The sequence below is a fragment of the Methylorubrum sp. POS3 genome, assembly GCF_043352485.1.
Classification (GTDB): Bacteria; Pseudomonadota; Alphaproteobacteria; order Rhizobiales; family Beijerinckiaceae; genus Methylobacterium; species Methylobacterium suomiense.
The window spans coordinates 3106976-3217281 of sequence record NZ_JAPRBT010000001.1 but is presented as its reverse complement, the minus strand read 5'-3'; the positions used below and the strand labels follow the sequence as shown (position 1 = coordinate 3217281).

Annotated in this window: 98 protein-coding genes and 1 pseudogene (1 of these 99 cut by a window edge); 46 read left to right on the top strand and 53 right to left on the bottom strand. The window is 65.0% G+C overall.

Annotation, left to right across the window (positions count from 1 at the left end; translation table 11 throughout):
• Positions 1 to 432, bottom strand: a 432-nt coding sequence (locus OWC43_RS14895) for an SDR family oxidoreductase (RefSeq protein WP_393957212.1), incomplete at its 3' end; no start/stop codon positions are given.
• 142 nt (positions 433 to 574) lie between these two features.
• On the opposite strand from OWC43_RS14895, the gene OWC43_RS14890 reads away from it, so the two are divergent.
• From OWC43_RS14890 to OWC43_RS14875, 4 genes are all read left to right on the top strand, one after another.
• Positions 575 to 1783: a YihY/virulence factor BrkB family protein gene (locus tag OWC43_RS14890; RefSeq protein WP_393957211.1), complete on the top strand. Its 1209-nt coding sequence runs from the start codon at positions 575 to 577 to the stop codon at positions 1781 to 1783.
• A 212-nt stretch (positions 1784 to 1995) separates the two neighbouring features.
• A complete protein-coding gene (gene msrB / locus OWC43_RS14885; protein WP_393957210.1) occupies positions 1996 to 2409 on the top strand; it encodes a peptide-methionine (R)-S-oxide reductase MsrB in 414 nt (137 codons plus the stop codon).
• 202 nt (positions 2410 to 2611) lie between these two features.
• A complete protein-coding gene (locus OWC43_RS14880) occupies positions 2612 to 3796 on the top strand; it encodes a hypothetical protein (protein ID WP_393957209.1) in 1185 nt (394 codons plus the stop codon).
• A 295-nt stretch (positions 3797 to 4091) separates the two neighbouring features.
• Entirely contained in the window at positions 4092 to 4361 is a 270-nt protein-coding gene (locus OWC43_RS14875; protein ID WP_137830131.1) for a hypothetical protein, read from the top strand.
• 25 nt (positions 4362 to 4386) lie between these two features.
• Here the strand turns inward: OWC43_RS14875 and OWC43_RS14870 are convergent, their stop codons facing one another.
• Positions 4387 to 5289, bottom strand: coding sequence for a DMT family transporter (locus OWC43_RS14870; RefSeq protein WP_393957208.1), 903 nt, complete (start codon positions 5287 to 5289; stop codon positions 4387 to 4389).
• Between the two features lie 262 nt (positions 5290 to 5551).
• Between OWC43_RS14870 and OWC43_RS14865 the strand changes: the two genes are divergently transcribed.
• The gene (locus OWC43_RS14865) at positions 5552 to 5800 is read left to right on the top strand and encodes a hypothetical protein (RefSeq protein WP_393957207.1); all 249 of its coding nucleotides are present in this window, start codon (positions 5552 to 5554) and stop codon (positions 5798 to 5800) included.
• 6 nt (positions 5801 to 5806) lie between these two features.
• On the opposite strand, the gene OWC43_RS14860 is transcribed toward OWC43_RS14865, so the two are convergent.
• Entirely contained in the window at positions 5807 to 6460 is a 654-nt protein-coding gene (locus OWC43_RS14860) for a MarR family winged helix-turn-helix transcriptional regulator (protein ID WP_393957206.1), read from the bottom strand.
• Positions 6461 to 6749: 289 nt separating this feature from the next.
• Here OWC43_RS14860 and OWC43_RS14855 point away from each other — a divergent pair, with 289 nt between their 5' ends.
• From OWC43_RS14855 to OWC43_RS14825, 7 genes are all read left to right on the top strand, one after another.
• Positions 6750 to 8921, top strand: coding sequence for a glycosyltransferase (locus tag OWC43_RS14855; RefSeq protein WP_393957205.1), 2172 nt, complete (start codon positions 6750 to 6752; stop codon positions 8919 to 8921).
• A 31-nt stretch (positions 8922 to 8952) separates the two neighbouring features.
• Positions 8953 to 9720 carry a glucose-1-phosphate cytidylyltransferase gene (gene rfbF / locus OWC43_RS14850; RefSeq protein ID WP_393957204.1) on the top strand — a complete coding sequence of 256 codons (768 nt, stop codon included), beginning with the start codon at positions 8953 to 8955 and terminating at the stop codon, positions 9718 to 9720.
• A complete protein-coding gene (gene rfbG / locus OWC43_RS14845; RefSeq protein ID WP_393957203.1) occupies positions 9720 to 10826 on the top strand; it encodes a CDP-glucose 4,6-dehydratase in 1107 nt (368 codons plus the stop codon). The genes rfbF and rfbG overlap by 1 nt, the downstream gene beginning before the upstream one ends.
• Positions 10823 to 12052 carry a methyltransferase domain-containing protein gene (locus OWC43_RS14840; protein WP_393957202.1) on the top strand — a complete coding sequence of 410 codons (1230 nt, stop codon included), beginning with the start codon at positions 10823 to 10825 and terminating at the stop codon, positions 12050 to 12052. Before rfbG ends, OWC43_RS14840 begins: the two co-directional genes overlap by 4 nt.
• 184 nt (positions 12053 to 12236) lie before the next feature.
• Positions 12237 to 12770, top strand: coding sequence for a dTDP-4-dehydrorhamnose 3,5-epimerase (rfbC, locus tag OWC43_RS14835; RefSeq protein WP_393957201.1), 534 nt, complete (start codon positions 12237 to 12239; stop codon positions 12768 to 12770).
• Positions 12767 to 13684, top strand: a complete 918-nt coding sequence (locus OWC43_RS14830) for an NAD-dependent epimerase/dehydratase family protein (protein ID WP_393957200.1) — start codon at positions 12767 to 12769, stop codon at positions 13682 to 13684. The genes rfbC and OWC43_RS14830 overlap by 4 nt, the downstream gene beginning before the upstream one ends.
• Before the next feature lie 43 nt (positions 13685 to 13727).
• Positions 13728 to 13904, top strand: coding sequence for a hypothetical protein (locus OWC43_RS14825; protein WP_171015491.1), 177 nt, complete (start codon positions 13728 to 13730; stop codon positions 13902 to 13904).
• Positions 13905 to 13974: 70 nt separating this feature from the next.
• Here the strand turns inward: OWC43_RS14825 and typA are convergent, their stop codons facing one another.
• On the bottom strand, positions 13975 to 15801 hold the full coding sequence (gene typA, locus OWC43_RS14820; protein WP_137830141.1) for a translational GTPase TypA: 1827 nt from the start codon (positions 15799 to 15801) through the stop codon (positions 13975 to 13977).
• Positions 15802 to 16016: 215 nt separating this feature from the next.
• Between typA and OWC43_RS14815 the strand changes: the two genes are divergently transcribed.
• The 7 genes from OWC43_RS14815 to minE all read left to right on the top strand — a co-directional run bounded on the left by OWC43_RS14815 (position 16017) and on the right by minE (position 21418).
• Positions 16017 to 17342 carry a DUF2254 domain-containing protein gene (locus OWC43_RS14815; protein ID WP_171015492.1) on the top strand — a complete coding sequence of 442 codons (1326 nt, stop codon included), beginning with the start codon at positions 16017 to 16019 and terminating at the stop codon, positions 17340 to 17342.
• Positions 17343 to 17428: 86 nt separating this feature from the next.
• Positions 17429 to 18187, top strand: a complete 759-nt coding sequence (gene minC, locus OWC43_RS14810; protein ID WP_393957199.1) for a septum site-determining protein MinC — start codon at positions 17429 to 17431, stop codon at positions 18185 to 18187.
• Positions 18188 to 18365: 178 nt separating this feature from the next.
• A complete protein-coding gene (locus tag OWC43_RS14805) occupies positions 18366 to 18830 on the top strand; it encodes a hypothetical protein (protein ID WP_393957198.1) in 465 nt (154 codons plus the stop codon).
• A gap of 329 nt (positions 18831 to 19159) precedes the next feature.
• The gene (locus tag OWC43_RS14800; RefSeq protein WP_393957197.1) at positions 19160 to 19375 is read left to right on the top strand and encodes a hypothetical protein; all 216 of its coding nucleotides are present in this window, start codon (positions 19160 to 19162) and stop codon (positions 19373 to 19375) included.
• 304 nt (positions 19376 to 19679) lie between these two features.
• Positions 19680 to 20318, top strand: coding sequence for a septum site-determining protein MinC (gene minC, locus OWC43_RS14795; RefSeq protein WP_238307965.1), 639 nt, complete (start codon positions 19680 to 19682; stop codon positions 20316 to 20318).
• Between the two features lie 12 nt (positions 20319 to 20330).
• Positions 20331 to 21146 carry a septum site-determining protein MinD gene (minD, locus tag OWC43_RS14790; protein WP_137831811.1) on the top strand — a complete coding sequence of 272 codons (816 nt, stop codon included), beginning with the start codon at positions 20331 to 20333 and terminating at the stop codon, positions 21144 to 21146.
• Positions 21143 to 21418, top strand: coding sequence for a cell division topological specificity factor MinE (minE, locus tag OWC43_RS14785; RefSeq protein ID WP_393957195.1), 276 nt, complete (start codon positions 21143 to 21145; stop codon positions 21416 to 21418). The genes minD and minE overlap by 4 nt, the downstream gene beginning before the upstream one ends.
• A 36-nt stretch (positions 21419 to 21454) precedes the next feature.
• Here the strand turns inward: minE and OWC43_RS14780 are convergent, their stop codons facing one another.
• The 10 genes from OWC43_RS14780 to OWC43_RS14735 form a co-directional block, all read right to left on the bottom strand.
• Complete coding sequence (locus OWC43_RS14780; RefSeq protein ID WP_393957194.1) at positions 21455 to 22804, bottom strand: cytochrome P450; 1350 nt, start codon at positions 22802 to 22804, stop codon at positions 21455 to 21457.
• 317 nt (positions 22805 to 23121) lie between these two features.
• Complete coding sequence (locus OWC43_RS14775) at positions 23122 to 23607, bottom strand: hypothetical protein (protein WP_393957193.1); 486 nt, start codon at positions 23605 to 23607, stop codon at positions 23122 to 23124.
• A 101-nt stretch (positions 23608 to 23708) separates the two neighbouring features.
• Complete coding sequence (locus OWC43_RS14770; protein WP_393957192.1) at positions 23709 to 24194, bottom strand: hypothetical protein; 486 nt, start codon at positions 24192 to 24194, stop codon at positions 23709 to 23711.
• Positions 24195 to 24368: 174 nt separating this feature from the next.
• The gene (locus OWC43_RS14765) at positions 24369 to 24713 is read right to left on the bottom strand and encodes a hypothetical protein (protein ID WP_393957191.1); all 345 of its coding nucleotides are present in this window, start codon (positions 24711 to 24713) and stop codon (positions 24369 to 24371) included.
• Between the two features lie 146 nt (positions 24714 to 24859).
• On the bottom strand, positions 24860 to 25030 hold the full coding sequence (locus OWC43_RS14760) for a hypothetical protein (RefSeq protein ID WP_393957190.1): 171 nt from the start codon (positions 25028 to 25030) through the stop codon (positions 24860 to 24862).
• A 20-nt stretch (positions 25031 to 25050) separates the two neighbouring features.
• Positions 25051 to 25875 carry a 3-methyl-2-oxobutanoate hydroxymethyltransferase gene (gene panB / locus OWC43_RS14755; protein ID WP_137830584.1) on the bottom strand — a complete coding sequence of 275 codons (825 nt, stop codon included), beginning with the start codon at positions 25873 to 25875 and terminating at the stop codon, positions 25051 to 25053.
• Between the two features lie 372 nt (positions 25876 to 26247).
• On the bottom strand, positions 26248 to 26634 hold the full coding sequence (locus OWC43_RS14750) for a thioredoxin family protein (RefSeq protein ID WP_393957189.1): 387 nt from the start codon (positions 26632 to 26634) through the stop codon (positions 26248 to 26250).
• A 224-nt stretch (positions 26635 to 26858) separates the two neighbouring features.
• Positions 26859 to 27452 (bottom strand): rhodanese-like domain-containing protein, encoded by a 594-nt coding sequence (locus tag OWC43_RS14745; RefSeq protein WP_393957188.1) that lies wholly within the window; start codon positions 27450 to 27452, stop codon positions 26859 to 26861.
• A gap of 4 nt (positions 27453 to 27456) precedes the next feature.
• Positions 27457 to 28269, bottom strand: a complete 813-nt coding sequence (locus OWC43_RS14740) for a quinoprotein dehydrogenase-associated SoxYZ-like carrier (RefSeq protein ID WP_137830581.1) — start codon at positions 28267 to 28269, stop codon at positions 27457 to 27459.
• Positions 28270 to 28302: 33 nt separating this feature from the next.
• Positions 28303 to 29283 carry a quinoprotein relay system zinc metallohydrolase 2 gene (locus OWC43_RS14735; RefSeq protein ID WP_393957187.1) on the bottom strand — a complete coding sequence of 327 codons (981 nt, stop codon included), beginning with the start codon at positions 29281 to 29283 and terminating at the stop codon, positions 28303 to 28305.
• Positions 29284 to 29430: 147 nt separating this feature from the next.
• Between OWC43_RS14735 and OWC43_RS14730 the strand changes: the two genes are divergently transcribed.
• Positions 29431 to 30000, top strand: a complete 570-nt coding sequence (locus OWC43_RS14730) for a TetR/AcrR family transcriptional regulator (RefSeq protein ID WP_393957186.1) — start codon at positions 29431 to 29433, stop codon at positions 29998 to 30000.
• 199 nt (positions 30001 to 30199) lie between these two features.
• Here OWC43_RS14730 and OWC43_RS14725 read toward each other — a convergent pair whose 3' ends face one another.
• Positions 30200 to 30478, bottom strand: coding sequence for a hypothetical protein (locus OWC43_RS14725; protein WP_393957185.1), 279 nt, complete (start codon positions 30476 to 30478; stop codon positions 30200 to 30202).
• Between the two features lie 364 nt (positions 30479 to 30842).
• On the opposite strand from OWC43_RS14725, the gene OWC43_RS14720 reads away from it, so the two are divergent.
• The gene (locus tag OWC43_RS14720) at positions 30843 to 31829 is read left to right on the top strand and encodes a GTP-binding protein (protein WP_137830577.1); all 987 of its coding nucleotides are present in this window, start codon (positions 30843 to 30845) and stop codon (positions 31827 to 31829) included.
• A 238-nt stretch (positions 31830 to 32067) separates the two neighbouring features.
• On the opposite strand, the gene OWC43_RS14715 is transcribed toward OWC43_RS14720, so the two are convergent.
• The gene (locus OWC43_RS14715; RefSeq protein WP_393957184.1) at positions 32068 to 32334 is read right to left on the bottom strand and encodes a hypothetical protein; all 267 of its coding nucleotides are present in this window, start codon (positions 32332 to 32334) and stop codon (positions 32068 to 32070) included.
• A gap of 421 nt (positions 32335 to 32755) precedes the next feature.
• Here OWC43_RS14715 and OWC43_RS14710 point away from each other — a divergent pair, with 421 nt between their 5' ends.
• From OWC43_RS14710 to OWC43_RS14690, 5 genes are all read left to right on the top strand, one after another.
• Complete coding sequence (locus OWC43_RS14710; RefSeq protein ID WP_393957183.1) at positions 32756 to 33364, top strand: nucleotidyltransferase domain-containing protein; 609 nt, start codon at positions 32756 to 32758, stop codon at positions 33362 to 33364.
• A 222-nt stretch (positions 33365 to 33586) separates the two neighbouring features.
• Positions 33587 to 34978 carry an O-antigen ligase family protein gene (locus OWC43_RS14705; RefSeq protein WP_393957181.1) on the top strand — a complete coding sequence of 464 codons (1392 nt, stop codon included), beginning with the start codon at positions 33587 to 33589 and terminating at the stop codon, positions 34976 to 34978.
• A 4-nt stretch (positions 34979 to 34982) separates the two neighbouring features.
• A complete protein-coding gene (locus tag OWC43_RS14700) occupies positions 34983 to 38270 on the top strand; it encodes an ATP-binding protein (protein WP_393957180.1) in 3288 nt (1095 codons plus the stop codon).
• Between the two features lie 219 nt (positions 38271 to 38489).
• On the top strand, positions 38490 to 39935 hold the full coding sequence (locus tag OWC43_RS14695; RefSeq protein WP_137830574.1) for a YcjX family protein: 1446 nt from the start codon (positions 38490 to 38492) through the stop codon (positions 39933 to 39935).
• The gene (locus tag OWC43_RS14690) at positions 39932 to 40990 is read left to right on the top strand and encodes a YcjF family protein (RefSeq protein WP_393957179.1); all 1059 of its coding nucleotides are present in this window, start codon (positions 39932 to 39934) and stop codon (positions 40988 to 40990) included. The genes OWC43_RS14695 and OWC43_RS14690 overlap by 4 nt, the downstream gene beginning before the upstream one ends.
• An 82-nt stretch (positions 40991 to 41072) precedes the next feature.
• On the opposite strand, the gene OWC43_RS14685 is transcribed toward OWC43_RS14690, so the two are convergent.
• The 3 genes from OWC43_RS14685 to OWC43_RS14675 form a co-directional block, all read right to left on the bottom strand.
• Positions 41073 to 41453 carry an exopolysaccharide production protein YjbE gene (locus OWC43_RS14685; protein WP_137830572.1) on the bottom strand — a complete coding sequence of 127 codons (381 nt, stop codon included), beginning with the start codon at positions 41451 to 41453 and terminating at the stop codon, positions 41073 to 41075.
• 365 nt (positions 41454 to 41818) lie between these two features.
• Positions 41819 to 42712: a hypothetical protein gene (locus OWC43_RS14680; protein WP_393957178.1), complete on the bottom strand. Its 894-nt coding sequence runs from the start codon at positions 42710 to 42712 to the stop codon at positions 41819 to 41821.
• A gap of 246 nt (positions 42713 to 42958) precedes the next feature.
• Entirely contained in the window at positions 42959 to 43705 is a 747-nt protein-coding gene (locus OWC43_RS14675; protein WP_393957177.1) for a YebC/PmpR family DNA-binding transcriptional regulator, read from the bottom strand.
• A 267-nt stretch (positions 43706 to 43972) separates the two neighbouring features.
• Between OWC43_RS14675 and rpmG the strand changes: the two genes are divergently transcribed.
• The 4 genes from rpmG (at position 43973) to OWC43_RS14655 (ending at position 48064) form a co-directional block, all read left to right on the top strand.
• On the top strand, positions 43973 to 44140 hold the full coding sequence (rpmG, locus tag OWC43_RS14670) for a 50S ribosomal protein L33 (RefSeq protein ID WP_003602581.1): 168 nt from the start codon (positions 43973 to 43975) through the stop codon (positions 44138 to 44140).
• 146 nt (positions 44141 to 44286) lie between these two features.
• Complete coding sequence (locus tag OWC43_RS14665) at positions 44287 to 44655, top strand: DUF4440 domain-containing protein (RefSeq protein ID WP_137830569.1); 369 nt, start codon at positions 44287 to 44289, stop codon at positions 44653 to 44655.
• Between the two features lie 416 nt (positions 44656 to 45071).
• Positions 45072 to 47441 carry an Orn/Lys/Arg decarboxylase N-terminal domain-containing protein gene (locus OWC43_RS14660; protein ID WP_393957176.1) on the top strand — a complete coding sequence of 790 codons (2370 nt, stop codon included), beginning with the start codon at positions 45072 to 45074 and terminating at the stop codon, positions 47439 to 47441.
• A gap of 29 nt (positions 47442 to 47470) precedes the next feature.
• The gene (locus tag OWC43_RS14655) at positions 47471 to 48064 is read left to right on the top strand and encodes a GNAT family N-acetyltransferase (protein WP_393958567.1); all 594 of its coding nucleotides are present in this window, start codon (positions 47471 to 47473) and stop codon (positions 48062 to 48064) included.
• A 172-nt stretch (positions 48065 to 48236) separates the two neighbouring features.
• Here OWC43_RS14655 and gspG read toward each other — a convergent pair whose 3' ends face one another.
• A complete protein-coding gene (gene gspG, locus OWC43_RS14650) occupies positions 48237 to 48692 on the bottom strand; it encodes a type II secretion system major pseudopilin GspG (protein WP_137830587.1) in 456 nt (151 codons plus the stop codon).
• Between the two features lie 174 nt (positions 48693 to 48866).
• Here gspG and OWC43_RS14645 point away from each other — a divergent pair, with 174 nt between their 5' ends.
• Together OWC43_RS14645 and OWC43_RS14640 are read left to right on the top strand one after the other, a co-directional pair.
• Positions 48867 to 49727, top strand: a complete 861-nt coding sequence (locus OWC43_RS14645; RefSeq protein ID WP_393957175.1) for a hypothetical protein — start codon at positions 48867 to 48869, stop codon at positions 49725 to 49727.
• Between the two features lie 9 nt (positions 49728 to 49736).
• On the top strand, positions 49737 to 50213 hold the full coding sequence (locus tag OWC43_RS14640) for a prepilin peptidase (RefSeq protein WP_393957174.1): 477 nt from the start codon (positions 49737 to 49739) through the stop codon (positions 50211 to 50213).
• Positions 50214 to 50300: 87 nt separating this feature from the next.
• Here the strand turns inward: OWC43_RS14640 and OWC43_RS14635 are convergent, their stop codons facing one another.
• Complete coding sequence (locus OWC43_RS14635) at positions 50301 to 50447, bottom strand: hypothetical protein (protein ID WP_238307941.1); 147 nt, start codon at positions 50445 to 50447, stop codon at positions 50301 to 50303.
• A gap of 175 nt (positions 50448 to 50622) precedes the next feature.
• Here OWC43_RS14635 and OWC43_RS14630 point away from each other — a divergent pair, with 175 nt between their 5' ends.
• The 3 genes from OWC43_RS14630 (at position 50623) to OWC43_RS14620 (ending at position 54924) form a co-directional block, all read left to right on the top strand.
• Positions 50623 to 51639 carry a site-specific integrase gene (locus OWC43_RS14630; RefSeq protein ID WP_393957173.1) on the top strand — a complete coding sequence of 339 codons (1017 nt, stop codon included), beginning with the start codon at positions 50623 to 50625 and terminating at the stop codon, positions 51637 to 51639.
• A gap of 323 nt (positions 51640 to 51962) precedes the next feature.
• Positions 51963 to 54341: a DEAD/DEAH box helicase family protein gene (locus OWC43_RS14625; RefSeq protein WP_393957172.1), complete on the top strand. Its 2379-nt coding sequence runs from the start codon at positions 51963 to 51965 to the stop codon at positions 54339 to 54341.
• A gap of 133 nt (positions 54342 to 54474) precedes the next feature.
• Positions 54475 to 54924, top strand: a complete 450-nt coding sequence (locus OWC43_RS14620; RefSeq protein WP_393957171.1) for a hypothetical protein — start codon at positions 54475 to 54477, stop codon at positions 54922 to 54924.
• 249 nt (positions 54925 to 55173) lie between these two features.
• On the opposite strand, the gene OWC43_RS14615 is transcribed toward OWC43_RS14620, so the two are convergent.
• The 3 genes from OWC43_RS14615 to OWC43_RS14605 all read right to left on the bottom strand — a co-directional run bounded on the left by OWC43_RS14615 (position 55174) and on the right by OWC43_RS14605 (position 57605).
• Entirely contained in the window at positions 55174 to 55515 is a 342-nt protein-coding gene (locus OWC43_RS14615) for a hypothetical protein (RefSeq protein WP_393957170.1), read from the bottom strand.
• Positions 55512 to 57041, bottom strand: a complete 1530-nt coding sequence (locus OWC43_RS14610; RefSeq protein WP_393957169.1) for an ADP-ribosylglycohydrolase family protein — start codon at positions 57039 to 57041, stop codon at positions 55512 to 55514. The genes OWC43_RS14615 and OWC43_RS14610 overlap by 4 nt, the downstream gene beginning before the upstream one ends.
• Before the next feature lie 438 nt (positions 57042 to 57479).
• Positions 57480 to 57605 (bottom strand): hypothetical protein, encoded by a 126-nt coding sequence (locus OWC43_RS14605; RefSeq protein WP_393957168.1) that lies wholly within the window; start codon positions 57603 to 57605, stop codon positions 57480 to 57482.
• Between the two features lie 734 nt (positions 57606 to 58339).
• Between OWC43_RS14605 and OWC43_RS14600 the strand changes: the two are divergent.
• A pseudogene (locus OWC43_RS14600) lies at positions 58340 to 58396 on the top strand (DUF4113 domain-containing protein); the annotation flags it as partial.
• 300 nt (positions 58397 to 58696) lie between these two features.
• On the top strand, positions 58697 to 59293 hold the full coding sequence (locus OWC43_RS14595; protein ID WP_393957167.1) for a hypothetical protein: 597 nt from the start codon (positions 58697 to 58699) through the stop codon (positions 59291 to 59293).
• A gap of 34 nt (positions 59294 to 59327) precedes the next feature.
• Here the strand turns inward: OWC43_RS14595 and OWC43_RS14590 are convergent, their stop codons facing one another.
• The 9 genes from OWC43_RS14590 to OWC43_RS14550 form a co-directional block, all read right to left on the bottom strand.
• Positions 59328 to 59882 (bottom strand): recombinase family protein, encoded by a 555-nt coding sequence (locus OWC43_RS14590; RefSeq protein ID WP_393957166.1) that lies wholly within the window; start codon positions 59880 to 59882, stop codon positions 59328 to 59330.
• A gap of 448 nt (positions 59883 to 60330) precedes the next feature.
• A complete protein-coding gene (locus OWC43_RS14585; protein WP_393957165.1) occupies positions 60331 to 61572 on the bottom strand; it encodes a hypothetical protein in 1242 nt (413 codons plus the stop codon).
• Positions 61569 to 62024, bottom strand: coding sequence for a response regulator (locus OWC43_RS14580; protein WP_393957164.1), 456 nt, complete (start codon positions 62022 to 62024; stop codon positions 61569 to 61571). The genes OWC43_RS14585 and OWC43_RS14580 overlap by 4 nt, the downstream gene beginning before the upstream one ends.
• Positions 62005 to 65460, bottom strand: coding sequence for a hypothetical protein (locus tag OWC43_RS14575; protein WP_393957163.1), 3456 nt, complete (start codon positions 65458 to 65460; stop codon positions 62005 to 62007). The genes OWC43_RS14580 and OWC43_RS14575 overlap by 20 nt, the downstream gene beginning before the upstream one ends.
• Positions 65461 to 66278: 818 nt before the next feature.
• A complete protein-coding gene (locus OWC43_RS14570) occupies positions 66279 to 68360 on the bottom strand; it encodes a glutamate synthase central domain-containing protein (protein WP_393957162.1) in 2082 nt (693 codons plus the stop codon).
• A gap of 486 nt (positions 68361 to 68846) precedes the next feature.
• Entirely contained in the window at positions 68847 to 69902 is a 1056-nt protein-coding gene (locus tag OWC43_RS14565; RefSeq protein ID WP_393958566.1) for a TonB-dependent siderophore receptor, read from the bottom strand.
• 12 nt (positions 69903 to 69914) lie between these two features.
• Positions 69915 to 71333 carry a TonB-dependent siderophore receptor gene (locus OWC43_RS14560; protein ID WP_393957161.1) on the bottom strand — a complete coding sequence of 473 codons (1419 nt, stop codon included), beginning with the start codon at positions 71331 to 71333 and terminating at the stop codon, positions 69915 to 69917.
• Positions 71334 to 71471: 138 nt separating this feature from the next.
• Complete coding sequence (locus tag OWC43_RS14555) at positions 71472 to 72368, bottom strand: FecR family protein (RefSeq protein ID WP_393957160.1); 897 nt, start codon at positions 72366 to 72368, stop codon at positions 71472 to 71474.
• Between the two features lie 102 nt (positions 72369 to 72470).
• On the bottom strand, positions 72471 to 72968 hold the full coding sequence (locus OWC43_RS14550; RefSeq protein WP_393957159.1) for an RNA polymerase sigma factor: 498 nt from the start codon (positions 72966 to 72968) through the stop codon (positions 72471 to 72473).
• A 1001-nt stretch (positions 72969 to 73969) separates the two neighbouring features.
• Between OWC43_RS14550 and OWC43_RS14545 the strand changes: the two genes are divergently transcribed.
• The 3 genes from OWC43_RS14545 to OWC43_RS14535 all read left to right on the top strand — a co-directional run bounded on the left by OWC43_RS14545 (position 73970) and on the right by OWC43_RS14535 (position 79135).
• The gene (locus OWC43_RS14545) at positions 73970 to 76189 is read left to right on the top strand and encodes a YadA-like family protein (RefSeq protein WP_393957158.1); all 2220 of its coding nucleotides are present in this window, start codon (positions 73970 to 73972) and stop codon (positions 76187 to 76189) included.
• Between the two features lie 52 nt (positions 76190 to 76241).
• Entirely contained in the window at positions 76242 to 76817 is a 576-nt protein-coding gene (locus OWC43_RS14540) for an invasion associated locus B family protein (RefSeq protein ID WP_393957157.1), read from the top strand.
• 254 nt (positions 76818 to 77071) lie between these two features.
• A complete protein-coding gene (locus OWC43_RS14535; protein ID WP_137831084.1) occupies positions 77072 to 79135 on the top strand; it encodes a YgiQ family radical SAM protein in 2064 nt (687 codons plus the stop codon).
• A gap of 43 nt (positions 79136 to 79178) precedes the next feature.
• Here OWC43_RS14535 and OWC43_RS14530 read toward each other — a convergent pair whose 3' ends face one another.
• The 4 genes from OWC43_RS14530 to OWC43_RS14515 all read right to left on the bottom strand — a co-directional run bounded on the left by OWC43_RS14530 (position 79179) and on the right by OWC43_RS14515 (position 83675).
• Positions 79179 to 81038 carry an ABC transporter ATP-binding protein gene (locus OWC43_RS14530; RefSeq protein WP_393957156.1) on the bottom strand — a complete coding sequence of 620 codons (1860 nt, stop codon included), beginning with the start codon at positions 81036 to 81038 and terminating at the stop codon, positions 79179 to 79181.
• 346 nt (positions 81039 to 81384) lie between these two features.
• On the bottom strand, positions 81385 to 81627 hold the full coding sequence (locus tag OWC43_RS14525; protein WP_137831083.1) for a hypothetical protein: 243 nt from the start codon (positions 81625 to 81627) through the stop codon (positions 81385 to 81387).
• Positions 81628 to 82040: 413 nt separating this feature from the next.
• The gene (locus OWC43_RS14520) at positions 82041 to 83168 is read right to left on the bottom strand and encodes an alpha/beta fold hydrolase (protein ID WP_393957155.1); all 1128 of its coding nucleotides are present in this window, start codon (positions 83166 to 83168) and stop codon (positions 82041 to 82043) included.
• A gap of 102 nt (positions 83169 to 83270) precedes the next feature.
• A complete protein-coding gene (locus OWC43_RS14515) occupies positions 83271 to 83675 on the bottom strand; it encodes a 4-oxalocrotonate tautomerase family protein (RefSeq protein WP_393957154.1) in 405 nt (134 codons plus the stop codon).
• A 98-nt stretch (positions 83676 to 83773) separates the two neighbouring features.
• On the opposite strand from OWC43_RS14515, the gene OWC43_RS14510 reads away from it, so the two are divergent.
• The gene (locus tag OWC43_RS14510) at positions 83774 to 84622 is read left to right on the top strand and encodes a LysR family transcriptional regulator (protein ID WP_393957153.1); all 849 of its coding nucleotides are present in this window, start codon (positions 83774 to 83776) and stop codon (positions 84620 to 84622) included.
• Between the two features lie 159 nt (positions 84623 to 84781).
• Here OWC43_RS14510 and OWC43_RS14505 read toward each other — a convergent pair whose 3' ends face one another.
• Positions 84782 to 85441: a FecR domain-containing protein gene (locus tag OWC43_RS14505; protein ID WP_393957152.1), complete on the bottom strand. Its 660-nt coding sequence runs from the start codon at positions 85439 to 85441 to the stop codon at positions 84782 to 84784.
• A 538-nt stretch (positions 85442 to 85979) separates the two neighbouring features.
• On the opposite strand from OWC43_RS14505, the gene OWC43_RS14500 reads away from it, so the two are divergent.
• A complete protein-coding gene (locus OWC43_RS14500; RefSeq protein ID WP_393957151.1) occupies positions 85980 to 86375 on the top strand; it encodes a DUF3307 domain-containing protein in 396 nt (131 codons plus the stop codon).
• 27 nt (positions 86376 to 86402) lie between these two features.
• Here the strand turns inward: OWC43_RS14500 and OWC43_RS14495 are convergent, their stop codons facing one another.
• Entirely contained in the window at positions 86403 to 88559 is a 2157-nt protein-coding gene (locus OWC43_RS14495) for a CHASE2 domain-containing protein (protein WP_393957150.1), read from the bottom strand.
• Between the two features lie 175 nt (positions 88560 to 88734).
• Between OWC43_RS14495 and OWC43_RS14490 the strand changes: the two genes are divergently transcribed.
• From OWC43_RS14490 to OWC43_RS14480, 3 genes are all read left to right on the top strand, one after another.
• Positions 88735 to 90000 carry an EAL domain-containing protein gene (locus OWC43_RS14490; protein WP_393957149.1) on the top strand — a complete coding sequence of 422 codons (1266 nt, stop codon included), beginning with the start codon at positions 88735 to 88737 and terminating at the stop codon, positions 89998 to 90000.
• A 735-nt stretch (positions 90001 to 90735) separates the two neighbouring features.
• Positions 90736 to 92187, top strand: a complete 1452-nt coding sequence (locus OWC43_RS14485; protein WP_393957148.1) for a diguanylate cyclase domain-containing protein — start codon at positions 90736 to 90738, stop codon at positions 92185 to 92187.
• 489 nt (positions 92188 to 92676) lie between these two features.
• Complete coding sequence (locus OWC43_RS14480; protein WP_238307955.1) at positions 92677 to 93732, top strand: methyl-accepting chemotaxis protein; 1056 nt, start codon at positions 92677 to 92679, stop codon at positions 93730 to 93732.
• Positions 93733 to 93963: 231 nt separating this feature from the next.
• Here OWC43_RS14480 and OWC43_RS14475 read toward each other — a convergent pair whose 3' ends face one another.
• The gene (locus OWC43_RS14475) at positions 93964 to 94173 is read right to left on the bottom strand and encodes a hypothetical protein (protein ID WP_137831075.1); all 210 of its coding nucleotides are present in this window, start codon (positions 94171 to 94173) and stop codon (positions 93964 to 93966) included.
• Between the two features lie 232 nt (positions 94174 to 94405).
• Between OWC43_RS14475 and OWC43_RS14470 the strand changes: the two genes are divergently transcribed.
• Entirely contained in the window at positions 94406 to 95944 is a 1539-nt protein-coding gene (locus tag OWC43_RS14470; protein WP_393957147.1) for a carotenoid oxygenase family protein, read from the top strand.
• 329 nt (positions 95945 to 96273) lie between these two features.
• On the opposite strand, the gene OWC43_RS14465 is transcribed toward OWC43_RS14470, so the two are convergent.
• The 13 genes from OWC43_RS14465 to OWC43_RS14405 all read right to left on the bottom strand — a co-directional run.
• A complete protein-coding gene (locus tag OWC43_RS14465) occupies positions 96274 to 97842 on the bottom strand; it encodes a cation/acetate symporter ActP (protein WP_137831073.1) in 1569 nt (522 codons plus the stop codon).
• A gap of 10 nt (positions 97843 to 97852) precedes the next feature.
• Positions 97853 to 98149: a DUF485 domain-containing protein gene (locus OWC43_RS14460; protein WP_393958565.1), complete on the bottom strand. Its 297-nt coding sequence runs from the start codon at positions 98147 to 98149 to the stop codon at positions 97853 to 97855.
• Between the two features lie 103 nt (positions 98150 to 98252).
• On the bottom strand, positions 98253 to 99365 hold the full coding sequence (locus OWC43_RS14455; protein WP_393957146.1) for a carbon-nitrogen hydrolase family protein: 1113 nt from the start codon (positions 99363 to 99365) through the stop codon (positions 98253 to 98255).
• A gap of 102 nt (positions 99366 to 99467) precedes the next feature.
• Positions 99468 to 100364 (bottom strand): LysR substrate-binding domain-containing protein, encoded by an 897-nt coding sequence (locus tag OWC43_RS14450; protein WP_393957145.1) that lies wholly within the window; start codon positions 100362 to 100364, stop codon positions 99468 to 99470.
• A gap of 394 nt (positions 100365 to 100758) precedes the next feature.
• Entirely contained in the window at positions 100759 to 101172 is a 414-nt protein-coding gene (cyoD, locus tag OWC43_RS14445; RefSeq protein ID WP_393957144.1) for a cytochrome o ubiquinol oxidase subunit IV, read from the bottom strand.
• Complete coding sequence (locus OWC43_RS14440; protein ID WP_393957143.1) at positions 101169 to 101846, bottom strand: cytochrome (ubi)quinol oxidase subunit III; 678 nt, start codon at positions 101844 to 101846, stop codon at positions 101169 to 101171. The genes cyoD and OWC43_RS14440 overlap by 4 nt, the downstream gene beginning before the upstream one ends.
• A complete protein-coding gene (locus OWC43_RS14435) occupies positions 101843 to 103852 on the bottom strand; it encodes a cbb3-type cytochrome c oxidase subunit I (RefSeq protein WP_393957142.1) in 2010 nt (669 codons plus the stop codon). Before OWC43_RS14435 ends, OWC43_RS14440 begins: the two co-directional genes overlap by 4 nt.
• 15 nt (positions 103853 to 103867) lie before the next feature.
• The gene (gene cyoA / locus OWC43_RS14430) at positions 103868 to 104779 is read right to left on the bottom strand and encodes a ubiquinol oxidase subunit II (RefSeq protein ID WP_393957141.1); all 912 of its coding nucleotides are present in this window, start codon (positions 104777 to 104779) and stop codon (positions 103868 to 103870) included.
• Between the two features lie 747 nt (positions 104780 to 105526).
• The gene (locus OWC43_RS14425; protein WP_393957140.1) at positions 105527 to 106696 is read right to left on the bottom strand and encodes a phosphatase PAP2 family protein; all 1170 of its coding nucleotides are present in this window, start codon (positions 106694 to 106696) and stop codon (positions 105527 to 105529) included.
• A 524-nt stretch (positions 106697 to 107220) separates the two neighbouring features.
• Entirely contained in the window at positions 107221 to 107709 is a 489-nt protein-coding gene (cynS, locus tag OWC43_RS14420) for a cyanase (protein ID WP_137829922.1), read from the bottom strand.
• Between the two features lie 152 nt (positions 107710 to 107861).
• Positions 107862 to 108845 (bottom strand): ABC transporter ATP-binding protein, encoded by a 984-nt coding sequence (locus OWC43_RS14415; RefSeq protein ID WP_137829921.1) that lies wholly within the window; start codon positions 108843 to 108845, stop codon positions 107862 to 107864.
• An 8-nt stretch (positions 108846 to 108853) separates the two neighbouring features.
• Positions 108854 to 109693 carry a nitrate ABC transporter permease gene (ntrB, locus tag OWC43_RS14410; RefSeq protein WP_393957139.1) on the bottom strand — a complete coding sequence of 280 codons (840 nt, stop codon included), beginning with the start codon at positions 109691 to 109693 and terminating at the stop codon, positions 108854 to 108856.
• 3 nt (positions 109694 to 109696) lie between these two features.
• On the bottom strand, positions 109697 to 110306 hold the end of the coding sequence (locus tag OWC43_RS14405; protein ID WP_393957138.1) for a CmpA/NrtA family ABC transporter substrate-binding protein. Its footprint extends 761 nt past the window's final position; 610 of the gene's 1371 nt are visible here — the last part of the coding sequence; its start codon lies off the right edge, out of view — the gene reads right to left on this strand; the stop codon is at positions 109697 to 109699.

The following is a 110306-nucleotide window of genomic DNA, read 5'->3' as shown; positions in this document are numbered from 1 at the left end:
GAGCGCGACGCTGCCGAGGATCGATGACATGAAGGCCAGCGTTCCGCCGGGTGCGAGGGTGTCGGCGAAGGCTTCGGCGAACAGGATAGGGCTCACGGCATTGGTGAGGTAGACCTGGGCGCTCACCGCGCGGGAGACCGCGTGAAGCGGCTTGTCCGATTCGGTCGCCACGCCCGCCACCACGAAGACGAGATCGAACGTCTGGCCGTCGAGCCGCCGATGCAGGGCCGCGACCGACATGTCGTCGTCGATATCGGCGGTCTCGATCCGCACGCCCTTTCCGGCAAGACTCCCCAGATCCGGCGAGGCGGAGCGCTGCGTGGCGGTGACCTTCCACCCCCGTTCCGCAAACTGCTCCGCGAGCCCGAGCCCGAGCCCGCGAGAGGCCCCGACGATCAGGGCGCGCGGCCCGGCTGCTGTCTGATCTGCCATGAATCTCCGTCCGGTCCCTCGCGTCGTACCCCGGCAACGCGCCGGTGCCGCCCCAGGTTACCGGATGGTCGCGGGGTTCGGGAACGGCCAAGCCTGAGCCACGTTGAACCGGGCCATCCCCGTCGACCGAACCGCCCCAGCGATGTCCGCCTCCCCCAGCCCCAGATCCCGGCCGGCCGGAGAGGCCGACGCCACGGCTTCCCCGCCCGCCGCCACCATTCTCTGGACCGTGTTCGCGGGGGTCGCGCTCGTGGCGCTCGCCGCCGCGCCGCGGCGGCCCGCCTCCGTTCCGCTGGACGACGAGACGGGCGGCAAGGACCCGAACGCCCGTCGCGACCGCGCCGAGGCGATCGGCAATGGCGGCGCCCACTCGCACGAGGGCCGGGCCGCCCGCTGGGTGGCGGCGACGCAGCCGGAACGAGGTCGCGACGCCGATCATCCGACGGACATTCCCGCGCCCGGCTGGTGGGACATCGCGGTGCGCGTCTACCAGGAATTCCTGAAGGACCGGGTGATGTCGGTGGCGGCGGGCGTCACCTTCTACTCGCTGTTATCGCTGTTCCCGGCCATCGCCGCTCTGGTGACCTGCTACGGCCTGATCGCCGACGTGAGCACCATCAACGTGCATCTCGCCCTGCTCCACGGCGTGCTGCCGTCGGGCGCGCTCGACATCATCGGCGAACAGGTCAAGCGCATCGCCGCGAAGGGTGGCGGCACGCTGGGCATCACCTTCTTCACCAGCCTGACCCTGTCGCTCTGGAGCGCCAACGCCGCCATGAAGGCGATGTTCGACGCGCTCAACGTCGTCTACGAGGAGGAGGAGAAGCGCAACTTCTTCTGGCTCAACGTCCGCTCGCTCACCTTCACGGCGGGGGCGCTGCTGTTCGTCATCCTGGCGCTCAGCGCCATCGTGGTGCTGCCGGTGGTGTTCAACTTCCTCGGGCTCGGCGACGGAGCGCGGCTGATCGCACTGGCCCGCTGGCCGGCGCTCCTCGCGGTTCTGCTCGGCGGCCTCGCCGTGCTCTACCGCTACGGTCCGAGCCGCGAGCGGGCGCGCTGGCGCTGGGTCGGCGCGGGCAGCGCCGTGGCGGGCGTGCTCTGGCTCATCGCCTCCCTGCTGTTCTCCTGGTACGTCGCCAATTTCGGCAACTACAACGAGACCTACGGCACGCTCGGCGGCGTGATCGGTTTCATGACCTGGATGTGGATCTCGGCGATCATCGTGCTCGTCGGTGGCGAGATCAACGCCGAGATCGAGCATCAGACCGCCCGCGATTCGACCACGCGCCCGGTCCGGCCCCTCGGCCAGCGCGGCGCCCGCATGGCCGACACGGTCGGCGCCGCTGCGTAGAGCATCGTCCGACGACATCGGCTCGTTCTGCACCGAGCCTCTCGGCACAAAGCAGGCAGGGAGTTTCGGCTGCGAAGCTGCCGGATCGACCGGTTTTCGAACGGGTTGCCTGTCCGAAAATCTGGTATGCCAGACACCGCGCCGACGGGCCGCACTCGCGCGAGTCTCGGCACGATCTTACCTGACCCAGCAGAAAACGACCGGAGGACGTCATGGCCGGATCCGATACGCTCGGCTCCCCCGAAACCCGTACGGAAGAGGAGTGGCGCGCCAGCCTCACCCCGGAGCAGTACCGCGTCCTGCGCGAGCACGGCACGGAGCGCGCCGGGACGAGCTGCCTGAACGGGGAGAAGCGCGCCGGCACCTTCTTCTGCGTCGGCTGCGGCGCGCCGCTGTTCGAGAGCGGCACCAAGTACGAGTCGGGCAGCGGCTGGCCGAGCTTCTTCGCGCCGCTGGAGGGTGCGATCGAGACGCAGGTCGACCGCAGCCACTGGATGACCCGCACCGAGGTCCATTGCGCTCGCTGCAAGGGCCATCTCGGGCATGTGTTCGAGGACGGCCCGGCCCCGACCGGCCTGCGCTACTGCATGAACGGCGTCGCCCTCGACTTCGAACCCGCCACCTGAGATCCGGCGCCGGGTTTTCGATCGGACCCCCGCAAATTCCACGGCTTTTCGCCGCCGAGGCTTGCCGTGTGGGTATTTGCGCGCCATCACTTCCCTACGAAGGCCATGGTCAAGACTTGGTAAAGGCTCGGGACCGTCGGCGCCGTCCGCCCCGACAGGATGCGGGCCGCGCCGGCTGCGAGCCGGTCCCGGAGGGAAGTGTATGAGTGTCGTTCGCCGCTTTCTCGTGGCGCCCTCGCTGGTCCGCCTGCTGCGCAAGGAACGCGGTGGGGCCCGCATCACCGAGGGTTACTTCGTACCGCAGGCCGGTCGCACCTCGTTCGTCAGGCTCCAGGGCAATAACTGCTTCCTCGTGCTCGTGACCGGGGCCGAAGGCGCTTCCTCCGAGGAGCGCACCGAAGTGCCGCGCGCCCACGGCGACGCGCTGCTCGACGTCTGCGCCGGCAAGGCGATCTACGAACGCACCGCGATCGGACTGGGCGGCGCCGAAGCCCTGATCGACCGCTTCACGCGCCCCGCCGGGCTCGACCTCGTCAGCTTGGTCTTCGAGCAGGCCGAGGCCGCCCAGTCCTTCACGCCGCCCGTCTGGTTCGGGGCCGAAGTCACCGCCGATCAGGCCTATGACGGCCAATCGATCGCCCTCAGCGGTGCGCCGTCGGTGGGCGAGGTGCCACTCTCCAACGCCGCCCTCGACGCGGTCCTCGACCTGATCGAGCCGCGTTTCGGCGGTGGACGCCCCATGGTCCCGCCGCCCCGGCCGGCCAGCCCGTCCGCGCCCGCCGCGTCACCGCCCAGGCCCCCGGAAGCTTCGAGGCCCGCTCCGGCCGCGACCACCTCGGCCGGGCCGGCCGCTGCCAAGCCGGCGGAGCCCGCCAAGCCGAACGAGGCGCAGGTGCCCGCTGAGGCCTCCACGCCCACGGAAGCCCCGAAGCCGGCAGAGGCGCCGAAGCCGGCCGAGCCGACAAAGGCCGAGACCAACCCGACTGAAACCCCAAAAGCGGCCGCTCCGGCCAAGCCCGAGGAGCCCGCCAAACCGGCCGAGGCTGCGGAGCCGCCGAAGCCCGCCCCGCCGCCCGAGGCCCCGAAAGCCGCCGAGGCTCCTAAGGCGGTGGAACTCCCGAAGGCGAGCGATGCGCCGAAAGCCCCCGAGGCTCCGAAGCCTGCCGAGGCGAAGGCGCCCGAAGCCGCTCCGGCGGCCGCTCCCATCGCGGCGTCAGCGGGCGACGAGCGTCTGCCGCCGGATGCCCGGATCGACGACGTGATCGAGAGCCTGTCCAAGGCGCTCGGCGCGGCGATCCGCAATCCGCAGGAATCGGGCCGGGACGAGGAGGTCACCGAGGCGTTCGAACGCTGGCAGGTCCGCCCTCGCCGTAACCAGCAGACCTGAGACCGATCCGGCGGCGCCCTGCTCCGAACGCAGACGCCGCTGCCGGATGGATCCCCCTCCCGCACCAGGGATCGCGTGCACGAAAGCACGCCGGCACCCCATTTCGCGGAACATCGGGACGGCCCGCCTCACTATCTGTGAGTGCTGTCGATCACTCGACGCAACCCAAACATATCCTCACCGGCCGCCGTTTCGCGCGGAACCGGAATGCTCAAGCTTCGTTGGCTTCCTGTCCGGGAACGGTCGCCGTGCGGCGCCGTCAGACCCGGCTGACAGGGATAGAGGAAACGCCGACATGATCCGTCTCGCCGCCGCCGCAGGGCTGATGCTCTGCCTTCTGCCGCTTGCCGGCGAGGCTCAGGCCCAGGGCGTTCCGGGCGGCATGCAGCGCGGCGCGGCCGAGGGCAATCGGGTCGCCGGGCCGGTCGGCGCCGTGGTGGGCGGCGCGGTCGGCGGCGCCGTCGGTGGCGTCAACGGTGTCCTCGGGATCGATCCGGGCCGGCGCGCTTACCGCACCCGCATGCGCTCGCACCGCGAGTACCGTCACCGCCGTCATCGCCACTGAGACGACGAAGCGGAGGGGCGGCAGATCAGAGCTGCCGTCGCTCCGCGCGCCGCCGCTTGCTGCGGCGGATCAGGCTATCCTCGGCGATGAGAACGAGGCCCGATCCGACGATGATCAGCGCGCCGAGAAGCGTCCACGCCCCCGGCACATCGCCGAACACGCCGTAGCCGAGCAGCACCGACCACAGGATCTGCGTGTAGATCAGCGGCGCGAGCAGGCTCGCGGGCGCCCGCGCATGCGCCAGCACCAGCAGCCAATGTCCGGCGGTGCCGAACAGGCCCACCGCCACGAGCATCCCCCAAACCTGGGGTGAGGCCGGCGCCGTCCAGATCCAGGGTAGGAGCGGCGCCATCAGCGCGAGCCCGGCGAGCCCGGTATAGAAGATCGTGGTGGCACTCGAATCATAGGCCGCGAGCTTGCGCGTCACGAGCACGTAGAGCGCGTAGCAGAGCATGTTGCCGAGGCTGAACAGCATCGCGGGCTTGGCCGCGAGGGTATCGGGCCGCACGATCACCAGTACGCCGACGAAGCCCGCCGCGACCGCCGCGAGGCGCAGGCGCGAGGACCATTCCCCCAACAGCGGGCCCGCCAGCAGGGCCACGGCGAGCGGCGCAGCGAACTGGATCGAGACCGTCTCGGCCAGTTGCAGCGAGCGGAGCGCCAGGAAATTGCACGCGGTGGAGCCGAACAGGAGCAGCGAGCGCACCACCTGCAACGGCAAGCGGCGGGAATGCGCCACCCCGGGCCGCGTGACCGGGTTGAGGAAGGCGGTGACCAGCGCGACGTTGACGGCGTAGCGCATAAAGGTGGTGAGCAGCGGATCGACGCCCGCCCCCGCCAGCCACTTGCCGGTGGCGTCGAGGCTCGCGAACAGGATCGGCGCCACGCACATCAGGGCGATGCCCACGAGCCGGCGCGGATCGCGCATGTCAGCTCGCCCGTTCTCCGAGCCCGGTTCCGCGCCCACGATCTCGGTGTCTCCCTGCGGCTCAGCCGGGCCGTCCTAGAGCATCGGCCCGAAAGGTGAGTACCCGCTTTCCGACAATGCCGATGCGTCAGAAAGGCCGCGCAGACCGATTCCGGCCCGGACGCAATCGTCGTCGGCCCATGCGTGGCGACAGGGTGGGCGACGGAACAGTTTCCGCCGAACGGCCGTTCTCCGCCCCATCGAAGCTGACGAGACGAAGCTCATGAGCAAGCTTGCCGTGATCCTGGCCGGCGCCAGCGCCGCCGCCCTGCTGGCCGGCCCGGCCCAGGCCTATGATTGGGGCGGGGGCACCTGCGTCGGCTACGGCTGCGTCCGTGCTCTCGACGACGGCTATCGCCCCGTGCGGCAGTACCGCAGGGTCGAGGAGATCGAGGAGCGTCCGGTGCGGGTCATCGAGCGTCGCTCGGTCCGCCGGGTCTACGAGATCGACGAGGACGACGACGAGGATTGATCCTCTCTACGGGGTCGTCGCCACGGCGTCGGCGGCGGCGGGGCCGAGCAGGGCTTCGGCCTCGTCGTCGTCCGTCTCTCCGTCCGCGTCCATCTCGTGATCGGCCTCGTGACCGGTCACGCCCGCGGCCTCGGCCAGGCTGCGGGCCACCCGGCGCAGAAGCTTGCGCAGGCGCCGCCGCTCCTTGTTGTCGAAGCCTTCCAGCAATTCGGCCTCGACCTCGTCCCAGATCCGCTCGATCGCGGCCGCCTTGGCGAGGCCCGTCTCCGTCAGGCGCACCCGCACGATGCGTCCGTCACCGGCCTCGGCCCGACGCTCGACGAAACCGAGGGCGGCCAAGCGTGAGATCGTCTTGGAGGCGGTCGGCGGCCGCACCCGCAGGGTCGCGGCGAGATCGCCCATCGTCATGCTGCCGGCGGCAGCGAGCGCCTGCACCACCTGCTCCTGCCCGGCGAAGAGGTCGAGGGCGGCAAGCCGGTCGCCGACGCGGGATCGATGCAGCCGCGCCGCCTGGACGAGCGCCCAGCCGACGCTCTTGGCCGCGGGCGGGCGCAGCCGCTTGACGGTGGCCTTGTCGGGATTCTTGCCCTGATCCGATTTCGAACTCTTCTCCGAGTTCTTGCCGGACGCGGCAAAAGCCTCGTTTGCCGTCGCGGACATGGTCTGGTTTCCTTCGGACACGGCGCGAGCCGGGAGACCGCCCCGAAGCGGCGGCCCGCGCGGCAGCATCTGAAGCCTTGCGATGAAGCTTCGATGACAGAACGCCCGTTCGGGCGGGCTTGCTTCACAAGTTCCGACGGAGGATGCACGGCGCCGGCGGTGGAACGCCCGGCGTCGGACGGGCTCGCGGTCGAGGATATCGGATGCGGCTCATACGGATTCGCCAGGGGCATTGCCCCGGGCACCGGTTCCGAAACCCTGCCCCCGAAGCGCGCGGCGGAGTCCGGTGATGCGGGGTCGCGGAGCGCTCGGCCTGTCGCCCCTGCGCGACCTGCGCGCCCTATCGGCGGGCGATTGGATCGCGACCGGACCCGATCCGGCGCTCACTTTGGGGCCCGCTGCGGCGGTGGCCGCCCTGTCGGGGCGAACGGTCCGGATCCGCTGCCGCCCTGAAGGCGCGTCGCCCGTGCTCGTCGTCGAGGCCGAGGGAATGGAAACGCGCCGCTACCGGTTGACCCCGCACGCGGCTGAGCCCGGCACCGACGATCTGATCCGCCTCCCGGCCGCCACCCGCGCCTTGCAGATCGAGCCGGGCAGCGAGCGGTTCCGGCTCGATGCGGTTGCCGTGGAGCCCGTCGGCCGGGCGGCGGCCGGATTGTTCCGAGCCCGGAAGATCGTCGAACGCTTGCCGGCCCAGGAGCGCAGGCCCCTGCGTCTGCTGCGCCGGGCCCTCGGCCTGCTCCGAACCGTACCGCCCAGCGAGATCCTCCGCCGCCTCACCCGCGCCGCCGCGACCGCTGCCCCGCCCGCGCTCTATGCCGACTGGATCGCCGCGGTGGAGGTCCCGTCGCTTCCCTCGGCGGAGACGATGCGAAGGCTCGTCGAGGCGCTGCCCGACCGCCCGACCTTCTCGGTGCTGATGGCGGCCGGAGCGGGCGACGGGGCGCGTGTCGGCGCCAGCCTCGCCAGCCTGCAGGCGCAGATCTATCCCGATTGGGAATTGTGCCTCGCGACGCAGGCCCCCTCCCCTTCGGCCGACGAGCCGCGATTGCGGCCCTGCATCCCCGACGGCCAAGGCGAGACCGCCGCGCTTCAGGCGTGCCTGGCGGCGGCGCGCGGGACCCATATCGCCGTGCTGGAGCCGGGCGCCGTGCTGGCGCCCCCCGCGCTCCTGGCCTTCGCCCGCCGGCTCGCCGCCGAGCCCGATCTCGACGGCCTCTACGCCGACGAGGATCGGCTCGGCCCCGACGGTGCCCGCACCGATCCGTATTTCAAGCCGGATTGGTCGCCCGAGACGCTGGAGGCCGGCTTCTATCTCGGCCGCCCCACCTTCTATCGGACTGACAGAGTGCGGGCGGTGGGCGGTTTCCGCCCCGAATGCGCGGGCGCCCTCGATTACGATCTCGCCCTGCGCCTCGCCGAGGACGGTGCCCGCATCGGCCATATCGCACAGGTGCTCTGCCACCGCCCCGCGGGTGCGGCTCTCGACGACGCGGCGGCCCTCAGGGCGCTGGAGGCGCGGGTGGCCCGCACCGGTGGAACGGGCGAAGCGCGCCGCCTCGCCGAGGGAAGCTATGCCCTGCGCCGGGCGCTGCCGGAGCGCCCGCTGGTCTCGATCGTGATCCCGACAGCGGGGCGCGACAGCCTGATCGGCCAAAACCGCGTCAATCTCCTGGACAATTGCCTCGCCTCGATCCGAACGCGGACCCGCTACGACGCGATCGAGATCGTCGTCGTCGAGCACGGCGTCCTGCCCGAGCCGGCGAAGGCCGCGATGACCCGGCACGGAGCCCGCGGCGTCGTCTATGCCGATCCGGCCTTCCACTTCGCCGCTAAGATGAATCTCGGAGCCCGCACGGCGTCCGGCGAGGTGCTGGTCTTCCTGAACGACGACATCGAGGTCATCACGCCGGACTGGATCGAGGCGATGCTGGCACTGCTCGCCATCCCCGGCGTCGGGGTGGTCGGCCCGAAACTCGTGTTCGAGGACGGCAGCCTCCAGCATGTCGGGGTCGTCTTCGGCGAGGGCTTTCCCAACCATGTCCGCCGGGGCTTCCCCGGCGACGATGCCGGCGATCACGGGTCGAGCCTCGCCAACCGCAACTACCTCGCGGTGACGGGCGCCTGCATGATGGTGCGGCGGGCCGATTTCGAGGCGGTCCAGGGCTTCGACGAAACCTATCCGGTCAATTACAACGACATCGACCTGTGCCTGCGCCTGCGCGAGCGATCCCTGCGGGTCGTCTACTGCGCCGAGGCCCGCCTGCATCATTACGAGAGCCGCAATCGCATTCCCGTGGTCGATCCGTCGGAGCAGGCCCGCTTCCGCCGCCGCTGGGGCGCCCAGGTCGCCCGAGACCCGTATTATCCCGCCGTCTTCGGCGTCCGGCCACCGGCCTTCCGGCTCGACGCCGAGCGGTTTCCGCAAGCCGCGCGAGGCATGGTAGAGGCGTGGCGATGACCGCGACGATGGAACAGACCGGAGGCGCCCTGTGAAGGCCGTCATCCTCGCGGGTGGACTCGGCACGCGGCTCTCGGAAGAGACCGTGGTGCGCCCCAAGCCGATGCTGGAAATCGGCGGTCGGCCGATCCTCTGGCACATCATGCAGATCTTCGCCGCCCATGGGGTGACCGAGTTCGTGATCTGCCTCGGCTACAAGGGCTACGTCATCAAGGAATTCTTCCTCAATTACCGCCTGCACCTGAGCGACGTGACGCTCAACCTCGGCAGCGGCGACGTGCGCTTCCACCGCTCGGCCGCCGAGAACTGGCAGGTGTCGCTGATCGAGACCGGCGACGCCACCATGACCGGCGGGCGTCTGAGGCGGGTGCGCGACTATCTCGGCGACGACGATTTCTTCATGACCTACGGCGACGGCGTCGCCGATATCGACCTCACCGCGCTCCACGCCTTCCACCGCGCCCATGGCCGGCTCGCCACTCTGACGGCGGTCGTGCCGCCGGGCCGCTTCGGCGCCCTCGACCTCGCGGGCGACGCGGTCCGCGCCTTCCGCGAGAAGCCTGCGGGCGACGGTGCCACCATCAATGGCGGCTTCTTCGTGCTGTCGCCGAAGGTGCTCGATTACATCGAGGACGACGCCACCGTCTGGGAGAACGCGCCGCTGGAACGCCTCGCCCGCGAGGGACAGCTCCACGCCTACCAGCATACCGGCTTCTGGCAGGCGATGGACACGCTGCGCGACAAGAAGCATCTCGAAGAGCTGTGGGCGCGGGGCGACGCACCGTGGAAGGTGTGGTGATGGGGAGCCTGAATCCCGATCCCGCCTTCTGGGCCGGACGCAGCGTGCTGCTCACCGGCCATACCGGATTCAAGGGCGCTTGGCTCTCCCTCTGGCTGGAACGGCTCGGCGCCCGCGTCACCGGCTTCGGCCTGCCGGCCCTGACCCGGCCGAACCTGTTCGACCGGATCGGCTTTCCCCCGGAGGCCTCGCGCATCGGCGATATCCGCGATCCCCAGGCGCTCGGGGCGGCCTTCGCGATGGCGCAGCCGAGCATCGTGATCCACATGGCCGCCCGGGCGCTCGTGCGCCCCTCCTACCTGGATCCGGTCGGGACTTTCGCGGTCAACACGATGGGCACGGTCCATGTGCTGGAGGCGGTGCGCGCCGCCCGCGACGTGCGCGCGGTCGTGGTGGTGACGAGCGACAAGGCCTACGAGAACCGCGAATGGCCCTACGCCTATCGCGAGACCGAGGCGATGGGCGGCCACGATCCCTACAGCGCCTCGAAGGGCTGCGCCGAACTCGTCACCGCCGCCTACCGCGCCTCATTCTTCGGCGGAGAGCGTCACCCCGCCCGGATCGCCAGCGCGCGGGCCGGCAACGTCATCGGCGGGGGCGACTGGTCGCAGGACCGGCTCGTCCCCGACATGGTGCGCGCCTTCGAGGTCGGTGAGTCGGTCGAGATCCGCGCACCGCACGCGATTCGACCCTGGCAGCACGTGCTGGAGCCGCTCGCGGGCTACCTGCGGCTGGCGGAATGCCTCGCGGGCGGGGACGGAGCCGCCTTCGCGGAGGGCTGGAATTTCGGACCGGCGGACGAGGATTGCCGTCCGGTCTCCTACCTCGTCGAGCGGCTGAGCCGGGGCTGGGGCCGGACGATCGGCAAGCCGGCCGAGTGGCACCTCTCGGGAGGGACCCACCCGCACGAGGCGACCTATCTCAAGGTCGATGCCTCGAAGGCCCGTGCCCGCCTCGGCTGGGACCGACGCCTGAACCTCGATACGGCACTGGATTGGACCGCCGCGTGGTACCGCGAGGCGGTCTCCGGGGCCGATCCGCGCGCCCTCACCGAGGCGCAGATCGCCCGCTACGAGGCCCTCGACGCGCCCGGAGCGAAACCGTGACGCGCCCGACCTGCCGCGCCTGCGGTGCCGCCCTGACCCGCACCTTCTGCGATCTCGGCCTGTCACCGCTCGCCAATGCCTACGTCACGCCGGAGCATCGGCATCGGGGCGAGACGTTCCATCCCCTCCACGCCTATGTCTGCGAGGCCTGCTGGCTGGTGCAGCTCGAAGCCTTCGAGAGCCCCGAGGCGATCTTTTCCGATTACGCCTATTTCTCGGGCTTCTCCGCCGGCTGGCTGCGGCACGCCGAGCGCTACGTCGCGGCGATGTCCGAGCGGTTCGGCCTCGGGGCCGACAGCCGCGTCGTCGAGGTCGCGAGCAACGACGGCTATCTGCTGCAATATTTCGTCGCCCGCGGCGTGCCCGTGCTCGGCGTCGAGCCCGCCGCCAACGTCGCCCGCGCCGCCCGCGCGCGCGGCGTGCCGACCGAGGTGGCCTTCTTCGGCCGCGAGACCGCCCATCGCCTCGCGCAGGCCGGCCATCGGGCCGACCTCACGGCCGCCAACAACGTGCTCGCCCACGTTCCCGACATCCACGATTTCGTGGCGGGCTTTTCGGAGATTCTGAAGCCCGAAGGCGTTGCGACCTTCGAGTTCCCGCATCTCCTGCGGATGATCGAGAGCCGGCAGTTCGACACGATCTACCACGAGCATTTTTCGTATCTCTCGCTCGGGGTCGTGGCCGGCATCCTCGCCCGCCACGGCCTGCGGGTGTTCGATGTCGAGGAATGGCCGACCCATGGCGGGTCGCTGCGCGTCTTCGCCTGCCGCGAGGCCGCCACCCATGAAACGGGCGCGGCGGTCGCCCGCGTGCTGGAGGCGGAGCGGGCGGGTGGCCTGTTCGACCCGTCCGGGTACGCCGCGTTCGGCGGCGCCGTCGCCGACATCAAATGCGCGGCGCTCCGCTTCCTGATCGAGGAGCGGGCGGCCGGCCGAACGGTCTGCGCCTACGGCGCGGCGGCCAAGGGCAACACCTTCCTCAACTATTGCGGGATCGGCCCCGAACTGATCCGCGCGGTCGCCGACCGCTCGCCGCACAAGCAGGGCACGTGGCTTCCCGGCAGCCGCATTCCCGTGGTCGCGCCGGACGCGCTTCTGGCGATGCGCCCCGATACGGTGCTGATCCTGCCCTGGAACCTCAAGGACGAGATCGCGGACGAGATGGCGGCGATCCGCGAATGGGGCGGACGCTTCGCGGTGGCGATTCCGGAACTGACGGTGTTCTGAGGATGGCGCTCATCCATCCCCTCGATCCCCCCTTCCCCCTCATCCTGAGGTGCCGGAGCGCAGCGGAGGCCTCGAAGGAGGGCTCCAGCGATCGCGCGCGAACGGGAGCCCTCCTTCGAGGCCGCTTCGCGGCACCTCAGGATGAGGGGGTGGGGGGGGTCGGCCTTCGCCGCGGGCGGTTCGCATGATCTTTGAGCCCCTCGAACTCCCCGGCCTCTACCGGATCAGCCCGGAGCCGCATGCCGACGCGCGCGGCCTGTTCGCCCGCACCTTCTGCGAGGACGAGTTTTCCGCGCACGGCCTCACGGCCCGGTTCGCCCAGTCGAGCGTGTCGTTCAACGCGAAGCGCGGCACCGTCCGCGGCCTGCACTTCGCGCGAGACCCGCACGCCGAGACCAAGCTCGTACGCTGCACCGCCGGCGCGATCCACGACGTGGCGGTCGATCTGCGGCCCGGCTCGCCGACCTATCTGCGGGCGCTCGCCGTGACGCTCTCGGCGGAGAACCGGCACGCGCTCTACATCCCGGCGGGCTTCGCCCACGGCTTCCAGGCGCTGCAGGACGCCACGGAGGTCCTCTACATGATCGATCGGCCCTTCATGGCCGGCGCCGCCGACGGCCTGCGCTGGGACGACCCCGCCCTCGACCTGACATGGCCCGCGCCGGTGACGGTGATCTCCGAGCGCGATCGCACCTATCCCGACTGGACCGGCCGGTGAGGCGCGTCCTCGTCACGGGCGGGGCCGGCTTCGTCGGACGGCCCGCGGTGGCGGCGCTGATCGCCCGCGGCTTCGAAGTCCACGCCGTCGGCCGTCGCCCGGCCGAGGGTGCCCACGCGGTCCACGCCGCCGACCTGCTCGACGCGTCCGCCCGCCGCGCCGCCGTGCGGGCCGCCGGCGCGAGCCATCTCCTGCATCTCGCCTGGGTGACCGAGCCGGGCCGCTACTGGCAGGCTCCCGAAAATCTCGACTGGACGGCGGCGAGCCTCGACCTCGTGCGCGCCTTTCGCGAGGCCGGGGGCACACGCGCCGTCGTGGCGGGGACCTGCGCGGAATATGATTGGACGGCGGCGTCTCCGCTCTCCGGCGGCGCGGGCCGCGCCATCGACGGCCGCTTCGGCGAATCGGCTCCATGCCGCCCGGCCACGCTCTACGGCGCCGCCAAGGATGGCCTGCGCCGCGTCGTCTCGGCTTACGCCGCGAGCGCCGGATTGTCGCTGGCCTGGGGGCGGCTGTTCTATCTCTACGGCCCCGGCGAGGCGCCCGGCCGCCTCGTCGGCGATGCGGCCCGCGCCCTGCTGGCCGGCCGGCGCTTCGCCACCAGCGAAGGCTGCCAGCGCCGCGATTTCCTGTCCGTGACGGAGGCGGGAGAGGCCTTCGCGGCCCTGCTGGACTCCGAGGTCGAAGGCCCGGTCAATATCGGATCCGGCGGCGCCGTGCCGGTGCGCGCGATCCTGGAGACCCTCGGCCGGCTGACCGGCCGCGGCGACCTGATCGATTTCGGTGCGCGCCCCCTCCCCCCGACGGAGCCGGCCTGCATCGAGGCCGAGATCGAACGCTTGATCAGCGAAGTCGGCTTTCGCCCCCGTCTGACCCTGGACGAGGGCCTGCGCGCCGCCCTCGCGCAGCCATGACCGGACGCGTCAGGGCCTTCCCGGGGCAAGGCCCGACACCCATGTGCCGACGATGAATGCGGTGCTGAGCCTGTGGGCGGCCTATTGGGCGGCGATCTTCGCGCAGGTCGCCCACCTGCGCAGCCAAGAGGACGGCGTCGGCGCCGTGACCTTCGCCCGCATCGCCGGCCTGCTGCTCGCGGCGGCGCTCGGCTTCTTCCTCAGCGCGCATGCCGGCTGACGCGCAACGAAAAGGCCACGGAACGCTCTGAGCGTCCCGTGGCCTCAATGGCTCCGGCTCTGAAAGAGGATCAGGCCGAGAGGGCGTCCTTGGCGCGCTCGGCGCGCTTGCGGTCGTTCGGGTCGAGCACGGCCTTGCGCAGGCGGATCGACTTCGGCGTGACCTCCATCAGCTCGTCGTCCTGAATCCAGGCGAGCGACTTCTCGAGCGTCATCCGGATCGGTGGCGTCAGGCGCACGGCCTCGTCCTTCGAGGTGGTGCGGATGTTGGTGAGCTTCTTGCCCTTGAGCACGTTCACCTCGAGATCGTTCTCGCGGTTGTGCTCGCCGACGATCATGCCCTGATACACCTTGGCGCCGGGCTCGATCATCATCGGCCCGCGATCCTCGAGGTTCCACATGGCGTAGGCCACCGCCTCGCCCTTGTCGTTCGAGATCAGCACGCCGTTGCGGCGGCCGGCGATCTCGCCCTTGTAGGGCTCGTAGGCCTTGAACAGCCGGTTCATGATCGCGGTGCCGCGGGTGTCCGTCATCAGCTCGCCCTGGTAGCCGATGAGGCCACGGGTCGGGGCATGGAACACGAGCCGGAGACGATTGCCGCCGGACGGCCGCATCTCGATCATGTCGGCCTTGCGCTCCGACATCTTCTGGACAACGACGCCCGAATATTCCTCGTCGACGTCGACCACGACCTCCTCGACCGGCTCAAGGATCTCGCCGTTCTCGCCCTTCTCCAGGACGACGCGCGGCCGGGAGACGGCGATCTCGAAGCCCTCGCGGCGCATGGTCTCGATCAGGATCGAGAGCTGCAGCTCGCCGCGGCCCGAGACGTAGAACGAATCCTTGTCGGCGGCTTCCTCGATCTTGAGCGTGACGTTGCCCTCGGCCTCCTTGAACAGGCGGTCGCGGATCATGCGGCTCGTAACCTTGTCGCCCTCGGTGCCGGCGAGCGGCGAATCGTTGACGATGAAGGACATGGTGACGGTCGGCGGATCGATCGGCTGGGCCTGGATCGGCTCGTTGACGGCCGGATCGCAGAAGGTATCCGCCACGGTGCCCTTGAGGAGACCCGCGATGGAGACGATGTCGCCCGCCTCGCCCACGTCGATGGGCGCGCGCTCGAGACCGCGGAAGGCGAGAATCTTCGAAACGCGGCCGGTCTCCACGACCTTGCCGTCGCGCGAGAGCACCTTGATCGACTGGTTCGGCTTCACCGTACCCGACGCGATGCGGCCGGTGATGATGCGGCCGAGGAACGGGTTGGCCTCGAGCAGCGTGCCGAGCATGCGGAACGGACCCTCCTCGACCTTCGCCTGGGGCACATGCTCCAGCACGAGGTCGAACAGGGGAGCCAGACCCTCCGACTGGTCGCCGTCGGGCGAGGTGTTCATCCAGCCGGAGCGGCCCGAGCCGTAGAGGATCGGGAAGTCGAGCTGCTCGTCGGTGGCGTCGAGGGCCGCGAACAGGTCGAACACCTCGTTCACGACTTCGTTGATCCGCGCATCCGGGCGGTCGACCTTGTTGATGGCGACGATCGGGCGAAGGCCGATCTTGAGGGCCTTGCCGACCACGAACTTGGTCTGCGGCATCGGGCCCTCGGCGGCGTCGACGAGCACGATCACGCCGTCGACCATCGAGAGGATGCGCTCGACCTCACCGCCGAAATCGGCGTGGCCGGGGGTGTCGACGATGTTGACGCGGGTGTCCTTCCAGACGACCGAGGTCGCCTTGGCCAGGATGGTGATGCCGCGCTCCTTCTCGAGGTCGTTCGAGTCCATCGCCCGCTCCTCGACCCGCTGGTTCTCGCGGAAGGTGCCGGACTGCTGGAGCAGCTTGTCGACCAGCGTCGTCTTGCCGTGGTCGACGTGGGCGATGATGGCGATGTTGCGCAGCTTCATCGGGGTTCTCGAAGGGGGCGGACAAAACCCGGCCATAAGGCGGCGTGTCGCGGGCCGTGGTCGACGGTCGTGACGCCAAGATACGAATCGGGCGGTATCGCGTCGCAATATAAGCTGGGGACCGATCCGGCAAGGGCATGCCGCGCGGAGGGGGTCGGCGCCTCCGGCAAAGGCCGCGATCTGCTATGGGGGCGGCAGGCTGCAGGGGGAGTGTGATGCCGCGCTGGCGATGGCTGATGGCGCAATGGACGCGACGCCTCTGGGTGCGGGCGACGCTGATCGGCTTGGCGGGCGTGCTCGCCGCGATGCTAGCGGCGGTGGTGGACGGCTACCTGCCCTGGCAGATGCCGGGCACGATCAGCACCGATGCCCTCGACAGCATCCTCACCGTCATCGCCTCCAGCATGCTGACGGTGACCACGTTCTCGCTCAGCATCACGGTCTCGGCCTACGGCTCGGCCACAAGCAACGTCACGCCGCGGGCCACCACGCTGCTCATCGAGGACGGGCTGACCCAGACCGTCCTCTCGACCTTCCTCGGCTCGTTCCTGTTCGGCATCGTCGGCCTCGTCGTGTCGAAGACCGGAGCCTATGGCGAGCAGGGACGGGCCATCCTCTTCGCGGTGACGATCGCCGTCATCGCCCTGATCGTCGTCACGCTCCTGCGCTGGATCAACCACCTGACCCGTCTCGGCCGCGTCGGCGAGACGACCGATCGGGTCGAGGTCGCGGCCCGCCAGGCGATCGAGGCGCGGCTGCGGGAGCCCTATCTCGGCGGCCGGCGGCTGCCCGAGGGCGCGATCCCGCCCGATGCCGTCCCGGTGAGGCCGGGGACGATCGGCTATGTCCAGCATATCGACATGCCGGCCCTGTCGAAGCTGTGCGCGGCGCAGGCGGCGCAGCTCTACGTCGGAGCTCTGCCGGGCGCCTTCGTCTATCCGGATGCCCCGGTCGCCTGGATCGGTCGGGCGGGGGCGGAGACCGACCGCGGCGCCCTCACCGACCTCGCGCAGGAGGCCGCCCGGATGTTCGCGATCGGCAACGAACGTTCGTTCGATCAGGATCCGCGCTTCGGCCTCGCGGTGCTGAGCGAGATCGGTTCCCGCGCCCTGTCACCCGCGACGAACGATCCCGGCACCGCCATCGACGTGATCGGGCGCTCGATCCGGTTGCTGAGCCAGTGGGCGCGGGAGAGTGCCGACCGGCCCGAAGAGGAGCCGACGCATCCCCAGATTCACGTCCCGCCGCTCACGGCGGCCGACCTCCTGGAGGACGCCTTCATGCTGATGGCCCGCGACGGGGCCGGGCTGATCGAGGTGCAGCTGCGCATCCAGAAGGGTCTCTCGGCCTTGAGCCGCGTCGGGGACGCCGCCTTCGCGGAAGCTGCGCGGCATCAGTCGCGCATGGCTCTCGACCGCGCGGAGGCCGCCCTCGCCCTCGAGGCCGACAAGGCGCGCCTCAGGGCCCTCGCACCGGCCTTCGGCGGCGACGCGTCGGCGATCCGGGCCGCCGAGCGCGCGGCCTGCATCCCGCACGGATAGCTGTTGAGGAAGGCTCGCCCCTGGGCGGATGGCGCCGCGATCTGCCATAAGCTGTTCGTCATGACCCGTCCGCTCCCGATCCTCCCGTGACCGCCCGTCCCCCGATCCGCTTCCGCGGCCGCTCGTTCCTGGCGATGGTCCTGGCCCCGGTGCCGCCGATCGACCAGTGGCTCGCCGAACTCGATGCCCTGAAGCAGCGTGCGCCCGCCTTCTTCTCGGTCCGCGCGATCATCCTCGACGTGACCGGCCTGTCCTTCGACCGCTCCGACCTGCTCGACCTCTGCGCCGAGTTGAACAAGCGCTCGATCACCATCCTCGGCATCGAGGGAATCGGCCCGACCTCGCTGGGTCCGGGCTTCCCGCCACCGCTGGTAGGCGGCAAGCCGATCGACGATTTTTCCGCGCCGGAGCCCGGCGCCGAATGGCCCGCCGGCGCCGCGCCGGCTCCGCAAGGATCGTCACCCAGCCCCGCGCAGGGATCCACGCAGGGGCAGGCCGCCCCGGCCCCGCCCCGGCCCCGCTCCTTCGTCCTCGACCAGCCGGTGCGCTCGGGGCAGGTGATCCAGCATCTCGACGGCGACGTGACCGTGATGGGATCGGTCGCCTCCGGTGCCGAGGTGATCGCGGGGGGCTCGATTCACATCTACGGGGCCCTGCGCGGCCGGGCCATCGCCGGTGCCGTGGGCGATGCCAATGCGCGCATCCTCTGCCGGAAGTTCGAGCCGGAGCTGATCGCCATCGACGGCCTCTACAAGACCGCCGACGACCTCGGCGGGACCGGCCGCAGCCAGGCCGTCCAGGCCCGGCTCGACGGGGACACGATCGTGATCTCGAGCCTGGACTGAGGCGGTTCGGTCCGGCCGAGGGCCGATTCGCCCCCGCCCTGACGGGCTGGACGACGCCCATGCCCGACGCTGTCCACAGCTATCGGCAGGCCCGCTCACGTTTCCGGCATCGGCGGAACGGTCGATTCACGGGATCGGGCGTCTCTCTGCGGCAGCGGCTTCCTGGAAGCGTTGTCCCATGCACGTGCCTGCCCTGGCGATCCTCATCGCCCTCATCCCCCTTTCCGCCACCGCGGGCGATTCTTTCCGGGCGCACCTGACCAACTACGTCGCGGCACACACCGGCTGTGCCGGCAGCCGCACCCTGGTGGAACGGGAACTCGCAGGCTTCGAGCGCAGGCGCGCGGGCGACGCGCCGGCTTCGCTCACCCTGTTCGGCAAGCGCGCCGCGACGTGGACCGAGGAGGATATCCGCGACCTCCTTGCGGTGATCCGGACCTGCGAGGAAACCGGAGGCCGCCACTTCGCCGAGGATGGCGAGCCCCGTCTCGTGGAACGGCTGGACGACCTCGCCCGGTCCATGCGCCGGGCGGTTCTCCTGAGCACGCAGTCTGCCCAAGGACCGAGCCAAGCCCCGATTGCGCCCCCCCAGGCCCCGACGATTCCCCCGAAAACGACGATGGACGGAGCGCCGCGGCTCTGACCGGCCGTCGGAGCCCACGGCCGGCCTTCACACCGGCGGATACGTCTCGCGCGGCGACGGTGACCGGCGCAGTGGCCGATCACGGGCGAGGCACGCCGCCCCGCGCCAGCGCCTGGACACCGTCGGAGCCCCCTGCAGCGTCCGAGCCGCCCACCGAGTCGCGGACCGCTCCGGAACCGGCACGGGGGACGACTCCGCGCGCCGTCTCCGCAGCCGGTTCCGCTGCGCGCCCTGCGGCACCGTCGATGGCGAGCGACACGGTCAGGTCCACCGGAGCGGCGTTCCAGAGCCTGGCCGGCCCAGGCGAGCGACAGCCCGAACCCTGCGCCGTGACGCGGGAGCGATTCGCGCGGATCCGCGCCGGCATGACGCCGATGGAGGTCGAAGCGGTGTTCGGATGTCGGGGGCGGCTCGAAAGCGCCACGGCGATCGAGGGCGTCGGCACCTTCGAGGTCTATGTCTGGTCGCCCCCGAATCAATCCGGCTCGGCGACGGTGACGTTCCAGGACCGCCGCCTCAAGGCGAAGGCCCTGCGCAGGAGTTGAGCGGGTCTCGACCCATCGCCGGTGCGTCTCTTCGATCACAGGATCACCGGATCCGGCGAACATAGGACGGCTTAACTTTTGTTCCGGTCCTGAGCCGGCCGGCAACGCTTTGGCGGTGCAGCGATCTTCCCGCGCGGGGGGCCGGTCGGCAAAAATGGCCGAGCCGGCAATTCTTGCCGCTTGAGAGGCAAAAATTAACCGCCCGGTAACCTTACCGACGATCAATGGGTGCGTCGGTAAGGAAACGTCAACGCCCGTGACCAGCCCCGCTCCACCTCATCCCGCACTGCCCCTTCGAGGCCGCGTGTTCCGCGCCGTCTCGCTGGCGCCGCAAGCTCCGGCCGCGGAATGGCTCGTCCTCCTGGACGGCGCCCTGAAGCGCTCGCCGACGCTGTTCGACGACAAGGCCGTGATCCTCGATCTCGCGGACCTGCAACCCTCGGCGACCGAGCTGGAGAGCCTGATCGCCGAACTGACCACCCGGCGCCTTCGCATCCTCGGCATCGAGGGCCTGGACGCCGCACTGCCCTCGAACCTGCCGCCGCGCCTCGTCGGGGGTCGCCCGCACGGCGACACCCTGGAAGCCCCGGCAGGTCCGGAAGACAAGCCGGGCGTCTCCTCGCTCACCATCGAGGGCTCGGTGCGCTCGGGGCAGAGCATCGTCCACCCGGAGGGCGACGTGACCGTGATGGGATCGGTGTCCTCGGGCGCCGAGATCCTCGCGGGCGGCTCCATCCACGTCTACGGCGCCCTGCGCGGGCGGGCCATCGCGGGCGCCGCCCGCAACCCTCGCGCACGCATCTACTGCCGCAAGTTCGAGCCCGAGCTTCTCGGCATCGACCGCCTCGTCCGCACGGCCGAGGACATGGGCACTCACCTGCGCGGCCAAGCGGTCCAGATCTGGTCCGACGGCGGCGCGATCAAGATCGCAGCCTTGGGTTAAGGGGAAACGAGAATGGCCAAGGTCCTTTGTGTCACGTCCGGTAAGGGCGGCGTCGGCAAGACCACCACGACGGCAGCGCTCGGCGCGGCGCTGGCCCAGGCCGGCGAGAAGGTCTGCGTGGTCGATTTCGATGTCGGCCTGCGCAACCTCGATCTGATCATGGGCGCCGAGCGCCGCGTGGTCTACGACCTGATCAACGTCACCAACGGCGACGCCAAGCTGCCGCAGGCGCTGATCCGCGACAAGCGCCTGGAGAACCTCGCGCTGCTGCCGGCCTCGCAGACCCGCGACAAGGACGCGCTCACCGACGAGGGCGTCGAGCGGGTGATGGGCGAGCTGCGCGAGAAGTTCGACTGGATCGTCTGCGACAGCCCCGCCGGCATCGAGCGCGGCGCCCAGCTCGCCATGCGCCACGCCGACGTGGCCGTGGTGGTCACGAACCCGGAAGTCTCCTCGGTGCGCGACAGCGACCGGATCATCGGGCTGCTCGATTCCAAGACCGTGCGGGCCGAGCGCGGCGACTCGATCGAGAAGCACCTGATCCTGACCCGCTTCGACCCCGCCCGGGCCGATCGCGGCGACATGCTCAAGGTCGACGACGTGCTGGAGATCCTCTCGATCCCGCTGCTCGCCATCATCCCGGAGAGCCTCGAAGTCCTGCGCGCCTCGAATGTCGGCTGCCCGGTGACGCTCAACAACCCGCTCTGCGCGCCGGCCCGGGCCTATATCGACGCGGTGCGCCGCCTGAAGGGCGAGACCGTGCCGATGGCGATCCCGTCCGACCGCAAGTCCCTGATCAACAAGCTGTTCACCCGGAGGGCCGCATGAGTGTCCTGACCTTCCTCAAGCCACGGGGCTCCGGCTCCGTCGCCCGTGAGCGCCTGCAGCTCATCCTCGCGCACGAGCGCTCGGAGAGCAGCCGCCCCGACCTGGTGATCACGCTGCGCGAGGAGATCCTCGCGGTGATCGCCAAGCATATCGAGGTCGAGCGCGACAAGGTGCAGATCAAGCTGGAGCGCGGCGAAGGCGTGTCGACCCTGGGTGTCGACATCGAGTTCCCCGTCGAGACCCCGCTGGTCAAGAAGCGCGCCAGCGCCTGAGCGCGTATCCGGATCGATCATCCGGATACGCCACCCCTACCGCACGGTCAGCCGGAACGCCGGCGCATGGTCGGGCTGGGTCGTCACCACGGCGGCCGGCAGGACCGGACGCTCGTCCGCCCGGGCGATGCGGAAATGCCCGACGAGGCGGCTGAGCGCCAGCGTCGCCTCGGTCAGTGCGAAGGCCGCCCCGATGCAGATCCGCGGGCCTGCCCCGAACGGCATATAGGCGAAGCGCGGCACCGGCTCGGCGCCGGGCAGGAAGCGGCCCGGATCGAACGCGTCGGGATCGCGCCAGAGCCGGCGGTGCCGGTGCAGCAGCCAGGGCGAGATCGTCACGCTGTCCCCGCGCGCGACCGGCTGGCCCGCGAGCACGTCCGGCCCCAGGGCCGAGCGGGCGATGATATAGGCGGGCGGGTAGAGCCGCAGGGTCTCGTCGATCACCGCGCGGGTGAACGGCTTCTCCGCTTCATCCGCCTCCGCGGCGACCGCCTCCTGCGCATCCGGATCGAGGGCGAGCAGGGTGCAGGCCCAGAGCAGGGTTAGCGCCGTGGTCTCGTGCCCGGCCAGGATCATGGTGGCGACCTGATCGCGCAAAGCCTCCGCGGTGAAACCGTCGCCGGTCTCCGGATCGCGGGCGGCGCGCAAGTGGTCGAGCAGGTCGCGGGGCCGGCCGGAGCGCGCCTCCGCCCGGTCGGCGATCACCGTGTCGAGGAAGGCGACCCAGTCGCGCCGGAACCGGGCCCGCGCCCGGTCCAGCGGCGTCGCGAAGCGCAGCGGAACGAGAGCATCGGTGAGGTGCGGACGCCCGAGACGCTCGGAATAGGCGGCGAGATAACCGCGCAGCCGCTCGCCGTGACGCGCCATGCCGACCGAGAACATCGTCCGCCCGGCGATCTCCAGGGCGAGATGCTGGAGCGCGGCGAAGAGATCGACCGGTCCCGCAGCGGCAGGCCCTTCGAGGGCGGTCAGCGCCTCGTCGGTCGCCGAGAGGATGTGCGGCACCAGCGTCTCCACCGCCCGCGGCGTGAAGGCGGGACTCAGAGCCCGGCGCTGATGGCGCCACGCGCTCCCCTCGCTGATGAGCAATCCGTCGCCGAGCATCGGCCGGAGAACGCGGATCGAGATCGCCGTGCGGGCGTAGTTGCCGGTGTTCTCCACCAAGACCCGTCGCACCGCCTCCGGATCGCTCACGGTGAGCCGCACCTTGCCGAGCAGGCGGCGGCGGCGCAGGGGCACCTCGTAGGCCGAGGCCGGCCAGCAGCCGATGCCGTTGGTGCGCATGGTGGCGATGAAGCGCAGGGTCGACAATTCCCGCTCCGGCGGCACCGGCACCGGCGGCACGAGACGGGAGCCGACCGGAACCGTCTGCAGATCGATGGTCATGGGTCTCGCTCAAGCGGGTGGCATCGGGCAGAGCCCTCGGGCGCGACCGGATCACGGCCCGAGCCGCCGTGCCGTTGCCGCCGAGGGCCGGCAGATGCCGTTCGGGCCGATGCTCTAGGCGCTCGATCGGCGCCGCGCGAGCCCGATCGCCGCAAGGGAGGCCGGGGCGCGGCGCGGGGCTAGGGCACCGTGCCGGATATCGGATCCGGTACGATCCTCTGGGTTCTCGTGCTGCATCGATTTTTCCGGAAGCTGGTTCCGAGCTGTCGGGCCGATCCCTTAGGGATGCGGGATGATGGCCCGCCACGCCGAACCGTTCAGACCGCGGGCTGCGGACGGCGGATCAATCGCGGACGCCAGATCCCGAACACGACGTTGAGGGTCGCCACCGCGAGCAGCACCCAGAGCGTTCCCCGCTCGGAGCCGAGATCCTGGCCCAACGTCGCCGGGTTGATCCGGCCGGCCAGGGCCTCGGCGCTGCGGCGCGCCTCTTCCTGCATCGGGCCCTGCACGCCGACGAAGCCCCATTCGAACATCACCACCCCGGTGGCGAGCTTGGCCCAGGCCCAGCCGGCGCTGTGGAAGGCGCGCTGGGCGATGGAGAGCAGGCCGGCGAGCAGCGTGAGCGCCAGCGCGGGCAGGAACAGCCAGGTCGCCACGGCGCCCATCGCCCCGCGGATCAGGGCGTAGCCTTCCAGGGCCGTCGTCGACGGCGCACGTTCGAGCAACACGAGCAGGGCGGCCATCGCCCCCATGAGGCCGATCGCCCCCATCGTGTGGAGGAACTTGAGAAGGCGCCGCATCGCGTCCCACCCCCGGCCAACCGGATGGTGACACGAAACCTAGCGGAAACTTTCGACCCACGGGAGTCGGCGTTCCCGCACGTCGCCGTGAGGCGGGCCGCTCAGGCGAAGAGGTCGAGCTGCAGGGCTGCGGCGCGGGCGCGACGGCGCGGACGGGCCGAGGGGGCAGAGGGCGAGGCCGGAACCGGACTCGGCGGCGCCGGGCAATCGGGGAGCGGGACACCGGGCTTGGCGTAGAGGACCGCGCCGACCACGCGGGTTCGGCCCGGATCGAGCAGGACGCAGCAGCGATGCGGCCCGGCGGACAGGATTTCCTGCACCAAGGGCTCGGCGGGGGGCAAAGCGGCGACCGCTTCCAAGAGGCTGGTCAGGCCGGCAGCGGCCATGCCCAGAACGCGGAACTCGAAGGCCTGCCCGCTCCAGGTATGGCGGGCCGATCCGGCGCTGGTGGCGGAGAACGGGTTGCTGCCGAAGAGGGTGGCCGCATCGCTCACGAAGGCGGCGATGACGTCACGCTCCGCCAGAGGGTGGGCGGCGAGGACGAGATCGGCGAGGCGTTGTTTCGAAAGCGTCTGAGAAGCTTGCACGGTGCGAAGACTCGCACGCACCGCGCGCCACGGTCGAGGCGCGTCCTTCGGAAGGCTGTGGATGGCGCCTCGGCTCGCACATCGTGTCGGCTATCGGATTCGGCCTGATGCTCTCGGTTCCTGCGCGGCATCGGCTATATCCGAAGGCCGGCTCCCACCGCCCGGGACGATGCTCTAGCGCACCGAGTTCTCACCGTTGTTGCGCTGGACGCAGCGATAGCCGGCGAAACAATAGGGCTCGTCGAGGGTCGGCTCGAAAGCCGGCGCGGAGGACACCTCGTTCTGGCAGGCGCCGCTCTCGAAATGCACGGTCTCGTAGGCGGTCGGGCTCGACGCCACCACGACATGGCCCCGATGCGCCACGATCGATCGCAGGGCCCCGCAGGTGAGCCCGGGCGCGAAGGGCCGCTGGGCGAGCGGCGGCACCTCCTGGAACGGTCCGGTCTGCGCGAGGGCGCCGATGGACGGCGCCGCGAAGAGACCCGCGCAGAGGAGAGCGATACGAACCGAGGGCGTCATGGCCGGAGATCCCCGTGAAGGCGCCGATCCTGCGCCGATGATCCGCCCCCTCGCAAGCCGTCGCCCTCCGGCGACGGCTCGGGTCAAGCCGGCCCGCCTTGCCGCCTTCGATCCCCGAGGGGACGCCTGTCGCGCGGGCCCCGTCGTCAGCCGCTCGGCGGCGTGTCACCGGGTGGGGTGTGACCGAGCGGCCTGTCACCCGGCACCCGAGCGGGCGGATCGGCCTTGACGCCGGGGCCGCGAGCGGGCCGGGGGAACAGCACCAGGCCGGCGAGCGCGCCGAGAACGCCGGTCCATCCGATCCGCCGCAGGCTCATCGTGGGGCCCTCCTCGGGCTTTAGCGGGGTGCGTAGGTGTGCTCGTCCGCCGGGAAACGGCCCTCGCGGACCTCCTCGGCATAGGCCCTCACGGCACCCTCGATATGGGCCCGCAGCGAGCCGTAGCCCTTGACGAATTTCGGCGCCCGCTCGCTCAGGCCCAGCATGTCCTCCAGCACGAGAATCTGGCCGTCGCAGGCGCTGGTGGCACCGATCCCGATGGTGGCGGCGGTCACCGCCGGATCGGTGGCGATGGCGCGGGCCACCGGCTCGACGATGCCCTCCAGCACGATGGCGAAGGCGCCGGCCTCGCTGATCGCCCGCGCATCCTCCCGCAGCCGCGCCTCGTCGCCCGCGCCGTGGCCCTGGACCTTGAAGCCGCCCATCGTGTTCACGGATTGGGGGGTGAGCCCGATATGCCCCATCACTGGCACGCCGCGCTCGGTCAGGAAGGCGACCGTGTCGGCAAAGCGGGCGCCGCCCTCCAGCTTGATCGCCCCGGCCCCGGTCTCCTTCAGAACGCGGGCAGCGCTGAGGAAGGCCTGCTCCCGGCTCGCCTCGTAGGAGCCGAACGGCATGTCGACGACGACGAGCGCCCGCGACGTGCCGCGCATCACCGCCTGAGCCTGGACGATCATCATCTCGAGGGTCACCGGCAGGGTCGATTCCATGCCGTGCATCACCATGCCGAGCGAGTCGCCCACCAGGATGAAATCGCAATAGGCATCGAGGATGCCCGCCGTGTGGGCGTGGTAGGCGGTCAGCGCGATGATCTTGCGCCCCTCCGCCTTGCGCTTGGCCACGTCGATCGCCCTGAGGCGACGGGACTGGACGTGCTGCGACATGGCTCAACGATCCGAAGGCTGGCGTTCCGAGGGACCGGGCGGACCCGGAACCGTCATGCGGGCCCGCCTATAATCGCGTTCGCGCCGGCCCGCGCCTGCTCATATGGGCAAGGCCCGATCGGATGGGGAGAGTGTGGCCCGGAGGCACCGGCCTCCTGAAGCGGTGGCGTTTGCCGCCCCGCACTGCCCGTTTTCGGGCGTTTCCTCCCTAGACTTCGGTCCGCCTCCGGGCGTGCCGTTTTTCCGCCACATCCTGCCCGCTGTCAACCGCCACGCTCGACCGTGAGACTCTTGAAATTGCTCGAATTTCGAGCTTTGCCGGAATCTTGACGAAAATGCGGCGCGTCCAGCCGGGATCCGTGACGGTCGCGCTCAGAGCGCCTTCTCGAGAAGCTGCTCGATCCATTCCGGCTGGGTCTCGCCGACGGAGCGGCCGACCTCGGCCTTCCCCTTGAAGACGATGAGCGTGCTCTGCGTCCGGGCCTCGAACCGGCGCACCAGATCGCGCTGGCTGTCGAAGTCGATGGTGAAGACGGCGAGATCCTTGAAGCGCGGCTCGGCGCCGAGCGTCGCCAGGATCGGCTTCTGCGTCCGGCAGATCGGGCACCAGGGCGCCGAGATCTGCACGAGGATCGGTCGCCCTTCCGCCTGCGCCGCCTCGAAGGCCTGCGGGTCGAACGGAACCGGCGCGGCGGCCCGCGCCGGTCCGGCGAGGATCAGGGCCGCGGCGAGGGCGAGGGCGTGGCGGCGGGTCGGCATCGGGAATCCTCGGCCTGCTGTCGAGAGCGGTGCCCAACCCCATTGGGCCGGGTCACGCCTCTCACTTCCTGTTTCGACGCGCTTTCGTCCGACGAACCGGCATCCCCTTCGTCGGAAAAAGCTTTCAAGCACCGTGCCGAATATCGGGTCCGGCACGGCGCTCTCGGTGGTTGCGTTGCATCGGCTTTTTTCGAAAGCCGGCTCCTACCTTTCGGGCCGACGCTCTAGCGTTCGGGGCTGCCATTGACCGCGACCCATGGCGGATCGGGCTTGACGGTCGTGGTCTCGTGGTCGTCCTGCCAGCCCTCAACGCCCAGCGGATACCAGTGAACGCGGGTATAGCCCGCCGCCACCAGCCGCTTGCCCGCGTTCCAGCTGCCCCAGCATTCGGGACGGCAGAAGGTGACGATGGGTTTCGCCTTGTCGCCGCCGGTCAGCGCCGCCACGCGGTCGAGGAACGCGGCCTCCCGGTCGGGCGGCAGAGGCGCCTCGCCCGCCCCCGGCAGCCAGACGGCCTTGGGGATCGAGCGATGGGTCGGAAGCCAGGGCCGGTCGGCGGGAAAGCCCGCCGGCCGACGGTCGGCGAGGACGACGTCGATCAGCACGGGCGCTTCGGGCAGGAGCGCCTCCAGGCCCTTGAGATCGATCACCGTCGCGCCCTTGAGGGTCGCGGGCGTGTAGCCGTGCGGGGGCCCGGTATAGAGCCCCTCGGGCTCCGGCACGTTCACCGGTGAATCGGCCGGAGCCGCCGCCGCAGCGGTCGCCCCGATCATCAGGCCGAGGGCGAAGTGGACGGCGTTTCCGGCGCGTCTGCGCATGGCGTCAGTTGCTCGCCGAGGGCAGCTCGAATTTGTGCTCCCAGCGTCCACCCTGGTTGTCGGTGGCCGCGACCGTGACCGGGCCCTTGCCATCCGGCTTGATGCCGAAATGGATGACCGGGTTCGAGGCGATGGAGATATCGCCGTCGAGGTGGAACACGAGTTGGTCGCCGTGGGTCACGTCGAGCTTGTCGACGTAGCGGGCCGGCGTGTAGTCGCGGGTGACCTGATTCATCTGCATCCCCGAGAAATTCGGGTGGCGCACCATCAGCGTCGCCTCGACCGGCTTGCCACCCTGGCCGTCGGAGAATTTCATGCGCATGTCGCCCATGCCCTTCATGGCCTCCTCGTCGCTCATGCCCATGGGGGCCGAGCAGCCGCCGGAGGCCTTCACGAACTTCGCCGTTTCGACGAGCTTGCCGTCCTTGGTCTCAACGACGGCGTGGACATTGGTGTAGTTGTTGACCCGCACCCGCATCTTGATCTCGCCGGGGTCGGCAGCCGGGCCGAAGGTGAAGTGCGCCGCGTAGGGCGACGGGTTGTCGTCGATGATGAAGTAGAGGCCCTTGACGTTGTCCTTGTCGGCGAGCGTCAGGCCGATCGGCACGAGCGAGGCGTCGAGCGCCCGAACCGGCGCGTCGATCTTCACCGCCGCGTCGTTCACCTCGACCGCACGGTCGCCGAAGATCGTCTTCTTGATCTCGGTCCAGCGCGCGGCGCGCTCCTCGTCGGAATCCGTGGCGCCGGCCCGGACCGGGACCGGGGCGAGCGCCGCGGCCGAGAGGGTGAGGCTGAGGGCGAGCAGCAGGCGTTTCATGGTCGGTCTCCTTCCCGGATCATCGGTCCGTCGTCACTCCCACTCAAGCTCTTGGTAGGCCTGGGTGACGTTGCGGCCGTTATACGTGTCGAACAGGGCCCACTTGTCCTTCTCCCCCTGCGCCACCGTCGTCACCGCCGTCTCGATCGGCCGGGACTCGGCCACCGCCGCACGGGTCTCGTCGCGCAGAGTGGTGAGGTAACGCGCGAGATCGGCCGAAGCCGGCGCGAGCTTGACGCGGGTCGGGCCATGACCCGGCACGGCATCGGTGGCACCCATCGCCTTGAGGCGCTCGATCTCCTTGAGCCAGCCGAGGAGGCTGCCGTCGAGCGAGGGGATGCGGCCGACGAACAGGAGATCGGCGGGGAACAGCAGACCGCTGCCGGTGTCGAGCATCGACAGGTCGCAATTGGTATGGGCGGTGCCGTGGGCGGTGAGCCGGAGCGTGCGGTCGCCGAGATCGATCTCGGCGGATTCCTTCACGTCCATGGTCGGGTAGACCACCGAGCCGGCCCTGCCCTCGCCGAGGATCTCGACGAGCCGCCGGCGGTAGAATTCGCCCCGGGCATCGAGCGCGCCGCGGAGGTTGCCATGCCCGACGAAGATCGGGTTGTCGCCCTGGAAGGCGGCGGCACCGAACACGTGATCGGGATGCACGTGGGTCAGCATCACGTACTTGATCGGCTTGTCCGTGCGCTTCCCGATCTCGGCGCGCAGCCACTGCCCGTCGGCGAGGCTACCGCCGGATTCCGTGACGAGCACGCCATCGCGCCCGACGATGAAGCCGATATTGGCGATGGCGTCGTTGTTGTCCGGACTCGCCTCGGCATCGGGGCCGCGACGCAGGAAGATGCCGGGGGCGACCTCGTCCAGGGCGAAGGATTCGGCGGCACGGCCGAGCCGCGGCAGGCAGCACAGGCAAAGCCCGCCGAACAGGGCTTGCCGACGCGTCGCGGCGGACGCCCGGATGGCGCCTGCTCGACCGACCCCTCCCTGGCTGGCCCACGCCGCCATACGCCGATTCCTCCCGATTGCTCGGTGATATATTGCCAACCATCTAGTAGGTAGATTTCCAGGGCGTCAAGTGCAAGGATGCCGCCGGAGCTGTTCGGGCCTTCGCGATCGCGTGATCGGCCCCCGATGGACGATGACGGACGGACGATGAGAGACACGCGCGCGTCGCTCCTCAGCGAGGCCGAGATCCTGGTACGCGGACGGGGCTATTCGGGTTTCAGCTACGCCGATCTTGCCGAGGCGGTGGGCATCCGCAAGGCGAGCATTCATCACCATTTCCGCACGAAGGAAGACCTCGCGGGCGCCCTGATCGAGGCCTACGAGGCGCGCTACGACGCGGCCCTGGCCGACATCCTCGGTCAGACCGCGGACGGGGTGGCCCGGATCGAGGCCTATGCCCGGCTCTATCTCGGCGGCGTCGAGCAGGGGCTCGGTTGCCTCTGCGCCGCGCTCGCGGTGGAGCTCGAAACCCTGCCCGACGGGCTGCGGCGGCGGATCGGCACCTTCTTCGACAAGCATATCGCCTGGCTCGCCGGGGTGCTGACGGAGGGCCGGGCCGACGGCAGCATCCGAGCGGAGATCGATCCGCAGGCCCATGCCCGCATGGTGGTGGCGACGCTGGAGGGCGCGCTGTTGCTGGAGCGCTTCCTGGCGGGACCGGAGGGGTTCGGGCAGGCGCTGAAGGCGCTGAGCGCGGGACTGCGGCCGAATAATTGAATTCGTTACTGTCGCTGAGATCACTGAGCGATCAGGATATCGTTCTCATTGAGAGCCACGACGATCTTGTCCCCCCCTGGCGCAGCCAGAAAGCGCCACTCGCGACAGACCTCAAGAAATCAATGCGTTTCCTCAATGTCAGGAACGGACAGATTGACGTGACTCATTCGCCTCGTGTTCGCACCCTCTCGGATCTCCATTAGATATTTTCCCGTCCAGCCTGCTCCGAGCAAGCTTTGAAAATTTCTGATATGGGCAAATTCGAGTGGCCGGGTGCTTTCGCCGTATCGTCGAGGCAGGAACGCACCCCGCCTTTGGACGAAGATGGGCCGCTCGACGCGTCCAGCTTTCGCAACAGATCGTCTTTTTCCGTCGGTGATGCGGCCGCCCATGCCTGCATCGTGTCCCCGGTGCTGAGGGCGAAGACAGGCGTCGCCATCGATGACAGGCAGACGGCTCCGACGAGAAGGAAGCGCATTGCGATAACCTCGGGCTGCAATTGACCTGAAACGGCACGATGGACCGTGAGAAGCGCTGACGGCAGCAAAAGCGCCGGCCGACGCGAAGGTGAAAGCTTCCCGCAACAGTCCGTACGCTGGGAATTAGGCTCCGAAGTGCCGGTGAAACGGCGGATGGCTTGGGGCAAATACGCGCAGCCGGCCTCGCTCCTCGCGGCGTGGTGGCATTCGGCAGATCCGTCGGGCACCGGCCTCGGCGCGCCCCCAGGCCCGCTACATCGTCCCGCTTCGTCGTAAAGTGCGCTCGTGCCGGCCCTCGACCTTCCATCAGGCGCCGCTGATACAATATAACAGCCCGACCGCCCTCATAGAACAAGCGCTCCGATGTCCGACGCCTCTCCCCTCGCCGCCTCGCAGAAGATCCCGGTGACCGTGCTCACCGGCTATCTCGGCGCCGGCAAGACGACGCTGCTCAACCGCATCCTCACCGAGCCGCACGGCAAGCGCTACGCCGTGATCGTCAACGAGTTCGGCGAGATCGGCATCGACAACGACCTCGTCATCGGCGCCGACGAGGAAGTGTTCGAGATGAACAACGGCTGCGTCTGCTGCACCGTGCGCGGCGACCTGATCCGCATCCTCGACGGTCTGGTGAAGCGCCGCGGCAAGTTCGACGCGATCATCGTCGAGACCACGGGCCTCGCCGACCCGGCGCCCGTGGCGCAGACCTTCTTCGTCGATCAGGATGTCGGCGAGGCCGCCCGCCTCGACGCGGTGGTGACCGTCGCCGATGCCAAGTGGCTCTCCGACCGCCTCTCCGACGCGCCGGAGGCCAAGAACCAGATCGCCTTCGCCGACGTGATCCTGCTCAACAAGGCGGATCTCGTCTCGGCGGACGATCTCGACCGGGTCGAGGGTCAGATCCGGGCGATCAACCCCTATGCCCGGCTCCACCGCACCGAGCGCTGCACGATCCCGCTCGACCAAGTGCTGGACCGCAATGCCTTCGACCTGTCGCGCATCCTCGATATCGAGCCCGACTTCCTGGAAGAGGGCCATCACCACCACCACGACGACCAGATGCAATCGGTCTCGGCGAAGATCGACGGCCCCGTCGATCCGGAAAAGTTCATGCCCTGGCTGTCGAACCTGACCCAGGTCCAGGGGGCGGACATCCTGCGCTGCAAGGGCATCGTCGCCTTCCCCGACGAGCCGAAGCGCTTCGTGTTCCAGGGCGTGCACATGATCCTCGACGGGGACGTGCAGGGCGATTGGGGCGCCGACGAGCCGCGCGTCTCGCGCGTCGTCTTCATCGGCCGCAATCTCGACCCGGAGGCCATCCGCCAGGAATTCTACGCCTGCAAGGCCTGAACCGGCTCGGCCGTAGCGGCGCCTCGCGCGCCGGCTGCCGCTTCCGCAACGCAGAAGGGCCGCCTCCCGGCGGCCCTTTTTCGTGTCGATCGACGGATGCTCGATTGTCAGGGGTTCATCAACGCGCTGGCCGTCCCGACCGCCGTCGTGGCGAGACCGAACGCCAGGACTCCGATCATCGCGTAGGAGAACGCTTTCATCAGCATGGCTTCGGCTCCTGTCTCGACTCGGTCTCGGATTAGCAGCGGTAGCCGCCCGAGGTCTGGCCGTACTGCTTGACCGGGAAGTGCTGCTGGTTGGCGTTACCTTCCGCGGCCGAGCTCTGCGGGCAGCTGGGAGCGGCGTAGGTGGGGCCGGCGACGTAGCCGAGCGAACCGGTGGTCTCGACCTCGTACGGTGCGGCGTAGCCGGTGTAGCGACCGCCCCAGTTCTGGGCCATGGCGGAGGAGAGCGGGGCGGCGGCGAGAACGAGGGCAGCGACGGCGGCGGCAATACGGGTCTTCATGGTTTATCAGTCTCCGGTCAGAGGCCGACCCGATCATCCGGGCCGTTTCGTCTTCGATGAACTGAATATGGGAAGCCTGTCGCCGCCACGACGTGTCTCCCCGCACGCGCCGACGCGGATTAAATTTTTCGCTGAAAATCGATACCAGGTGCCTCTTAGGGCGGGATCATGGCTATCGATCCGATATTCAATCGATTGCCTAGGAGGTGAAACTCGATCCCATCGACCACGGGGTCGTCGCGCTCGACGCTTGTCGCCCCACGAGAAGCCTGCTTTTCAGCCGCGCGGCGAACGATCCACCACGCATCAATCTGCGCCTCAACTTAAATTATACATGAAATCTAGATTTTATAAACTGCATTTGAGCTACTAAATTATTTATATGCATGCAAATCTACATTTTAACTTGACGGACAACGAGATGACCCCTCTCGACGACGACGCCTGGGCCGCTTGGTCTCCCCGCGAACTTGGCCAGCGTCTCCGAAACGCAATCCATCCATGGTACATCGCAGGCGGATGGGCTCTGGACATCTGGCATGGCAGGCAAACGCGCGAGCACGAGGATTTGGAATTTGTCGTGATGCGCAATGACGCGAATTATTTTCGCGTCACTTTCAATGAACTGGACTTCTTTACCGTCCATAGTGGAGCCGTCGAATATCTACCCCCGTCGGCCAAACTGCCCAGCGATGTCTGGCAGCTATGGGGGGCAGACATGCGGCAAGGGTGTTGGCGCGTGGATATGATGATGGAGTCGGGCACGCCGGATCGATGGATCTACAAGCGCAATCGGATGATACAAACAGCACGCTCCGATGCCGTCCGTGTCAGCGAGGCGGGCATCCCATACCTTTCGCCCATCCAAGTGCTGCTGTTCAAAGCCAAATATTGCAGGGAAAAAGACCAAAAAGATTTCGATCTTTCTCTGCCCAAACTGTCTGCGGAAGAGAGGCAGCAATTGACGATCTGGCTGGATGATATGCACCCCGGCCATACGTGGATCACGAAGTTACAACGCAGCTCGTAGGGTTGCGATCACACCGGGTTGTCATCGCATTGGGTGAGACTTGGATCACGCGCCATCCTGTTGCGTCGCCGGTTTCAGCCAAAGCCCATCCGCTCCGTTCGGCAAACCTCAACCTTTCGATGGTCTCCTCTGAACCGACGAGGGGTCGCAATCCCGTCGGCCGGCCAGTGGCGGCGCGATGGGTGGTGTGGGCGGCCCTCGCCGGGAGTTGCGTTGGCCTCGATGATCTCCGCAATCGCCCCGAGCCAGACAGGCGCCACGGCGGCCCGACTCCCGCGCTGGCGCGAGGGGGCCTGGGCCGGAATCCCGGCGATCCGGGTCATCCACGGCTTCGCCGGCGCGCTGCACGCCGCCTTCATCTTCTTCGCCTGCTTCGCCTTCTCGGACGCCTCGCCCTACGACATCATCGCCCTCCCGACGATGCTGCTGTGGCTCGCACTGGGCATCCGGCTGCACCGGGGGGCGCTGCCGCTGGTCTTCCTGCTCGCCCTCTATCTCTCGGCGATCGTCGTGGCGCTCCTGCCCTATGTCAGCGAGCCGCTGCCCCTCACCTGGACGATCCAGCTCGGCTACCTTGTCATCACCGCCGTCTTCTTCGCGATGCTCTATGCCGAGGATACGCGGGCACGGCTCGATCTGGCGCTGAAGGCCTATACGGCGAGCTGCGTCCTCTCGGCGACGCTCGGCATCATCGGCTACTTGCAATTGCTCGGTATCGAGGACCTGTTCTCCCGTTACGGCCGCGCCTCGGGCACCTTCCAGGATCCGAACGTGTTCGGATCCTACCTGATGCTCGGCACGCTCAGCCTCACGCACGGCCTGCTGACGGGACGCGGGCGCCGTCCCGTGCTGGCGCTGGCCTGCCTGCTGGTGATCCTGGCCGGCACCTTCCTGTCCTTCTCCCGCGGCTCCTGGGGCGCCACCCTGGTCTCGACGACGCTGATGGCGGGCTTCGTCTTCATGACCAGCGGGTCGCGGGCCCTGCGGCGGCGCATCGTGCTGATCGGCCTCGTCACCGCCGGCCTCGGTGCGGCGGCCTTGGTCGGGCTCCTGTCGATCGATAGCGTCGCCAAGACCTTCGAAACGCGCGCGACCGTCACGCAGGATTACGACGAGGGGGAGACCGGGCGCTTCGGCAATCAGATTCGCGGCATGAACATCCTGCTGGAGGAGCCGCTGGGCCTCGGCCCGCTGCGCTGGCGCCAGATCTTCAGCCTCGAGCCGCACAATTCCTACATCGGCAGCTTCGCCAATGGCGGCTGGCTCGGCGGGGCGGTGTTCATCGTCCTCGTGATCGCGACCAGCGTGGTCGGCTTTCGCCTGATGACGCGGGCCTCGCCCTTCCGGCCCTACGCGCAGATCATCTTTCCGGCCCTGCTGATGTTCTTCGTCCAGGCCATGCAGATCGACGTGGAGAAGTGGCGGCACGTCTACATGATGCTCGGCATGGTCTGGGCGCTGGAAGCCGCCCGGCTGCGCTGGGCGACGGGCTCCCGGCGGGGCCACGACCGGCCTCCGGTACACACGCGGTTGGGACGGGACGACCGATACGGCGCAGGTTATGATGGTGCGCCGCTGAGCCCCGACGGCGCGGCGAGCCGTAGGAAATCGTGAGTCCGTGAACACACCGTCGGTAAGCGAGGCCCAGCGCCTCGCGGCCCTGAACGCGCTGCATATCCTCGATACCGATCCGGAGGCGCATTTCGATGCGGTCTGCCGGACGGCACAGCGTCTGTTCGGCGTCGCGACGGCCTATGTCGCGCTGCTCGACGCCGAGCGCCAATGGCTGAAGGCCTGCACCGGCTCGATGGGCCTGCCGCCCGCGCGGCCCCGCGACGGCTCGATCTGTGCGCACACGATCGAGCAGGACGGCGTGCTGATCATCCCGGACACCCGCCTCGATCCGCGCTTCGCCGATGGCGATCTCGGCGAGGGCACCTCCCGGATCGTGTTCTACGCGGGCGTGGCCCTCAGCCTGGCCCCCGGCCTGCGTCTCGGCTCGTTCTGCCTCGTCGATCCGAACCCCCGCGCCTTCTCCCCCGAGGACGAGGCGGCCCTGCGCGACCTTGCCGAGACGGTCACCGCCCATCTTCGGCTTCACCACAACCACGGCGCTCTCGCTCGCGAAGTGGAATTGCGCCGGCTCCACGAGAGCACGATCCACCGGCAGGGCGCCGAGATCGAGCAGCGGGCGGCGGCCAACTCGCTCCTGAGCATGGCCGAGCAGATGGCCACGGTCGGCCATTGGCGGATGAACTTCGCCGATCCTCAGCCACTCTACTCCGACAGCCTGCTCGGCATCGCCGGGCTCGACCCGGCGGCAGCGCCCGCCGAGCACCCGTCCTTCTCCGACCTCTTCACGCTCGAGGACCAGCCGCCGGTCGAGGCGGCGATGAGAGCCGCGGTCGCGGATGGAGGCGATTTCGAGGTCCAGGCGCGCCTCGTCCGCCCCGATGGCAGCCTGCGCGACGTGATGGTCCGCGGGACCTGCAAGCGGGAGGCGGGCCGCACCATCGGGCTGTTCGGCATCCTGATGGACACCACCGACCGATTGCGGATCCAGGCCGAGATCCATCGCAGCGAGTTGCGCTACCGCAGCCTTGCCGACGCCCTGCCGCTGCAGGTCTGGACCCTCGATCCGGCGACCGGGGAGGCCACCTACGCCAACGCCCGCTTCGAGGCCGATTACGGCCCGATCGGCAGCGGGCGAGCGGATCCCGTGGGGCGCGAACATCCCGACGACGCGCCGATCCTCGACGCCGCCTGGCGGAACGCGCGCGCCTCCGGACGGGGTTACGAGGGGCAATGGCGCCTGCGGGCGAAGGACGGATCCTATCGCTGGCACAAGATGTCGATGACCCCGGTCCGGCCTCCCTCCGCCCCGGACGCCGTCATCGAGTGGATCGGCACGGCCCTCGATATCGACGACATCGTCACGGCCCGCCTCGCCGAGGAGGATGCGCGCCGCCTGCTCAGCATCACCCTGGAGGGCGCGGGTGCCGGCACCTTCGACTGGGATATGCGCACCGGGGTGACGACGCTCTCGCCGGAGAGCCTGCGCCTCTACGGATTGCCCGAATCCGGCAAGGCCGAAGGCCTGAGCACGGCCACCTGGACCGCCTGCGTCCACCCGGACGACATCATCGAGACCTGGAACCGCGTCCACCGCGCCATCGACGACCGCGCCCGCTTCAGTGCCGAGTTCCGGGTCGGCCCCCGCTGGATCCATGCCTGCGGCCGGACCCTCTACGACGAGGCCGGCCGCCCCTACCGGATGATCGGGCTGAACCTCGACATCACCGAGCGCAAGGCGGCGGAAGCGGCCCTGCGCGCCGTCACCCACGAGGCCCAGGCCGCCCGGGCGGAGGCCGAGCGGGCGAGCGCGGCCAAGAGCGAGTTCCTCGCGGTGATCAGCCACGAGATCCGCACGCCCCTCAACGGCATCCTCGGCTATACCGACCTGCTGCTGGGACGCCCCGATCACGATCCGGAAGACCGCCGCCACCTGGAACTGATCCGCGTCTCCGGCGAGGCCCTGCTCACCGTCGTCAACGACGTTCTCGACGTCTCGAAGATCGAGGCCGGACAGCTCAAGCTCGATCCGATTCCGTTCTCGGTGCGTGCCCTCCTCGATGACGCGGTCGCGATGATGCGCGGGGCGGCCCTCAAGACCGCGCTGACCGTCGAGGCGCGCCTCGATCCGCGCCTGCCCGAGGCGCTTCACGGCGATCCGAACCGGCTGCGGCAGGTGCTGTTCAACCTGCTGAACAACGCGGTCAAATTCACGCCTGCCGGGTCCGTGACCCTCACGGTCCATTACGAGGGGCCGGTGCGCCTGCCCTCGGGCGAGGCGGCGGAGGCGATGCGCTTCGAGGTGACCGACACCGGGATCGGCATCGCGCCCTCGCAGCAGGGGCGCCTGTTCAAGCGCTTCAGTCAGGTCGATGGCTCGATCAGCCGGCGTTTCGGCGGATCGGGCCTCGGTCTCGCGATCTGTCGCGACCTCGTCACCCTGATGGGGGGGCGGATCGGCGTCGAGAGTCAGGCCGGCGCCGGCTCGACCTTCTGGTTCACCCTCGCGCTACCCCGGAGCAAGGCGATCGCCGCGAGCGTGCCGGAGGGCGTCGGGCGCTCCGAACCGTCCAGATCCTCCGCCCGACTCCTGCTCGTCGAAGACGTGCCGATCAATCAGGAGCTGGCGCGGACCGTGCTGGAGGCGCAGGGCTACCGGGTGGACATCGCCAGCGACGGGGCCGAGGCGATCGCCGCCCTGAAGGCAGAGGGCGCCGATCCCTTCGCCCTCGTCCTGATGGACGTGCAGATGCCCGGCATGGACGGGCTCACCGCGACCCGTCGCATCCGCGCCCTGCCCGGCTCCGCCGCGCGGGTGCCGATCGTCGCCATGACGGCCAACGTGCTGTCGCGCCAGGTCGAGGAGCTGATCGCGGCCGGCATGGACGATTACGTCGGCAAGCCGTTCAAGCGCGCACATCTGCTCGCCACGGTCGAGCGCTGGTGCGACGAGGGCGTCGTCCGCCGCGGACAAAGCGGGATCGCCCCGACGCCCGCCGTGCCCATCCTCGACCACGACACCTACGCCTCGGTGCGGGATATGATGGGCCGGGAACGCATCCTCGCCCTGCTAACCCTGCTAGAATCCGAGCTGAACCTGCGCTTCTCCGCCGCCACGGCGCGGGAGGCCGACCTCGATCGATCCCAACTCGCCTACGACGCCCATGCCATGGTCGCGGCGGCGGGCGTCCTCGGCTTCGTCGGCCTCTCGGCGCTCTGCCGGGAGATCGAGAATGCCTGCCGCAGCGGCGGCGACGTGCTGCCCCTGATCCACCATTTCGCCGCCCTGCGCCGCGACACGTTGAGCATGATCCAGGAATTGCGGGCGGCGTGAGCACGGGCGCGCAGCGATCCTCCTCTCTCCCGCGGCGCTGGCGTCCCTGATCGGGGCCGGGTTCGGGGGCCTCACCGGTCCAGGGCCGGACCCTGGAGCAAAAAACGCATCGCGCCTACGCAGACGTCGACCCATCGCCGCCTACCCTTGAGATCGGCCCCGCTGTGCGCCACCTGTGAGCGGCCTCGTTCCGATGACGCCTTCCCGCCGAGTCCCCCCTTGCCCCTCTTCGACTACGCCGCCCAGGCGGGTTCCGCGATCAAGGCCTTCGCCGAAGCCTCCAGCGATCTCCTGATCCAGCCGACCCTTCGGCTCGGCGTCACCGGCCTCGCGCGGTCGGGCAAGACGGTGTTCACGACCGCGCTGGTCCACCATCTCGTCGAGGGCCACGCGCTGCCGGCCTTCGAGCCGGCGCAGGGCGGCCGCCTGCGCCGGGCCCGCCTCGTGCCCCAGCCCGACGACGACGTGCCGCGCTTCCCCTTCGAGGAGAATTTCTCCGCACTCACGGAGGCGCGCCGCTGGCCGGGCTCGACCGACCGGATCAGCCAGCTGCGGCTCGCCATCGAGTACGAGCGGGCCGGTGGCTGGCGCACGGGGCCGGGCACCCTGATGCTCGACGTGGTCGATTATCCCGGCGAGTGGCTGCTCGACCTCGCGCTCCTCGACCAGAGCTACGTGGCGTGGTCGCGTGCCACCATCCTCGGCACCCGCCGGACCGGCCGGGCGGCCATCGCCGCGCCCTGGCTCGCCACGATGGCCGAACTCGATCCGGCCGCGCCCCTCGACGAGGTGGTGGCCGAGCGCGCCGCCAACGCCTTCAAGGCCTATCTCTCGGCGCTTCGCGCGGGCGCGGAGGCGGTGGCCACGACGCCGCCGGGACGCTTCCTGATGCCCGGCGATCTGGCCGGCTCGCCGATGCTGACCTTCGCCCCCCTGGACCGGCTCGAGGAGACGCAGAGCCCGGGCAGCCTCGGCGCGCTGATGGAGCGACGCTTCGAGGCCTACAAGGCCAAGGTGGTCGAGCCGTTCTTCCGGGAGCATTTCCAGCGGGTCGATCGCCAGATCGTGCTGGTGGACGTGCTCTCGGCGGTCGATGCCGGGCCGGCCGCCCTCGCCGAACTGGAGGAGGCGCTCGACGCGGTGCTCCTCTCCTTCCGGGTCGGGCGCAACAGCCTCATCACGCGGTTCTTCGCGCCGCGGGCGGACCGCATCCTGTTCGCGGCCACCAAGGCCGACCACCTTCACCAGTCGAGCCATGATCGGCTGGACGCATTGCTGCGCCTCCTCGTGGCCCGCGCCATGCGCCGGACCGAAGCGGCGGGCGCGCGGGTCGGCACCGTGGCGCTGGCCTCCGTGCGGGCCACCCGGGAGACCACCGTCCACGATGGCGGCGAGGTGCTGCGCGCGGTCTCCGGCACGCCGGAGGCGGGGGAGACGATCGGCGACGACACCTTCGACGGTCTCGCCGAAGCGGCGATCTTTCCCGGCGAACTGCCGAGCGACGCGCAGGCCGTGCTCGACGGGGCGATCCCGCCGGGCTCGTTCCGCTTTCCGCGCTTTCGCCCGCCCCTCGCGCGGCCCGATGCGCTCGGCCGGCCCGGCCACCTGCCGCAGATCCGGCTCGACCGGGCGATGCAGTTCCTGCTTGGGGACAAGCTGACGTGACGACACCTCCCGGCCCAAGGCCCCGCGCCTTCCGCATCCCCGCCGCCGAGCCGACGCCCGCAGCCGGGCCGGATTCGCGCCCCGATGCACCGCAGACCGAGACGCGGCAGGCACCGCCCCGACCGGATGTGCGCTTCGTCGATGAGCCCTACGAGATCGTCGATGCCGCCGACGGCGTGCCGGTGCCGGTGGCGACCCGGCGCGGGCCGCCCTGGGTGTCGATCCTTCTCGGGGCGCTCGGCAGCCTCGTCACCATCGCGGTCGGGCTGTCGCTGGAGCGGCTGGTGGCCGACCTGTTCGCCACCGCCCCCTGGCTCGGCTGGGTCGCCCTCGGCCTGGTCGCCCTGGCCGGGGTGGCCCTCGCGGCGATCGTCGGTCGCGAGGCCCTGGGCGTCTGGCGCGAGCGCAAGATCGAGCATCTGCGCGAGCGGGCGCTCGCGGCGATGACGGCGCGCGATCATACCGGAGCGCAGGGCGTGGTGCAGGAATTGCGCGGCCTCTACGCCGATCGCCCGGCCCTGAGCGCGGGCATCAAGCGGCTCGACGCGGTGGGCGACGCGATCCTCGACGTGGACGATCGGTTGGGCCTCGCGGAGGGCGAATTGCTCGCTCCCCTCGACCGGCAGGCCAAGGCCGCCATCGCGCAGGCCGCGAGCCAGGTCTCGGCCGTGACCGCGTTGAGCCCGCGGGCGATCGTGGATGTCGCCTTCGTGGTCTTCTCCGCCGCTCGCCTGTTACGCCGGATCGCCGCGATCTACGGCGGACGTCCGGGACTGCTGGGTTTCCTGCGCCTCGCGCGGGCGGCCTTCGCCCATCTCACCGTCACCGGCGGCATGGCCGTGGGTGAGGGCATGCTGCATCAGGTGCTCGGACTCGGGCTTGCCGCGAGGGTCTCGGCCAAGCTCGGCGAGGGCGTGCTCAACGGCTTGATGACGGCCCGCTTCGGCCTCGCGGCCGTCGCGGTCTGCCGCCCCCTTCCCTTCGTGCGGGCCACCCCGCCCACGGTCAACGACGTGGCGGGCCAACTCTTCCGTGGAAACGGCGAAGAGAAGTGACGGCATGACCCAAAAGGAAAGCCCCCGCACCGCAGGGTGCGAGGGCTGACCGGTCAAATTCCGTCGCGGATATGGCGGGAAATCAGCAGTCGTTGCCGCCCTTCTCGCCGAGCTTCTGATCGGCGCCCGTCGCGTTCATCGCGCCGACGGTGCCCGGCGAAGCCGGCTGGTTGCCGCCCGCGTTGTTCTTGGCCATGGCGGTCTGCTCCGAGCCCGGCTTGTCGCCCACGCCCTGACCGGCGCCGACATTGTTCATCGCGCCGACGGTGCCCGGCGAGGCCGGCTGCTGGCCGCCAGCGAGATTCTTCGAGCCGGCATCGGCGCCGTTCGCGGTGCTGCTGTTGGGGGCCGAGGACGAATCGGGCGCCTTGGCGGTGCTGCCGGTGTTGCAGGGAGCGGCGAGAGCGGAACCGGCCATGAAGGCGATGGCGGTGGCGGCGGCAAGGGTCTTCGCGAGCGTCACGATGCTTTCCTCCGGGATTGTCTTACCGGTTCAGCGACCGGTCCGACCGGGGAAAGCGATTAAGGAAAATTAAGTTCCCGAATGCTCCCGATATAAAATTAGTCTTTTCGTGCGAACCGGCACCCTGAAATCGGATTTCTTCAATGATCATCGTGACTTTGTTCGGATCGTTCACGTCACAACGGTGCGCGGGCACGTGGCAGTCCCAAGCGCATGGATCCGGTGCGCTCTAGGCCATGAGGTTGACCGAGCAGCATTGGGAAAGGAAGCAACCCTGCCATCTCAACGGGCCGGCCCGTTCGATGTTTCCGCCTCCGGACCTGTGAATCTCCGCAACCACGCCGGAGGAAGCTCGGCCTTTGCTCTCACGCGCAGGCATCGGCTTTGGCGTCGCGCGGGGCCGATACGTGGTCGAGGGCATCGGCCACCGCCCGCGAGAATTCAGGGGTGCGCAGGTAGCCGTAGGACTTGTGAGGATTGCGGCTCCCCTGCGGACGGCGATAGGCGTTGATGACCGGGCACTCGATGACGCCGACCCCGTCCGGGTTCGGGGCGTAGGCCTCGGCTAGGTCGGTCCCGACGATCGCGATGTCATCGCGGTCACCGAGATGGGTCCAGCGTGCCGCCGCCGCAGGCACGCGCAGATCACCGTGCTCCGCCGTGATCCGGTGCTTGATCTCGGCGAGCCCCAAGGGCGATCCCATGGTGATGAAATGCGTCACCCGCGGCAGCGGGCCTTGCCGCTCCATCAGCCGCAGCACGTCGTAGGCGATCAGGCCGCCCATCGAGTGGGCCGCCAGCAGAAGCGTCCGCCCCTCGTAGCGTTCGAGCACCGCGCGCAGGCGGTCCCGGGCATCGGCGCGGAAGGCGGCATCCTTGTAGTAGCCCCACAGATCGTCGAGGCGGTACTCGATGAGGACGTCGTCCACCACGAGGCGACCGGTCTTCTCCTGCATCCATTCGAGGACGCGGTAGAACCGGTCGGTCAGGGTCGGCCCCGGCGGCTTCCCGTTCGGACTCGGGAACGGCCCCCGGCCACGCGCCGGATAATAGGGCTCTCGATTGGACGCGGAGGCGACCGGCGCCTCGTAACGCAGGTCAGCCCAGTATACGAACTCGAAAGGCACATCCGGCGGGGCACGGCCGAGATTGCGCCGCAGCCCTTCCTCGATCGCCTGCCGCCACCACTTCTGCTTCTCCTCGCGGGGCGGCTTGTTGGCCAGCCCGTGGATGCCGATGATGACCGGATCGTCGTGCATCGCAGGGAGTGGGTGAGCCTTCGCGCGTCAGGATCCCGCAGGATAAGCCGATAACGCGCAGGTCGTCACACCGATGCGCGACAAATTGTGCACGATCCGGTTTGAACCGATGCGGCCCCGGCGGGAGGACAGCGCCGGTCATCCCCGCCCGGCATCCAAGGCCACGAACCGCGTAGGGCTCGTGATCGATACGAGGCTCAGGAACACCGGCACGGACGCGTCCGAGCACCGGGCCGGCGGAAGCGATCAGGCGCTCATCTTCTCCATCAGCGCCTCGGACAGGGCGAAGTTGACGTAGACGTTCTGCACGTCGTCCTGATCCTCGATCACCTCGACGAGGCGGATCAGCTTCTCGCCGGTCTCGTCATCGACATCGACGGTGTTCTGCGCCTTCCAGATGAGGCCGGTGCGGCGGGGCTCGCCGAAGCGGGCCTCGAGCGCCTTGGAGACCTCGCCATAGGCGTCCTGGGCGCAGGTGACCTCGTGACCGTCGGCATCCGAGCGCACGTCGTCGGCCCCCGCCTCGATGGCGGCTTCCAGCATCGTGTCGGCATCGGCCACGTCCGGCGCGAAGGCGATCACGCCGACCCGGTCGAACATGAAGGCCACGGCACCGGTCTCGGCGAGGCTGCCGCCGGACTTGGTGAAGGCCGAACGCACGTCGCTGGCGGTGCGGTTGCGGTTGTCGGTCTGCGCCTCGACGATCAGCGCGGCGCCGCCGGGGCCGTAGCCCTCGTAGCGGATCTCCTCGTAGTTCTCGCCCTCGCCCCCGGTCGCCTTCTTGATGGCGCGCTCGATATTGTCCTTGGGCATGTTCTCGGCCCGCGCCGCGAGCACGGCGGCGCGCAGACGCGGGTTCATCGCCGGATCGGGCGTGCCGAGCTTGACCGCGACGGTGATTTCGCGGGCGAGCTTGCTGAACAGCTTCGAGCGGACCGCGTCGACGCGGCCCTTGCGGTGCATGATGTTCTTGAACTGGGAATGGCCGGCCATGGCGTGACCTTTTCTTGTTCGCCCCGGGCGGAGGGCTCCCGTCGGTCGGGATCCTCGACGCCGCGCGGGGGATGTGGCGGTGATGTGTCGGAGGCGCCGCTTATAGGCCGCGCGCCTGCCTCGAATCAACGCATCGGCTTGACGAAGCCCGGTCCGTCGGGCATTCACCCCACGGAATTCGGCCGGGGCTTCCCGGCCTTTTGCGTTTCGCGTCGGCGCCGTCACGGTCGCGAATCGTGTCCGACAACCCGATCTGGAGCGCCAGCCATGGCCAAGGCCGTCACCGTCAAGATTCGCCTCGTCTCGACCGCCGACACGGGCTACTTCTACGTCACCAAGAAGAACTCGCGCACGCAGACCGAGAAGATGGTCATGAAGAAGTATGACCCGGTCGCCCGCAAGCACGTCGAGTTCAAGGAAGCCAAGATCAAGTAAGCTTCTCGCTTACGCGATCAGAGCGCTTTTCGGAAAGCCGCCCTGTCACCAGGGCGGCTTTTCGCGTTCTCAGTCGGATCGCCGCAGCCGGAACGATCGGTGGGGATGCGTCTTCTCTCGTGACGCCGCCGGATCGGGAGAGTGCCGTGGACGATGATCGTGTCTGGTCGTTCGAGAAGAGCCTGTGGGAGGGCGGTGCCGACCGCTACCGCGAGCTCGTCGACGACGAATGCCTGATGGCCCTGCCGCATCCGCCCTACGTGCTCGGCGGCGCCCAGGCGATCGAGGCGGTGGCCGATACGCCGCGCTGGACGGATGTCGTCATCGAGGACGGCCGGATCGCCCGTCCGCAGGAAGGCTTGATCGTCATCGCTTACGGCGTGAAGGCCTCCCGCGACGGCGAGACCTACGAGGCGCATTGCACCTCGACCTATCGTCGCCTGTCGCACGAAGAATGGCGCGTGGTGCAACATCAGCAAACGCCGCGCCTCGCGATTCCCTCGCAGGAGGGTTGAGCGCGGCCGTCCATCACGCCCGCGCAAGCGAACGGCCCCAGGGCTCGCCGGCATGAACCTCTGCCGGCCATCCTGCTTCCCCTCCTCGTCGACGTGACGATCACGTCCGCCGGCACCGCTCTTGAGCGGGTCGGCGACGCGTCTCCGTTCGAGACCAGCCTCGGCGCGGGCCTGCTCGCCGCCGGGATTGCGTCGCTTCCGCGCGCAACGCCGTTCGGCCCCCGCCGCGATTGACCGGCCCCGAAGACTGCCCCAAGGGGCGCCGACGCCGGAATCGGGAGCGACCGACCGGTCCCGGCCCGTTTCTGTGACATGACGCCCGACGCAGCCGGCTACGGAGATGGTCGGGCTGTCATCGAATCGTCGCGGATGGGCCGGAAAGGCAGGGTCAGACCCCTGCGAGGAGAGCACGGTCCATGGATTTTCACCGCCGTTTCACCGTGCTGATGTGCACGCCCCACTTCGAAGCCGGCGATCTCGAAGGCGCGCGGGTCGATCAGATCGTGGCGGCGGTCGAGCAGCGCGGCTTCGAGGTGGTGCGGGCGCGGCGGGTCGAGGACGCGGCCATCGCCGTCCAGACCGATTCCGCGGTCGGCTGCCTCGTGGTCGATTGGGGCAAGCGTGGCCTCGAGGGCAAGGCCGCCGCCCTCATCGACATGATGCGCAAGCGCGGCCTGGAGATGCCGATCGTCATCATGGTCCGCCGCAAGCGGCTAGAGGACATCCCGGTCGAGCTGCTCGACTTCATCGACGGCTACATCTTCCTGGCGGAAGAGACCCCCGAATTCATCGCCCGCGGCCTCGTTTCCCGCGTCACGCAATACGCCGACACGCTGAAGACGCCGTTCTTCGGCGCGCTGGTCGATTATGCCGAGGAGGGCAACCAGCTCTGGACCTGCCCCGGCCATAACGGCGGCATTTTTTACAATCGCTCCCCCATCGGTCGCATCTTCGTGGAGCATCTCGGGGAAGCGATTTTCCGCGATGATCTGGACAACTCCGTCCTCGATCTCGGCGATCTGTTGACCCACGAGGGCCCGGCGCTGAAGGCGCAGAAGGAGGCCGCCCAGATCTTCGGGGCTGAAAAGACCTACTTCGTCCTCAACGGCACCTCGGCTTCGAACAAGGTCGTGTTGGGCTCGCTGGTGGCCGAGGACGACCTCGTCCTGTTCGACCGCAACAACCACAAGGCCGCCCATCACGGCGCCCTGCTGCTCGCCGGCGGCATCCCGATTTTTCTGGAAACGGACCGGAATGCCTACGGACTGATCGGCCCGATCTACCACGAGGCCTTGGACGAGGACCGGATCCGCGAAAAGATCCGCACCAACCCGCTGGTGAAGGACAAGGAGGCGTGGCGGAAGGAGCGCCCGTTCCGCTGCGCCGTCATCGAGCAATGCACCTATGACGGCACGATCTACGACGCCCAGGCGCTCGTGGAGCGGATCGGCCACCTGTGCGACTACATCCTGTTCGACGAAGCCTGGGCGGGCTTCATGAAATTCCACCCGCTCTATGCCCGCCGCTTCGCCATGGGCCTGACCGGGCTCGACGAGACCTCGCCGGGCATCATCGCGACGCAATCGACCCACAAGCAGCTGGCGAGCTTCTCCCAGGCCTCGCAGATCCATACCCGCGACGGCCATATCCGCGGCCAGACCCGCCGCGTCGAGCACAAGCGCCTCAACGAGAGCTTCCTCGTCCACGCCTCGACCTCGCCGTTCTATCCGATCTTCGCCTCGCTCGATGTCGGCGCGCAGATGATGAAGGGCCGCTCCGGCGTCGTCCTGTGGGACGACACGATCCGGCTCGGCATCGAGTGGCGCAAGAAGGCGCGGGCCATCCGCAAGGAGTTCGAGGAGCGCGAGGCCGATCCGAAGCGGCGCTGGTTCTTCGACCCCTTCGTGCCCGATGTCGTGACCGGCCCCGACGGCACCGTGACGCCCTGGGAATCGGTTCCGACCGACCTCCTCGCGGCGGATGCCCGCTACTGGGAGCTGACGCCGGGCGCGGCGTGGCACGGCTTCACCCATGTCGGCCCCCTGGGGCGGGACGGCGCGGCGCCGGGCTTCGCCATCACCGATCCGAACAAGCTGACGGTGCTGACCCCGGGCTTCGACCGGAAGACCGGCGCCTACGCCGATCACGGCGTGCCCGCGCCGATCGTGGCGCAATACCTGCGTGAGAACCGGATCGTACCGGAGAAGAACGATCTGAACTCGCTGCTCTTCCTGCTGACGCCGGGCGTCGAATCCTCGAAGGCCGGCACGCTGATCTCGGGGCTCGTCGCCTTCAAGCGATTCCACGACGACAACGTGCTGCTCGAGGAGGCCATGCCGGAATTCGTGCGGGCACGGCCCAAGCGCTATCGCGGCGTGCGCCTGCGCGACCTCTGCGCCGATTATCACGCTTTCCACCGGGAATCGGGCACCTCCGCGCTCCAGCGCAAGCAGTTCATGCCCGAGCACCTGCCCGAGATGGTGATGCCGCCGAAGGCCGCCGCGCAGATGCTGACCCGCAACAAGGTCGATTACGTGCCGATCGCGGAGGCCGAGGGACGGATCGCCACCACCCTGATGCTGGTCTATCCCCCCGGCATCGGCACGGTGCTGCCGGGCGAGCGCCTGGACGCGCGGGCCAAGCCCATGCTCGACTATTTCAAGATGTTCGAGGCGGCCTCCAACCTGTTCCCCGGCTTCGAGGCCGAGATCCAGGGGGTCTACCGCGAGGTCGATCCGGATGGGCGCATCCGCTTCCACACCTACGTTCTGCGCGAGGGGGCCTGATGGCCGAACGGGCACAGGCGGCGGCGCTCATGGAGCGGGGCTGTCCGGCCCATTGGCCGGACATCGTGATCCGGCCCTCGTCGGATGCCGACGTGCCGGCGATGATCGCGATCTACGAGCGCCACATCCGAAAGGGCGTCGGGGATACCGGCGACTTCGAGGAGGAGCGCCTCCTGCCCGACGAATTGAAGCGGCGGCGCAAGAACATGCGCAGCAAGCGCCTGCCCCATCTCGTCGCCGAGCGGGACGGGCAGGTGGCCGGCTACGCCTATGCGGTGCCGTTCCGCAAGCGCCCGGCCTACCGCTTCACCCTTAAGCACTCGATCTACGTGCACCCGGACCACCTGCATGCGGGCATCGGCCGGCGCCTCCTGCCGGCGCTGATCGAGGCCTGCGCGGCGGGCGGCTACCGGCAGATGATCGGCTATATCGACGCGAAGAACGAAGCGTCCCTGCGCTTGCACGAAGCCTGCGGGTTCGCCCGCGTCGGCTATCTCCCGGCCATCGGCTACAAGTACGGGCGCTGGAGCGACAGCGTGATGGTGCAGTGTCCGCTCGGCTCCGGCGCCGACGACCAGCCCCAATCCTGGCGCAAGCCGGAGCCGGCCGGCCCGACGGAGTGAATGCCGGCCGGACGTGCGCGATCCGGTTCCCCAGCCCATCCTCCTTATCCTGACGTGCCCGTGAAGCGGGCCTCGAAGGAGGGTTCCAGTCTGCTCGCGATCCCTGGAGCCCTCCTTCGAGGCGACGCTGCGCTCGGCGCCTCAGGATGACGGGGTGTGATCGGAATAGGTTTCAATTGCTGGTGACGTCGCTGGCGTCGTCGGTGCCGCCGACTTTCATGTCGCTGCCGAGGGAATAGATCTCGTAGGGTTTTCCGCCGGAGCCGGGGGAGCGATAGAGGTAGGGCTGGTTCCACGGGTCGATTAGGCCGCGGGCATCCCGCAGATAGGGGCCACGCCACCCCGCGCCGGTGGACTGGACGAGGGCCTGCAGCCCCTGCTGGCCCGTCGGATAGGTGCCCTGATCGAGATAATAGAGTTCCACCGCCTGGGCGATGTTCTTGACTTGGATGCGGGCCGTATCGCCGCGCGCGCGGCCGAGATAGCCGAGCACCTGCGGCGTCACCATCGTGGCGATCATCCCGATGATCGCCAGCACCACCAACAGTTCGACCAGTGAGAACCCTGCCTGGTCAGCGTCGGACCGCGTGACGATACATTGGTCGTCCCGAGTCGCGTCGTCCGTCATCATCAATCCCGCTCCCGTCCGTGGGCAGAATGGCGACGATTTCCAAACAAGCCCTGACTAGAGCCGACGGCTCGCCGTTCCCCTGGATTTCTTGATATTTGATATTTGTTATCGGATTCCTGCGACGGTCCCGACCGAACCGGCGGGCTGCGCCCCGCGCCCGTGCGAGCGCTCATGTCATCGGCCCTGCATCCGCAACCAAAGCGTTGGATCCGGCCCGTCGCGGTGGTCGCGCTCGCCCTGCCGCTGCTGCTGGTCGCCGTCCCGGCCGGCGCGGCCGATGCGGCACCGAAAGTCCTGACCCTTCCCCTGCCGGCGCCGTTCCCGCCGATCCGGGTCCTGACCCTCTTCGTCGGCCTCCACCTGATCGGCCTGTGCTTCGGGCTCGGCGGGGCGACGATGCTCGATTTCTGGATCCTGCGGTGGATGCGCTGGGGTGGCCTGCCGCCGGAGATTGCCCGCACCTTCCTGTTCGTCAGCAAGGTCGTCTCGGTGGGAATCGTCCTGCTCTGGATCTCCGGCCTCGGTTTCCTGGCCCTCTACAGCGTGGAATCTCCGGAGAAGCTGTCGAACCCCAAGCTCCTGGCGAAATTCATCATCGTTCTGGTCCTGACCGTGAACGGCCTGCTGATCCACGCCCTCGTCCTGCCGAGCGTCCTGCGGGACGTGAGCCGGCCGATGTTCGAGGGCGTGTCGCACCTGACCACCATCGTGTTCCTCGTCTCCGGGGCGGTCTCCGGCGTCTCCTGGTACGCGGCCTTCGCCCTCGGGCTGATGCGCGAGCTGAACGGTCGCGTCTCCACCGGGCTGCTGCTCGCCCTCTGGCTGGTGGCGGTCGTCACCGCCGCCCTCGGGGCCTTCGCGTTCTGGCAGTACCTGCTTGCCCGCAGCGCCCGCGGCGAGATGGCGAAGCCCTCCCCCGACTCGCGCCCGCTCGATTTCGGCGATACGCCCCCGCCCCATCCGATGCGGGCGGTGCCGATGACCTTCACCCAGGTGCCGGAGAGCCGCATCGTCCTCATCGGCCGACGCTGAACCCCGCGCATGACACTCGATCCCGGCGCCCTTCTTCTGACCTTCCTGCCGCTGCCGATCACGCTGGCGCTGAGCCTGATCGACCTGCGTCGCCGGATCCTCCCCAATCCCCTCAATCTCCTGCTGTTCAGTCTCGGCCTCGCCATCGCGGCCTTGCGCAACCCGGATGCGCGCATTCTGGCCGCCTGCGTCGCACAATCTGCGGCGGCGTTCCTGCTGCTCTGGGGCCTGCGCGCCCTCTACGCCCGGCTGCGCGGCCGGACCGGCCTCGGCTTCGGCGACGTGAAATTCGTCGGCGCCGCGACCGCCTGGATCGGGCTCGGCGGATTGCCCTTCCTGATCCTGATCGCCAGCATGACGGCCCTGGTTGCCCTGGCCGGAGCGGCCCTTGCCGGCCGGCGCGTGACCCGCACGTTCCGCTTGCCGTTCGGGCCGTTTCTGGCGATCGGGCTGCACGCCGCCCTGCTCGCGGGACACGTGCCCTGACGCTCCGTCGCCCTCGAGCTCCGACCAGCCGTGCGCGGTTGATCCCGACGCCCGAGACCCAAACACCGAAGGACCGTCTCTTCGGACCTACTGCGCCAGTTGGCCGACGCTGGTGATCGCCCCCATCACCGAGATGATCAGACCGCCGATCAGGCCGCCGACCGTCACGGTGACCAGCGGGGTCATCAGCGCCAGCAGGCGGTCGATGCGCTGGCGGGTCTGGGTCTCGTGCATCTCCACGGCCCGGAACTGGACGCCGAGCGGATAGACCGCCGCGGCGCCGAAGCCGAGCGCGGTCGCTAAAAACCATTACTAATCATAGGCTTGGGCATATGCACAACGCACACACGAAGCTAGTGAAAACGATTGTTCGACGGTCCTGTCACACTTGGGTCACAACGGACGGCAGATGGCTACGATCAGAAAGCGTAACGGCAAATGGCAGGCCCAGGTCCGTATCAAGGGTTCAGGGGCTTTATCGCGAACGTTCCTGACAAAAGCAGATGCACAAGCTTGGAGTCGGTCCCTTGAAGCAGAAGCCGTTCGACGTGGACTGCCGGTCGGGTTGAAAGTTCTCGATTCAATGACCGTAAGTCACATCCTTATCCGATATCGCGATGAGATAACTCCAAATAAACGTGGGGCGGTAAGAGAATACGTTGCCATTCGGGTAATGCTAAGATCGGACATATCCAAGACAACACTATCATCCCTCTCAGCTGCGGTCGTAAATAAATACATTAAGCAGCGTCTAGCTACCGTTGCACCGGGAACAGTTCGCCGAGAACTAAGCATACTACAACATGCACTTGGAGTATCTCGCAACGAATGGGAGCTTCCCTTACAATCCAATCCAGTCGCAATGTCTAAGAAGCCGCAGGCCGCAGAAAGCAGAACTAGACGACTAGAGGCGGGCGAATGGGAATGCCTGCGAGATGAGTGCGCACGATCTGGGAACGTGCAGTTGTTGCCTATGGTGGAACTAGGTATTGAAACTGCAATGCGACGGGGCGAAGTATTATCCCTCCAATGGAAGGACATCGATTTTAACAAGAAAACTCTTCTTATACCAATAACGAAGAATGGTCACGCTCGAACAATCCCACTCACACCCAGAGCACTACAAATTATCGAGGCGCAACGGTCGATAAAGCATCATTCGGTCTCCCGCATTTTTCCGACAACAGAAGCTGCAATAAAGATGGCTTGGCGCCGAGTTATTCGTCGTTGTTGTCTTGTAGACTTGAAATATCACGACCTTCGCCACGAAGCTATAAGCAGATTTTTTGAGCTGGGACTCAGCATACCGGAAGTTGCTCTAATCAGCGGCCATCGTGATACCAAGATGCTTATGAGATATACGCATATTAGGCCCGAGAACGTTAGTAAGAAACTTGCGGAGATCGCGGCGGAGGCAAATAATTAAATCCTAATAGAATGCCTTTATCGTACAAGCTTGATGTTTGACTAAGCAAATCCGGTGAATACTATACAATACAGATGTAAATTAGCAGCTTTTTCTATCGCAAACCTCTCTCGCTTTTCGCAGGTTAATCAGCGTTCTATTGTGAACATGACGGTGCTATCGTCCGGATGTCGGTTGGGGGCTCACTCACGACCGACATCTAACCGCCAATACAAGATAAGCGTTGATTTAAGATGCTTTTGTCAGATTGGTACTCAATAAGAACCACACATCGTCTTGAATCGCATTTCAAGCGAGGGCGATTAGAAGAGATTTTTCTGTAAATGTCACTGAACGAGATTTATTACTGTCCTGCACCTACGGGGGCAGGTAAAACCTACGCTATCGAAGCACGAGTGGCCGAGCATGTAAGATGCGGTGAGACGGTTATCTTGACCCAACCGTCCAAGAACCTGTGCCATCAGACCGCGCACGAAATGACTGTACGGTTCCCCGATGTCCATGTGGAAGTCTTCAATCAGGATACGTGCGGGCAGAAAACTGTAGTTGGACTGTCTGAGCACCTGAGAAACCCGCCGGATCGCTCTCATCTGATTATTACTACATGGGCGGCTTTCATGATGCTTCCCCATTTTGATCGTGCTGAACGCTTCCATTTGATCTGCGACGAAATTCCTACAGCATTCGTGCCTGAGCGTGTTCGTCTTCCTGACAATCATAGTTTGCTGACCGATGCCTTAGGGATCAAGGAGGTCGGGCCGATCTATGGACTTGTGAGAGCCGACAATCCTGGCGCTGTACGTAAGATAGCGGAAAATAGGAACCAGGACGCATTCAACGGACTAGTGAATGATTTGGCAAAACGCATTCACTACGGGCGTTATTCCACCTATGTCGACCGTAAATCCTACAATGGACTTCTGAACGGCAGCAAAGATGACCGATACCTAACAACGTACTCGATGCTTAATCCATCTGTATTCCTCGGCTTCAAGTCCGCATTGTTGGCTGGTGCACGTGCAGAAGAGACGATCTTGTATAAGTGGTTCGAGCAGAAGGGTGTGACGTTCATCAAAGACGATGCGTTAATGAGCAAGCTTCGCTATCAGGAGCACGAAAATGGTCATTTGATCCAGTTCTATTATGCGTCTGAAAGAAACTGGTCGAAGACGGAACAGATCAATGATCCTTCATTTAGGCCCAAGTTTCTAAAGTCCGTGCAATCGCTATTTGGGGAGAACGAGTTTGTATGGCAGGACAATGTTGTAAATGAGAAAGAGTCGTTTTCCGGTTTATCACACGCCCATAACGTCGGACATAGCCCGCACGGATTGAATCAGTACCAGCACATCGATAGGGCTGTTATCATATCGGCATTGAATTTCAGCAGAAACGAAGGAGGTTTTCTGACAAATTTGTGCTGCATCGGTCCTGACGAGCAGCGCATTGCATTGTCATACCATAGTTCCTATCAGACATATAATCGAACTTCCGTGCGTGATCCTATGAATACTTCTAAAAAAATTGTAATTCTGCCTGACCGGCAGAACGCTGCTTGGCAGCGCGAACGGTTCCCCGGATCAGAGATCATTCCCTTGGGCATTGACTCGAGAGATGCAGTCAAAACGCGTCCGGACAAGCTTTACGCCAATGCAGCAGATCGAAAAAGGGCTCAACGGGATAGGTTGGAAGAGAGACAAAATGAGATCATGAGTGGCTTGGTAGAAGCTGTGAAATCCAAGAAGAAAAAATACATAATCGACGACTGTCACGGCTATTCCTTTAATACAATAACATGTGTGACATCCCTTCAAGGTTCTATCATTGAACATAAGAAGGATAGCGAATCCATGATGCTTGCTTGCGACAAAAAGATGTTCGTATCAACTATGAAAAAATTCTCGATGAGCAAGTTCGAATCGAAAGAGCAGAACAAGCTCATTAGCCCTGCGTTGTTCATCGATAAGGATGGGGCTGTTTCACGTCGAAGTAAGACCAACGCTTACTGTGGCAAGAACGTCTACCTTGACATCGACAATGGAACTTTGACGCATAGGCAATTATCGAAAATCTTCCCAGATATTGAGATGATTGTCTATAGTTCCTATAGTCATACTAGGGAAATTCCCCGGTATCGCGCTGTTTTTCTAACTGATACGATCATGTCACCTGAAATGTATACAGCAATCTACAACATGATTTGCGAAAGGATAGAACTCGACGGCTACAAGAAGGATTTTAAAGACGGATTTAACCCCAAGGAGAAAGTGCACGGGATTGACCGCAAGCCTTATCTAACCGACTTGTTCTATCTCCCTTGCCAGCCTGCTGATGGTGACGGGTTTTTCATGTACTATCATAGTGGCCGAAAGCCGCTCGATGTGTTGGATTGGTGCAACAACTCTTTTCCAACACGCTTCGATGAGAATGGTGTAGCGGACGCGGTACTTCAAGTGTCGGCGAATGATGTTGCGGCTGATCACGCTCAACTATGCGAGACGGCCCTGCAACGCTTTCGAGATGAGACGGTCGTACAAGGTAAAAGCCATAAAGAATTGAGAAAGCTCAATTTTACACTGCTTGATGGCGGTGTAGATGACGCATCTCGGGACGTGACCCTAACCCAAGCAGCGTTGTCGAGCCGTTCACCGAAAGATCGTCTGGCTGACAGCGCAAGATTGATGCGGATAAAGCGTAGCTGACAAATCAGTTACTTGGACTGGCATCCTTGGAATATCGTCCAATCGAAGCTGTCGGTTTAACTAGCATTGTTTCGTTACCATAATGTCTGTATAAAGTGATTGTCGGTATCGCAGAGCAATTAAACGAATAGTCTTGGATGCCGACGATGACAACCACCCTAATATCGAAATCAAAACGTTGAAAGGATGTAAAATGACAACCATTAAAGTAAAAATCAATACTGATAAAGGCATCAATATTGATATGCTTGCGGGTGCAATCGGAAGGGCGATTAATATGTTGGAAGACGATAAGCGACGTGGGCAACTCGAGCCAGAAAACGGGAGTCTCCTATTGGACCTTTGGTGTTTCAAAAAAATTGTCCGCAATTACGATTCGGTGGATAGGCTTACTCAATCCATCAGTCCACTCAGATACAGCAAGTTTCTTCATGAATTAGCTGGTCTACGGTGGGGTACAGATGATAAAATTCTAGAAAGCTATCTTAGCTATGAGGCAGACAGATACCTCAATACTTGTGAAGAAGCTCAGTGTTTAGATGACAGTGCGGAAAGCTATCTGTATTTGCACGAATATAACTGAAATTACTCACATTTAATGTGGTAAGCCGCTTATGGTTGATTGCTGAGAACGAGTATTCTTGACATTTGAATTACTTGATTTCAGTCAATCAACCTACGGAATCCATTAGAGCTACGTCAAAACGAATAGACATAAATTGGTCTATGTGCTGCGTGTGTATGATATGACCAATTGCAAAGACGGGCGCTTGTAAGTTAGACCCTGACAAGTGCCCTTCTTATTCACTACAACCCTACCAAAACTGAGAAATTACTGTGCCAATCTCAACGAGCTAGGTCCCACTGTCATCGTCCAATTCAATTTCTCAATGATAGTGCCATCTAGCCCAATGCGGATACCTCGATTCGGAGCAAGGTTGATGATGATTGAAACCGGTCGTCCGAACGATGGGAGTTCCAGGCCTCCATATCGAGCAAGCTTGGCCTGTAGTCCTACCAAAGCCTGATCGATGTACGAGTCTTCCGGCTGCGACAGATCTAGGTCGATGCGTTTCAGGTTCGCCGCGCCCAGCGCCCATATCGTCATGAGTGACGTGGGCGGCCAATTCGCAGTCTCGATCACGGCATAGGGGATGAAGGGTTCGTCACTCATCGCAGGGTCTCCGTGAAGAGACGATCCGCCAACCCTTCGATCCGATCATTCCAGGCGAGCATCTGCCGCCATCGTTCGGGAATGCCTAACAGACCGTAGAACGCACCGGCAAGCTGGCCCGTGATCGCCGCCGTAGTGTCAGCATCATCGCCAAGGTTCACCGCCTTGAGGACGGCCTCCGAGAAGCTGCCTGACGATCCCACGCACCATAGGGCAGCTTCAAGGGAATGGAGAACGTAGCCGGAGGATCGGATGGCGTCCCGGTGCTTCCCCTTCCATGATCCGTTGATGATCGCCTGCACACCATCACAGAGAGGATGGTCGTAGGATGGGCTCAGAACGTCCGTGAGAGGCTTTCCCTGGATCGCAGCGGCAAGGATCGTGGAAAAGGCTTCGCAGCTATCCGCGGCCTCTTGAGCACCATGGGTCGTATAGCTCTGCCGTCGCGCTGCATCCTTCAAGCGGTCGGGATCATTGAAATAGCGTAGTACGACTGGTGACAGACGCATCAAGCTCCCGTTCCCGGCCGTCATCTTATCCGTCGGACCAGCGTGGATGTCCCCGGTCTGTTCGAAGCGGGTAAGGGCCGTCGCGGTTACGTTGCCAATATCGAAGCAATGGCCCCTGACAGAATTCTCACCGTCCCTGAACCATCGGCAGAAACGTTCAAGAAGGTCGCGTTCATTGAGGCCGTCATGCGCGATCAGACTGTCCGCGAGACACAAGGCCATCGAGGTATCGTCGGTCCATTCACCCGCCTTGAGGTTGAAGGGACCACCGCCGACCATGTCTGTAATGGGATCGAAGCTGCCGCGCTGCCGAAACTCCACCGTGGTCCCGATAGCGTCACCCAGGGCCAAGCCGAACAGTGCACCAAGGGCACGATCCCGAATCGCGTCTAGAGTCGTTGATGGGAGGCGTTCAGGGATCGGCTGGATACAGTGAACGTGGCGTTCCTGCTCTACCGTTTCGATAGCGCCAGGACGGGCCTCGCGGACCCTCTGAATGGCCTTCTCAGGATTGGCGCCAAGCTCGACCAAGAGCCTCGCCGCTATGGTTCCCGCACGTCCGAGGCCACCTTTGCAGTGGACGAGGACGTTTAAGCCGTTCCGAAGGCGTGACCGGACCCCTTCACCGACCGTCATCCATGCTGCTTCGAACTCATCGGTAGGAGTCGAAACATCAGGGATTGGAAGGTGAAGCCAATCGATACCGTGAAGCTGGCATTCCGCCTCAAGCCCGCCAACCTGTAGGGCCTCGATCTCGTGATTCTCGATCAGAGTGACTAGTGTTGTCGCGCCCCAATCGGAGATCGCCTGAATGTCTGTCGGAAGAGCGCGGTTCCAGCAGCCTGTGGCCCCGTCCGTCTGAACCTTGCCGGGACAGAACGTGACGCCGATCTTCCCGAGCCCATCACCAGCCGATAGTGACGCGATCTCAAGTGGATGCGTCAGGCTGGTTCGTTGTTTAGGCTGACTGTTACGACCGAAAACCGCTTCGAATTTGTGGTAGGTGTCCTCTCGCATAGTATGATTGCTCCCATCACCCATCTATGCGGAAACCAGATGTAATTCAATGTCTGTCTGTTCAATAGGCTCACTGGCAATAGCTGCAATAACTCCAAAGACGATCTTCCACTTGCTTTGAAAGGGGGCTGCGACAATGTTGCTGTTTCGCGCCCCTAACCATCCCAAATCAATATAGGCGCAAGCTAGTGCGTAAGGTCATAGAATCTGATAGTGCACGTTCTGTTGCGCAATCATGTCAATGGCAGATTCGATTCCAATGAGCCTACCGACCATCACTGTCGCGACTGTTTCTATCGCTAGCCTGTATCTGACCTGTATAGCTCACGCGCAGAACTCCGAATTTGGCCCCATAGTCGGTATATGGGCTTGGGATCGGGAGATGTGCAATCGAGCCTTGCCTGACTATGACGAGCGACTCCACATCAAAACTGACGGTCAAAACGGATCAGTTGAAAGCTCTTGTTCTGCTTCTTCGATCAAGCGAACTGGATCGCGGCTGACTTTCCGCAACACCTGCGCCTCGGAAGGTGAACGAATAAAAAGCACCGTTAGCGTCGACATGATAAGCTCCGACCGTATCATCTGGAAGGAGGGAAAGCAGAAGTCTGTCAACTACGTGCGCTGTGATAATGGAAAGACAACCAAACCGACAAGCGACGCATCAATTAAGACTCTGAAATCCTTCGAATCTGGCTCGTTCAGCCTATCGAGCCATGGTTATAGCGCGACAATCGTTACCCTTGCCGATCCAGACACATCGAACGCAACAATGACAGGAAAGGTAACCCGAGCCGACGCCGAGGAGTCGTGTCAACGAAATTCTACGAACGGTGAGGGACTGAAACCGAAAGCGTTGAAGAAGTGTATTGATGAAACTATGACGATTGAAGGATCAAAGACATATGTTTCCAAGGCCAATTGTACTTCTCGCACGATCACCCCACATTTCGGCGGAATGTATACGATTGTTGCCGTGACGAGTACAGGATCAGCCAGAATATTAAATTCTCAACGAGAGGATGTCGGCTCCGTAACAGCAACCGGGGGCCCTTCAATACAAGAGCAATTCGAGAGGCTGTGCCCGCTATCATTCAAGAAACTCATGCGGTCTTGATATCACCACGGACCTGATGGCTCTTGATGCGTCACAGCGAGCCTGGACCGGAAGTCTGGATCAAAAGCGTGGTCATTCGCCGATGAAAGCTCTGGACGACTGCAACGGCTGCCACGGACGATTAAGCGTGGTTCTGGCGTCGTCGGGATGGGCTAAGGCCCGATTATGGTCCACCTAGTTCGATATGCGTTCGCCCCGTTACACGACGCGCATCGATGATCTCCCCACGGTACGATAGGAGATTGAATTCGTAACAGGCAGTTAGGGGACAGGCTTCAAGTTAGATTCCTATACCGCACGATTGTTTCACACCTGAGGGAGCACTCACAGTGGTTGGCCTAAGCGACATATCGGCCAATCGCATCAGTGATCGTTAGACAGTAGATGATCGGTCTACTACCGCGTCCGTTGCTACTACCATTCAGGAACAGTTGGAGAAAATCCTTCGGACGGAGTTTCGCAGACTCAAACGGTAATTTAAACTCATAACGTAGGCTGTTGGCGGCGGTGACGCGGCGGCCGCATCTGTGAGGGCGAGATGGTAAAACACAACTGCCAACTCATCGGCGACATTGCCTTTCAATCAATAATATATTACAACAGTATTTCTGGACGTCCTGACGCTCCTGAAAGTTTCATCCGAGATCGAACCGCTCAAGTCTACCATCAGTCAACGGCGTGCAAAGTTACAGTCGAACTGCCTATGCGGGTTTTCACACGCGAATGGGGAGTACAGCCTGCTCAATTAAGCGGGCTAGGCTCGTTCCGCGTGGATATGGCAGCTTTCATATCCGGAAATGATGCCACAGTACAACAACTCGACATGTTGATTGAATTTAAGCGTTGGACAAATAGATATGCTGCAACAAAAGATATTCGTAGAATAAAGAAGATGATAGAAGCAGTTCAATCAGTCGCGTTTATCAATAATCGCCCCATTGGTGGATATGTAGTGGTTTGCCCTCAGTACCCCCAAGGTATGGAAATGCTGACTTATGCACTAAATGACTTCGCGCTGAGATTTCCAATATGTTATCAAAAGACAGCCGCCACCTTATCGGATAGTGGCAACACGTATGGCGTAGGTGTCGCTGTGATCGATGTACATCAGTGTTTAGAGGGGCATTACGGCTGATCGAAACGTGTCGCAACGGCCTGAAGCCGGTCTGCTACGGTTGCGTCTCCGAGCCGATGATCCGGTAAACCTGCATCCGCGAGCATCCGAGCGCTTTGGCGATGGATGCGGGTCCATGACCATCAGCCTTCATTGCCAACACCTTCTCTCGATCCAGCCGCCGTGTCCCACCCTTGTAGACACCCTTCGCCTTCGCGGCCTCGATTCCTTCCCGCTGACGTTCGAGGATGAACCGGCGTTCCATCTGACTCACCATGCCAAGGACGGTCAGCACGATGCGTCCACTCTCGCCACGGGTTGAGACGTGAGGGTCGAGAACGGTTAGATATGCGCCGCGCTGGTCGAGTTCGTGGACGATGTTGAGAACGTCGCGAGTGTCACGGCCAAGCCTGTCAGCGCGAACTACGACCAACTCGTCACCCTCACGGATGAAGTCGAGAATGGCGGCCAGTTCCGTGCGACCATCACGAGAGGCACCAGAGACCTTCTCTGACCGGATCGGCTGGCATCCTTCGGCCATGAGCCGTTCGATCTGAATGTCGAGGGACTGATCCTCCGAACTGCACCGCGCGTAGCCGATTCTCGCCAACTGTCACTCCAAGCTCTAGACTCGGTGACAATGCCGTAACACCGGGGACAAGGCAATCCTGATGTTACGCTTGCGCTTAGGGAGAATCGGCGGCGATGTTACGTCACCCTAGGGTACACCCAGGTGGTGCGGATTTAGGCGGTGGCATCACACGGCATTGTTCTCAAGGCATTCTCGCAAAGTCGTGTGATCCAGAAGATCGTCATGCTGGCGGTACCCGTGACAAGATATAGTTGCCCGCTTTGCTGAGGCGCCCCTTCGTCTTTGAGACCCTGAACTCAGCCAACAGCTTCCTCGGATTTGCTCACAGGCGGCAAGCGTATGATGCCGCATACCGAGCGTCATTCACTCCATCCCTGAGATGCCGATGCTGTCAGCCTAGGTTCTTACGTCGTTGCCAAGTCTGAACGACGTTAGCAGTATCTGGCTTTACCGCGACAGACTGTGCTTAATCTGTTTCGCTACTCAAATGTCCCATTAGATACTTTTCGGCAAAGATCTTAAACGCCTGCGCCGAAGTATAGGCAGCATATTTTTGATAGTGATCATTCTTCTTTTTATCACCAGCGTCCGAAACCGCCTTTGCGACAATAACGAGTGGTCGCGGCTGCGGTGCAGTTTGCGCCGAGAACATCACAGAAAAGGCCTCCATTTCGACGGCAAGTAAATCTTTGTGTAGATCGATAACTTTTTGCACAGCTGGTTGGCTCTGAAGTACCGATGCGCCAGAAGCCATAACGCCGATTTTGACGACGGGCAATATCTTAGGCTTGATCATTGACGTCGATTCATGAGCTTGCTTCAGTATTTGACCATCGCTCGACATTTCTTTCACGTTGCGAGACAACGTTTCATCCAGACGTCGCTGGTATGGCGCCGGCAAAAATACGTCCTCACCATTGACACTTTTAATTTTACCACTACCCCAATCCCATGTAAGGTCAGCGAATATGACATCTCCGATACGCGTTCTTCCTTTTACCCCGGCTGTGATGCCGGTCATAAAAACGTAACGTGGCCAAAAAGTCATAATACCTTTGACTGTTGCTATAGCAGCTCCGCTCAAACCCTTGTCAGACGCGTGAACCGCTACGATAGACGCTGCTGATGGCCCAGACTTGATTGTTCCACGATAATAATCACTTGCATCATGAGGTATATCGATTTTTTTAAAATCGAATGGAAGCGCAAGTACTGCATCTAACTCAGGATCTCTTAGAGCCGTCACAACCAATATATCAACTCGATGTGTTGCACCATCGGATAAATATGGAGGGTTCAGTGTTGGCCTTATATCCACAACAGATTGAACAAGCTTATTTTGCCAATCATCCGACGTATGATCGTACTGAAGGACCTGCCATACAAGACTATCGTTATTTTCTTCAACATGACGATAAGTTTCCATATCAGAGGTCATGCCTACTACGCAGGCTGGTCTATGCTTGGCGCCTCTGGCCTTTAGCCACCTGATGATTTCCAAACCTCCATTTTTGTCTGCGTCTCCGGACGCACTACGAGGCAAATGCATATCAAGTATCATGAAATCGACTTTAGACAGTGTCAAATGTCTCTTAGCATCAACCGCATTTGTAACAGTTTTAATTGAGGTCTCGAAAGGAACGCCCCGGAGAGCTTTCACAATCTTTGCGCACTTATGGTGACTGTCTTCAACAACAAGGATATTCATTTCGAGAGTTCCGTAAGAGAGTTATGAAGCTGAGCGTACCAACTGGAACGGGATTGACTGTAATAAATGATATCAACAAACTGATAGCCAAATTCAGACCTTAATACGTCTCCCAACTCGTCAAACGTAAGTTGCTCATCGAGCAATCCGAAATTTTCGTAAGCAGTCAACACGATTACTGGAGATTTGTTGCCAGATCGGCGGAGCTTACGCATAAGATCATAACCTCCAAGCGGTCGAGGTCTACCGTGACGCGTGTTCATTGTGGCGTCAAAGGTCGGAAGGCTCATGTCTAAAATGATACAATCAACTGTCACGCCGTTCTCAAAAAATTTGAGGCCGCTCTGATACGATCGGCGCAGCTCGATTGTGATTTCGAACGGCAAGTCGTTCAAAGCAGCGGTAACACGATCCGCCTTTTGCGTTTCATCCTCAATGAGCAGCACTTTCATCAAGAACTCCTATGTTCAAATGAAAAGATATGACCACACCGTCTGTTTCGTTAACGTCAGTCATAAGCCCACCGCTGTATGGCAGATCATACCTTAATATCCGTTTCATTTTTTTTATACCGGTCTTTCTGCCCTCTACGCCGTCAGCCGCCGCGCTGTAATCGCTGCTTTCCCGCAACAAACTAATTTCATTCCGCCGTTCTTCGATATCAATGCTGCCGGACAGTTCACTGGAAACGGTTATTTTTATGAATGACTTATGGTCGACTGATATAACCACGGAAACGCTTGGAGCGCGATCTGTGAATCCAGAATGTTCCGCTGCATTTTGAAAGCAGTTAGTAAGCAAGTCGACAAGAGGGCTTAGATAAGCTCCCCTGATGAAAATACTATCGTCAACGTCCGATGTTACGGCAAGGGGATACCTCGGGTAACAGTTATTCGTGATTAACATTGCAACTGCGATCGCCGTTGATGGCTGAAATGGCTCATTGGACTGGTTGCCGGCGCGGATAAACCAGCCAGACACACGCTGCAGGTTGATCAAAAAGGCCGAACGACATCTTGTGATAGCGTCAAGTAAGGCACTAGGTGGAGAGGGGAAGCAAGCTGCTCTGATTGATCGTTCCAACTCATCGATTTGCACTATAATCTTGGACTTAAATACTGTGTCTAATTCGCTGCGAACGACCAACAGCCTGCTGTCTAATGTTTCAAGAAAATGACTATACAATCTGTCTAAAAACTCGTCATACTGTGTTTTCGGGGTGATACTGCGTTGAAGGTGTTTGTAGGACTGGTTCGATATAGCGAACCGAAATAGACCGTCTGGCGTCTTCTCAGAGTAAACTCTGATTTTTTTGTCTTTAATCTCATTAGTAAGATCGATTACCCTGGACGAAAACTCTGCTACCGCTGCTGCTATCAAAGTAATTTGGCGTTTGGTTACATCCAGGAGAAGATGCCCCCAATTCCTGTCAAAGTCGGCTTGCGGGTCTTTTGAGTCCTGGGCGATCAGTAACTCTTCGGCAACAAAACTCGACTGCAGTTCGCCCTCAAGGACGGCATGTAAGATGCGGGTTGTAAGATACGTTTTGAACCCATGATTAGGCTCAGACACGTACAAATCGTACGAGCGGTGGGCGATCGACAAGAAAATTGAGTCCCTCTCGGAGGACGGGATAATCAGATAATTATATTCGCTTTCACCCTTGAGTAATTTTCTCAAAACTTGCTCTAGTTGTCCGGTCTTCTCCGCAACATGCGGTGCAGTAAGTATCTCAATATACTTATTGAATAAAGGCCTGAGCTCTGTCTCAAATATTCGTCGGATACCTTCCTCGTGAATGTAGATTTTACTTCTTTCAAATTGCAAAGATAAACGTGCTACTTGCTGATCTTTCGTTATGGCTGAAATCTCTTGGGTGTACACGCCTTTGTTGTCAGCGTCATTCGTCACTAACCATTGCAGCACCTTGATCCGGTCAGCTTCGATTTCATCGACGGTATCGAATCTAATAGTGTCTTCAATCCGAGCTGAGGTACAAATGTGTCGGAGGAAGTAAATCATGAACGGCGATTTTTGTGTCGATAGCATCTCGCTCGGATGGTCGATATGATAGTAATCTAGGGTATCCTCCATCGCATCGGACAAATCTCCATCACGATCACTGGAATAGTAGGTCGAATAGACATGTAATAGAACGCATCTATATAAAGCAGAAGAATTAACTCCAGCCTTATCGACTGCCCAGGATACGAACTGCTTTATATCGTATAGGGCATAACAGCGATTGTTCGAAATATATGCTTCAGCGAATGCTCGGAGCGCCTGCTCAATATCGTCTAATCGCCAAAATATTGCGTGCCGATATATTCCAATGCGCGGATTTTGCTGTTCTGCCATGGAGGACATAGACTCGATGATCTGCAGTGCGACAGCCACTTCACCAGCGTTGAAAGCGGCATAGGATTTATATATTGCGTGTCTGATAGTTGGAACGCGCTCAAGGACACCTGAGGTCCATCCGAACTTATCCCTGTCAGCGCAAAATAATTGCAATCTATCTGTTGTCGAAGCACTGCCCGCTAGAATATTGACCATGTAGCTAAATAAGTCAGGGAAATAATGTTTCAATATTGTGTAGTTCTGCGGCTGATGCAGTGTGCATGATAAAGCCCACAACAACTGACTAGTTCTATATTCGTATAACGCTTGTGGTTCTAATACGCGATCGAGAAGCGCCGCTATCAGAATGGCAGTTGATGTGTATCGGAATTGAAATGACAATAATCGAAGGTTCGAGCGGGAGTTTTCTAGGTCGGATGATAAATTTATAAATGACCTCATCTCATTGAGTAATCTATAAAGTAGCGTTTCCTCTCCAGCGACAACACTCAAATCGATAGCTGATTTTACAGTTAGCTCATACCACCAATTTTTCAATGGAGAATTCACTAAGTTGCGTTCTAGTGATGAGTGCAACAATGACTTTTCATTCAATGTATATTGGTCGCAAGCTTCCAAAAATGCATTATCGGTAGACATTATTTGCTTGTGTCCTGATAATGTAAGTATGTTCCGCAGCCTTAGATCATCAACAGACTCGACCATCAGCGCTAGCTGTTTCAATTGACCTGATTTCATAAGAGGTTGGCAACTTAGCTGAAGCATTACGACGAAATTCTCGTATATATCAATCAATGGCGAATTAGACTCATTAGAAAGGCAGTGATTTATACTACGTAGTGAGCTCAATTCGGCGGGAAGTAAATGATATGTAATGTAATCTTTGATATCATTTGTGTCGTCTAATGTCTCGCGCCGTATCTGTTGGTAACTTACATTGTCTTCTAATGAATAACTCATAAAGTAAGCAAGATACGCTACTAATGGGTGGATTCCGGTAACATTTATGATGTTCGATAAGGCGTCTTTTTGAGCTCCTATACCGCCATGCGCTTGGGCAAGTGCGAGTGACGAATGAATATACCATAATGAGTAGCCAAACACACTTTTGATTTCATTGAGACAGGCTTCAGCGTTTGCATAATCTGCTTTCAGCATAGCCGCATGGTACATGTCTCTGTAGATTATATAATCATTTATTGATGATGCATGGTGCTCAACGACGGCGGCAGCCCACGCGAGTTCGATAAAATCTGGCGCCGTCGCCATACGGAGCTGCTTTTTCATGTTATCTACTGTCTTAGGAAATAAATCGCGATAAAATAAATTGCGGTAATATCCGCTTCCAATAACGCCACGCGCTATCTCTATTGCTGCCTCTGGCGAGATCAGGCGGCGACTCTGAGATAAATTGAACGCAATATTTTTCTTGTCTTTGTGAATGACACGGTAGAGTGCACGAAGTGACGAAATCGTCGTCGAATCTGATGATTTGTTGTTGTCGTTAGTTCGACGCTTGCTGCTCACGTCATACCCTTTCAGGCGGCAGTATCTAGTTGCGCCAGGATAATCGCACAGCAAACCACTTACAACCTTAGCTTATCTGAGGTTTTCCACTGGTATGATCCACGCGAGAAATCTCATAGGATAACAATGGTATTGCTCGAATTTATGAGGATCTATGCTGAAAAAACAAATCAATATTGATATTATCGAATCTGGTTCCATGCATTTCAAAGATGCACGCAATCGCCGGCAAAGGAGCTGGCGCAGCGAGACCCTCCAAACTGATCGCTTAATTTTATTCCGGGGCTTGCCTCACGAAATACTAAGCTCATACAATTTGGGTCCATAGACTGATCGTACTAAGGCAGGTTCTGTACTTGGCTATCAATTTGTTTCTGCTGGTAGCCGTCCCCGTTGCATTAATGTATCGTTGGTCTTGCGTTTTTCTACGTTTCACTACCTTATTTTGGGGACTAATGAAAATTCTCGAACATCGTTGTCGTGATTCATATGAAGTTTGATCCACATACTCGATCCTTTGACGCTATCGACGTATGTTGGACCGGCAACTCTTTTATTATACACGTGATTATGGAACGGGATGATTGCCTAACTTCTGAGTGAGCTTGGTTCAGCGTCCCTCCGAAGGCAGAATCAGTTCGAGCCGACCGAACCTTTCACTAGGTCCGGTCACAATCTGGTCACACCGTCAGTCACAAATCCCTCAAATCGAAGCGTAGGATCATAGCACAGAGCACCGAGCCTACGCCCGATTGAAAGCTCCAAGGTACTGAAAGGACGATTGTTTTACGGTTACGTGTGAACACCCGGACATACGCTTAAAGCAGACTATCGTGCATCTCCTCGGCCCGGAACTGGACGCCGAGCGGATAAACCGCCGCAGCGCCGAAGCCGAGCGCCGTCGCGACGTGGTGTGACGAGGCGATCTGCCCGCTCTCCGCGATGAGCGAGACGCGCAGGCGCAGGCCCTCGGCGATCAGCCGTTGATTGACCGCCGAGACGACGATGATCAGCGGCAGCGCCGCGCGTTCCCGGGCGACATGCCGGTCGGTCAGCACCGCGATGCCACCCTCCTCGCGGGCGAACAGCGAGACGGCCTCGCCGAGATCGTCGATCGCCCGTTCGATGGCGCGCGCATTGACGGCGGCATCGTCGAGCACGGGCCGGTAGAGGATCTCGAAGCGGCGATAGGGCGTCGCCGTCTGCTCGCGGATCTTGAGCATGTCGAGATGGGTCAGGATCGGCGAGGCGACGACGATCTGGGGCGCGGCCGGCGCGCCGATATTCGGCTTGGCCCCGAGGGCGACGCGCAACGTCATGCCGTCGGCCTCGCGTAGGGAATCGAGCGGTGGATTGGTGACCTGGGCGAAGCGCTGGGAAAAGTACTTGGCGACGCCGCCCTCCTGGTCGGAGAGCGCATTGATCGCATTGCCGTAGCCCATCGCCGAAATGCGCTCGGCGCCGTTGTCCAGCATCGGGTCCATCAGGAAGCGAAAGCTTTCCTGATTGTGGGAATAGGCGACGTAGCGCTGATGCCGCGCGAGGTCGCCGTTGTAGCGCAGCGGCGATCCCTGGCCCTCGGCGGGGATCTCGGGCAAGGCGGCGAGTTCCACCCGCGCCGCGCGCAGGAGTGCGGCGTAGTTGCGCCGGGCCGCCAGCATCTCCAGTGCGTCCAGGGTGCCGTAGGCGCGCTTCTCGCGATGATCCCAGTAGAGCATGCCGCCCGCCTCGATCCGGCCGCGTCGCAGCACGGTCTCGGGGGGGAAGGCGATCTGCCCGGCCTCCGACATCACGCAGAGGTACTCCGCCGTCTCGACGGTGCGCAGGGGCCGCAATCCCAGACGATCCAACCGCGCGCCGATGATCTCGCCGTCGCCGAAGATCAGGGCAGCGGGACCGTCGTTCTTCTCCTCGTAGAGCGAAAAGTATTCGAGCATCGCCCGCACGGGATCCGACAGGGTCGCGTCGTTCTCCCAGGCCGGCGGCATCATCGACACCACTGCTGTGACGAGGTCGAGATCGTCCTGCATCATCCGGCTCTGCAGCGTCTGGTCGAGGCGGCAGGAATCGGACTGCCCCTTCGGCGCGACGATGCGGCCGTTGCGGGCGCGGGCGATCGCGGCTTCGGAGAGGCGGTTCTTCTTGTCGGTGTTGAGTTCGCCGTTATGGGCCATCAGCCGGAAGGGCTGGGCCATGGACGGATGCGGGTCGGTATTGGTCGAGAAGCGTGTGTGAAAGTAGAGCGTGTGGACGCAATGGTCCGGCGCGGCGAGATCGAGAAAGTAGGGCAAGACCTCGTTCGAGTTGAGCCGCCCCTTCAGCACCTGCGTGCGCGCCGAGAACGACAGCGGATAGAAGCCCTCCAGCGACGGATCGGTGAAAGCTTCGGCCTCGATCACCAACAGGGCCCGGTAGATCGCCCGATCGAAAGCGGCGAGCGTCGTGCAGCGCGCCGGCGCGGCGAAGACCCATTGGCGGATCGCGAGCTGATGGCGCACAGCCGCCGGGCGCAACGCCGCCGGATCGACCGGCACCTCGCGCGCCAGCAGGATGTCCAGCCCCTCCTCGGCCAGGGCCGCGGCGATGATGCGCTCGGCCCGCCTGGACTGGTTCTCATCATGGGACATGAAGAAATTGCCGACGCCGAACCGGCCGTTCTCAAGGTCGGGGCGGCCCGTCAGCCGACGGAAAAAAGCAAGGGAGAGGTCGATCGAGATGCCGGCCCCGTCGCCGACACCTTCGGATGACATGCCACCGCGATGCGGGACGGCGCAGAGCGCCTCGTGGGCCTTGCGCAAGACATCGAAAGTCTGTTGCCCGTCCTTGCGCGTGATGAAGCCGACGCCGCAGCTGCTCGTCTCGCGCGCGGGATCGTAGAGCCCATATCGTGTGTCGGACATCTTCAAGGACGGCACATCTTCCATCGCGGCACCCAAGCGGCACTTGGATTCGGCTGGAGCTGGGGCGGACAGCCTGAGCATCGGCCCTCTGACTCAGGACTAGTTCACGTCAAGTCTTCACGCAAGATCTCTCGACAAATCTATAAATGTAATCATTCTATATCAGTTTTTATGCATTCTATATTTGATCTTATGCCGATCCCCTGCGCCATCGTGGGACAGTGCGGTCGGGGATGGCGGCGGGCGACGCCCCCGCTTCCCGGACGCGAGACTGCGCCGCTGAGCGCGTTCGACGCGAGGATTTGAGCGATGGCGGCGGGGGAATGCGGGACGCGATCAGCGCGCGCGGGTCGAAGGCAGGTCGCTCTCCGATCGCCTCGCGGTCGGCATCCCGTTAGAACCGTGATCGGCGGGCCGCCTGAGGCTATGGCCGATCGAACGGGGCTGCGGCGCGCGCAGCCCCCCGGCCCGATCCAGCGAAACCCGTCACCAGCGATAGGCCACCGTCCCGAAAATCGTGCGGCGGAAGCCTTCGAAGCCGGTCCCCTGGTAGAAGCCGGCCGAGAAATAGCGCTGGTCGAACAGGTTGAGCGCGTTGACCGAAAGCGTCACGCCGCTCCATTTCGGATCGAGGCGGGCGAGATCGTAGCTGATCGAGGCATCGACGAGGGCATAAGCCGGCAGGCGGTCGATATTGGTGATGTCCGTAGCCGCGCCGACATAGCGGATGCCGGCCCCGGCGCGCAGGCCCGCCAGCACACTCGAACTCGGGAAGGCGTAGTCGAGGAACAGCGAGACCGTGTTGCGCGGCGCGTTCGGCAACCGGTTGCCGAGATTGCTGCGGCCGGTGAACGGATTGACGTTGTCCTTGGTCACCTTCGTGTCGAGATAGGCGTAGCCCGCCGTCATGTTCAGGCCGTCGGTCAGGGAGGCCTTGCCCTCGATCTCGAACCCCCGCGAAACCGCCTCGCCGGTCTGGATCAGGAAGCCCGGTGCGCTCGGATCGATGGTCGGCACGTTGGTTTGGGTGATCTCGAAGGCCGACGCCGTGTAGAGCATGTTGCCGCCCGGCGGCTGATACTTCACGCCGGCCTCGATCTGCTTGGCCTCCGACGGATCGAGCACGCTGCCGTCGCGGCGATTGCCGGGGTTAAGGGCGAAGGAGGTCGAGTAGGACAGGTACGGCACGATGCCCGCATCGAACTGGTAACCGAGCGCGGCGCGATAGCTGAGCGCGTCAGGGTTGTTGCTCGACGGAATGCCGGTCAGCTTATCGGTGGATTTGGATTTCGCGTAATCCTGCCGGACGCTTCCCGTGATGATGAAGCCGCCGAACTTGATCTGATCTTGGATGAAAAAACCAAGTTGCGAGTGCCGTCCGTCGCTCACGACACTCGGTGCAACGGGAAACGAAACACTGGTTGGGTAAACTGGACTATAAAGATCGATGTAAATATTATCGTCGTTAAACGTGCGTCGGTCACGACCCCGATAGCGCCAGTAGTCGACGCCTGCGACGATGTTGTGCTGAAAACCGAGCAGATCGACGCGGCCTTAGACGTGGTTATCGATCAGGATCGCCTGCGAAGCCTGTGTGCGCTTATAGGGGTATATCTGATACAGACGATCTTTCACGACACTTCCGTTGTCGGCACCGACGAGCTCGAAATCACTGGATGTATCAGTAAAGCGGGCAGAGGAATGGACAATCCAGTTCTCGGCGAAGGTATGGTCGAGAATGTAGCCGATCGACTTGGTCTCGATTGCCTCCTTGTTGAAGTTCGGTATGCCGAGGAACAGGTCGCGCCGGAATCGGCCGAGGGGGCCGGCATAGAGCGAGCCGAGGAACGGCGTGCTCTGCTCGGAGCCGCCCCGGTCAGAGCGGCCGTATTTGGCGAGCACGGTGAGCGAGGTGTCGGCATCCGGCCGCCAGGTCAGGGCGGGCGCGAGGAACACGCGGTCGTCCGGCGAGTACGCGACCTGGGTGTCGGCCTTCCGCAGGAGGCCGGTGAGACGGTAGGCGAATTGCTCGCTTCCTTCGACCGGCCCTGTGAGATCGAACGCCCCCTGGACCCGGCCGTAGGAGCCGCCCTGGAGAGACACTTCGCTGGATCGGGTGAAGCTCGGCCGCTTCGAGGCGAGGTTGACGATGCCGCCGGGCTGGCCCTGACCGTAGAGGACCGAGGCCGGCCCCTTGATGATGTCGATGCGCTCGTAGGCGTAGGGCTCGAGCTGCTGGTTGAAGGCGTTGAAGCCGGCGCGCAACCCGTCCTCGTAGACGTTCTGCAAACCGATGCTGCGGAAGCCGCGGATGGTGAAAGTCTGCGAGCCCTGGCCGCCGGGATAATCCGTCGCCTTCACGTTCGGCGTATAGGCCACCGCCGTCTCGATATCCTGGACGCCGCGCACATCGAGTTCCTCGCGGGTGATGACGCTGACGGCGGCGGGCGTGTCGAGGATCGAGGTGTTGCTCTTCATGCCGGCGGTGGAGCGCCGCGCCACGAAGCCGGTCGTGCCGAAGGTCGGGCTCTGACCTTGAACCGAGATCTCGTCGAGGACTGTCTCGCTCGCCTCAGGGGGCGTGATCGCGCCCGTGCGATCGACGGGGCCGATGGTCACCGTGTCGGCATCGCGAAAACGGTAGGTGAGGCCGGTGCCGGCGAGCAGCGCGGTCAGCGCCTCCCGGGGCGAGAGCGCGCCCTGCGCACCGGCGGAGCGGGTGTCACGGGCAAGCCGGCCATCGACGAAGAACTGGATGCCGGTGCGGGCGGTGAACTGGACCAGCGCATCGGCGAGGGGCTGGGCGGCGATGTCGAAGCGGGTGCGCGCCGCCGCGTCCGCAGGCCCAGCCAGCGCTCCGCCCGGCCCCGACAGGCTCGCCAGGGCCAGCGCCAGAGCGAGCGTGCCGACACTCTGGCACAACGCCTTGCGCAGACCGCTCTGCTGCCCGCTCTCCATCCTGATCCGACCCATAGCCCCACCGTCTTCCTGCCCGCTTGTGCGGGTCCGCCGATTGTCGGGAGGGCGCCGCGAAGGACCCTCCATCAGGGAGGACCCCCGGCACGCGCGGAAGGACTATCGGGACGGCCGGATTTTTCGGCGCGGCACGCCTCAGGCGGCCCGGACCAGCGTGAGCAGCGGCGTCAACCGCGTCACGCGGATCGGGAGGGCCTCGCTCAGGATGTCGAGGGCCGCGTCCGCCCGGCGCGCATCGAAGGCGGCGGTGACGGAATGGCGTTGGAGGTCGCTACCCAGGAGCACGATGCGTCCCCGCCGGTAGCGCTCCAGCTCGGCCACGGCCCGCGGCAGCGGCGTGTCACGGAAGACGATCCGATCCTGGCGCCAGGCCGCCACGGTGGCAAGGTCGGCCGTCGCCAGCACGGGTGGGCGGGCGGGGTCGCATTGCGCCTGCCAGCCCTGCGCCACGGTGAGCGGCGCGAAGCCCCGTGCCTCGACCGAGACCGCCTGCGCCTCGGCCGTGACGGTGACTGCATCGTCGATCCGCTTCACGTCGAAGCGCGTGCCGCGCGCCTGCGCCGTGACCGGTCCGGCCGATACCGTGAAGGGTTGCCCTAGCGGGACGTCGAAGAATCCCTCGCCCCGGAACAGCACGACCCGCCCGCCTTCCGTCGGCCCGTCGAGGGAGAGCGCGCTGTCGGTGCCCAGCTCCGCCCGCACGCCGTTGGGCAAGGGCACGGTTCGGCGCTCGCCGATCCCGGTCCGGTGATCCGCGAACAGGTCCGGCCGGCTCGCGAGCCCGGCACCGCCGCCGGCCGCGAGTCCCGCCGCGACGCCGCCGAGGAGAAGCTTGCGCCGGTCGAGCCGGACGCCGCGTCGTCCCTCTTTCTGCTCGGACACGACGTCGAAGCGGTCCCATAACGCCTTGGCGCGGGTGAACGCGGCGGCGTTGGCCGGATCGGCGTCGCGCCACCGGGCGAAGCGACGCCGGTCTTCGGCACTCGCATTGTCATCCTGCATGCGGACGAACCACTCCAGCGCGGTCGTCATCCGCGCATCATCCGCCGCTTCGGGCGGGGGCCGCGCCCCATCGCGCACGGCGTTTCCGGAATGAGACATCGCTGGCGTTTCCCGCCGCGCGGCTCCGCTCGCTCAAGCAGGGCCGAGGGTCCGATCCAGGGAAGCGAGCGCGGCGACGAGTTGGTTGACGACGGTGCGCGGCGCGATGTCGAGACGGGCCGCGATCTCGGCGTGTGACAGGCCCTCGAAGCGGCTCAGCACGAAGATGTCGCGCCGCCGCGGCGGCAAGGCCGCGACCGCCTCGAGAAGCCGACGCAACTCGCTGCGATAGAGCGTCACCGCTTCGGGCGAGGGGGCGGCGTCGGCGATCTGGGCGAAGGCCTCGTCCGACAGGACCGTCTCCCCCCGTCGGCGCAGGTCGCGCAGATGATTGAGGGCGAGGTTGCGGGCGGCCGCCATCAAGGTCGCGCGACCGTGCCCGGGACTGCCGCTCACGAGAAGCCGCAGGAACACCTGCTGCACCAAGTCCTCCGCACCGGCGCCGCCTCTCAGAAGCCGGCGCACGAATTGGGAGAGCCGTCCGCGCTCGGCCGCATAGAGGGAGCCGATTGGGTGCGCCCCGACATCCATCATCTCAGTTCCGCTCAGGTCGTGTTCGCGGGGAAGCGCCGCTCCGGAAGGGTCCTGCTCGACGATCTCTCTAGCTATGCGGAACTTAAATTGACGAGCAAGAACAATATTTTGTATTTATTCTAATTGAGAAATGTCTCTGCGAATGACCGCCACAGCCATCTCTCAGAGCGGATTATTCAAATAACGCCACGATCAAGAAATTTGAGAACCGGTATTGAGACTATCGCGCCCCTGCAAGGCGCTATCCGGATCCTATACAGGATCTTATCGCAGCACTCCACGCTTTATTGCAATCATGATGATCGCTTCAGACATGATGAGGCGATCTGAGAAGATGCCATCATCATACTATGCTCTGAGATGGTCCGTTGCCTGATAGCGCAGGGTGCCCGTCCTCCGGTGTAGGGTCCCTGAGGGCGGGGCAACATCCGACGCACGCCGTCGTGACATCCGCCAACAGACGGGTCACCCGGCCACGCCCATTCGGGCAGCCAGCCCGCTCCCCCTCTCCGAAGTCTTGCCTCGAAGGCGAAGGCTCAGGAGGCTGTCCCCGAAGATCCGGATGAGACGAAAAACGGGAATCGAGCGTCTCCGACCGATGCCCCGAGAGCCGATCCGGAGTCACGCTCGATCAGGCCGAGGCTTCGTTGCGAACGTCTTCCTCCCTGTCACCGCAGCCATTGAATACAAATTCGCAAAAGTCCCTCTCAACAAACTTCGCAATCATGCCATCGAAATCTGGAATATGTTTCTCGGTTTTTGGCCGCCAATCCGAAATACTGACTCGATTAATTGCCCATTAACTTTACTTGGCGAACCTCGATCCAAGACGCCATGCAACAAAATCATCCAGCACCGTATTGCCTTAGCCGCAATAGACGTCGCGAACCCACCTTTAGATATACCCAGAAACCGATCTTGGGCCGAACAAGACGCCCTCGATAGCCTCGAATTGCCGCGGCGTTGCGGTCAACGCCGTGTTGAATGGACTTGCCCGCATGTCTGCTCTGTTTCGGCTTTCCCACCTGCTGCGCTTTCGGCCGAATGGCTGCGACCTGCTGGCAACCACCGCACTGACGCTCGGGCTCGGATCGCTGTGCTGTGCGCCGGCATGGGCGCAAGCGGCGGGCGTGAACGTGATCGCGACCGACCCGATCCTCGGCAGTCAACTCCTGGGAACGGCGGCGAGCACCGCCACCGCGCTCGGCGGAGGCGCCACCGTCGCCGCTGACGGAACGATCAGTGCGCCCCGTTACGTCGTTCAGGGCACGGGCCACGGCAGCGCCGGCGACGCGTTCGGCGCCACGGATCGGGCTCTCTCGGCCAATGCCGCCACCATCGCTGCCGCAACGACCGACCTGTCCGGCCTGCGCCGGACGATCATCGACGGCAGCATCGGCCTCGTTCAGCAGGATCCGACGAGCCGCACCGTCACCATCGCCTCGGCCAGCGCCGGCACCCAGATCGACATCACCGGCCTTGCGGGCAACCGCCGCCTGTCGGGCCTGGCCAGCGGCACGGTGGATTCGGACGCCGCGACCCTCGGCCAGCTGCGGTTGAGCGGGAGCGCCCTCGTGCGAGGCCTCGGCGGCGGCGCAGCCCTCGATGCGGTGACCGGCACCGTGACGGCGCCGATCTACAGCGTCGGCGGTCGCCTCTACGGCGATGTCGGCTCGGCGCTCGCCGCCACCAACGCCCTCTCCGTTCAGTACGTGCCGGATGTGAATGGCGTGGCGACCGGACGAATCGACCTGTCCGGCAGGGGCCCGGGCGGCCCGGTGGCGCTGCAAGGCGTGGCGAACGGGCGCGTCGTCGCCGGCTCGACCGACGCCGTCAATGGCGGCCAACTCTCCGCGACCAACGCGGCCGTTGCGGACCTTTCGCTGGCGATCGGATCGGGCAGTACGGGTCTCGTGCGCCAGGACGTGGCGAGCCGCAGCCTGACCGTCGGCGCCAGCACAGACGGCGCCACCGTCGGCTTCGCCAGCGGGACGGGCCAAGCCCGCACGCTGACGGGCGTCGGCAACGGCCGCATCGCCGCCGGCAGCCAGGAAGCGATCAATGGCGGGCAGCTTCAGGTCGGACTGTCCGCCACTGCAACCGCGCTCGGCGGCGGTGCCCGGCTCGGCGCCGATGGCAGCCTGATCGGCCCCCGCTACACCGTGCAGGGCAACACCTATGGCGATGTCGGCTCGGCGCTCGGCACGCTCGACACCGCCGTGACCAACATGACCAGCTCGGGCAGCCGCTACGTCGCGGTCAACAGCACCGGCAACGTGGCACGGGCGACGGGCAGCGAGGGTGTGGCGGTCGGAGCCGGGTCCGTCGCCAGCGCGGCGGGCGGTGTCGCCCTCGGCTCCGGCGCGGTCGCCGATCGGGCGGGCCTGCGGGGCAGCCGGGAGGCTTTCTCGGGCACGAGCGTCGCGTCGGCGGCCGGGGCGGTCTCGGTCGGCACGGCGGGCGGCGAGCGGCAGATCACCCATGTCGCGGGCGGCACGGCCGAGACCGACGCGGTCAATCTCCGCCAGCTCCGATCGACGGGCGACCAGCTTGCGGCCGTGCTCGGTGGCGGCTCGGGATTCGGGGCGGACGGGCGTCTGACGCAGCCGCGCTACGCGGTGCAGGGCAAGAGCTACGACAATGTCGGCGCGGCGCTGGGGGCGCTCGACACCTATACGGTCGCCTACGATGTCGACCCGGCCACCGGCGGGCGGGGGCAATCCCTCACCCTGGCCGGCGCCGATCCGAACAAGCCCGTCCTGATCCGCAACGTCGCCGACGGCATCGCGACGACGGAGGCGGCCAATTTCGGACAGGTGATCCGGGCCAAGGGGGAGAGCGTCGCCTACACGGATGCCAAGTCCCGGGAAACGCTCGCCGCCGCCGCGACCTATACCGACCAGCGCGTGGCGCCGCTGCAGAACCAGATGGCGGGCTTCGGCAGCCAGCTCGCCGATCTCAACCGTCAGATCGGCGATGTCCGCACCGAGGCGCGGCGCGGGGCGGCGATCGGGCTCGCGGCGGCGGCGCTGCGGTTCGACGACCGTCCGGGCAAGCTCAGCGTCGCGGCGGGCGGGGGCGTCTGGCGCGGGGAATCGGCGGCCTCGTTCGGCCTCGGCTACACCCTACCGGACGGCTCGGCGCGCGTGAACGCCACCGGCGTGACGGCCGGACGCGACTTCGGCGTCGGTGCCGGCGCCAGCTTCACCCTGAACTGAGGCGCCGCGCGTGGATCGGTCGTCCCGAGGGCATCGGCGCCCGCTCTCCCGCGTGAGCGGGAAAGCGGGCCTGATCCTCGCCGCGTCGCTGCTGGCATCGGCGCCGGCGGCGGCGCAGCTGCGTGGCCGCCTGCCGGACGGCGACGCCGCCGCCGCGCCGCAGCCGGACTTCCGGATCAAGCCGGCCGAGGGCGCTTCGGCCGAGCCGGGGATCCGCCGGGTCATCCAGACCTTTTCCGGCTGGACCCTGATCTGCGACGAGGCCAAGCGCACCCGCGTCTGCAACGTCTCGCAGACGATCCTCGCCGGGGACGGCTCGCTCGTCTTCAGCTGGTCGCTGGCGGCGACCTCGGGGGGCGAGCCCGTCTTCGTCCTGCGCGCACCGGTGAAAGATGCCGCGCCCCGCACGGTGGCGATCACCGTCGACGCGACCCGGAGCGTGATCCGCCTCGACCGGTGCGACGCCCAGCTGTGCCTGGGCTTCCTGCCCCTCGACGCCCGGCTCGTGCGGGGGATCCGGTCGCGCGCGACCGCAGCTATCCACTACGGGACCGCCGAGGGGGGGCAACCTATCGCCTTCACGACCTCGCTCGACGGACTCAAGGCCGCCATGGCGAGCATCCGCTGAGGCGGATCCCGTCGCGTTCCGGCGAACGAAGGCGTTGCCCGTTCCGGCAAGTTTCGATGTCGGGCGAAGATCGGCCCCGATCGATGAATTCGCGTGCGAGGGCGCCCCGAGAAACAATCCGCTTTTCGGCTGCTGTCCCGGTTCTGCTCCCGGCTCAGGCAGGACGCGAAGCTCAGCCGTGACAGGCCAGCTGCGATCTTCAGCCCCTCGACCTTCGTTGAGCTTGCGGCCCCATTGGCCTATGCAGTGGCCCCATGGCACTCTGTTCTTCTGCCGAACGATCCGTGGCTCCCGTATCCCCGTTGGTCTGCAAACCGCCCCCCTCGGGAGCGGCGGCGCCGTTCCTGCCGATGAGCCGCGCCGAGATGGCGGCGCTCGGCTGGGAGGCCTGCGACATCGTTCTGGTGACCGGTGACGCCTACGTGGATCACCCCAGCTTCGGCATGGCCATTATCGGCCGGTTGCTCGAATCGCAGGGATTCAAGGTCGGCATCATCGCCCAGCCGGACTGGCAATCGGCGGAGCCGTTCAAGGCGTTGGGAAGGCCGAGGCTGTTCTTCGGCGTCACCGGCGGCAATCTCGATTCGATGGTGAACCGCTACACGGCGGACCGCCGGCTGCGCCATGACGACGCCTACACCGCCGGCGGCGAGGGCGGTCGCCGGCCGGATCGCTGCACCATCGTCTACACGCAGCGCTGCCGCGAGGCCTACAAGGACGTGCCGATCGTGCTCGGCGGCATCGAGGCGTCGCTGCGCCGCATCGCCCATTACGATTACTGGTCGGACAAGGTGCGCCGCTCGATCCTGGCGGATGCGAAGGCCGATCTGCTCATCTACGGCAATGCCGAGCGCGCCGTGGTCGAGGTGGCGCACCGCCTCGCGGCCGGCGAGGCACCGCGCGCGCTCGACTCGGTCCGCGGCGTCGCCCTGTTCCGTCGCGTGCCCGAGCATTACACCGAACTGCCCGCCGACGATCTCGACTCCACCGACGAGGCCGCCGCCCGCAAGCCCGGCGACACGGTGATCCGGCTCCCCGCCTACGACGAGGTGAAGGACGACAAGGAGGCCTATGCCCGCGCCTCGCGGGTGCTGCACCGGGAGGCCAATCCCGGCAATGCGCGCCCGCTCGTCCAGCGCCACGGCGACCGCGATCTGTGGCTGAACCCGCCGCCGATCCCGCTCTCCAGCGACGAGATGGATGCGGTCTACGACCTGCCCTACGCCCGCGCGCCGCATCCGTCCTACGGCGATGCGAAGATTCCCGCCTGGGACATGATCAAGTTCTCGGTGACGATCATGCGCGGCTGCTTCGGCGGCTGCACCTTCTGCTCCATCACCGAGCACGAAGGCCGTGTCATCCAGAACCGCTCGGAGGGCTCGATCCTGCGGGAGATCGAGCATATCCGCGACAAGACCCCGGGCTTCACCGGCGTGATCTCGGATGTCGGCGGTCCGACCGCGAACATGTACCGGATGGCCTGCAAGGATCCGAAGATCGAGGCGGCCTGCCGGCTGCCGTCCTGCGTCTTCCCGGACATCTGCCCCAACCTGAACACCTCGCACGACGACCTGATCCGACTCTACCGCAAGGTTCGCGAGGTGGAGGGCGTCAAGAAGGTGATGGTGGCTTCCGGCGTGCGCTACGATCTGGCGGTCCGCAGCCCCGAATACGTCAAGGAGCTGGTGACCCACCATGTCGGCGGCCGTCTCAAGATCGCGCCTGAGCACACCGAGCGCGGGCCGCTCGACCTGATGATGAAGCCGGGCATCGGCACCTACGACCGCTTCAAGGAGATGTTCGACGAGGCCGCCAAGCAGGCCGGCAAGAAGTATTACCTGATCCCGTACTTCATCGCCGCCCATCCCGGAACGACCGACGAGGACATGCTGCACCTCGCGCTCTGGCTCAAGAAGAACGACTACCGCGCCGATCAGGTGCAGACTTTCCTGCCCTCGCCGATGGCGACCGCGACGGCGATGTACCACACCGAAGTCAACACGCTGAAAGGCGTGCGGCGCGGCGGCAGCGAGCCGGTCGAGGCGATCAAGGGCCTGCGGCAGCGCCGGCTGCACAAGGCGTTCCTGCGCTACCACGACCCCGAAAACTGGCCCCTGCTGCGCGAGGCGCTGCGGGAGATGGGCCGCGCCGATCTGATCGGGCCGAGGCCGGACCAGCTCGTGCCGTCCTCGCAGCCGCCGGGAACAGGCCTGGGCGCAGGCAAGGGGGCGGGCAAGGGGCGCGGTCAGCCGCGCCCCGTGTACCGCCCCGGCGGAGGGCAGAGCTTCACCACCAAGGGCGTGCCCCTGAAATCCTGACGACCTTCCGCGTCCGGTCGCTCGATGAGCGAGGGGCGGCGGCCTACCGGTAGGCCGCCGCCTGCAACTCGAACAATTCGGCGTAGCGCCCGCCGTTGCGGACCAACTCCTCGTGCGTGCCGGCCTCCTGCACCCGGCCGTCCCCGAGCACGACGATCCGGTCGGCGCGGCGTACGCTCGAGAAGCGATGCGAGATCAGGAGCGCGGTGCGGCCGAGCGCGAGCGCGCGAAGGCGGGCGAACACCTCGGCCTCGGCGCGCGCGTCCAGCGCCGCGGTCGGCTCGTCCAGGACCAGGACCTCGGACTCGCGCATGTAGGCGCGCGCGATCGCGAGTTTCTGCCACTCGCCCCCGGACAGATCGACCCCGTCCTCGAAGCGCCGCCCCAGCCGCTGATCGTAGCCCGCCGGCAACCGCCCGACCACGGAATCGGCCAGGGCGCGCGCCGCCGCGCCCTCGATGCGGGGCGCATCCGCCCGCGCGGCGATGCGTCCGACCGCGATGTTCTCTCCCGCCGTGAGATCGAAGCGGACGAAGTCCTGAAAGATCACGCCGATGCGCGTTCGCAGGAGATCGGGGTCGTAATCGCGCAGATCCCGCCCATCGAGCAGGATACGCCCCTCGGTCGGGTCGTAGAGCCGGGCCAGGAGCTTGACGATCGTGGTCTTGCCGCTGCCGTTCTCGCCCACCAGCGCTACGACCTCGCCGGCGCGGATCGTCAGGGACAGGTCGCGCACCGCCCATCGCTCCGCGCCGGGATAGCGGTAGCCCACCGCCTCGAACACGAAGCCGTCGCGGATCGGCGTCGGGAACGGCGCGGGATGCTCCGGCGCGGACAGGCGGGGCCGGAGCGCGAGGAACGCGAACAGGTCGTCGAGATACTGCGCCTGGCCCGAGAGTTGGGAGAGGCCGAGCAGCAATCCCTCGACCAGCCCGCGCAGGCGCAGGAAAGCGCCCGCCAGGAACGTCAGATCGCCGAGGCTGAACGTGCCGGTGGCCGTCCGCAGCACGATCACGAAGTAGGCGAGATAGTAGGCGAGCGTGCCGAGGCTGGCGAAGAGTCCACCGGCGACGGCCCGGCGACGGGCGAGGCGGGTGTTCTCGCGCAGCGCCCGGGCGGCGAGTCCGCCGAAGCGCTCGGCGAGGTAGCCGCTGAGGCCGAAGAGCTTGACCTCCTTGGCGCTCTCGGCCCCCGCCCCGAGCTGGCGCATGTAGTCGCCCTCGCGCCGGTCCGGCGAGCGCTGATAGGCGAGGCGATAGCCCTGGCGGTTGAAATGGAGCTCGTTGAGAAAGGCCGGGATCAGGGCGAGCACGAGCAGGACGACGAGCCACGGCAGGAACGCGACGACGGCGACCGCCAGCGAGAGGGCCGTGAGCCCATCCTGAAGCTGGCCCAGCAATTGGCCCATCGGGTTCGCGCGCCAAGCGACCTGGCGCCTAGCGCGCTCCAGCCCGTCCTGCACCGCGGGGTCCTCGAACTGGGCGAGATCGAGGGTGGCGGCATGCGCCATCAGCCGAAGCGTGGTGGCGTTGCCGGTCATCTCGGCCAACACCCCATCGACGAGGCTCGTTGCACGCCCGAGCAGGTCAGAAGCGAGGGCGAGCGCGAGTTCGGCCCCGATCAGTAAGGCGACCTGCCGCAGGAGCGGACTGGTCACCCAGGCCGCGGCGCCCGCCTGGGCCGCGGCATCGGACTGCCCGGCCACGACCGTGTCGACGACGAGCTTGGCGACGTAGAGCGTCAGGGCAGGCACCGCGGCGCGGGCGATGCGCAGCCCGATGCTGAGGAGCGTCAGGGTGCGGTTCGTCGACCAGGCGAGCCGGAAGAGTGCCGGAAAGTGCCGCAGCGGACCGATCCGTGCCGCGGCTGCTCTGCGAAGCCGCTCGATGAATGATGGAAGCAAACCGTACTTCGCGCCGTTCGGGCGTTCCCTGCTGTGTCGAAGGGCGGTGAACCCGTCCCGAGCAGGAATGTTACCGGGTCCGAGGCGGCGGCGGCACACGACATGTTGGCGCCCATGAAGCGGTCGCCGACCGGTACCGAATGGTCCGACGGCGCGTTCCGGCTCCCAGCCAGCGTCACCCGGCCCGCGGCATCAGTGATGCAAACGCTCGGAAGCGACGCTGCCTGAAACCGCGGGACGGCATGTCTGCGGGTGACCGCGACCCACTCTAAGGATTGCCGTCACGCCACCGCTGAACCAACGCGGCGTGCCGAAGAACAGGAAAGAGAGGCTGCAAGCCGCAACCTTAGCCTCCCGGGGTCCAGTCAATGTTGGGGCGTTGCGACAGGATCCGCTCGAAGTAGTTGGCGACCGCCTGCGCGCCATCGGATTGCATCATCGCCACCGGATGCGCGAGGTAGGCCCGGGCGAGATCGAGCGGGATCTGGCCCGCCTGCAGGGCGCCCAGCACCGCATCGATGAACGCATCGTTGGCCTCGTTGAAGTCGCTCGACAGCTTCTTACGGTCGTTCAGAGCCTTGATCGGCATCCTGCAACAGGTCCCCTCTCGATCGAGTGCGTGGCCCCCCTCCTTGGCAGGTATTGCCGGCGGAGGCCACAACCACGCCCTTTCACGGCGCCGCCCGATCGATCTCGGGCAGGTGCTGGCCCTCATCGAGACGGTCGTCAGAGGCGGAGCGCCCAAAGCGGCAAGGCACTTTGTTTTCTCACGCGTCCTCGACCCGGCTGTCTCACGCCGGATGTCGGTCAGGCCCTGGTGGGAACCGCTCCTGCCGCGGAGGATGACGATGGCGGCGATCCCGATCGAGATCCGACGCACGGCCGGTCGACAGCACCTCGACGTGATCGGGGCGGACGGCTCGGCCTCGCCGCAGAAGATCGATGCGATGACCGGACCGGCGAGGACAGGATGTCCCGGCATCGGGACTTCATCCCCCTTCCTCACCTCGGGAGGACATCGATGAGCCGGGACGTGAAACGCTCGGGCTGCTCCTGCTGAACCCAATGGCCCGCCCCCTCGATGAAGGTCGTGCCGATCAGCTTCGGGTAGGTCGTCCGCAGGCGTTCGAGCGCACCGGGCTTGCGGTAGCTGCCCCAATCGGCGGTGCCTGCCATGAAGAGCGTCGGCACCTCGATCCTCCGACCGGAGAACAACGCGATCTCCGCCCGCCCGATCGCGCCGGTATGGCTGCGGAACCAGTTCAGCGCGCCCTGAAACCCCGTGCGCCGGAACGCCCGCACGTAGATCGCGAGATCGGCATCCGGCAGCCACCGGTTGGCCGCTGCCTGTTCCGGGCTCGGCGCGTCAGGGGCGACGGTCGCCGCCATGCCGAGCGCCCGGTCCATGATGTAGTAGGTCGGGAGTGTCGCGAGTTCCTCGGCGGAGCCGCTGGAGAGCGGATGCGGGTGGTTGCCTGGCCAATCCGCGCTCTTCACGTGGAAATAGGCGCGCAGGAATGCGTGCAGGCCCTGCGGCGGGTGAAGCATGTCGTCTTCGGCCTCGGGCGAGGCGAAGAACGCCATGCTGTCCTTGCGCGGACGCGGCAGCGCGGCGAGCTCTTCCGCGAGCGATGGGCCGGGCAGGTTGGCCGCATGGTCGGCATCGTCGAAGGGGAGCGCGGGCGGTCCGTCGAACGGGAAGCTCACCATCGTCAGGAAGCGAAACACATCCGGGCGGACGAGGGCGGCGTAGGCCGCGACCATCGCGCCGACGTCGTGGCCGACCACCGCCGCCGAGCGGTAACCCAGCGCCGACACGATCCGCAGAGCGTCGAGGGCCAGGGCGTGGGTGCGGAACGTCGCCGGATCGGCATGGGCGTCCCAGCCGGTGGTGCCGCCGTAGCCGCGCTGGTCCGGCGCGACCACGTGGAAGCCGGCCTGCGCCAGCGCCGGCATCACCTTGCGCCAACTCCACGCCAGTTCCGGAAAGCCGTGCAGCAGCAGGACGAGGGGACGGCCGGGCGTCTCGAACCCGGCCTCCAGGATCCGCACGCTCATCCCCTCGATATCGTGCAGGCGGCGCTGCCGCAGGCCGGGCAGCGTCGGATCGTCGTCGGTCGAGATGGACATGGCGGCGTCTCCGCGCAGAGGTGGGAGTGGGGCGCCCGCTGCCAGGGCGAGCGCGGCGGCGCCCGCGAGGGCGTCGCGTCGGCTGAGCGGGAGCATGAGGGTTCAGCCCGGATGGGCCACCGCCCACCGGCCGTTCTGCGTACGGCCGCCGTAACCGTAGGCGTCACCGTCGGCGGCATGGACGAGCACGTAGCATTCCTCGTGCAGCCGCCCGAGCAGAGCTTCCATCCCCTCGAACGCCGCCTTCACGAACGCGGTGGTCTCGTCCTTGGTGTTGGTGCCGGTGGTGATCTTGAAGTCCATCCAGAAGGCCGAAAGACCCTCGTCGGTGGGATGCCGGTTGCCGATGAACCACCCCTGGGGGTCGGCCTCCTCGATCAGCATGGCGGTGACGCCCGGATCCTTACCGAGCTTTTCCGCGCCCAGCCGTGCGGCCAGTTCGGCGATGCGGGCGCGCAATTCGGGCCGGGGCGTGGGCGTGACGTAGCGGACGATGATCATCGGCATGGAAGCCTCCTGGGCGTGAATCGCAGGAGCAATCTGGCCGTTGTCGCATCAACGTAGAACGCTATGATCTACTGTCCTTACCATAGCAGAATCATATCATGCTCGATCTCGCTTCGGTGCGCCTGTTCATTCTCGCGGTCGAGTTCGGAAACCTGACGCGGGCGGCGGAGGCTGCGGGCACGGTGCAGCCCGTGGTGAGCGCCCGCATCAAGGGGCTGGAGGCGGCGCTCGGCCGCAAGCTCTTGGAGCGCACGCCGCGTTTCGTGCGACCGACCGAGGACGGGCTGTCCTTCCTCGCCAAGGCGCGGGCGCTGCTGGCGGCGCATGACGACGCCATGCGCTTCGACGACGCGCCGACGGTGCGTTTCGTCATCGGGGCGAGCGACCACGCTCTGGGCACCGGGCTGGAGCACGTGATCCGGCACGTGCGCGCCGCCCTGCCCCTCCGCAGCGCGGTCGAATTGCGCCTGGGCCTGTCGCAGCAGGTTCGCACGGCGTTCGACGAGGGCGAACTCGACGCCGTGATCATCCGGCGCGAGGCGGGGGGCACGGACGGCGAGGTGCTGGGTCTCGACCCCCTCGGCTGGCGATCCACGGACGACGATGTCGTTGCGCCGGACCGGCCGATCCCCCTGGTCACGCTGGGTCCCAATTGCGGGGTCCGCTCGATGGCGGTGCGCCATCTCGATGCCGCCCATCGGCCCTGGCGCGAAGCCTTCGTCGGCGGCTCTTGCAGCGCATTGGTCGCTGCGGTGCGGGCCGGTCTCGGCATCGCCCCGATGGGGGCGGTCGCCTCGGGGCGGATGAGCGACGCGGGTGCGCGCTACGGCCTTCCCGCGCTGCCGCCCTCGGAGATCGTGATGTTCGCCCGTGCCAACTCCCCGGCGGCGGGCACCGCCGCACGGGCGCTGGAGGCTGCGGTGCAGTCCATGTTGCGGGGTGCGTGAGCGGCGCCCGACCCTGTTGGGCCAGAACGCGTCCCGGGTTCGCTCATATCGCCGCGCATTCTCGCGACGAACCGGTTTCCCCTTCGTCGGAATGCTGACCAGGGAGCGCCCGCAGGCGCTCCGGTGACAGCATCGCAGTCAGGAAACAATCCGGTCTCGTTACTGCGCTTTGGCGAAACTGATCGTCTGCACGGCCCGGTTCGTCCGATCTTCGGGCCACGCACCGGCCTGGGCCGGGGCCTTGCCGTCATAGACCATCGTGCCCTGACCCTTCTTCAGCAGCACCGCGCCGCGCTTCGTGCGGACCTCGACCTCTCCGTCGAGCACCAGCACACCGTAGCCACCGTCGATGCGGCCGCCCCACACCGTTGTGCCACGAACGCCCAGCGTCCCCACCGGGGTCTCGATCACGACGTTGCCGCCGGTCGGCCCCTCGATCTTGCCGCCGACGAACAGGAATGCGCCCTGCGCGACCTTCACGCTCATCGCACCGCCGAGATATCCAGGCTTGTAGACGAACTCGTCGACGGTCATGCGGCCCTTCTCGCCGAGCGTCAGCACGGTGCCGTCATCGAGCTTGGCCTCCAGCCTCGCGCCGGGGCCGGTGCGGAGCTTGTCCTTGAACAGCACCGGTGCGGTGGCAGCCAACGGGCGGGTCGTGGTGTCCTGCGTGGCCGATGCCTCGGCTTGGACCTTCTCGACGGCTCCGATGGTGTTCGGCGCGGCGAGGACGGGGGATGCCGCACCCGCCAGAGCGGCTGCAGTGCAGGCAAGCACACAATATTTCATGGTCAGTCCCTTGGGATGAGCAGACGACATGGCGAAGTCAAATTCGACGGAGAGAATTCTGTCGTGAACCGAGATGTGCCTGCCGCTCCGCCTTCAGGGCGGATGGCCCTGTCCGTGCGTTCGACGTTCCGGGACGGACGCTGACCCCTTCACCCAAACGAAGCAGCGATGGGGCGATCGCGGCGCCAGGACTGCTTCCCGCAGGATACAAGATCCCGAGAGATCAGCCGGACCTTAAAAACCTCCGACACTGGCACGCCTCGACCTGCGGACAGCTTTGTTTTCGAACGAGATACGCACTTGATCGCGCAAGGCGGACCAAGCTCATCTCTGAGTCGGATCAGGGCGATCCACGAAACAGCAATTCGCCGCCTCGTTGGCTGGAAGCATCTCATACGACTGCCCATCAGTGCAGGCATGCTATATGTTATTATGAACAAACATCAACGATCGGTTAATTTGAGAATGTATCACCTTTATTTGATTTTTAGGCCGGACGGAGCCTCGTTAGCGGCTTATTGGCTGATCCTCGTCGATGCTGCCGCCCCCGATTTCAGAGGATGCATCGGTGCAATCCCTCAACACAGTCGTGCCCGTCTCGACGTTCAGCCTGCTGCTCGTGCTCATGGCCGCGAAGCATTACGCCATCGATTTCGTTGCCCAGACGGAGTGGATGGCCCGGGGCAAGGAACGCGTCACGGGCTGGCAAGCGCCGCTCGCCGTACATGCCGGCTCTCACGCTCTGGCGACTCTCGTCATCGCCCTTCTGTTCAAGCCGGCATTGTGGTGGATCGCCCTCGTCGATCTTGCAGTTCACGGCCTGATCGATCGCGGCAAATCCCTGATCGCTCAGCGCACCCGGTTCCCGATGACCGATCCGCGCTTCTGGTGGCTGATGGGCTTCGACCAGTTCTTGCACCAAGTCACGAATGTCGGCCTCGTCGTCCTCCTCGTCTTGGGCTGATGGAACTCGCGGGCTGACGGAGCGGCCCTAAGCCGCCATGCGCACATTGCGCTCGCCGACGCGGATGCGGCGTGCGTGCAAGGCCAGGACCGGATCGTGCGGGTCGGCGGCGTGGAGATCGAGGAGCACGTGCGTGGCGGCCTCGTCGCCGACGGCCAAACGATCGAAGGCGTCTAGGTAGGCGCCGTGAATGGCCGATGGATGCCGGACGGGTTCGAAGACATCGACCCCGACGGACTTCCCCTTCAGCATCAACGTTCCGACGGGCCGGAAGGCGTGGCCGGTCACCTTCTCGACCGTCGCGCGCGCGACGCAGATCCGCGTCCCCAGCGCCTTGTTCGCCGCTTCCAGCCGGGCCGCCGTGTTGATGGCGTCGCCGTGCGCCGTGTAGTCGAAACGGCGTTTCCCGCCGAAATTGCCCACCACCGCCGTTCCGGTGTTCACGCCGATGCGTGTCGTTCCAAACGCCACGCCGCTCGCATTCTGGCGTGACTTGAAGCCCAGCGCGAACGCATCGAGGGCGAGCGCGCAGGTCACGGCCCGCTCGGCATGATCCGGTTGATCGAGGGGTGCGTTGAACATGACGTGCACGGCGTCCCCGACGATCTTGTCGACGGTCCCGCCGTGTTCCATCGCGATCGAGCACATCCCGTCGAGATACGCGTTCAGCAACTGCACGAGTGCCTCGGCGCCGGTCGCCTCGGTCATGGCCGTGAAGCCTTCGAGGTCGGTGAACAGGAACGACATCTCGCGCGCTTCGCCCCCGAGCTTCAACCGATCCGGGTCGCTCGCGAGCGCTGCGACGAGATCGGGTGAGAGGTAATGGGTGAACGCCGAGCGCAACCGGCGTGACGCGCGTTCGACGCCGGCGTAACGCACGAGGGCCGCCGCCGCGAACGCCACCAGGATACCGAGACCGATCAAGGTCGGATCGAACAGAAGCCCCGCCTGCGCGAAGAGGACCCAGGCGCCGACCGCCGGAGCCAACAGGAGCAAGGCGGCCACCGGCACCGCTACGGCGAGCGGCGCGAGCAGGCAGACGAAAGCCGCGCCGAGGCCGAGCAGGAGCGTGGTCACCCGCTCCGCGCCCGGCGCCCAGGCCGGGCGGATCAGATGGCGGCCGGTCAGGATTTGCTCCAGAGCGATCGCGTGCAGATCGACGCCCGGTTCGAAGGCCGTCATCGGGGTCGGCCTCAGATCCGACAGGCCGACCGCGCTCGTCCCGATGAAGATCGCGGCGCCGCGCACCCTGTCCTGAAGCTCGGCGCGCTTGACCGGATCGAGCAATCGCCAAGCCGCCAGGGTCGCGGTCGATCGCGCGGTGGGGAAGCGCAGCCGCAACGCTCCCTCGGCATCGAGCGGCAGGTCGATGTCACCGATGCGGACCGTGTACCCGGTGGTGATGCCGCCGGTATCGTCCGCGCGTACCTTGATCGTATCCTCGTCCTGAAGAACGCGGACAGCGTCCAGCGCGAGCGATGGGACGAGACGATCTCCGACCCGAGCGATCATCGGCATTCGGCGCGTGATCTCGTCGGTGCCGGCCTTCAGCGAGAAGCTGCCGTGCCCGGCAGCCGCGGCATCGAGTTCCGGCAGGTTCGTCACCGCTCCGCGAAAACGGAGGAGCCGATCGGGTGAGGCGCGGCCAATGACGGCGAAGGGCGCGATACCGTCGGGTGCCCGGCCGATCGCGTCGTCGACCGGCGCGAACCCCGCCACCACCCGGCCTCGGGCGAAGATGCTGGCCAGGATCGCGTCGTGATCCGGCAAAGGGGCATCCTGCGGCACAGCGCCGAAGCCGAAGCGCTGCCGCCATTCCGGCACGAGGCGCGCGGGCGATGTCCGGTCGGCCTCGGCGAAGACCATGTCGAGGGCGATGACGCTGGCACCGAGATCCTGGAGGGCCGCGACCAAGTCGGCCACGGTCGTGCGCGACCACGGCCATTGTCCATGACGGGCCAAGCTCTCCTCGTCCACATCGACGACGAGGACAGGTGCCGCGCCAGCGCCACGCGGCGTCATCCGCTGCAGGGTATCCGCACCGAAGAGTTCGAGACGTTCGAACGGTCTCGGCAACACCGCATGCAGCAACAGGAGTGCGAGGAGGGCCACGCCACCGGCGATGCCGGGTGCCGCTTGCCGAAGAGACGGAGCGATCCGGCGAGCACTCTGGAAACCAACCATTGCCTCTTCGCTTCCATGCATCGGTGCGACAACTCGGGTGTTGGCACAGCAAAGCTGAAGGACGGTTAAGGATAGGACGATGAAATTGCCAATTTAACGCAGCCTTTGCTGCGCCTTAACGGTCGCACCTTAGGGATCGACCGTCGGCTGAGAAGCCGAGTTAGGGTCCCGCACGGTGAACGCACTGCACACGTCCCTCGACCGCACGCTCGTTCCGGCCGGGTCGCTGTTGTTTTCCGCCGGTGAGCCGGGGGATGCCGCCTATCTGATCGTTGGCGGACGCCTCGAGGTGTTTCTGGCGCGACCGGAGGGAGACATCGTTCTCGCCCATCGCGGTCCGGGTGAGATTGTCGGGGAAATGGCGATCCTCGATCGACGCCCCCGCTCGGCCTCGGTCCGGGCCTTGGAAGACAGCGCACTCGTCGCCGTCACCGAGCAGCAGCTGGCCCATCGCATCGCAGAAACCGATCCCATCCTGTGCATGTGCCTCGGGGTCGTGCTGGAGCGTTACCGCGAGACCGTCGCTCTGCTCGAACAGATGAAGGGCGCGGCTTCGCCGATGCCTGTCCCGGCGTTACGTCCATCGGCGACCGACGGTGTTTTCGCCGCGGCCCTGAACACGCTCGTTCTCGAGCGCGAGATCCGATCCGGCGTCGCGGACGGGCAGTTCGAAATGCATTTCCAGCCGATCGTTCGCCTCGCCTCCCGGCGGCTGGCCGGCTTCGAGGCGCTCATGCGCTGGCGCCACCCGCAACGGGGGCTCGTGCCGCCGAGCGCGTTCATTCCGGTGGCCGAATCGTCGGGGCTGATCGGCGATCTCACCGGCTTCGCGCTCGCCGAGGTCGGCCGGGTCCTGCCCGAGCTCATGCTGGGCGCGCTGCACAATCCGCGTCACATCGATGGTCCGCTGTTCCTCAGTGTGAACGTGTCGGGGCATGACCTCGCCGCGGCCTCGTTCCCTCAGATGATCGCCGATCTGATCTCGCAGACCGGCATCGCCCCGGGCAGCCTGAAGATCGAGGTGACCGAAAGTCTGCTCATGAAAGATCCCGAGCGGGCTGCGGAGGCGTTGGCGGGGTGTCGACGGGCGGGTCTCGGGGTCGCGATCGACGACTTCGGCACCGGCTATTCCAGCTTGAGCTACCTCAGCACCTTGCCCGTCACGACGCTCAAGATCGATCGCGCCTTCGTCCGGACCCTTCTGGTCGATCAGACGAGTCGGCGCATCGTTCAAACCGTTCTCCGCTTGGCCGATGAACTGGAGATACCCGTGGTCGCCGAGGGCATCGAGCATGCGGAGGAAGCCGACCTCCTCACCGAGATGGGCTGTGCTTTCGGCCAGGGCTACCTGTTCGGTCGTCCCGCGCCGCTCGAGGCGGCCATCATGACGATCCGTGAATGGAACGTCGTCGACCGCTCGCTTCAGGCGAAGGCTTCGTAACCTGCCGAGGCACGAGCGGCATCGCCGCGATGGCTGCAAAAGCCGGTGTCGCCATTCGACGGAAATCGGCCCGATCGATGGAATCCATCGCTCACTTCGCGCGGTTCGGCCCCCGCAGGACGACCAGCTGATTTCTGCCGCTGCTCGTGCACTTGGCCCGTCGAGTGTCACCGATTGACCAGCGCCCCGTTGAAGACAGCTGGATGCTTCGTGGCGGCATTCGTCGTGACAGCGGGCGCGGCGGTATCATACGACGATACCTATCCCGATCATGCGCCTCGACTCAGATCTGCCGGCACAGAAACATTTTCCACCACATCGCTGCGACCCAGCAATCAAGCAAATCGAACAATTATCAAATCGATTATATCGTCAAAGCAATTATCCGCAGCAAAACGGCGACCGGCAAATCTAGCTATCACATTTCGTACCAACGAATATCGCAAACTTAAAATACTGCGTAAAAATCAAGTGAATTGGAACTTATGCTATATAGCGCAAGAAATTTAATCAATATCAATGCGTACTGATTATTGTATAATGTCTGCAGACTCCATTACATTGCAACCGGCAATGGCAAGTTGCAGGCCTCAACCCATCAAATTTAATACAAACGGCTCGGATACCGATACGGCCAATTCTCTGACTGGCGCGATACGCATCCTTATACCTTTTTTCTTATAGGCATGGCCTCGTCGCCTGTGCCGGGGCATCCTCGTGATCAGTGAGCGAACCATGGTGGACCCTCAGCGCGAGGCATTGCGCCAGACAGCCCTGATGGAACTCGCTCTGCTCGATACGCCACCCGAGCGCGAGTTCGATGCCCTTGCCAAGCTCGCACAACGCATGGCGGGCACCAGCATGTCCTCGATCACCCTGGTCGATGCGAAGCGCCAGTGGTTCAAGGCGCGCTGCGGGCCACTCGCTGCCGCGACGGCGCGAGCGCAGGCGTTCTGCCCGGTCGTCTTCGAGACCGAGCGGCCCCTCATCGTGGCCGATGCCAGACTCGACCACCGCTTCGTGGCGAGTCCGTTCGTCGTCGGCCGGCCCCATATCCGCTACTACGCCGGCGTTCCCATTCGCGTCCGTCGCGCCGATGGCGACATGGTCACGATTGGAACGCTGTGCGTCCTCGACGAGCGCGCGCGCGCGGAGAGCGACGACGATTTGGAAATACTCAAGGAGTTGGCCTGCGTTGCCGAAGCCCTCATCGAGGCCCGTGCCGCGGCCCTTCGCGCCGCCGAGTGCGCCGACGAACACCTTGTCACCGTAGAACGATTGGAGCGTGAACGCCGTCAGTTCAAGCAGGCTGAACGGATGGCCAATATGGGATCGTACCGTTACGATATCGAGAAGCAGGCGACGACTTGGTCCGACGGTGTCTTCACCATTCACGAACTGCCCGTCATCGGTGGCGTGCCGACCCAGGACATCATGAATCACTTCCCGGAGCCTGATCGCTCCAAATTCATCGATGCCGTGATGCGCACCCTGGATACGGGTGAGCCCTTCGAGATGGAGGCGAACTTCATCACCGCCAAAGGCAATGCCCGACGCGTCCGATGCTCCTGCGAAATCGAACTGGCGAAGGGCAGACCCATCGCCCTGATCGGATTGATCCAAGACATCACCGAGCAGCATGACTTGGAAGAACGTCTGCGGCACCAAGCTCGCACCGATGATCTGACGCAATTGGCCAACAGAGCGGAATTTCACCGCGTTCTCGACGCACGGTTACATGAAATACATGCGCAGGAACGTGACGTCGTCGTGCTCTTGATCGACCTCGATGGATTCAAGGGCGTCAACGATGCCCTCGGGCATGCGGCGGGCGATGCGGTGCTCCGTCGTGTCGCCGATCGGTTGCGGGCTGCCTGCGACGCGCCGTGTCTTCCGGCAAGGCTGGGGGGCGACGAGTTTGCGGTGCTCGTCCCCGCCTCGCTCGGTCGCGAGAAGGTGGATCGACTGGTTCGCCGCCTTCTCCATGATCTCGAGATCGTCGCAAATGGCCAGGGGCACATTGCGCGCGTGACGGGGACCATTGGCATCGCCTGGTCAGACCCGGTCGCGCACGACCGTGACGTGCTCCTGCGTCAGGCCGATGCCGCCCTCTACGCCGCCAAGCGCCGTCGCAAGGGAACGGCGCAGACCTATCATGCCGCGATAGAACAGGCACAGGCGAGCTGAGCGCGCACGCTCACGCTCGATATACCTTCACTTCGGCCAATTCGTCGATCGAGACGACAATATAGGCGTCTAATCTCTTAGAATGGCATCGGAGGAGCGCTCACGCCCTCTGCCTGCCACGGCCCGAATGCGCGACTTGGAGCAGACGGGTTAGGCCCAGCCCCCGATCGACACGGCCGTCGCCTGAATCGTACGCCTCGGCCGGCCCTGCGCTCGGCGTTTTGCTGGCGAGTGGACTGCACCGGAGCGCGCTTGCCCTTTGCCCGCGCTCGCCCCCCGCCAGGGCATACCCGCGAACAGCCGCGGAACGGGCCGCTCGCAGGCGCGCGCCGGCCGACGATGGCGAGCCAATCATCAAGACGTTCGGTTTGTCGGCAGAGCATGCCCGGCCCCAGTTCATTCTGCTCAAAAAACTCACATGACAACTCAATTTACGAATTTTTAATCAGCAAATTCATAAAATCAAAGTATCAATCAGGTCCATCATAGATGACTCAGGCTACAAAGAGCTACCAAGCAACGGGCCTTAACGCTGTCGTTGGTGCCTCGACCGCATCCCTCAAGGCGAGCACGCTCAGCAGCCTCAGCGGCATCAACACCATTACACAGCGAATGCGCCTTCTTGCCCTGAATGCGCTCATCGAGGCTTCACACGCCGGGGTGCACGGCGCTGGCTTCTCGGTGGTGGCTCAAGAGGTCCGCAACGTCTCGGGCGAGATCGAACAGCTCGCCACTGCGCTGGCCACCAATCTGGGGAGCGGCGTCGATACCCTGACCGAGGCGGTGGGACGGCTCGCCGCCGAGGCGCGGTCGGAGCGCTGCGTCGATCTCGCCCTCAATGCCATCGAGATCATCGACCGCAACCTCTACGAGCGCACCTGCGACGTGCGCTGGTGGGCCACCGACGCCGCCGTGGTCGATTGCGCCGCCGACCCGACCGAGGACGCTCGGGCCCATGCGAGCCACCGGCTCGGCGTCATCCTCTCCTCCTACACGGTGTATCTCGATCTCTGGCTGTGCAGCCTCGATGGTCGGGTGATCGCCAACGGGCGCCCCGACCGCTTCCACGTGCGCGACCGCGACGTTCGGGCGGAGCCCTGGTTCGAGCGGGCGCGGCGCCTCGCCTCCGGCGACGAGTTCGCGGTGGCCGATGTCGGACGTTGTGCCGGCCTCAACGGCGCGCAGACCGCCACCTACGCGGCTTCGGTGCGCGAGAACGGCGAGGCGTCGGGGCGCCCCCTCGGCTACCTCGCGATCCATTTCGACTGGGAGCCGCAGGCGCGGGCCGTGGTCGAGGGCGTGCGCCTCGCCGCCGACGAGCGCACCCGCAGCCGCGTCCTGCTCCTCGACGCCGAGAACCGGGTGATTGCCTGCTCGAAGGGCAAGGGCATCCTGTCTGAGCGCTACCCGCTGCGCACGGACGGTGCGGCGCAGGGCACCTATGTCGATGCGGGTGGGCGGCTCGTCGCCTTCCACGCCACGCCCGGCTACGAGACCTATCGCGGCCTTGGCTGGCGGGGCGTCATCGAGCAGGAGCCGAACTGAGGCAGCCGGAATCCGCAATCAATGGCCCGATCGATCTGGACCCGCCACGGCGGACCCGGCGAGGGCCCGAGACGGATCGCGATCAAGCCGCCGGCGGCATCGCCGACATCGAGACGATGGAAGCCGCCTCGGCGAGGGTGGCCGAGAGCATGCGAGCGTTCGGGATCGACCCGTTGAGCGCCGTGAACGTCGCGTGCTCCCCACCAGACTGCCCGAACAGGGCCTCCCGGCCTATCGCAGGGTCGGCGATTCTCCGGGCTTCAAATGGGGATCCTTCCCATCGGGGCCGGTCAGGGCGACGTGATCGTTCAAGCGTCCCAGATGTTCGAAGACGTGCTCGAAGGCGTTCAGGACGGCCTGCTCGAACGCGCCGTCGTTCTTCCCCTGTGCGTCCCTGAGGGCACTCAGCAAGGCACGGTGCTTTTCGGTATCCTCGGACATGTCATCCTCCCGCCCGGCATGAGCGCCAGCCCGGCAAGCCAATCTCCATGACCCACCCTGGTTCCTGCGCATCCTCGATGACGGATCCAGCGCCCGCGCCGTTGCGGCGTCGGGATCGAGGCACGCTGGTGCGCCGCGCTCATCCCGCGCCCCCTCCCCTCGGCGGTCGGGAAGCGGGCAGCCCCGCCACGCTGACGTCATGGCCGTCCACCTGATGCGGGGATCGCTGCCCATGTCGAACCGAATCCAATCCGCCATCCGCGCTGCCGCCGAGATGGGCGTCGGTCTGCTGGCGGCCTGCAATCGACTGCGCTTGCCGGGAACGCGGAACCCCTTCGTGGTCGGTGTCCACGAGCCGATGCGCGAAGAGCTGACCCTGGAGAACCTGCCCGTCACCGGGGCGATCCCGCCGGGCCTCGACGGTCTCTATCTCAAGATGGGGGCCAATCCCGTCCGCCCGGCGATGCGGGGCCACGACTGGTTCCTCGGCGATGGCATGGTGCACGGTCTGGCGATCGAGGGCGGCAGGGCGCTGTGGTACCGCAACCGCTGGATCGCCTCCCGCACGGCCGCCGCGGCGCTCAAGCGACCCGCCGCGCCCGGACCGCGGCGGGGAGGCAACGACACCGTCAACACCAATGTCGTCGAGATCGGCGGCCGGATCTTCGCAGTCGTCGAGGCGGGCAGCTTCCCGGTCGAACTGTCGCGAAGCCTGGAGGAGCAGCGCTACAACCCGTTCGAGGGGACGCTCGCCGGCTCCTTCACCGGGCATCCGCATCGCGACCCGCTGACCGGAGAGACCCACGCCATCGCCTATGACGGTCGCATCTGGGACCGCGTCCGCCACGTCGTCGTCGCACCGACCGGGCAGGTCGTGCGGGACATGCCGATCGCGGTCGAGCATGGCCCCTGCATCCACGATTGCGCGATCACGGCGCGCTTCATCATCGTGCTCGATCTGCCGGTGACGTTCTCACTCAGGGCCGTCCTGGCCGGCTACCGTTTCCCGTTCCGCTGGAACACCGACCACAAGGCCCGGGTGGGCCTTCTTCCCAGGCAGGGCGAGAGCGCCGACATCCTCTGGTGCGAGGTCGCGTCATGCTTCGTGTTCCACGTCGCCAACGCCTACGACGACGCGGATGGGCGGGTGATCCTCGACGTCATCGCCTACGAAACCGTGTTTGCCTCGGCCGAGGGCGGCCTCGACACCCCAGGAAAGCTCGAACGCTGGACGCTCGACGTGGCGACGCGGCGCGTCGAACGGCGGGTGCTGGATTCCGCGGCCCAGGAATTCCCGCGCATCGACGAGCGGTTGTTCGGCCAGCATCACCGCTACCTCTACACGGTCAGCGTCCCGGAAGACGGCAACACGCAACTTGCCGGCGCGACGCAGATCTACAAGCACGACCTGGAAACGGGCGAGCGGCAGGTCCACGCGTTCGGTGCCGACCGCATCCCAGGGGAGTTCGTCTTCGTGCCGGCGCGCCCCGGGGCCAGCGAGAATGAGGGCTGGCTCGTCGGTCTCGTGATCGACACCGCGCACGACACGACGGAATTCGTCATCCTCGACGCGCGATCGTTCGCAGATCCGCCCGTGGCCCGTATCCGCCTCGGCCACCGGATCCCGCCGGGCTTCCACGGCAACTGGTTTCCGACACAGGGTGCGGGCGACACGGGGGCGCATGACGCCCCTGGGGACGGCCCCGATGGGGCGTCGCGACGCTCCGCTGTCGATCCTGCGATCGGCCCGACGATCCCGCCCGGTGTCTAGGCCGGGCGACCGACTGTCTCGGCAGATCCGTGATGCGGCGGGCGTGGACGCCGACCGACACGCCCGGGCGCTCGCTCGGCCCCTGACCGCACCAGGCAGCGTCGGCCGGACCGGACATCATCCCGTGACCATCACCCACGGCCGGGCGGTGACCGCACGCCGCGTCGCCACCAAGCTCGGTAGGCCGGTTCCGCCTCGACGTCTCGTTCGACGAGACGGCTTCTCCTCGCCGCAGGATTCTCGGACGCGCTCGCTCCAGCGTCCCATTCGAAACGCGGAAGGACGGGACGGAGTGATCCCGTCCCGTCCTTCTCGGATCCGATCCGGGATCAGCGTTCGGGGCAGACCGCTCCCGCGGCCCCGAACATGATCCGCCGCCGCATCTCCCGGAAGCTGCTCTCCGCACCCTGTTCCTGGGTGACGAGCGAGACGGCGATGGCGACGAGGAAGGACAGCGGCATGCTGATGAGAGCCGGGTTCTTCATCGGGACAAACCACCACTCTTGGGAGACCGCGGCGAGGCTACGGCCAAGCACGTCCACCTGAACCGTCGGGGAGAGGCAGATCAGCAGGAGGGACGAGAAGGTGCCGACCAGGATGCTCGCGACCGCGGCCGACGTCGTGAAGCGCTTCCACACGATGGAGAGCAGGAGCGCGGGGAAGTTCGCCGCCGCGGCGACGGCGAAGGCCAGTCCGGCCATGAAGGCGACGTTCTGACCTTCGAACACGATGCCGAGGGACACCGCCAGGACGGCAATAGCGACGGTGGCGATCCGGGCGACGGTGAGCTGTTCGCGCTCCGGCGCATCCCCGTTGCGCACCACGTTGACCCAGAGGTCGTGGCAGACCGTGGCAACCCCGGAGAGGGTCAGCCCGGCGACGACCGCGAGCATCGTCGCGAAGGCGACCGCGCAGATGAAGCCGAAGAAGCCGTTGCCGCCGACCGTGAGGGCGAGGAGCGGGGCCGCCATGTTGCCGCCGCCGCCGGCCTTGATCACGGCCTCCGGCCCGACGAGGACCATGGCGCCGAAGCCGATCACGAAGACGAGCAGGTGGAACGAGCCGATGATGCCGGTGGCGTAGAGGATCGACATCCGCGCCTCCTTGACGTCCGGGACCGTGAAGGCGCGCATCAGGATGTGCGGAAGCGCCGCCGTCCCGAACATCAGTCCCACACCCAGCGAGATCGCATCCCACCCGCTGCCGGCGACCTTGGAGCCGGGCTGCAGCACGCGCTCGCCGTATTTGTCGGCCGCCGCCGCGAACAGGCGCAGGGGATTCATGTCGAAATGGACCAGCACGAGGAGTGCCAGGACGAGCCCCCCGAGGGAGAGGAGGACGGCCTTAATGACCTGGACCCAGGTCGTCGCCAGCATGCCGCCGAAGATCACGTAGATCAGCATCGCCGTTCCGACCACGATGACCGACGCCGTATAGGGCATGCCGAAGAGAAGTTTGATCAGCGAGCCCGTCGCGACCATTTGGGCGATCAAGTACAGAAGGATCACGGTCAGCGTGCCGATGGCGGCGGCCACGCGCACGGGCCGTTGACGCAGGCGGTAGGCGACCACGTCCGCGAAGGTGAATTTACCCAGATTGCGCAATGGTTCGACGATCAGGAACGAGATGATCGGCCAGCCGACCAGGAAGCCGATGGAGTAGATCAAGCCGTCAAAGCCGTTCGACGTGATGATGCCGGCGATCCCCAGAAGCGCGGCTGCGCTGAGGAAGTCGCCCGCGAGGGCCCAGCCGTTCTGCCAGGCCGTGATCTCGCCGCCCGCGGCGAAGAACTGGTCCGTGGTGCGCGTCCTCCGCGCCGCCCAGTAGGTGATGCCGAGCGTCAGCGCCATGAAGACGAAGAAGAAGGTGACCGCCAGGGGGTTGTTCGCTGCCTGCATGGTTCTCTCCTCAGCCCGTGATGCGGCGCACGGCCGGGTCGTAGAACCGGTTTGCCCAGACGACGTAGACAAGACAGAGAAGGAACGATCCGACGATCACGCTGGCACCGAGCAGGATGCACAGCGACAATCCCGGAGCGAGGATTGTTCCCATCAACGGCTTCGCGAAAGCGAACATCGACATGAAGCCGAAATACATCGCGATCATCACGGCACTCAGCGAGATTGCAACGCGAGATTTGTTTCGAGAGATCGCCTCGAATTCCGAGACATCGTCGCGAAGGTCTATCTTGTCCGGTGAAAGCATGCTGCGCCTCCGATCGAGGTGGTGTGGATGAGCGAGATATCTTGGTGAGACCGGCATTCCCGAAATCGGTGCGGCCCGCCTCGGGGACGGGCCGCGCGAATCTTCAATGGCCGCCGCGGCGCGGCGCATCGGCCGTCATCTCACCGAAGGCCGGATGCGCCGTGTCGGCGCCGAGGCCCGTCGCATCCGGACCATCGAAGCGGTCGGCGGCGTACCGGGCGGCGATGGTCTGGCCGGGCGCGTCGAAGCTCACCGGCTCGCGCGGCGTGCGATCGACGTTGAGATGGAAGATGTCGAAGCGGTTGTAGTAGCCGACCACATCGTGGAACTGCTTCGGCTCCACGCAAGCCGCGATATCGATATCGGCGTAGACGATCCCCTCATCGCCCTGGTGGGGTTCCACCACGTGCGAACCGGTCGGATCGAGGACCATGGACACGCCCGCCGGGGTCCGCTCGACGATGTCGGCGAGGGCGGCGTCTCCTCCGCAGAGGATCTCCTTCGCGGCCCCGTCGAGGACGGCCGAGCAGACGATATTGAACACCTTGGCCTCGAAGGCATGGGCTCCGGCCCGGATCTCGATCGCGCGCTTCAGGTCATAGGCCGCGCTCTCTCCCGGCGGGCGGGTCGGCCAAGCCGGCGGATAGGTCGAGATATGGACCTGCTCGCCCTGCGCCATCAGGGCATATCGGGCCAGAGGATTGGTGTTCTCACCGCAGATGAGCATGCCGACCCGTCCGATTTCGGTGGGCGTCACGCGCAGGCCCCGGGCGTCGCCGTTCGCCCAGACGAGCTTCTCGTAGAAGGTCGGGACGAGCTTCCGGTGATGGTTGAGGATGGCCCCGTTGCGCCCGATCAGGATGTTCGAGTTCCAGAGACATCCGAGGCTGGCCTCGGTGCTCTCACTGAAGCCGAGGGAGACGAGAACGCCGTGTCGCCGGGCGGCGGCGCGCACCGCGCCGATCTCGGGCCCGTCGAGGCGGACGGATTCGGACGCGAGTCGCTTGAACAGATCGTGGTTGTGGATCGGGGCACGGAGGGCCACCCAGAGGGGAAAGCCCGGCATATAGCCCTCGGGGAACACCACGAGCCCGGCGCCCGCGCGGGCGGCCTCGCCGATCAGGGCAACCGCCTTCTCGGCCGTGGCGGCGCTGTCCAGGAAAACCGGGGCGACATGGCAGGCGGCCGCTTTGAACTGCGGATAGGGGGCGGTCATCGGTGCGGCTCCAAATGTTGGATGCCGCATTTGCAACAGAAGCCACGCACGTCGCGAAGGTCTAAAATCCGCAAGGGTCGCTGCAATCGTGCGGCGACCTGCTCAGAATTGGTTCAAGTGATCTGCCTCTTGAATGAACAGCTCCGTCAGGAAGCGCGTGACCGCGCGGACGCGTCCGACATGCTCGATATCTTCGTGGACGCCGAGATAGAGCTCGCGGCGTACGACGATCTCGTCGGGCAAGACCGGCACGAGGGCCGGGTTGGTCTTTGCCGAGAAAAGCGGCAACAGGGCGATACCCGCCCCCGCCGCAGTCGCGGCCTGCTGAGCGGCCATGCTGGTCGAGCGAAAGACCACGTTGTTCGGCTTCAGGACTTCGAGAAGCCAATGCACCGGTTCGATGGCGACGAGATCGTCGACATAATCCACGAAGTCGTGCTGCTGCAGATCGGCGCGCGAGCGCGGCCGACCGCGCCGGGCGAGATAGGCTTCGGACGAGAACAGGGCCAAGCGGAACTCGCCGACCCGCCGAACCTTGAGGCGCGGTCCCTGGGGCGGCACGAAGGACACCGAAATATCGGCCTCCCGCTTCGTCAGGTTGATGAGGTGCCGCTCCGTGACGAGTTCGACGACGAGGCCGGGCGCGGTCGCGGCCAACTCGGCGAACTTGGCCGACAGGTAGAACGCCGCGATGCCCTCCATGCTGGCGACCCGCACGCGCCCGACCGGCTGCGTCCCATCCTGCAAACCAAGCGCCTCCGGCACGCCGAGCATTTTCTGCTCGATGACCTCCGCGATGACGAACAGCTTGTCACCGCCTTCGGTCAGCAGAAAACCGTCGGAGCAGCGCTGGAACAGCTTCGTGTCCAGGCTTCTCTCCAACTCGGCGATCCGGCGGCTGACCGTCGTGTTGTCGACCTTGAGCCGGCGTGCGGCCGGCATCAGCCGACCGTGGCGCGCAACTTCCAGGAAGAAGGTCAGATCGTTCCAATCGAACATGTGGCTGATGCTGTAGAGCAGAGTACGACCGACATTTATCTAGGCTGTAGTGGGGAATTAGGAAGTCAGCGTGAGGCAAGCCTGATTTGAGAAAAGACATGGCTGTGGGAGATGACCATGCCAGAGGTTGCCGGACTGGGCGACGACCACTGAGAGCGTGTGAAGAGCTTCGTGCCGGTTGAAACGCAGGGAAACGCGCATAATAGAATCGGATGATATCTCTCATTGCATAGGAAGACGTATTAATTTCTATTGATTTGCAAGATTGGCCAATTTTACCGCCATGGGATGCGTTGGCACCCACCCGCGTTACCCAGCTTCGCAGGCGTGAGGGCAGCTCCTGTGACAACCATCGATTGAACGGTGGGTTCAGGCCTACCGCCCCATCGGCCGGTCAGTGGTGAGCGTGCGACGGCGCCGGTGACGGGCTGTGCATCATGTTGTGATTCATGTTGGCCATGATCCAGACCGAGCCGCCGATCAACAGTACGACGAACAGCACACCGAAGGCCAGAGCCAGGACGTTGTTGGTGTTGTCCGGCCCGGTGGTGATGTGCAGGAAGAATACGAGGTGCACGCCCATCTGGGCGATGGCGAAGACGATCACCGCCACGGGGATCGCGGGCGCCCAGATGACATTCATCCGCACCACGGCGAAGGAGCAGGCGGTGAGCAGCACGGCGAGGCCGAGGCCGATCAGGTAGCCGCGGATGCCCTTGGCGATATCCTCTTCCGGGTAGGCCTCGCCGGGCGCGACGTCCGCCCGATGCCGTTTGGAGCGTTCTGCGGCTTGGTCGGCGGCGCTCATGCGATCACTCCGAGCAGGTAGACGACGCTGAACACCCCGACCCAGACGATGTCGAGGGCGTGCCAGAACAGGGCGAAGCAGGCGGTGCGGCGCAGGATGTCGTCGCGAAACCTCTTGGTCAGCACCTGCGCCATCATGGTCAGGAGCCACAGGAGGCCGATGCCGACATGCAGGCCGTGGCAGCCGACGAGGGTGAAGAACGAGGACAGGAAGGCGCTGCGCGACGGCTCGGCGCCGCGCGCGATCAGGTCGGCGAATTCCTTCAGCTCCAGCGCGAGAAATCCCGCGCCGAGAACGAAGGTCACCGCCATCATGGCCTGGAACAGGGCCATGCGGCGGGCCGTGAGCGCGAGCGTGGCCACGCCGCAGGTGAAGCTCGACAGGAGCAGCAGCCCCGTCTCCAGCGCGACATCGGTGAGGTCGAACAGCTCCTGCGGCTTCGGGCCATCGGCGGTGCCGCCCACCAACACCGCGTAGGCGGCGAAGAAGGCCGCGAACATCACGATGTCGCTGAGGATGAAGATCCAGAAGCCGTAGGCGACGACGATGCGCTTCGGCGCCGGGCCGCCGGCCCCGCGGCCGGTGGCGGCGGAATCGCCGCGCCCGTCGCGGCTGCCGCCGAGATGGTACGGATCGTGGCCCGGAGCGAGGCCGGGGGAGGCGGTGGCGCTCATGCGGCCCTCCGGCGGCCGACGCCCTGCAGGGCTTCGAGCCGGGTCGTGCGGTTGGCCCGGTTGATCCGCTGCACCTCGGAGGCCGGGATCTCGTACTCGGCCTTATCGCGCCACGCGAACACCACGAAGGTCGCGAACGCCCCGAGGAAGCCCAGGACCGCGAGCCACCCGATGTGCCAGATCATGGCGAAGCCGATCAGCGTGGCGAAGAAGGCGCAGACCACGCCGGTGGGATTGTTGATCGGCATCTCGATCGGCGCGTAATCGGGCTCGTTACGCAGGCTCAGCTGCTCGCGGGCGGCGGCCTTGATCGTCCAGTAGGCCTCCTCGCCGTGCACCTGCGGCATCGCGGCGAAGTTGAAGACCGGCGGCGGCGAGGCCGTGGCCCATTCGAGGGCGCGGCCGTCCCAGGGATCGCCAGTCTCGTCGCGCAGGGATTCGCGGCGGCGGATCGAGACGACGAGCTGGACCACCTGGGCAACCACGCCGACGAGCATGAGGACGACGCCGAAGCCGGCGATCAGGATCCAGGGCCGCCAATCGGCGACGTCGTAATGCTGCATCCGCCGCGTCATGCCGAGCAGGCCGAGGATGTAGAACGCGCCGAAGACGACGACGAAACCGGAGATGCCGAACCAGAACGCGACCTTGCCCCACCACTCGTCGAGCCGGAAGCCGAAGGCCTTGGGGAACCAGTAGGCGTAGCCCGCGAACGCCCCGAACAGCACGGCGCTGACCATCACGTTGTGGAAATGGGCGACCAGGAACATGCTGTTGTGGAGCACGAAATCGGCGGGCGGGATCGCCAGCAGCACGCCGGTGGCGCCGCCGACCACGAAGGTCAGCATGAAGCCGAGCGACCACAGCATCGACGTGTGGAAGCGGATGCGCCCGCCATACATCGTGAACAGCCAGTCGAAGATCTTCACGCCGGTCGGCACGGCGATGATCATCGAGGTGATGGCGAAGACGCCGTTGACGTCGCCGCCCGGCCCCATGGTGAAGAAGTGGTGCAGCCACACCATGAACGACAGGATGAAGATCGCCATCGTCGCCATCACCATCGACCGGTAGGCGAAGAGCGGCTTGCCGGAAAAGGTCGAGATGACCTCCGAGAACACGCCGTAGGCGGGCAGCGCGAGGATGTAGACCTCCGGATGCCCCCAAGCCCAGAACAGGTTCATGAACATCATCGAATTCCCGCCCTGGGAATCGGTGAAGAAGTGGAAGCCGAGGTAGCGGTCGAGCGCCAGCATCGCGAGCGTCGCCGTCAGGATCGGGAAAGCCGCGACGATGAGCAGGTTCGAGGCGAGCGCGGTCCAGCAGAACATCGGCATGCGCAGATAGCTCATGCCCGGCGCCCGCACCTTCAGGATCGTCGTGACGAGGTTGACCCCTGAGAGCAGCGTTCCGATGCCGGAGATCTGGATCGCCCAGATGTAGTAATCGACGCCCACGCCCGGCGAGTAGGTCGCCTCCGAGAGCGGTGGGGCCGGCCACCAGCCGGTGCGGGCGAACTCGCCGACGACGAGGCTGACATTGACGAGCAGCGCGCCGGAGGCGGTGAGCCAGAAGCTGACCGAGTTCAGCGTCGGGAAGGCGACGTCGCGCACGCCGAGTTGGAGCGGCACGGCGAAGTTCATCAGGCCGATCATGAACGGCATCGCGCCGAAGAAGATCATGACCACGCCGTGGGCGGAGAAGATCTGGTCGTAATGCTCCGGCGGCAGGTAGCCCGGCGCCTTGTAGGCGAAGAGCATGTGCGATCGCATCAAGATCGCGTCGGAGAAGCCGCGGATCAGCATCACCAGGGCGAGGATGCAGTACATCACGCCGATGCGCTTGTGATCGACGCTCGTGATCCACTCCCGCCACAGATAGGGAAAGTGGCCGGCGATGACCGTCCAGGCGATTACGCCGAGGAGGACGAGACCGACGACGGCAGCGGCGATCAGCGGGATCGGTTGGCTTAAGGGGATCGCGTCGAGGGTGAGCTTGCCGAGCATTCAGGATTCCCACCTCTAGCTTCCGCCCTTGGGCCGCACAGCCTCGACGCCGCCCGGGGCCGACGGGCCGGGGCCGGGCGGGACGGTCTGGGCGACGATCCCGTCGAACAGCTTCGGATCGACCGTGCCGTAGAGGCGCGGCTTGTCGCCGGTGCTCTGCTTGGCCAACGCGGCGTAGGAGGCGGCATCGAGCGTGAGGCTCGATGCCTTCGCCTGCCGGACCCACTCGGCGAAGCCCTCGTCCGAGGCGACCTGAACCGGGAAATTCATGTCGGCGAAGCCGTCGCCGCTGAAATGGGTCGAGAGCCCGTAGAGCTCGCCCTCCCGGTCGGCCATCAGGTTGAGCCGGGTGGTCATGCCGCGCATGGTGTAGATCATGCTGCCGAGCCGCGGGATGAAGAACGAATTCCACACGCTCGACGAGGTCAGCCGAAACTGGACCGGCGTCGCGGCCGGCATGACGAGCCGGTTCACGCTCGCCACCCCCTGCTCGGGGTAGATGAACAGCCACTTCCAATCGAGGGAGACGACCTGCACCTCGATCGGCTTCCTGTCCGAATCGAGCGGCGTCATCGGGTCGAGCCGGTGCGCGCCGATCCAGGCGATGCCGCCGAGGAAGATGATGGTGAGCAGCGGCACCGACCACACCACCATCTCGATCCGGCCGGAGAAGGCCCAGTTCGGCCGGTACTGCGCGCGGGTGTTGCCCTCGCGGTACCACCAGGCGAAGACGATCGTGGCGATCATCGTCGGGACGATGATCGCCAGCATGATCACACTGGCGATGATCAGGATATTGGCTTCCGCCGCACCGACCGGACCCTTGGCGTCGAACAGGTTGTAGTTCTGGCAGCCGGTCAGGGAATAGACCGCCCCAGCAACCGCACCAGCCCGCGTGAGGATACGTGTCGCCGACCCAGCGCGCATCACGCGGCTCAGTGCTTGGCCAGATGACGACCGCAGCACTTTTTGAATTCGATCACGGGCAGATCGTATTCTGATCTCAAATAGACGCAGCGATACTGGCATAAGACCGACATCCTCGACTTCATAATCGTTCCTATTGCCAAATTTGTTCGGTCACCTCTCCGTATGGTCATACGCCTTCTATGAAATGGGCAAATCCGCCTGCGCACTTCCGCCGGCCACGTTCGGCGGTGGCTCTCGATATGATCCGACCGGGCTCGAATTTTGTTCCGGGGGGCCAACACGTTCACGCGCTTGTCATCATCCTGCCCGGTGCTTCAACCGTAGCGCGATCTGCCGACATCCATGGAATTTATCCTGTGAGGATCGGTCCCAGCCACCGGCACTGGCTGTCGTCGGCGTCGGGCCAAAGCAGTTTCCGCGCGTGGCGTGCCGGATCACGCGGGGAATGGCGCCGTACGATGTTTTCGCCGCGTTCAACGAGAGCCAGGGCATGGTCGCGTGACATTGTCCGCCCGCCCCGATGGGGTTCTGTCCGGGCTCACGCGCCAGTGTGGCCACAACTTGCTGCGCGCGGCGCCCGAGGGGGGAACACTCTGACTTTCCGAGCCCGTACGGGCACTCACCTTCCACTTCGGAACATCCCTGAATAACGGACATTCACGCGCATCAGCAGAAGCCGAGCGGTGTCCATGACGCTTTTATTCAGGTTCAGAGTTCAATGATCTCGACCAAACAGCGACAGCATCACGGGTTACGCCGAAGGCTGGATGTCGGCATCGCTTGGACGGTCTTTGTCGCCCTTCCCACCAAGGACCATAGGAGAACCGTACCGATCACCGAAGCGTAGCCATCGACCGCGTAATGCCAGCCCAGATGAACCGATCCTATGAAGATCACCACGCCGTACAGCATCAGCATTCGCCCCAGCCACAGCGACAGATGTCGTCCCGCCAAGGCAAAAAGAGTTGCCATGGAAACGTGCAGGCTTGGAAATGCCGAAATCCCGGATCCAAGCTGAGGGGTCTTTGCCTCGAAACATGCCCACAAATATTGCTGAATATCCCAAGCCGAAAACAGCATTCCGTGGCTGAATGTGAGATAGTCGATCAGGTCCTTGTATCGCTCATGGTCCCCCGTCACCTTGGCATAAAAGGCTGGCCCACCCGACATCCCAAGTGCCGCCATGAAGTTACCGAGGACGATGAAGCATAGAAACATCGTCAGGACATAGCGAACGCGCAAGCTCGCGAGATCGCGCCGCGCACCGAGAAAGACCGGAAACCCGACCAGGATCAACAACCAAATAGGCAGGTAGAGAAATTCAATAACCCGCGTCACCGGGTGGTATCCCGTTACGCCATGAACCAACTTCCACGGCAGGTAGCCGAGATGGAGCGATTGATTGAAATTCGCGATGGATTCATCCCGCCATGTCGGACTGAGGATTGGAAGCATGTTTTTGTTCGATGTAAATACGCCATAGAAAATACTTAGACTGAAAATGAGCAGAACGACCGGAAAAGCGCGATATTGGATGTGAGCCCATAGTCGAACGACGGCGTCGGTCAGAGGACGCTGAGAACGACGGAGGGCTGAGATGGGAATTTCGACGGCCAATAGATAGATGAGGATTCCCAAAGCAGCCGATTTAATCCAGGGAAAAATATAGGCGGTTGGCGCAAACCAACTCAACTCCCCGGAAAGAGAAAACAACAAGACCGACGAAAACAGATACAGCAGGGTCGCGAGGTGGATAGGCATATCCTTGCGCAACTCAACCAACAAAATCTGCAAAAAGAAATCTCCGGCTCTTTCAATCTTCGCCCAGATCAAAGCGCCTATGTGCAAATAACTCTGATTTTTGTCATCTTGAATGTATCCGTCAATTTCGATGTCGTACGATGATTTCGTCACTGCAATAGGTCCCAATCGATCTAACGATGGGCTCATCAATTGCTTGAAACCAAGTTAATGATTTAGGAAAATTAATTTTTCAAAATTTAAAACACTGCACATTCTGCAATCGAGCGCAAAATTTTACACAAAAGATACTGGAATACATCACAGCGTTCCAAGTGGCAGGCGGAATTAATATCGACTGTATCTCGATCTGAACCTTGAGGTCATCCAACCCACCAAACTCATCATTCAAGCCTCAGATCTTGGGGCAGCTCCATCGATACCCTGTTCTCGAATAAGACACTTGTGGCCGACTCTTGAGAACGCAATTCCGAGAGCAGGTACCAACACCATCCGACGCCCCGCGGAGCCGATACTTCCCCGTTTCCGTTGCCGTCGGGGATCGGTCTCGGGTTGAAGTCCCCGATCTCCGGCACCGCGCCTCACCCGAGGCTTGAGCGCTCCGCGGCGGAATCGGCCGGCTCACAGAGCAAGGCACAGGCCCGGCCGGTGGCCATCCACCGGCCGGGAGGATCGGCTCAGCCTTCCTTGAAGCCGTATTCCGGCACGCCGTCCTCGTTGCCGTAGTACTTGTACGGCAGGAACTTGCCCGAGAGGCTCATCTTCACCCGGTCGCCCTTGTTGTTGGGCTCGCGCTCCATGGTCATGTTGAAGTCGATCGCCGACATGATGCCGTCGCCGAAATCTTCCTGGATCAGTTCCTTCCAGGTCGTGCCGTAGACCATGACGAGCTCGTAGAAGCGGTAGATCAGCGGATCGGTCGGCGGCATCTGCGGGATCGAGCCGCGATAGGGCGCCTCGTTCAGCATCCGCTCCTCGGCCGTCGACAGGCCGAACAGAGCGGCGGCCTTCGCGGCCTGGGCCTTCGGCAGCTTCATCTGGCCCATGCAGGCGGCGGTGATCAGAATCGGCGAGATGCCGCCGATCTCCTCCTGGATATACTTCCAGGTCCAGCCCTTCTCGCGCTTGATGTCGAGCAGCTTCTCGGTGAGGTCTTCGCGCTTCATGCTCGGCTCCTGTGGATTGAGCGGTTTCGACGAGGGCGATCAGCCGTCCGGACGCTGGGGGCATGCGGTCCGGACGGCGATCCCGCCCACGGCCCGTGCCTCGAGAGGACCAGGCCGCGGCGGAACGGGGTGGTGGCGCCGCGCGGGCGGCCTCAGGCGCGGCGCGGGGCCGGCGCGGTCGAGGCCGCGATCGCCTCGGCATCGGCCTCGCTGAGGGAGGGCCGGATGACGGGCGGGTGACGCGGGTCGTAATCGGCCGGCATCGCGTCGCGCAGGGTCTTGGAGCGCGACACCAGGAAGTCGATCAGGTGATTGCGCAGGGCGTAGTAGCCCGGCGCATGGTGGAGCTGCGTGCGGTCCCGGTTCTTCGGCAGCGGGTTCTCGACGATCTCGGCGACCTTCGCCTCCGGTCCGTTGGTCATCAGCACGATCCGGTCGGCGAGGTAGATCGCCTCGTCGACGTCGTGGGTGATCATGAACACGGTCTGCCCGGTCTCGACGCAGATGCGGCGCACCTCGTCCTGCAGGGTGCCGCGGGTGAGCGCGTCGAGGGCCGAGAACGGCTCGTCCATCAGCAAAATCTTGGGGTCGATGGAGAGCGCACGGGCGATGCCGACGCGCTGCTTCATGCCGCCCGACAGCTCGGAGGGCCGCTTGTGTTCGGAGCCGGCCAAGCCCACCGTGGCGATCGCCTTCTTGGCCCGTGCCTCGATCTCGGCCTTGGGGGCCTTCCGCCAGCGCGACGAGACCGCGTAGGCGACGTTGCCGAGCACGGTGCGCCAGGGCAGCAGGGCGTGACCCTGGAAGATCACGGCGCGGTCGAGGCTGGTGCCGGCGATCGCCTGTCCGTCCACGATCACCGCGCCCTCGGAGGGGGCCTCGAGCCCCGCCAGGATGTTGAGCACCGTGGTCTTGCCGCAGCCGGAATGCCCGATCATGCAGACGAACTCGCCGCGCCGCATCGGCAGCCACAGGTTCTGGAAGATCGTGGTCGTCTTGCCCCCGGGCGCCGGATAGCGCCGGGCGATGCCCTCGATCGAGATGAACTTGTCAGAATTCGACATGCGGCTGGTCCCGGCGGCCTGGTCGGGGGCGGCGGCCTGTGCGCGCCGACGGAAGGGAAGGAGCGTGCTCATCCGATGCCTCACTCGGGGAAGGTGACGAGGCGCTGAGCGCGGGCGAGCAGCTGGTCGAGGACCATGCCGACGAGGCCGATCACCAGGATCGAGGTGATCACGTTGGTGATCGAGAGGTTGTTCCACTCGTTCCAGACGAAGTAGCCAATGCCGGTGCCGCCGACCAACATCTCGGCCGCCACGATGACGAGCCAGGCGATGCCGATCGAGATGCGCATGCCGGTGAGGATCGTCGGAGCCGCCGCCGGCAGGATCACCGTGAAGGCCCGGCGGAACGGCCCGACTTCCAGCGTGCGGGCGACGTTGAGCCATTCCTTGCGGGTCGAGGCGACGCCGAACACCGTGTTGATCAACATCGGCCAGATGGAGCAGATGAAGATCACGAAGATCGCCGACAGGCTCGAATCCTTGATCGTGTAGAGGGCGAGCGGCATCCAAGCGAGCGGCGAGACCGGCTTGAGGATCTGGATGTAGGGGTCGAGCGCCCGGCTCATCAGCGGCGACATGCCGATGAGGAAGCCGATCGGGATCGCCACGATGACCGCGAGGCCGTAGCCCAGGGCCACGCGCCCGACCGAGTAGGCGAGCTGAATGCCGATGCCCTTGTCGTTGGGCCCCCGGTCGTAGAACGGGTCCTTCAGGTGGCCCCAGATGGTGGCGGCCACGTCGAGCGGGCCCGGCATCGCCGACTTGCCGGTCGTGGCCGTCTGGCCCATCAGCGCGGCATATTCCGGGTCCATCGCCTCGGTCTTGCCGGTGCCGCTCACCGCGACCTGCCAGATGAGCAGGATCGCGGCGAGCAGCGCCAGCGAAAGGACGCCAGCGCGAAGATTGATGGCACGCGTCATGGCTCAGCTGGCCCGCTTGATCTTGAAGGAGTCGAGGTATTCCTTCGGCTTGGACGGATCGAACGTCTTGCCCATCACCGAGAAGGTCTTGCTGGTCGCCTCGGGCGGCGTGAAGCCGTCCTGCTTCATCAGCTTGGCGGCGTCGGTCGCGAGGTAGACCTGCCGCGCCACCGCCGCGTAATCGACCTCGCCCTTGAGCTGACCCCAGCGCTTCATCTGCGTCAGGATCCAGACCGCGAAGGATTGCCAGGGGAAGGCGTCGAAATCGACGCGGTCGGGCACCTTGCGCACCTGCCCCAAGCCATCCGCGAAGGTGCCGGTCAGCACCTGCTCCACGACGGTCAGCGGCTGGTTGAGATAGTTCGCCGGGGCGATCGCGGCGGCGATCTCCTTGCGGTTCTCCTTGTTGGAAGCGTAGGCGGTCGCCTGGATGATCGACCGCAGGAGCGCCGCGTAGGTGTTCGGCGTCTCCTTGATGAAGGTCTCGGACGCCGCGAAGGCGCAGCACGGGTGCCGATCCCAGATCTCCTTCGACAGGATGTGGATGAAGCCGACGCCGTCATAGACCGCGCGCTGGTTCACCGGATCGGGCGCGAGGAAGCCGTCGATGTTG

What these genes read in the sequence shown, in the direction of transcription:
- OWC43_RS14890 (WP_393957211.1), top strand. Translation starts at nt 575, where the DNA reads ATGTCCGCCTCCCCCAGCCCCAGATCCCGGCCGGCCGGAGAGGCCGAC.
- msrB (WP_393957210.1), top strand. Translation starts at nt 1,996, where the DNA reads ATGGCCGGATCCGATACGCTCGGCTCCCCCGAAACCCGTACGGAAGAG.
- OWC43_RS14880 (WP_393957209.1), top strand. Translation starts at nt 2,612, where the DNA reads ATGAGTGTCGTTCGCCGCTTTCTCGTGGCGCCCTCGCTGGTCCGCCTG.
- OWC43_RS14875 (WP_137830131.1), top strand. Translation starts at nt 4,092, where the DNA reads ATGATCCGTCTCGCCGCCGCCGCAGGGCTGATGCTCTGCCTTCTGCCG.
- OWC43_RS14870 (WP_393957208.1), bottom strand. Translation starts at nt 5,289, where the DNA reads ATGCGCGATCCGCGCCGGCTCGTGGGCATCGCCCTGATGTGCGTGGCG.
- OWC43_RS14865 (WP_393957207.1), top strand. Translation starts at nt 5,552, where the DNA reads ATGAGCAAGCTTGCCGTGATCCTGGCCGGCGCCAGCGCCGCCGCCCTG.
- OWC43_RS14860 (WP_393957206.1), bottom strand. Translation starts at nt 6,460, where the DNA reads ATGTCCGCGACGGCAAACGAGGCTTTTGCCGCGTCCGGCAAGAACTCG.
- OWC43_RS14855 (WP_393957205.1), top strand. Translation starts at nt 6,750, where the DNA reads ATGCGGGGTCGCGGAGCGCTCGGCCTGTCGCCCCTGCGCGACCTGCGC.
- rfbG (WP_393957203.1), top strand. Translation starts at nt 9,720, where the DNA reads ATGGGGAGCCTGAATCCCGATCCCGCCTTCTGGGCCGGACGCAGCGTG.
- rfbC (WP_393957201.1), top strand. Translation starts at nt 12,237, where the DNA reads ATGATCTTTGAGCCCCTCGAACTCCCCGGCCTCTACCGGATCAGCCCG.
- typA (WP_137830141.1), bottom strand. Translation starts at nt 15,801, where the DNA reads ATGAAGCTGCGCAACATCGCCATCATCGCCCACGTCGACCACGGCAAG.
- OWC43_RS14815 (WP_171015492.1), top strand. Translation starts at nt 16,017, where the DNA reads ATGCCGCGCTGGCGATGGCTGATGGCGCAATGGACGCGACGCCTCTGG.
- OWC43_RS14805 (WP_393957198.1), top strand. Translation starts at nt 18,366, where the DNA reads ATGCACGTGCCTGCCCTGGCGATCCTCATCGCCCTCATCCCCCTTTCC.
- minD (WP_137831811.1), top strand. Translation starts at nt 20,331, where the DNA reads ATGGCCAAGGTCCTTTGTGTCACGTCCGGTAAGGGCGGCGTCGGCAAG.
- minE (WP_393957195.1), top strand. Translation starts at nt 21,143, where the DNA reads ATGAGTGTCCTGACCTTCCTCAAGCCACGGGGCTCCGGCTCCGTCGCC.
- OWC43_RS14780 (WP_393957194.1), bottom strand. Translation starts at nt 22,804, where the DNA reads ATGACCATCGATCTGCAGACGGTTCCGGTCGGCTCCCGTCTCGTGCCG.
- OWC43_RS14775 (WP_393957193.1), bottom strand. Translation starts at nt 23,607, where the DNA reads ATGCGGCGCCTTCTCAAGTTCCTCCACACGATGGGGGCGATCGGCCTC.
- OWC43_RS14765 (WP_393957191.1), bottom strand. Translation starts at nt 24,713, where the DNA reads ATGACGCCCTCGGTTCGTATCGCTCTCCTCTGCGCGGGTCTCTTCGCG.
- OWC43_RS14760 (WP_393957190.1), bottom strand. Translation starts at nt 25,030, where the DNA reads ATGAGCCTGCGGCGGATCGGATGGACCGGCGTTCTCGGCGCGCTCGCC.
- panB (WP_137830584.1), bottom strand. Translation starts at nt 25,875, where the DNA reads ATGTCGCAGCACGTCCAGTCCCGTCGCCTCAGGGCGATCGACGTGGCC.
- OWC43_RS14750 (WP_393957189.1), bottom strand. Translation starts at nt 26,634, where the DNA reads ATGCCGACCCGCCGCCACGCCCTCGCCCTCGCCGCGGCCCTGATCCTC.
- OWC43_RS14745 (WP_393957188.1), bottom strand. Translation starts at nt 27,452, where the DNA reads ATGCGCAGACGCGCCGGAAACGCCGTCCACTTCGCCCTCGGCCTGATG.
- OWC43_RS14740 (WP_137830581.1), bottom strand. Translation starts at nt 28,269, where the DNA reads ATGAAACGCCTGCTGCTCGCCCTCAGCCTCACCCTCTCGGCCGCGGCG.
- OWC43_RS14735 (WP_393957187.1), bottom strand. Translation starts at nt 29,283, where the DNA reads ATGGCGGCGTGGGCCAGCCAGGGAGGGGTCGGTCGAGCAGGCGCCATC.
- OWC43_RS14730 (WP_393957186.1), top strand. Translation starts at nt 29,431, where the DNA reads ATGAGAGACACGCGCGCGTCGCTCCTCAGCGAGGCCGAGATCCTGGTA.
- OWC43_RS14725 (WP_393957185.1), bottom strand. Translation starts at nt 30,478, where the DNA reads ATGCGCTTCCTTCTCGTCGGAGCCGTCTGCCTGTCATCGATGGCGACG.
- OWC43_RS14720 (WP_137830577.1), top strand. Translation starts at nt 30,843, where the DNA reads ATGTCCGACGCCTCTCCCCTCGCCGCCTCGCAGAAGATCCCGGTGACC.
- OWC43_RS14715 (WP_393957184.1), bottom strand. Translation starts at nt 32,334, where the DNA reads ATGAAGACCCGTATTGCCGCCGCCGTCGCTGCCCTCGTTCTCGCCGCC.
- OWC43_RS14710 (WP_393957183.1), top strand. Translation starts at nt 32,756, where the DNA reads ATGACCCCTCTCGACGACGACGCCTGGGCCGCTTGGTCTCCCCGCGAA.
- OWC43_RS14705 (WP_393957181.1), top strand. Translation starts at nt 33,587, where the DNA reads ATGATCTCCGCAATCGCCCCGAGCCAGACAGGCGCCACGGCGGCCCGA.
- OWC43_RS14680 (WP_393957178.1), bottom strand. Translation starts at nt 42,712, where the DNA reads ATGCACGACGATCCGGTCATCATCGGCATCCACGGGCTGGCCAACAAG.
- OWC43_RS14675 (WP_393957177.1), bottom strand. Translation starts at nt 43,705, where the DNA reads ATGGCCGGCCATTCCCAGTTCAAGAACATCATGCACCGCAAGGGCCGC.
- rpmG (WP_003602581.1), top strand. Translation starts at nt 43,973, where the DNA reads ATGGCCAAGGCCGTCACCGTCAAGATTCGCCTCGTCTCGACCGCCGAC.
- OWC43_RS14660 (WP_393957176.1), top strand. Translation starts at nt 45,072, where the DNA reads ATGGATTTTCACCGCCGTTTCACCGTGCTGATGTGCACGCCCCACTTC.
- OWC43_RS14655 (WP_393958567.1), top strand. Translation starts at nt 47,471, where the DNA reads ATGGAGCGGGGCTGTCCGGCCCATTGGCCGGACATCGTGATCCGGCCC.
- gspG (WP_137830587.1), bottom strand. Translation starts at nt 48,692, where the DNA reads ATGACGGACGACGCGACTCGGGACGACCAATGTATCGTCACGCGGTCC.
- OWC43_RS14645 (WP_393957175.1), top strand. Translation starts at nt 48,867, where the DNA reads ATGTCATCGGCCCTGCATCCGCAACCAAAGCGTTGGATCCGGCCCGTC.
- OWC43_RS14640 (WP_393957174.1), top strand. Translation starts at nt 49,737, where the DNA reads ATGACACTCGATCCCGGCGCCCTTCTTCTGACCTTCCTGCCGCTGCCG.
- OWC43_RS14635 (WP_238307941.1), bottom strand. Translation starts at nt 50,447, where the DNA reads ATGCACGAGACCCAGACCCGCCAGCGCATCGACCGCCTGCTGGCGCTG.
- OWC43_RS14630 (WP_393957173.1), top strand. Translation starts at nt 50,623, where the DNA reads ATGGCTACGATCAGAAAGCGTAACGGCAAATGGCAGGCCCAGGTCCGT.
- OWC43_RS14625 (WP_393957172.1), top strand. Translation starts at nt 51,963, where the DNA reads ATGTCACTGAACGAGATTTATTACTGTCCTGCACCTACGGGGGCAGGT.
- OWC43_RS14615 (WP_393957170.1), bottom strand. Translation starts at nt 55,515, where the DNA reads ATGAGTGACGAACCCTTCATCCCCTATGCCGTGATCGAGACTGCGAAT.
- OWC43_RS14610 (WP_393957169.1), bottom strand. Translation starts at nt 57,041, where the DNA reads ATGCGAGAGGACACCTACCACAAATTCGAAGCGGTTTTCGGTCGTAAC.
- OWC43_RS14605 (WP_393957168.1), bottom strand. Translation starts at nt 57,605, where the DNA reads ATGTCGACGCTAACGGTGCTTTTTATTCGTTCACCTTCCGAGGCGCAG.
- OWC43_RS14595 (WP_393957167.1), top strand. Translation starts at nt 58,697, where the DNA reads ATGGTAAAACACAACTGCCAACTCATCGGCGACATTGCCTTTCAATCA.
- OWC43_RS14585 (WP_393957165.1), bottom strand. Translation starts at nt 61,572, where the DNA reads ATGAATATCCTTGTTGTTGAAGACAGTCACCATAAGTGCGCAAAGATT.
- OWC43_RS14580 (WP_393957164.1), bottom strand. Translation starts at nt 62,024, where the DNA reads ATGAAAGTGCTGCTCATTGAGGATGAAACGCAAAAGGCGGATCGTGTT.
- OWC43_RS14570 (WP_393957162.1), bottom strand. Translation starts at nt 68,360, where the DNA reads ATGTCCGACACACGATATGGGCTCTACGATCCCGCGCGCGAGACGAGC.
- OWC43_RS14560 (WP_393957161.1), bottom strand. Translation starts at nt 71,333, where the DNA reads ATGGGTCGGATCAGGATGGAGAGCGGGCAGCAGAGCGGTCTGCGCAAG.
- OWC43_RS14555 (WP_393957160.1), bottom strand. Translation starts at nt 72,368, where the DNA reads ATGACGACCGCGCTGGAGTGGTTCGTCCGCATGCAGGATGACAATGCG.
- OWC43_RS14550 (WP_393957159.1), bottom strand. Translation starts at nt 72,968, where the DNA reads ATGGATGTCGGGGCGCACCCAATCGGCTCCCTCTATGCGGCCGAGCGC.
- OWC43_RS14545 (WP_393957158.1), top strand. Translation starts at nt 73,970, where the DNA reads ATGTCTGCTCTGTTTCGGCTTTCCCACCTGCTGCGCTTTCGGCCGAAT.
- OWC43_RS14535 (WP_137831084.1), top strand. Translation starts at nt 77,072, where the DNA reads ATGGCACTCTGTTCTTCTGCCGAACGATCCGTGGCTCCCGTATCCCCG.
- OWC43_RS14525 (WP_137831083.1), bottom strand. Translation starts at nt 81,627, where the DNA reads ATGCCGATCAAGGCTCTGAACGACCGTAAGAAGCTGTCGAGCGACTTC.
- OWC43_RS14520 (WP_393957155.1), bottom strand. Translation starts at nt 83,168, where the DNA reads ATGTCCATCTCGACCGACGACGATCCGACGCTGCCCGGCCTGCGGCAG.
- OWC43_RS14515 (WP_393957154.1), bottom strand. Translation starts at nt 83,675, where the DNA reads ATGCCGATGATCATCGTCCGCTACGTCACGCCCACGCCCCGGCCCGAA.
- OWC43_RS14510 (WP_393957153.1), top strand. Translation starts at nt 83,774, where the DNA reads ATGCTCGATCTCGCTTCGGTGCGCCTGTTCATTCTCGCGGTCGAGTTC.
- OWC43_RS14505 (WP_393957152.1), bottom strand. Translation starts at nt 85,441, where the DNA reads ATGTCGTCTGCTCATCCCAAGGGACTGACCATGAAATATTGTGTGCTT.
- OWC43_RS14495 (WP_393957150.1), bottom strand. Translation starts at nt 88,559, where the DNA reads ATGGTTGGTTTCCAGAGTGCTCGCCGGATCGCTCCGTCTCTTCGGCAA.
- OWC43_RS14485 (WP_393957148.1), top strand. Translation starts at nt 90,736, where the DNA reads ATGGTGGACCCTCAGCGCGAGGCATTGCGCCAGACAGCCCTGATGGAA.
- OWC43_RS14480 (WP_238307955.1), top strand. Translation starts at nt 92,677, where the DNA reads ATGACTCAGGCTACAAAGAGCTACCAAGCAACGGGCCTTAACGCTGTC.
- OWC43_RS14475 (WP_137831075.1), bottom strand. Translation starts at nt 94,173, where the DNA reads ATGTCCGAGGATACCGAAAAGCACCGTGCCTTGCTGAGTGCCCTCAGG.
- OWC43_RS14470 (WP_393957147.1), top strand. Translation starts at nt 94,406, where the DNA reads ATGTCGAACCGAATCCAATCCGCCATCCGCGCTGCCGCCGAGATGGGC.
- OWC43_RS14465 (WP_137831073.1), bottom strand. Translation starts at nt 97,842, where the DNA reads ATGCAGGCAGCGAACAACCCCCTGGCGGTCACCTTCTTCTTCGTCTTC.
- OWC43_RS14460 (WP_393958565.1), bottom strand. Translation starts at nt 98,149, where the DNA reads ATGCTTTCACCGGACAAGATAGACCTTCGCGACGATGTCTCGGAATTC.
- OWC43_RS14455 (WP_393957146.1), bottom strand. Translation starts at nt 99,365, where the DNA reads ATGACCGCCCCCTATCCGCAGTTCAAAGCGGCCGCCTGCCATGTCGCC.
- OWC43_RS14450 (WP_393957145.1), bottom strand. Translation starts at nt 100,364, where the DNA reads ATGTTCGATTGGAACGATCTGACCTTCTTCCTGGAAGTTGCGCGCCAC.
- cyoD (WP_393957144.1), bottom strand. Translation starts at nt 101,172, where the DNA reads ATGAGCGCCGCCGACCAAGCCGCAGAACGCTCCAAACGGCATCGGGCG.
- OWC43_RS14440 (WP_393957143.1), bottom strand. Translation starts at nt 101,846, where the DNA reads ATGAGCGCCACCGCCTCCCCCGGCCTCGCTCCGGGCCACGATCCGTAC.
- OWC43_RS14435 (WP_393957142.1), bottom strand. Translation starts at nt 103,852, where the DNA reads ATGCTCGGCAAGCTCACCCTCGACGCGATCCCCTTAAGCCAACCGATC.
- cyoA (WP_393957141.1), bottom strand. Translation starts at nt 104,779, where the DNA reads ATGCGCGCTGGGTCGGCGACACGTATCCTCACGCGGGCTGGTGCGGTT.
- cynS (WP_137829922.1), bottom strand. Translation starts at nt 107,709, where the DNA reads ATGAAGCGCGAAGACCTCACCGAGAAGCTGCTCGACATCAAGCGCGAG.
- OWC43_RS14415 (WP_137829921.1), bottom strand. Translation starts at nt 108,845, where the DNA reads ATGAGCACGCTCCTTCCCTTCCGTCGGCGCGCACAGGCCGCCGCCCCC.
- ntrB (WP_393957139.1), bottom strand. Translation starts at nt 109,693, where the DNA reads ATGACGCGTGCCATCAATCTTCGCGCTGGCGTCCTTTCGCTGGCGCTG.